This window comes from Streptomyces virginiae (assembly GCF_040638905.1).
Taxonomy (GTDB): Bacteria; Actinomycetota; Actinomycetes; order Streptomycetales; family Streptomycetaceae; genus Streptomyces; species Streptomyces virginiae_B.
Genome location: NZ_JBEZYV010000010.1, coordinates 1 through 112,613 on the forward strand (window position 1 = coordinate 1; position 112,613 = coordinate 112,613).

General features: G+C 71.6%; 103 protein-coding genes and 6 pseudogenes (1 of these 109 running past the window's edge). 49 read left to right on the forward strand and 60 right to left on the reverse strand.

What is annotated here, in order from left to right:
• Positions 1-122: 122 nt before the first annotated feature.
• From AB0F82_RS16105 to AB0F82_RS16120, 4 genes and pseudogenes are all read right to left on the reverse strand, one after another.
• Positions 123-587, reverse strand: a complete 465-nt coding sequence (locus tag AB0F82_RS16105) for an LIC_13387 family protein (protein ID WP_362627720.1) — start codon at positions 585-587, stop codon at positions 123-125.
• Positions 588-1,330: 743 nt separating this feature from the next.
• Positions 1,331-1,966, reverse strand: a complete 636-nt coding sequence (locus tag AB0F82_RS16110; protein WP_362627722.1) for a TetR family transcriptional regulator — start codon at positions 1,964-1,966, stop codon at positions 1,331-1,333.
• Positions 1,967-2,115: 149 nt separating this feature from the next.
• Entirely contained in the window at positions 2,116-3,732 is a 1,617-nt protein-coding gene (locus tag AB0F82_RS16115; protein ID WP_362627725.1) for a right-handed parallel beta-helix repeat-containing protein, read from the reverse strand.
• 992 nt (positions 3,733-4,724) lie between these two features.
• Positions 4,725-5,281: pseudogene (locus tag AB0F82_RS16120) on the reverse strand (SDR family oxidoreductase); the annotation flags it as partial.
• A 407-nt stretch (positions 5,282-5,688) separates the two neighbouring features.
• Between AB0F82_RS16120 and AB0F82_RS16125 the strand changes: the two are divergent.
• From AB0F82_RS16125 to AB0F82_RS16140, 4 genes are all read left to right on the forward strand, one after another.
• Positions 5,689-6,528, forward strand: coding sequence for a hypothetical protein (locus AB0F82_RS16125; RefSeq protein WP_362627727.1), 840 nt, complete (start codon positions 5,689-5,691; stop codon positions 6,526-6,528).
• Positions 6,529-7,406: 878 nt separating this feature from the next.
• Complete coding sequence (locus AB0F82_RS16130) at positions 7,407-8,333, forward strand: Imm49 family immunity protein (RefSeq protein ID WP_362627730.1); 927 nt, start codon at positions 7,407-7,409, stop codon at positions 8,331-8,333.
• 1,011 nt (positions 8,334-9,344) lie between these two features.
• Positions 9,345-9,809, forward strand: coding sequence for an FxLYD domain-containing protein (locus AB0F82_RS16135; RefSeq protein WP_362627733.1), 465 nt, complete (start codon positions 9,345-9,347; stop codon positions 9,807-9,809).
• Between the two features lie 547 nt (positions 9,810-10,356).
• A complete protein-coding gene (locus AB0F82_RS16140; RefSeq protein ID WP_362627736.1) occupies positions 10,357-10,761 on the forward strand; it encodes an STAS domain-containing protein in 405 nt (134 codons plus the stop codon).
• Positions 10,762-10,869: 108 nt separating this feature from the next.
• Here AB0F82_RS16140 and AB0F82_RS16145 read toward each other — a convergent pair whose 3' ends face one another.
• Together AB0F82_RS16145 and AB0F82_RS16150 are read right to left on the reverse strand one after the other, a co-directional pair.
• Positions 10,870-11,022, reverse strand: a complete 153-nt coding sequence (locus AB0F82_RS16145) for a hypothetical protein (RefSeq protein ID WP_362627739.1) — start codon at positions 11,020-11,022, stop codon at positions 10,870-10,872.
• A gap of 381 nt (positions 11,023-11,403) precedes the next feature.
• On the reverse strand, positions 11,404-12,549 hold the full coding sequence (locus AB0F82_RS16150; RefSeq protein ID WP_362627742.1) for an amidinotransferase: 1,146 nt from the start codon (positions 12,547-12,549) through the stop codon (positions 11,404-11,406).
• Positions 12,550-13,329: 780 nt separating this feature from the next.
• Here AB0F82_RS16150 and AB0F82_RS16155 point away from each other — a divergent pair.
• Positions 13,330-13,506 (forward strand): hypothetical protein, encoded by a 177-nt coding sequence (locus AB0F82_RS16155; protein WP_362627745.1) that lies wholly within the window; start codon positions 13,330-13,332, stop codon positions 13,504-13,506.
• Positions 13,507-13,558: 52 nt separating this feature from the next.
• On the opposite strand, the gene AB0F82_RS16160 is transcribed toward AB0F82_RS16155, so the two are convergent.
• Positions 13,559-13,972, reverse strand: coding sequence for a winged helix-turn-helix transcriptional regulator (locus AB0F82_RS16160; protein WP_362627748.1), 414 nt, complete (start codon positions 13,970-13,972; stop codon positions 13,559-13,561).
• Between the two features lie 85 nt (positions 13,973-14,057).
• Here AB0F82_RS16160 and AB0F82_RS16165 point away from each other — a divergent pair, with 85 nt between their 5' ends.
• From AB0F82_RS16165 to AB0F82_RS16180, 4 genes are all read left to right on the forward strand, one after another.
• Positions 14,058-14,867: an NAD(P)H-binding protein gene (locus tag AB0F82_RS16165; RefSeq protein ID WP_362627751.1), complete on the forward strand. Its 810-nt coding sequence runs from the start codon at positions 14,058-14,060 to the stop codon at positions 14,865-14,867.
• A gap of 697 nt (positions 14,868-15,564) precedes the next feature.
• Positions 15,565-16,779 (forward strand): PP2C family protein-serine/threonine phosphatase, encoded by a 1,215-nt coding sequence (locus AB0F82_RS16170; protein WP_362627754.1) that lies wholly within the window; start codon positions 15,565-15,567, stop codon positions 16,777-16,779.
• Between the two features lie 257 nt (positions 16,780-17,036).
• A complete protein-coding gene (locus AB0F82_RS16175; RefSeq protein WP_362627757.1) occupies positions 17,037-17,996 on the forward strand; it encodes a short-chain dehydrogenase/reductase in 960 nt (319 codons plus the stop codon).
• On the forward strand, positions 17,975-18,433 hold the full coding sequence (locus AB0F82_RS16180; protein ID WP_362627760.1) for an SRPBCC family protein: 459 nt from the start codon (positions 17,975-17,977) through the stop codon (positions 18,431-18,433). Before AB0F82_RS16175 ends, AB0F82_RS16180 begins: the two co-directional genes overlap by 22 nt.
• Before the next feature lie 194 nt (positions 18,434-18,627).
• Here the strand turns inward: AB0F82_RS16180 and AB0F82_RS16185 are convergent, their stop codons facing one another.
• Both AB0F82_RS16185 and AB0F82_RS16190 read right to left on the reverse strand, forming a co-directional pair.
• Positions 18,628-18,831: a hypothetical protein gene (locus AB0F82_RS16185; protein ID WP_362627763.1), complete on the reverse strand. Its 204-nt coding sequence runs from the start codon at positions 18,829-18,831 to the stop codon at positions 18,628-18,630.
• Positions 18,832-18,920: 89 nt separating this feature from the next.
• Positions 18,921-19,484 carry a hemerythrin domain-containing protein gene (locus AB0F82_RS16190; protein WP_362627766.1) on the reverse strand — a complete coding sequence of 188 codons (564 nt, stop codon included), beginning with the start codon at positions 19,482-19,484 and terminating at the stop codon, positions 18,921-18,923.
• An 889-nt stretch (positions 19,485-20,373) separates the two neighbouring features.
• On the opposite strand from AB0F82_RS16190, the gene AB0F82_RS16195 reads away from it, so the two are divergent.
• Entirely contained in the window at positions 20,374-21,543 is a 1,170-nt protein-coding gene (locus tag AB0F82_RS16195) for an NAD(P)/FAD-dependent oxidoreductase (protein ID WP_362627769.1), read from the forward strand.
• A 735-nt stretch (positions 21,544-22,278) separates the two neighbouring features.
• Here the strand turns inward: AB0F82_RS16195 and AB0F82_RS16200 are convergent.
• Positions 22,279-22,569, reverse strand: a complete 291-nt coding sequence (locus AB0F82_RS16200) for a hypothetical protein (protein WP_362627772.1) — start codon at positions 22,567-22,569, stop codon at positions 22,279-22,281.
• Positions 22,570-23,228: 659 nt separating this feature from the next.
• On the opposite strand from AB0F82_RS16200, the gene AB0F82_RS16205 reads away from it, so the two are divergent.
• Entirely contained in the window at positions 23,229-23,612 is a 384-nt protein-coding gene (locus tag AB0F82_RS16205) for a peptidoglycan-binding domain-containing protein (protein ID WP_362627775.1), read from the forward strand.
• A gap of 178 nt (positions 23,613-23,790) precedes the next feature.
• Here AB0F82_RS16205 and AB0F82_RS16210 read toward each other — a convergent pair whose 3' ends face one another.
• Positions 23,791-24,480: a response regulator transcription factor gene (locus AB0F82_RS16210; RefSeq protein ID WP_362627778.1), complete on the reverse strand. Its 690-nt coding sequence runs from the start codon at positions 24,478-24,480 to the stop codon at positions 23,791-23,793.
• Positions 24,481-24,895: 415 nt separating this feature from the next.
• On the opposite strand from AB0F82_RS16210, the gene AB0F82_RS16215 reads away from it, so the two are divergent.
• Positions 24,896-26,341, forward strand: coding sequence for a DUF7824 domain-containing protein (locus AB0F82_RS16215; RefSeq protein WP_362627781.1), 1,446 nt, complete (start codon positions 24,896-24,898; stop codon positions 26,339-26,341).
• A 49-nt stretch (positions 26,342-26,390) separates the two neighbouring features.
• Here AB0F82_RS16215 and AB0F82_RS16220 read toward each other — a convergent pair whose 3' ends face one another.
• Together AB0F82_RS16220 and AB0F82_RS16225 are read right to left on the reverse strand one after the other, a co-directional pair.
• A complete protein-coding gene (locus AB0F82_RS16220; protein WP_362627784.1) occupies positions 26,391-26,633 on the reverse strand; it encodes a DUF6332 family protein in 243 nt (80 codons plus the stop codon).
• A gap of 366 nt (positions 26,634-26,999) precedes the next feature.
• Positions 27,000-27,146 carry a hypothetical protein gene (locus AB0F82_RS16225; protein WP_185559423.1) on the reverse strand — a complete coding sequence of 49 codons (147 nt, stop codon included), beginning with the start codon at positions 27,144-27,146 and terminating at the stop codon, positions 27,000-27,002.
• 591 nt (positions 27,147-27,737) lie between these two features.
• Here AB0F82_RS16225 and AB0F82_RS16230 point away from each other — a divergent pair.
• Positions 27,738-28,022 (forward strand): hypothetical protein, encoded by a 285-nt coding sequence (locus AB0F82_RS16230; RefSeq protein ID WP_362627787.1) that lies wholly within the window; start codon positions 27,738-27,740, stop codon positions 28,020-28,022.
• 179 nt (positions 28,023-28,201) lie between these two features.
• On the opposite strand, the pseudogene AB0F82_RS16235 reads toward AB0F82_RS16230, so the two are convergent.
• A pseudogene (locus tag AB0F82_RS16235) lies at positions 28,202-28,414 on the reverse strand (hypothetical protein); the annotation flags it as partial.
• A gap of 248 nt (positions 28,415-28,662) precedes the next feature.
• Positions 28,663-29,172, reverse strand: a complete 510-nt coding sequence (locus tag AB0F82_RS16240; protein ID WP_362627790.1) for a MarR family winged helix-turn-helix transcriptional regulator — start codon at positions 29,170-29,172, stop codon at positions 28,663-28,665.
• A 164-nt stretch (positions 29,173-29,336) separates the two neighbouring features.
• Between AB0F82_RS16240 and AB0F82_RS16245 the strand changes: the two genes are divergently transcribed.
• The 3 genes from AB0F82_RS16245 to AB0F82_RS16255 all read left to right on the forward strand — a co-directional run bounded on the left by AB0F82_RS16245 (position 29,337) and on the right by AB0F82_RS16255 (position 32,219).
• Positions 29,337-30,299, forward strand: coding sequence for an NADP-dependent oxidoreductase (locus AB0F82_RS16245; protein ID WP_362627793.1), 963 nt, complete (start codon positions 29,337-29,339; stop codon positions 30,297-30,299).
• Between the two features lie 111 nt (positions 30,300-30,410).
• On the forward strand, positions 30,411-30,821 hold the full coding sequence (locus AB0F82_RS16250) for an ester cyclase (protein WP_362627795.1): 411 nt from the start codon (positions 30,411-30,413) through the stop codon (positions 30,819-30,821).
• A gap of 1,086 nt (positions 30,822-31,907) precedes the next feature.
• Positions 31,908-32,219, forward strand: a complete 312-nt coding sequence (locus AB0F82_RS16255) for a hypothetical protein (RefSeq protein WP_362627798.1) — start codon at positions 31,908-31,910, stop codon at positions 32,217-32,219.
• Between the two features lie 1,548 nt (positions 32,220-33,767).
• On the opposite strand, the gene AB0F82_RS16260 is transcribed toward AB0F82_RS16255, so the two are convergent.
• The 4 genes from AB0F82_RS16260 to AB0F82_RS16275 all read right to left on the reverse strand — a co-directional run bounded on the left by AB0F82_RS16260 (position 33,768) and on the right by AB0F82_RS16275 (position 36,656).
• A complete protein-coding gene (locus tag AB0F82_RS16260) occupies positions 33,768-33,923 on the reverse strand; it encodes a hypothetical protein (RefSeq protein ID WP_362627801.1) in 156 nt (51 codons plus the stop codon).
• A 251-nt stretch (positions 33,924-34,174) separates the two neighbouring features.
• Complete coding sequence (locus AB0F82_RS16265) at positions 34,175-34,918, reverse strand: hypothetical protein (RefSeq protein WP_362627804.1); 744 nt, start codon at positions 34,916-34,918, stop codon at positions 34,175-34,177.
• 482 nt (positions 34,919-35,400) lie between these two features.
• Entirely contained in the window at positions 35,401-35,778 is a 378-nt protein-coding gene (locus AB0F82_RS16270; RefSeq protein WP_362627807.1) for an aminotransferase class III-fold pyridoxal phosphate-dependent enzyme, read from the reverse strand.
• Between the two features lie 446 nt (positions 35,779-36,224).
• Entirely contained in the window at positions 36,225-36,656 is a 432-nt protein-coding gene (locus tag AB0F82_RS16275; protein WP_362627809.1) for a GNAT family N-acetyltransferase, read from the reverse strand.
• A 92-nt stretch (positions 36,657-36,748) separates the two neighbouring features.
• Between AB0F82_RS16275 and AB0F82_RS16280 the strand changes: the two genes are divergently transcribed.
• Complete coding sequence (locus AB0F82_RS16280) at positions 36,749-37,240, forward strand: hypothetical protein (RefSeq protein WP_362627811.1); 492 nt, start codon at positions 36,749-36,751, stop codon at positions 37,238-37,240.
• 24 nt (positions 37,241-37,264) lie between these two features.
• Here AB0F82_RS16280 and AB0F82_RS16285 read toward each other — a convergent pair whose 3' ends face one another.
• The 3 genes from AB0F82_RS16285 to AB0F82_RS16295 form a co-directional block, all read right to left on the reverse strand.
• Positions 37,265-37,909 carry a glyoxalase gene (locus tag AB0F82_RS16285; RefSeq protein ID WP_362627814.1) on the reverse strand — a complete coding sequence of 215 codons (645 nt, stop codon included), beginning with the start codon at positions 37,907-37,909 and terminating at the stop codon, positions 37,265-37,267.
• 97 nt (positions 37,910-38,006) lie between these two features.
• A complete protein-coding gene (locus AB0F82_RS16290; RefSeq protein ID WP_362627816.1) occupies positions 38,007-38,999 on the reverse strand; it encodes an alpha/beta hydrolase family protein in 993 nt (330 codons plus the stop codon).
• The gene (locus tag AB0F82_RS16295) at positions 38,996-39,916 is read right to left on the reverse strand and encodes a zinc-binding dehydrogenase (protein WP_362627818.1); all 921 of its coding nucleotides are present in this window, start codon (positions 39,914-39,916) and stop codon (positions 38,996-38,998) included. The genes AB0F82_RS16290 and AB0F82_RS16295 overlap by 4 nt, the downstream gene beginning before the upstream one ends.
• Before the next feature lie 88 nt (positions 39,917-40,004).
• Between AB0F82_RS16295 and AB0F82_RS16300 the strand changes: the two genes are divergently transcribed.
• From AB0F82_RS16300 to AB0F82_RS16310, 3 genes are all read left to right on the forward strand, one after another.
• Positions 40,005-40,946, forward strand: coding sequence for a LysR family transcriptional regulator (locus AB0F82_RS16300; RefSeq protein WP_362627821.1), 942 nt, complete (start codon positions 40,005-40,007; stop codon positions 40,944-40,946).
• Between the two features lie 158 nt (positions 40,947-41,104).
• The gene (locus tag AB0F82_RS16305; RefSeq protein ID WP_362627824.1) at positions 41,105-41,590 is read left to right on the forward strand and encodes a hypothetical protein; all 486 of its coding nucleotides are present in this window, start codon (positions 41,105-41,107) and stop codon (positions 41,588-41,590) included.
• Between the two features lie 137 nt (positions 41,591-41,727).
• On the forward strand, positions 41,728-42,135 hold the full coding sequence (locus AB0F82_RS16310; RefSeq protein WP_362627827.1) for a PPOX class F420-dependent oxidoreductase: 408 nt from the start codon (positions 41,728-41,730) through the stop codon (positions 42,133-42,135).
• Between the two features lie 69 nt (positions 42,136-42,204).
• On the opposite strand, the gene AB0F82_RS16315 is transcribed toward AB0F82_RS16310, so the two are convergent.
• From AB0F82_RS16315 to AB0F82_RS16330, 4 genes are all read right to left on the reverse strand, one after another.
• Complete coding sequence (locus AB0F82_RS16315) at positions 42,205-43,551, reverse strand: eCIS core domain-containing protein (RefSeq protein WP_362628326.1); 1,347 nt, start codon at positions 43,549-43,551, stop codon at positions 42,205-42,207.
• Positions 43,552-43,969: 418 nt separating this feature from the next.
• Complete coding sequence (locus tag AB0F82_RS16320) at positions 43,970-45,049, reverse strand: sensor histidine kinase (RefSeq protein ID WP_362627830.1); 1,080 nt, start codon at positions 45,047-45,049, stop codon at positions 43,970-43,972.
• Entirely contained in the window at positions 45,042-45,743 is a 702-nt protein-coding gene (locus tag AB0F82_RS16325) for a response regulator transcription factor (protein ID WP_362627833.1), read from the reverse strand. Before AB0F82_RS16325 ends, AB0F82_RS16320 begins: the two co-directional genes overlap by 8 nt.
• Positions 45,744-45,823: 80 nt before the next feature.
• On the reverse strand, positions 45,824-46,528 hold the full coding sequence (locus AB0F82_RS16330) for a VanZ family protein (RefSeq protein ID WP_362627835.1): 705 nt from the start codon (positions 46,526-46,528) through the stop codon (positions 45,824-45,826).
• Positions 46,529-46,661: 133 nt separating this feature from the next.
• Between AB0F82_RS16330 and AB0F82_RS16335 the strand changes: the two genes are divergently transcribed.
• The gene (locus AB0F82_RS16335; RefSeq protein WP_362627838.1) at positions 46,662-48,158 is read left to right on the forward strand and encodes a hypothetical protein; all 1,497 of its coding nucleotides are present in this window, start codon (positions 46,662-46,664) and stop codon (positions 48,156-48,158) included.
• Between the two features lie 54 nt (positions 48,159-48,212).
• Here the strand turns inward: AB0F82_RS16335 and AB0F82_RS16340 are convergent, their stop codons facing one another.
• Positions 48,213-48,668, reverse strand: a complete 456-nt coding sequence (locus tag AB0F82_RS16340; protein WP_362627841.1) for a hypothetical protein — start codon at positions 48,666-48,668, stop codon at positions 48,213-48,215.
• A gap of 99 nt (positions 48,669-48,767) precedes the next feature.
• On the opposite strand from AB0F82_RS16340, the gene AB0F82_RS16345 reads away from it, so the two are divergent.
• Positions 48,768-49,499 (forward strand): alpha/beta fold hydrolase, encoded by a 732-nt coding sequence (locus tag AB0F82_RS16345; RefSeq protein ID WP_362627844.1) that lies wholly within the window; start codon positions 48,768-48,770, stop codon positions 49,497-49,499.
• A gap of 21 nt (positions 49,500-49,520) precedes the next feature.
• Here the strand turns inward: AB0F82_RS16345 and AB0F82_RS16350 are convergent, their stop codons facing one another.
• The 5 genes and pseudogenes from AB0F82_RS16350 to AB0F82_RS16370 all read right to left on the reverse strand — a co-directional run bounded on the left by AB0F82_RS16350 (position 49,521) and on the right by AB0F82_RS16370 (position 54,922).
• Positions 49,521-50,711, reverse strand: coding sequence for a vWA domain-containing protein (locus tag AB0F82_RS16350; protein ID WP_362627847.1), 1,191 nt, complete (start codon positions 50,709-50,711; stop codon positions 49,521-49,523).
• Between the two features lie 16 nt (positions 50,712-50,727).
• Complete coding sequence (locus tag AB0F82_RS16355; protein ID WP_362627851.1) at positions 50,728-51,927, reverse strand: AAA family ATPase; 1,200 nt, start codon at positions 51,925-51,927, stop codon at positions 50,728-50,730.
• Positions 51,928-51,941: 14 nt separating this feature from the next.
• A complete protein-coding gene (locus AB0F82_RS16360) occupies positions 51,942-53,627 on the reverse strand; it encodes an ankyrin repeat domain-containing protein (RefSeq protein WP_362627853.1) in 1,686 nt (561 codons plus the stop codon).
• Positions 53,624-54,763: a gala protein gene (locus tag AB0F82_RS16365; RefSeq protein ID WP_362627855.1), complete on the reverse strand. Its 1,140-nt coding sequence runs from the start codon at positions 54,761-54,763 to the stop codon at positions 53,624-53,626. Before AB0F82_RS16365 ends, AB0F82_RS16360 begins: the two co-directional genes overlap by 4 nt.
• A gap of 86 nt (positions 54,764-54,849) precedes the next feature.
• Positions 54,850-54,922: pseudogene (locus tag AB0F82_RS16370) on the reverse strand.
• Between the two features lie 186 nt (positions 54,923-55,108).
• Between AB0F82_RS16370 and AB0F82_RS16375 the strand changes: the two are divergent.
• Positions 55,109-56,401, forward strand: a complete 1,293-nt coding sequence (locus tag AB0F82_RS16375) for a pyroglutamyl peptidase (protein ID WP_362627857.1) — start codon at positions 55,109-55,111, stop codon at positions 56,399-56,401.
• 211 nt (positions 56,402-56,612) lie between these two features.
• A complete protein-coding gene (locus AB0F82_RS16380) occupies positions 56,613-57,719 on the forward strand; it encodes a mechanosensitive ion channel family protein (RefSeq protein WP_362627859.1) in 1,107 nt (368 codons plus the stop codon).
• A 6-nt stretch (positions 57,720-57,725) separates the two neighbouring features.
• On the opposite strand, the gene AB0F82_RS16385 is transcribed toward AB0F82_RS16380, so the two are convergent.
• The 10 genes from AB0F82_RS16385 to AB0F82_RS16430 all read right to left on the reverse strand — a co-directional run bounded on the left by AB0F82_RS16385 (position 57,726) and on the right by AB0F82_RS16430 (position 67,543).
• Positions 57,726-58,586: an MBL fold metallo-hydrolase gene (locus AB0F82_RS16385; RefSeq protein ID WP_362627860.1), complete on the reverse strand. Its 861-nt coding sequence runs from the start codon at positions 58,584-58,586 to the stop codon at positions 57,726-57,728.
• Between the two features lie 417 nt (positions 58,587-59,003).
• A complete protein-coding gene (locus tag AB0F82_RS16390; protein WP_362627862.1) occupies positions 59,004-60,227 on the reverse strand; it encodes a phospholipase D-like domain-containing protein in 1,224 nt (407 codons plus the stop codon).
• On the reverse strand, positions 60,224-60,994 hold the full coding sequence (locus AB0F82_RS16395) for a restriction endonuclease (protein ID WP_362627864.1): 771 nt from the start codon (positions 60,992-60,994) through the stop codon (positions 60,224-60,226). Before AB0F82_RS16395 ends, AB0F82_RS16390 begins: the two co-directional genes overlap by 4 nt.
• 165 nt (positions 60,995-61,159) lie before the next feature.
• On the reverse strand, positions 61,160-61,627 hold the full coding sequence (locus AB0F82_RS16400) for an ATP-binding protein (protein ID WP_362627867.1): 468 nt from the start codon (positions 61,625-61,627) through the stop codon (positions 61,160-61,162).
• A 25-nt stretch (positions 61,628-61,652) separates the two neighbouring features.
• Positions 61,653-62,015 (reverse strand): STAS domain-containing protein, encoded by a 363-nt coding sequence (locus AB0F82_RS16405; RefSeq protein WP_362628328.1) that lies wholly within the window; start codon positions 62,013-62,015, stop codon positions 61,653-61,655.
• Positions 62,016-62,094: 79 nt separating this feature from the next.
• The gene (locus AB0F82_RS16410; RefSeq protein ID WP_362627870.1) at positions 62,095-62,553 is read right to left on the reverse strand and encodes a response regulator; all 459 of its coding nucleotides are present in this window, start codon (positions 62,551-62,553) and stop codon (positions 62,095-62,097) included.
• Entirely contained in the window at positions 62,550-64,142 is a 1,593-nt protein-coding gene (locus AB0F82_RS16415) for a sensor histidine kinase (protein ID WP_436842102.1), read from the reverse strand. Before AB0F82_RS16415 ends, AB0F82_RS16410 begins: the two co-directional genes overlap by 4 nt.
• 104 nt (positions 64,143-64,246) lie before the next feature.
• Complete coding sequence (locus AB0F82_RS16420; protein WP_362627876.1) at positions 64,247-65,539, reverse strand: PP2C family protein-serine/threonine phosphatase; 1,293 nt, start codon at positions 65,537-65,539, stop codon at positions 64,247-64,249.
• Positions 65,540-65,716: 177 nt separating this feature from the next.
• Positions 65,717-66,259: a MarR family winged helix-turn-helix transcriptional regulator gene (locus AB0F82_RS16425; RefSeq protein WP_362627878.1), complete on the reverse strand. Its 543-nt coding sequence runs from the start codon at positions 66,257-66,259 to the stop codon at positions 65,717-65,719.
• Between the two features lie 69 nt (positions 66,260-66,328).
• Positions 66,329-67,543, reverse strand: coding sequence for a PP2C family protein-serine/threonine phosphatase (locus AB0F82_RS16430; RefSeq protein WP_362627880.1), 1,215 nt, complete (start codon positions 67,541-67,543; stop codon positions 66,329-66,331).
• A gap of 101 nt (positions 67,544-67,644) precedes the next feature.
• On the opposite strand from AB0F82_RS16430, the gene AB0F82_RS16435 reads away from it, so the two are divergent.
• Positions 67,645-68,145: a MarR family winged helix-turn-helix transcriptional regulator gene (locus tag AB0F82_RS16435; RefSeq protein WP_362627883.1), complete on the forward strand. Its 501-nt coding sequence runs from the start codon at positions 67,645-67,647 to the stop codon at positions 68,143-68,145.
• Positions 68,146-68,354: 209 nt separating this feature from the next.
• On the opposite strand, the gene AB0F82_RS16440 is transcribed toward AB0F82_RS16435, so the two are convergent.
• From AB0F82_RS16440 to AB0F82_RS16460, 5 genes are all read right to left on the reverse strand, one after another.
• On the reverse strand, positions 68,355-69,185 hold the full coding sequence (locus tag AB0F82_RS16440) for a phosphatase PAP2 family protein (RefSeq protein ID WP_362627885.1): 831 nt from the start codon (positions 69,183-69,185) through the stop codon (positions 68,355-68,357).
• Between the two features lie 64 nt (positions 69,186-69,249).
• A complete protein-coding gene (locus tag AB0F82_RS16445; protein ID WP_362627888.1) occupies positions 69,250-70,203 on the reverse strand; it encodes a YihY/virulence factor BrkB family protein in 954 nt (317 codons plus the stop codon).
• 31 nt (positions 70,204-70,234) lie between these two features.
• On the reverse strand, positions 70,235-71,917 hold the full coding sequence (locus AB0F82_RS16450) for a diacylglycerol kinase family protein (RefSeq protein WP_362627891.1): 1,683 nt from the start codon (positions 71,915-71,917) through the stop codon (positions 70,235-70,237).
• Between the two features lie 284 nt (positions 71,918-72,201).
• Positions 72,202-72,633 (reverse strand): ATP-binding protein, encoded by a 432-nt coding sequence (locus AB0F82_RS16455; protein ID WP_362627893.1) that lies wholly within the window; start codon positions 72,631-72,633, stop codon positions 72,202-72,204.
• 67 nt (positions 72,634-72,700) lie between these two features.
• A complete protein-coding gene (locus AB0F82_RS16460) occupies positions 72,701-73,048 on the reverse strand; it encodes an STAS domain-containing protein (protein ID WP_362627896.1) in 348 nt (115 codons plus the stop codon).
• 310 nt (positions 73,049-73,358) lie between these two features.
• On the opposite strand from AB0F82_RS16460, the gene AB0F82_RS16465 reads away from it, so the two are divergent.
• The 3 genes from AB0F82_RS16465 to AB0F82_RS16475 are packed head-to-tail and all read left to right on the forward strand — an operon-like array spanning position 73,359 to position 76,542.
• Positions 73,359-74,945: a PP2C family protein-serine/threonine phosphatase gene (locus AB0F82_RS16465; protein ID WP_362628331.1), complete on the forward strand. Its 1,587-nt coding sequence runs from the start codon at positions 73,359-73,361 to the stop codon at positions 74,943-74,945.
• The gene (locus tag AB0F82_RS16470) at positions 74,942-76,072 is read left to right on the forward strand and encodes a cobalamin B12-binding domain-containing protein (protein ID WP_436842098.1); all 1,131 of its coding nucleotides are present in this window, start codon (positions 74,942-74,944) and stop codon (positions 76,070-76,072) included. Before AB0F82_RS16465 ends, AB0F82_RS16470 begins: the two co-directional genes overlap by 4 nt.
• The gene (locus AB0F82_RS16475) at positions 76,069-76,542 is read left to right on the forward strand and encodes an STAS domain-containing protein (RefSeq protein WP_362627899.1); all 474 of its coding nucleotides are present in this window, start codon (positions 76,069-76,071) and stop codon (positions 76,540-76,542) included. Before AB0F82_RS16470 ends, AB0F82_RS16475 begins: the two co-directional genes overlap by 4 nt.
• A gap of 203 nt (positions 76,543-76,745) precedes the next feature.
• Here the strand turns inward: AB0F82_RS16475 and AB0F82_RS16480 are convergent, their stop codons facing one another.
• Complete coding sequence (locus tag AB0F82_RS16480; RefSeq protein WP_362627902.1) at positions 76,746-78,317, reverse strand: S8 family peptidase; 1,572 nt, start codon at positions 78,315-78,317, stop codon at positions 76,746-76,748.
• Positions 78,318-79,076: 759 nt separating this feature from the next.
• Here AB0F82_RS16480 and AB0F82_RS16485 point away from each other — a divergent pair.
• Entirely contained in the window at positions 79,077-80,612 is a 1,536-nt protein-coding gene (locus AB0F82_RS16485; RefSeq protein WP_362627905.1) for a hypothetical protein, read from the forward strand.
• Between the two features lie 118 nt (positions 80,613-80,730).
• Here AB0F82_RS16485 and AB0F82_RS16490 read toward each other — a convergent pair.
• The 3 genes and pseudogenes from AB0F82_RS16490 to AB0F82_RS16500 form a co-directional block, all read right to left on the reverse strand.
• Positions 80,731-81,078, reverse strand: a pseudogene (locus AB0F82_RS16490) (nuclear transport factor 2 family protein); the annotation flags it as partial.
• A 161-nt stretch (positions 81,079-81,239) separates the two neighbouring features.
• On the reverse strand, positions 81,240-81,941 hold the full coding sequence (locus AB0F82_RS16495; protein WP_362627907.1) for a 4'-phosphopantetheinyl transferase family protein: 702 nt from the start codon (positions 81,939-81,941) through the stop codon (positions 81,240-81,242).
• 341 nt (positions 81,942-82,282) lie between these two features.
• On the reverse strand, positions 82,283-83,170 hold the full coding sequence (locus AB0F82_RS16500) for an AraC family transcriptional regulator (protein ID WP_362627910.1): 888 nt from the start codon (positions 83,168-83,170) through the stop codon (positions 82,283-82,285).
• Positions 83,171-83,295: 125 nt separating this feature from the next.
• Here AB0F82_RS16500 and AB0F82_RS16505 point away from each other — a divergent pair, with 125 nt between their 5' ends.
• Positions 83,296-84,411 (forward strand): serine hydrolase domain-containing protein, encoded by a 1,116-nt coding sequence (locus tag AB0F82_RS16505; RefSeq protein WP_362627912.1) that lies wholly within the window; start codon positions 83,296-83,298, stop codon positions 84,409-84,411.
• 12 nt (positions 84,412-84,423) lie between these two features.
• Here the strand turns inward: AB0F82_RS16505 and AB0F82_RS16510 are convergent, their stop codons facing one another.
• Complete coding sequence (locus AB0F82_RS16510; protein ID WP_362627915.1) at positions 84,424-84,693, reverse strand: WhiB family transcriptional regulator; 270 nt, start codon at positions 84,691-84,693, stop codon at positions 84,424-84,426.
• A 204-nt stretch (positions 84,694-84,897) separates the two neighbouring features.
• Between AB0F82_RS16510 and AB0F82_RS16515 the strand changes: the two genes are divergently transcribed.
• On the forward strand, positions 84,898-85,206 hold the full coding sequence (locus tag AB0F82_RS16515) for a hypothetical protein (protein WP_362627918.1): 309 nt from the start codon (positions 84,898-84,900) through the stop codon (positions 85,204-85,206).
• Positions 85,207-85,323: 117 nt separating this feature from the next.
• Entirely contained in the window at positions 85,324-85,782 is a 459-nt protein-coding gene (locus AB0F82_RS16520; RefSeq protein WP_362627921.1) for a DoxX family membrane protein, read from the forward strand.
• 244 nt (positions 85,783-86,026) lie between these two features.
• On the opposite strand, the gene AB0F82_RS16525 is transcribed toward AB0F82_RS16520, so the two are convergent.
• Positions 86,027-87,010, reverse strand: coding sequence for an oxidoreductase (locus AB0F82_RS16525; RefSeq protein WP_362627924.1), 984 nt, complete (start codon positions 87,008-87,010; stop codon positions 86,027-86,029).
• Between the two features lie 126 nt (positions 87,011-87,136).
• On the opposite strand from AB0F82_RS16525, the gene AB0F82_RS16530 reads away from it, so the two are divergent.
• Positions 87,137-87,751, forward strand: a complete 615-nt coding sequence (locus tag AB0F82_RS16530; protein ID WP_362627927.1) for a TetR/AcrR family transcriptional regulator — start codon at positions 87,137-87,139, stop codon at positions 87,749-87,751.
• Positions 87,752-87,815: 64 nt separating this feature from the next.
• On the opposite strand, the gene AB0F82_RS16535 is transcribed toward AB0F82_RS16530, so the two are convergent.
• A complete protein-coding gene (locus AB0F82_RS16535) occupies positions 87,816-89,864 on the reverse strand; it encodes a protein kinase domain-containing protein (protein ID WP_362627929.1) in 2,049 nt (682 codons plus the stop codon).
• A gap of 124 nt (positions 89,865-89,988) precedes the next feature.
• Positions 89,989-91,413 carry a YhgE/Pip domain-containing protein gene (locus tag AB0F82_RS16540; protein WP_362627932.1) on the reverse strand — a complete coding sequence of 475 codons (1,425 nt, stop codon included), beginning with the start codon at positions 91,411-91,413 and terminating at the stop codon, positions 89,989-89,991.
• Positions 91,414-91,546: 133 nt separating this feature from the next.
• Here AB0F82_RS16540 and AB0F82_RS16545 point away from each other — a divergent pair, with 133 nt between their 5' ends.
• The 4 genes from AB0F82_RS16545 to AB0F82_RS16560 all read left to right on the forward strand — a co-directional run bounded on the left by AB0F82_RS16545 (position 91,547) and on the right by AB0F82_RS16560 (position 94,356).
• Positions 91,547-92,200 (forward strand): MerR family transcriptional regulator, encoded by a 654-nt coding sequence (locus tag AB0F82_RS16545; protein WP_362627935.1) that lies wholly within the window; start codon positions 91,547-91,549, stop codon positions 92,198-92,200.
• 353 nt (positions 92,201-92,553) lie between these two features.
• Positions 92,554-93,012, forward strand: coding sequence for a hypothetical protein (locus tag AB0F82_RS16550; protein WP_362627938.1), 459 nt, complete (start codon positions 92,554-92,556; stop codon positions 93,010-93,012).
• Positions 93,013-93,647: 635 nt separating this feature from the next.
• A complete protein-coding gene (locus AB0F82_RS16555; RefSeq protein WP_362627941.1) occupies positions 93,648-93,854 on the forward strand; it encodes a hypothetical protein in 207 nt (68 codons plus the stop codon).
• 217 nt (positions 93,855-94,071) lie between these two features.
• Positions 94,072-94,356 (forward strand): hypothetical protein, encoded by a 285-nt coding sequence (locus tag AB0F82_RS16560; RefSeq protein WP_362627944.1) that lies wholly within the window; start codon positions 94,072-94,074, stop codon positions 94,354-94,356.
• A 303-nt stretch (positions 94,357-94,659) separates the two neighbouring features.
• Here the strand turns inward: AB0F82_RS16560 and AB0F82_RS16565 are convergent, their stop codons facing one another.
• Positions 94,660-95,925 carry a cation:proton antiporter gene (locus AB0F82_RS16565; protein WP_362627947.1) on the reverse strand — a complete coding sequence of 422 codons (1,266 nt, stop codon included), beginning with the start codon at positions 95,923-95,925 and terminating at the stop codon, positions 94,660-94,662.
• A gap of 866 nt (positions 95,926-96,791) precedes the next feature.
• Between AB0F82_RS16565 and AB0F82_RS16570 the strand changes: the two genes are divergently transcribed.
• The 3 genes from AB0F82_RS16570 (at position 96,792) to AB0F82_RS16580 (ending at position 100,284) form a co-directional block, all read left to right on the forward strand.
• On the forward strand, positions 96,792-98,399 hold the full coding sequence (locus tag AB0F82_RS16570) for a hypothetical protein (protein WP_362627950.1): 1,608 nt from the start codon (positions 96,792-96,794) through the stop codon (positions 98,397-98,399).
• Between the two features lie 211 nt (positions 98,400-98,610).
• Positions 98,611-99,198: a hypothetical protein gene (locus tag AB0F82_RS16575; protein ID WP_362627952.1), complete on the forward strand. Its 588-nt coding sequence runs from the start codon at positions 98,611-98,613 to the stop codon at positions 99,196-99,198.
• A 408-nt stretch (positions 99,199-99,606) separates the two neighbouring features.
• Positions 99,607-100,284, forward strand: a complete 678-nt coding sequence (locus tag AB0F82_RS16580; protein ID WP_362627955.1) for an esterase/lipase family protein — start codon at positions 99,607-99,609, stop codon at positions 100,282-100,284.
• Positions 100,285-100,305: 21 nt separating this feature from the next.
• Here AB0F82_RS16580 and AB0F82_RS16585 read toward each other — a convergent pair whose 3' ends face one another.
• Complete coding sequence (locus AB0F82_RS16585) at positions 100,306-100,899, reverse strand: MBL fold metallo-hydrolase (protein WP_362627958.1); 594 nt, start codon at positions 100,897-100,899, stop codon at positions 100,306-100,308.
• Positions 100,900-101,029: 130 nt separating this feature from the next.
• On the opposite strand from AB0F82_RS16585, the gene AB0F82_RS16590 reads away from it, so the two are divergent.
• Together AB0F82_RS16590 and AB0F82_RS16595 are read left to right on the forward strand one after the other, a co-directional pair.
• Complete coding sequence (locus AB0F82_RS16590) at positions 101,030-101,938, forward strand: GlxA family transcriptional regulator (protein WP_362628337.1); 909 nt, start codon at positions 101,030-101,032, stop codon at positions 101,936-101,938.
• A gap of 450 nt (positions 101,939-102,388) precedes the next feature.
• Positions 102,389-102,817 carry a DUF5640 domain-containing protein gene (locus AB0F82_RS16595; RefSeq protein ID WP_362627961.1) on the forward strand — a complete coding sequence of 143 codons (429 nt, stop codon included), beginning with the start codon at positions 102,389-102,391 and terminating at the stop codon, positions 102,815-102,817.
• A gap of 201 nt (positions 102,818-103,018) precedes the next feature.
• Here AB0F82_RS16595 and AB0F82_RS16600 read toward each other — a convergent pair whose 3' ends face one another.
• From AB0F82_RS16600 to AB0F82_RS16610, 3 genes are all read right to left on the reverse strand, one after another.
• Complete coding sequence (locus tag AB0F82_RS16600; protein ID WP_362627964.1) at positions 103,019-103,714, reverse strand: tetratricopeptide repeat protein; 696 nt, start codon at positions 103,712-103,714, stop codon at positions 103,019-103,021.
• The gene (locus tag AB0F82_RS16605) at positions 103,657-104,796 is read right to left on the reverse strand and encodes an AAA family ATPase (protein ID WP_362627967.1); all 1,140 of its coding nucleotides are present in this window, start codon (positions 104,794-104,796) and stop codon (positions 103,657-103,659) included. Before AB0F82_RS16605 ends, AB0F82_RS16600 begins: the two co-directional genes overlap by 58 nt.
• 569 nt (positions 104,797-105,365) lie before the next feature.
• The gene (locus tag AB0F82_RS16610) at positions 105,366-106,793 is read right to left on the reverse strand and encodes a lipase maturation factor family protein (protein ID WP_362627970.1); all 1,428 of its coding nucleotides are present in this window, start codon (positions 106,791-106,793) and stop codon (positions 105,366-105,368) included.
• A 313-nt stretch (positions 106,794-107,106) separates the two neighbouring features.
• Here AB0F82_RS16610 and AB0F82_RS16615 point away from each other — a divergent pair.
• From AB0F82_RS16615 to AB0F82_RS16645, 7 genes and pseudogenes are all read left to right on the forward strand, one after another.
• Positions 107,107-107,367, forward strand: a pseudogene (locus AB0F82_RS16615) (PAS domain-containing protein); the annotation flags it as partial.
• Between the two features lie 45 nt (positions 107,368-107,412).
• Positions 107,413-108,544, forward strand: a pseudogene (locus tag AB0F82_RS16620) (ATP-binding SpoIIE family protein phosphatase); the annotation flags it as partial.
• A 296-nt stretch (positions 108,545-108,840) separates the two neighbouring features.
• Positions 108,841-109,272: an Hsp20/alpha crystallin family protein gene (locus AB0F82_RS16625; protein ID WP_362627973.1), complete on the forward strand. Its 432-nt coding sequence runs from the start codon at positions 108,841-108,843 to the stop codon at positions 109,270-109,272.
• Between the two features lie 118 nt (positions 109,273-109,390).
• Positions 109,391-109,540: a hypothetical protein gene (locus AB0F82_RS16630; protein ID WP_362627976.1), complete on the forward strand. Its 150-nt coding sequence runs from the start codon at positions 109,391-109,393 to the stop codon at positions 109,538-109,540.
• A gap of 52 nt (positions 109,541-109,592) precedes the next feature.
• Positions 109,593-111,455, forward strand: a complete 1,863-nt coding sequence (gene dnaK, locus AB0F82_RS16635) for a molecular chaperone DnaK (protein ID WP_362627980.1) — start codon at positions 109,593-109,595, stop codon at positions 111,453-111,455.
• Entirely contained in the window at positions 111,452-112,105 is a 654-nt protein-coding gene (gene grpE / locus AB0F82_RS16640; protein ID WP_362627983.1) for a nucleotide exchange factor GrpE, read from the forward strand. The genes dnaK and grpE overlap by 4 nt, the downstream gene beginning before the upstream one ends.
• Positions 112,106-112,226: 121 nt before the next feature.
• Positions 112,227-112,613 carry the 5' portion of a J domain-containing protein gene (locus tag AB0F82_RS16645; RefSeq protein WP_362627985.1) on the forward strand. It continues 21 nt past the right edge of the window, so 387 of the gene's 408 nt are visible here — the first part of the coding sequence; the start codon lies at positions 112,227-112,229; its stop codon lies beyond the right edge, outside the window.

A 112,613-nucleotide genomic window follows, 5' to 3' on the forward strand; every position in this document is an offset into this window, starting at 1 on the left:
GACACCCGCGGTGTTTCCCCCCCCCCCCTCCGCCTTTTTGCCCCACGGGGGCCCCGGCGGGGGGGGGGGGGGTGCCGGCCCCCCCGGGGGGGGCGGGCGGCCCCCCCCCCGCCGCGACCGGATCAGGGCGTCGCCCGGCGCAAGGACAGAGCGAAGGCGCAGCTGGTGACGGCCAGGATGACGATCGGCGGCATGGGCAGGAGCAGGACGGATATCGCCAGGCCCACCAGTGAGGCGACCAGGGGGATCCATCCGAAGGCGGTGCGCCGTTCGACCAGTGCCGGGGCGTGCCGGACGGCGGTGAGGGCGAGGAGCCCGCACGCGATGACGAACAGGGCCATGACGAGGCTCATGCCCTGGACGATGTCGAGGGTGCTGCGTTCCAGACCGAGCAGGGTCATGCTCGACTCCCGCATGGCTGTCGAGGAAGCTTGCTGCTCGGGGGTGGGGTCGGCCAGCGCCGTCGCGGCCGCAAGGGCGAGGTGGCCCGTGCCCAGCAGGACGAAGCCGCCGGCCCCGACTCTGAAGGGTCGCAGCGGCTTGGGCTGGGGCTTGCGCTCGAGAACGGGTGTGACGGTCGCGCTCACCGTGGCTCCTTGAAGTCGAACGAGGCCGCCCTCTACATCGGTAGAGGACGTTGCCAGCACTCTACACATGTAGAGGGGCGTGGGTGGGGACGGTTGCAGAGCAAACCGGATGGGAACCGCGCACTGCTGATTCCGGCGGTCGGCCGCCTCGTCCGACCGAGGGAGCCCTGCTGATGGCGTCCGAATACCCCGTACGCCCGCGCCCGAGCCGTTCACCGAGGCGCTGTGGGAGGCGGCGCAGACCGCTGCGGTGGCCTACCGCCTGGTGATGACCCTCGGGGTGTTTCTGCCGCAGACTCTGTAAGCCACCTGCTGTCACCTAAGGATGACGCTCACGCCCCGTTCCTCGAAGATCTCCAGGAGCAGGTCGAACAGCACCACCTCGCGACCGCCGACGGGCACGCGCTCTACCAACCGCGCCCTGGGAGCCCCGACGAAGCCCTCGTACGCCGAGCAGCTCAGCGACGGCCTCGGCTACTTCGACCTCGCGAAGACGCACCTTGCGGGCCGTGCCCTCAAGGGCACGGCCGGCACACTCAACTACGCCCGCGGGGTCAAACCGCTCGACCTCTGCAACATCACGCACTCCGCCGAATTTCGGACCAACCTATGGCCAACGGCCCGTGGTCGCGGGCAATGGCGACCGGCCGTGCCCCGCTGCCGCCGACGGACATCACCCTGCCAGGTGCCCGGTGCCGAACTGCATTCGGGGCAACGCCCAGCTGTTCCCGGTGCAGGTCGACTTACTGCAGTAGTTTCAGGGCTGCAGTCGCCAGTCTTGGGGCGGTGCGGTGTTGTTCGTCGGCCGGCAGGATGAGGTGGCTGATGGTCATGCGGACGATGACGTCCGCGGCCATCTCCAGAGACTCTGTGGGCTGTTGGGGGTATCGCGTAGCCAGCCAGCCCTGGACGAGGGTTTGACCGGCATCGAAGATTGGGTCCGCTCGGGCGGTGAGGTAAGGCAGGAGGCTGTCGGATCCTTGTCGGGCGGCTGTGATGACAGCCCGTATGAGGGGCTGACTGTCGGCCTCCTGAAGCACGTGGAGGATGGCCGCCCGGAGGCAGTCATGGGAGTCGGGCACGCCGGGATAGAGAGCATCGGTCACACCCGCCAGAAACTGCTGGGTTTCAAGAACTACCAGCGCACGGCCCAGGCCGGCGCGGTTGCCGAACTCCTTGTACACCGAAGGGCGCGACACTTCGGCGCGGGCGGCGACGGCCGAGAGGCTGACCTGGTCCCAGCCGGCTTCGCATGTGAGGTCGCGAGCGGCCTCCAATACGCGCCGCCTCATCTCTTTGCGCCAGGCAATGCGCGGGGGGTCAGGTACCGGCCCACCTGTGAGTGTCGCCGCTTCGATCCGATGCCTTGCCGCCGTCATAACGGCCAGTCTGCCAGGGACCGAAGCCCGTTCGGCGAACCGGGCTCGTGCGTGCGGGTCCGGCGGGCGCCGGGCGCGCGGTGGTGCCGACCCTGGGAGAGGGGGCGGGGCCGGCACCACGTCTTCAGGCCCTCAGTGATCCGAAGGGATCAGGAGCGCTTGCGCCGCGCCGCGAAGAGGAGGCCGCCGCCGAGAGTGAGGACCGCCGCTGCAATGCCGAGCGGGAGCACCGGGCTGGAACCGCCTGTCTCTGCGAGCGGACCGCTTCCGCTGAGCGGCTTCAGCCCGGAGCCGCTGTCAGTGCCGTCGGTGGCTTGCGCGCCCGGTGAGCTGGTGGGATCACCTCCGGCGGACTGGCCGCTCCCGGCGGGGGCGTCACTTTGCCGGCCGGGGGAGGCGGTCTCGGAGGCACTTCCCGTGATGCCGCTGCTCTTGGCGCCGAAGGCGTAGGCGCCCCGGTCGGGCGCGCCGCCGGCCCGGCGGGCTCCGGTGAAGTCGGTGGTGACGGCGGCGAACGGCGTACCCGAGCCGGCGGCGGGGGAGTCCTTGGCCAGCCGGAAGTCCGCGTCCGCCCCGGTGCCCGTCTTGGCGAGCTTCGGATCGGCGATGACGTCGTTCGGGCCTTGGACCTCGGGCGCCTTTCCACCGAAGTAGATGTTGTAGTCGTAGGTGACGTCCACGTTGCGGGACTTGCTGTTCGTCGCTTGCCCCTGTCGGCCGTACGCGATGTTGTTCAGAAGCCGCACGTCGGTACTGTCATGCGCGAAGATGTTGGCGTAGCTCTCCATGCGGGTGCTGCGCCCGTTCGCGTAGGCCGTGTTGTGGACGATGTCGACGTGCTGGCTCTTGTAGGAGTGGATCCCGGAGCCGCCGTTGTCGTAGGAGAGGTTGTTGGCGACCAGTACGCGTCCGTTGTAGGCGGGGTGATCGGCGTCGCCCTTGAGGGTGTCGATGATGATGCCGTTGCCGTCGGAGTAGCAGCCGCACTTCTCCCATTTGATCTTGGTCTCGTTGTCGTGGACGCGATTGCCAGTGATGCGGATCTTGTACGTTCCGGCGTCGCCGCCACCCACGTCGCGGGGGGTGAGGACGGAGATGCCGCTGGTTGCGTACACCGTGTACCAGGAGGTCCCATGCACGTGGTTGCCGGAGATGGTCACGTGGTCGGAGTCGATGGCTGATATGCCGCCGCCGGCACAGCCGTGCACCTCGTTGCCCGTCACCTCGATGTGGTGCGACAGCGCGCCCGTGGACCGGTTCTGTTCCACGGCGATGCAGTTCGTGTTGTAGGTGGGGTCGCCCTTCTTCGATTCGCGCTCTGCTCCGGCCGGTGTGAGGGCTGCGTTGTTGCCCTTGACCTCGAGGTTTTTGATGGAGATGTAGGAGGCGCCGTGGACGCTGATGCCGTTCCACGCCTTCACCGGGTGGATCACCGGATGGTGGCCGGGATGAGCGGTGAAGGTGACGGGGGCTCCGGGGAGGCCGGAGCGCTTGATGGTCAGCACGTTCGACCCCTCCGAACGCTCGGAGTACGTGCCGTTCATGATCGAGACGGTGTCGCCCGGCTCGACGGTGTCCGCGGCCTTTTGGAGGGTCCGGAAGGGAGCTTGGACGGACGTGCCCGAGTTGCTGTCGTTGCCGCTGGGGCTGACGAAGTACGTGCGGGCCGCGGCGTGTGCCGTACCGGCTCCCATGGCGACGAGGCCGAGCGGGGCCGATGAAGCGAGCAGTGCTGCGGTCAGGGCGAGGGTGCTCGTGCGTTTCACTGTTGCCTGGTCTCCCAGTTTGTCCTGGCGAAGCGGCTGGTGCCCTCCGTGGGCCGTAGCCGCGAGCAGAGAGCACGCAAAGGAGGCACGTCGTCCGTCTCGCCGCGCCGGGGCAAGGCGCCGGGCAGCGAAGCCGGAAGTCGTTGCGCTCCGAAGTCCGCTGTGAGGGGGGTGAGTTACTCGAGTGACAGTCCCAGACTCGAAAAATGAACACAACCCCGGACTATGTGTAAACGTTCTGACGGTACGTCATGCCGGTGCTCTGTCTGGCAGACGCTGCGGAGCGCCGCAGGGAGTCCGGCCTGCCGAAGGGCTGTCCCGTAATCCCCGGCGGGCGCGCGGTGCCGGCTACGGCGCCTCGCCGCGTTGTCGGAAGCGCCCACATACGCCCAGTATGAGGACGCTCCTCCGCCTTGCGATGCACCGCATCCGACACCGCGCGCTGATCCGCCAGGGATTACGGGACAGCCCTTAGCGGGTCACAGCACGGAGGCCCGGAATCCGGGAGGGCTGGAACCCATCAAGTTCACCGCCAGGTCGGGCTGCGACCGCGCCGGCCCCGCCTTGGGTCGCCGCGAACTGGCGCACAGCGAGCATCGGTGGCGTCTCGGGAAGCGTATCCCTGCGGCGCAGGGGTGGTTGTGGCCCGACCCGGAGATGCCACCCCACCTGTGGTAGCCGCTACGGGGAGCGGCACCGACGCTGAGCTGCGTGAACCTCTTGCGGGACGCTCACGCCACGTGATCATCCGCAGAGCCCCTTTGCCAGGAGTGCCGGGCACGGCGTGTGGAGTCACAGCAGAAGTCGGCTCACCCCGGAGCCTGATTCGGCGGGCCCCTCTGGTCGTATCCACGCGCCCTGGATGTCTGGCCGGGGGAGGCTGTCGGGTGCCAGGCCCGGAGCGGCGGTAAGGAGCGCATTCCCGAGTGGTTCTCACGTTCCTTCGAGCCGATGCTCGCCCGGGCCGCCGCGCACGTCCCGGGTCCGGCGGTCAGTGCTGCCGCGATTGCTTCGACCTGCTGTCGGGCGGTCACCAACTGTGGACCGGTCAAGGCATACGTGCGTCCGCGGTGGCCGGGCTCGGTCAGTGCCACGCGTGCCACAGATGCGATGCCCGCAAGGTGGATGGTTGGCAGCGCGGTCTGGGCGTCCGGCGCGCGGACGGTCTCGTGGCCACGGATGGCATGGCCCACAGTAGGGCGTTCGGGCGAACTGCATCGGCCGCAGGATCGTCCAGGCCATGCCGCTTGCCTTGAGGAGTTGCTCCACCCCCAGGTTCTCGCCATGGGCCCGAGGTGCGGGTGGGTCTGGACCGTGATGGACGACACCAGCACGGCGTTGCTGCACGCCCGCCTGCCGGGCGGCTTCGAGAATGTCGGCGTCTGAGCCCGGGCGCGGGACGAGGGGAAGCAACCGCACTCCCTCCAGCGCGGGCTTCCACGACGCAAACTTCTTCGAAGTCGCCCTCCACAGCCTCGACCCCGTCGGGGAAGACGGCCCGTGCGGTACCACGGGTGAGGCCTCGTTCGGGCTCGTCGGAAATGCCCAGAGCGTAGGTTGCAGAGCCTTCTCTGCATAGGTTCCTTCGTAGAGAAGGCTCTGCCAATTGTCACCATGGTGCGCAGGCCTCGCCGCCGGCTCGGCGGGTCAATCGACTGCCATCGGCGGCGGCTTGACGCTGTGCCCCAAGCCCCATAGGCATCCGCCGACCCGGCCGGTGATCCTCCACCCCACCGCCCATGCAGCCCGGAGCCCGCTGAGGTGAAGATCCTCCCATTGGGGTCCCATCCGAGACCCGCGATCCGATCGCTTCAACATTTACATGAGTCGCATCGGCATCCTTCCTGACATAAGCTCAGAAGAGAAATGGATTAGGCCGTTGATGACTCAACGAGTTGCCCCTGAATTCTTGAACTCCGAAAGAAGTCGGAAGTGTGAGAAACGGGAGGAAACGCCATGCTCTTCTTCTACAGCCAGGACACGAGAGCCGCCGGATCGGGCAGGCTCGACGGCAGTGGCGACTTCGTCAACCTCGTGGACTTCCCCGCCGGTCAGTTCGGGAACTGGACGCACATCGTGCCCGGTGGCGGCCAGCTCTTCTTCTACAGCAAGGACACGCGGGCGGCGGGAACGGGAAAGCTCGACGCGGGCGGCGACTTCGTCAACCTGAAGGACTTCCCCGCCGGGCAGTTCGGGGACTGGACCCACATATCGCCCGACGGCGTCCAGGTCTTCTTCTACAGCAAGGGCACGCGGGCAGCCGGAACCGGTCGACTCGATGCCAGTGGTGAATTTTTCAACCTGGTGGACTTTCCCGCCGGACAGTTCGGGGACTGGACCCATGTCCTCTTCGCGGGCGGTGATCTTCTCGCCCGCTTCTTCTTCTACAGCAAGAGCACACGGGCGGCCGGAGCGGGTGAGCTCGACGACGGCGGCGATTTCATCAACCTGATGGACTTCCCGGCCGGGCAGTTCGGGGACTGGACCCACATCGTCTTCGACGGAGGCGCCTCGAAGCTCTTCTTCTACAGCCAGGGCACGGGGGCAGCCGGAACCGGCGGACTCGACGCGGCCGGCGACTTCGTCAACCTCAAGGACTTCCCCGCCGGACAGTTCGGAAAGTGGACCCACATCGTGCCCACCCACCGTCGGCTGTTCTTCTACAACCAGCAGACGCGGGCCGCCGCATCGGGTGAGCTCGACGACGGCGGCGATTTCATCAACCTGGTGGACTTCCCCGCTGGGCAGTTCGGGAACTGGACCCACATCGGTGCGACCCAGGACGGGCTGCCCTGAGGCACCCGCCCGGTTCCCGCGTTCAGAGCGTCAGGCGCAGGAGGGCGCCGCCGCCGGGGCGGGTCCCGCCGTCAGGTCGGCCGAGTGGGCCCGGGCGATCAGGCGTACCAAGCCCAGGTTCGGGCCCCAGCCCGGCAGGGTGCGGGCCGTGCCGGCGCGGTAGAAGCGGTCGAAGACGTGCGGGAGGTCCTGCGGTGAGATCCCGGGGCTGAGAACCAGGGGCTGAGCCGGGGCTGTGGTCGCGGACTGTCAGCTCCGGGCCCCGGCCCGGGGTGCCCACCGTCAGCTCGACCTCGAGCGGCAGACCGGCGGGGCTGAACTGGTCAGCGTTGTCGAGGAGGTTGCACAGCAGACGGCTGAGCCGCGCGGGGCCGGGCACTACGACGGGCTCGGCCGGCACCCGTACGCTGAAGGGCACGGCCGGCCGACGCCGACGAGCGTTCATGAGCCAGTGCCGTCCCAAGCCAGACGTACCTGCTGGCCGCCATCGGGGACGTGGTGGAGCCGGTCTCGGCGTTCTCGCCGAGAACAGGCGTGTTCGCGGCTGCCCTCGACGATCCGCTCCTGCGGGACGGATCTGTTGCGTTGGTGGCGGTTCCCGGATGCTTTTGGGGGTGGAGTGGCCGGGTGCCCGGGCGGAGGCCCGGGACTTCGGGCGGTGGATGGCGATCGCGCCGAAACCCGTGCAGGTGCACCGGCGTCGACAGACCGCGGACACCAAGGTGCGGTCGGTGGCCAGGGCGCCGGGGGGGGGTGCCGCATTCGGTGACGGGACGGGCGGGACCGGGGCTGATGTACGCGGCGACGACGCGGACGCACTGCGAGACCGCGCTGCGGTCGTTCTACGACGTGTCGGTGGCGGCTGACAGGATGCACGGATGGAGATCAAGCACGCGCAACGTCATCACGTGAACCAGCAGCGTCTGGACCAGGCCCTCGGTGACAAGGCGGACCGTGTGCAGGAGCGTTTCGAGGACGTCTACCAGCGGGGCTACCCGATGCGCGTGATGCTCGAGGAACTCGGCCACGAGCTGCTCGACCACGTCGCAGCGCGCACTACCCAGGATCCCGACCTCGACGACGAGCGCACCCGCCTCGCCCTGGTCACCGCTGCTGAATGCCGCCTGGGCGTGCTCGACCTGGGCTGCGCTCCCGGAGGCGACTGGGAGATCCCCTTGCCTCTGACCGGGACGCGTCTGACCAGTGAAGAGCTGGACTACGACGAGACGCACGACGCGACCGACACGGTCACCGCGCGCACCTGGATCGACGCCTTCGACATCTGCCTCGCCAGCGGTCTGGTGCAGGACTGGGAGCGGGCGATCGGTCTCGTCCTGCGAAGCGACTTCGCACCCGCACTCCACAACAACCTGCCCCACGCCGGCCGGGACTCCGTCTCCGAACCGGACGATCTCGCACACATGGACGCCCTGTGCGCCTACCTGACCCCGGCCCGCGGCCACCTGCCCCGAGATTGGCCACAGGTGACGCTGACCAAGCCATCGACGGATGAGCGGTTGGACGCTGCCCTCGCCCTGGATGCCGCCCACGCGGTGAGTCTCGACCAGCGCCTGCTGCGGGTCCTGCTCGCCGACGATCAGTGCGCCTTCGAGCGGGCCTTGGACGAACGGCTGGCGCAGCATCGTGCCGGTGTCGGGGAGAATCCCGCGCCCGGAACTCTGCTCCCCCTGGGCGCAATCGCCTTGGCCGCCCTCGCCGTGCAGGTTCATGGTTGGGACCTGCAGACCAGGTCCGCCTACCTTCCGACCTCTCTCCTGAAGCCGCCTACCCCTGTCGGCTCCTGACCCGGCCCGCCGATCAGAACGGTCGTTGCCAGGCCGCCGGGCTACAGCCGGTGGACGACCTTCATGTGCTCGGAATCCTCGGCCCCCATCTCAGAAGCGGAGCACGCACCTGCCCAGGGGGCAACCGGCGTCACCCCTCGCGCTGGCGACCTCCGGGTGGACGGCGCGGGCGGTGAGTGGTCCGTGCCGATCGCCGCCCTGCGGCGCCGACGGAAGGCGGAACGCGAAGCCGCGGCCATGAGGCGCGGCGGCCCGTGTACAGCCGCTGTGGCAGCAAGTTCACGGACGGCCGCTGGGAGGCGATCGGGCAGTCCTCGTGGCGCAGCGAGGAGGACGACCTGTGCGACCTGTGCTGGTCGTGCCTGCACGAGCACGACGCGCAGGGGGGGCGAAACGGACGCGCGGCGCCAGGCGGAGGAAAGTGCGGAGCGGGAAGCGGCCGCAGTGGAGAGGAGGAAGGGCCGGGGCCAATTCGGCCGCTACCGGTAGCCGCCCGACGCGCGCGACGGTGGCTACCACTTCCGTCCCACTCCACCCCGTCCATACAGGACCCTTCCATCCGGGCAACTACGAGCTGGGCGCGCCGCTGGAGTGAGGCAATTCAGAGTCCGGCCGGCACCTGCTGTGGTTTGTCTCCACCGCGACGAGAGCTGAAGACGGCCACGCGCTACCACATCATCGAAGACCAGGACCGAGGTGTGGGTGGTGCGGAAGCCCGTGTCGTGCCGGCCCGTGACCGCTGGAGGGCGCGCGCGTTGGAAGGGTATGGCCTCATGGCACGGCCCTATGGCATGGCCCCATGGGATGGCCTCATGGCAGGGCCGGCCTTTTCCCATACCGGTTCGGCTGCCGCCGCCCCCCGTGACCTGCCTGCCCGTGCCGTGACCGCATTCCTATTGCTTCCTGTGGGGGTTTCTCATGTCTCAGCAGTTTCCGCCGCCCGGTCAGCAGCCCCCGCCCGGGTACGGCTACCCGCCCCCGCCGCAGCCGAAGAAGTCGAGCGTCGGCAAGGTGCTCGGCTTCGGATGCCTTGGGATCGTAGGTCTGATCATCATCATTGGCATCGCCGGGGCGCTCGTAGGCGGCCGCGATGACACGGCCGGGAACGCATCTGAGCCCTCGCAGACGGCCGCCTCCCCGAAGGCGGCCGGGGCGGCCTCGGCGAAGCCCCCGGCGTCGAAGCCAGCCCCACCCGCGGGCGCCGAAGCGGACGTGGAGATCACGGACTGCGAGGTGGACTCCGCTACGAAGTGGGCGAAGGCAGACTTGACGATCACGAACAGGTCGTCGAAGAAGTCGAACTACATGATCAGCGTGGAATTCGTGAACAAGGCGGGAACCCGCGTGGGCGAGGCCATCGCTGCGACCAACAACCTTGCGCCCGGTCAGGCCGCAGAAGAGACGGCGCAAGGCCTGGACCAGATCACGGACAAGATCACATGCAAGGTCACGAAGGTTACCCGCTACGCGTCCTGATCGCTGCCCTGCCGCTGCCCGCCGTCCCCCTTCACGGTCGGCGAACTGGAGCGCGACCGCCTACCGGACATCGCGGCCGGCCGGCGGGCACGGACATGGAGTTCACCCCCGCACCGCAGGATTGAAGGGCTACCTGAGCTTCGTCCTCTACACGGAAGTCGCACCGCCCCGTCGGTTCCGATTCTCCTTTTGGCCCCCGCCGCAGGGGCGGACCCAGCAGCGGTACTCCCGGACGCGAGCATTCTGTCCGGGTGCGGCTGACATCCGCATCAGCGCGTCAACGGCAGGCCTTGCACCAGGAAGAAGGGTGCAATAGCAACGGTGGGGAGCAGCCTTCGCATGGGCTGCTCCCTCCCCGTGGGGACACCGAGACGTCACACCGGTTGTGACTTTCGCTTCTACTTGGCCGCTTTGGCGCCATGCAGTACACAGCCGTCGCTGTCCACGTTGGTGTGGGGCGTCAGCGAGCCTCGCGTCCGTCCGGGGGGAGTCGCGCCAGGATGGGGAGCCCCGAGGGCCCGGCGCCCCCGGGCGGAAGGAGAGCGCATTGATCACCACGAACATTCAGCGTCACGGCACGGTCCTGGTCAGCGTCACCGGGGCACTCGACGGAGACGCGGGCGCGGTGCTCCAGCGGGCGCTGGACGGCGTCACCACTGGTGAGCGGGACCTCATGGTCGACCTGCACGGCGCGATCTCCATGGACGCCGACGGACTGCTCCATCTCCTGGCCCTGCACCGGCGGGCGGACAGCCTGGGTTTGCGTGTCATGGTCGTCGGCTGGCAGCCCCAGCCCCAGCAGTTCATGGCTGATGTCGCCGGCATTCGCGGGCGGGGCTCGGCCACCGGCGAGCGGTACGCCGTGGCGGGTTTTCGCCGGCTGATCGAGGAGCGGGCGCAGCGCGCACGTGACCTGTCGGATTTCGGTGCCGGATGGCTGTCCGGCGTGTAGCGAGGCCCGCGCCTGTTCCTCACAGGGACGGTCGCACTCCTCGGCGCCCGCTCCTCGCCGCTCCACGACGTCGGGGTCGATGAGGTATACATCCTCGGCGTTCTCGAGTCAGGCCTCGGCGAGGAAGGCGCGGAGGGCGGACGGCCGGTGGGCGACCCCGAGGGCGTTGCCGTCGTAGCGGATCGGCGCCAGTCCTGAGCGTCCGGCGGGTAGGCCGGCCATGTCGGCGGCGGTGGCCCCGGGCGCCACCGCGGCGTCCACGCACACGGCATTCGTCGGCCCCCGTACGGGTGCCGTCTTCCGGAGGCCGGCGCGTGGGCGCCCCAGCCTGTCAGCTGGCCTCGCGGCGCCCGATCGCGGCTCGGACCGTGGGTGGAGGCGGAGGCGGAGGCGGTGTCGGCGCGGTCATCTCCGGGAGGCGCTGGAGCCGGCGCTGTCGCCTGCCCGGACGAGGCGGTTGACCTGCCAGGTGGCGCGTCCCGATTGCAGGTGATGCTGTCGGCGGAGCTCCAGAGGGTCTGTCCGTTGACCCTGGACGTAGACGTGGTCGTTGCCCGTGGCGGCGTTGTGCTCGTAGCAGGTGAGCGCGCAGGTGCGCGGTCCCGGTCATGCTGCTGGGCCGCCCGACGGGCGTGCGCCCCCTCACGGCAGGTAGGTCTCCAGCTCGCCGCGGCGCCGGACATCGAGCGTTGCGCAGTGGAAGGATCCACCGAACGGGGCGTAGTGCCGCAGGTCGCACGGGATGGGCTCGTAGCCCCACGCCTCGAGCGCCCGAAGCATGCCGGTCTGCTTGCGCTCCGCGATCACGCGTCCGTCGCCGATCGCCAGGACGTTCATGCTGAGCCACTTCCCGCACATCGACGTGATGCCCAGCAGCCGCTCGTCGACCGGCTCGGGCTCCGGCGCCACCAGAACCTCCCACGAGTCGAGAACCGCCGGTAGCCGTCCGATGTCGATGTACTCGGGATTGACCAGCACCCTGCCGGGCGACAGGGGCAGGAACGTCGTGTCGATGTGCATGGGGGTCGGACAGCGGCTCTCGATCTCGTGGATACGGTAACCCGGGCCCAGGTGCCGACGCAGCCATTCGATCCCCATGCGGTTGGTGACGTTGCTCCGGGTCACGAACAGGTCCCGACCCGCCCTCACGAAGTCGGCGGCATCGAACACGGGCTCGAACTCGGTGAGGATGTAGCGCCCGGGCGGCCCGGCCTTCGGAACGCGGTAGTCCGGCTCGTACAAGGCCTCGGTGAGCTGCGGTCGCGGTGCCGCGGTCCAGCGGGCACCGCGCCGGAAGTAGTCCTTGAGGAGGGTGCGGTAGGCGTGCGTCTCGAAGTAGCGGCACGGCCAGGCCATCGGAGTCTCGATGATCTCGTCCCCGACCACGAGCAAGCTGTCGCGCGGACAGCTGTTGCTGAAGCCGCGCGAGGCCCAGTCGGGAGTGGCGAACCGCCGGGTGTGGTCCACCGGGTCCGGTCGCGTCACGGTGATCCCCAGGGAGCGCAGGACGGCGATGAACCGGTCGAGTTCGTGCTGCGCCGACTCCACCAGAATCCGCGGGTACCGCCGGCCGGCCGCCAGCCCCTGCAGGTGCGCCGCCCAGGGCGGGACGTTGCAGGCCACGACCGGGTGCCGCGAGGGGAATGCGGCGCCGTCGAGCCGCCCTACGACGACCTCCTCCAGCGGGTCCCACTCGTTGTGCGAACTTACCGGCGGGTTGAGGGACGCTGCGGCCCGGTCGCAGGGTCCCTCACCGGGCGACCGGCCCGGTTCCACTGCTGCCGCCATCGTGACCGCCTTCGTTCCAGGGAGTCATCGACTCCCACTGCCCGGGACCCTCACGATGCCGCGCACATCTTGCCGCGCGACAGCCGGTGCGCCCGTTCGGGTGGCGCGCGCAACCGCCCTTCCTGACCGACGCACTGTGCAACCGACGAGTCGAGTGTGCGATCGCAGCCACAGAGGCCATTGCGCCCCGCGGACTGCTCGTCGGCCCCGCCCGGAGCCGGCTGGGCCGGCGGTCGGAAAGCCGCCGGGTATGACACGTACACCGACACGGAGCCCGGCGGCGCCGCCCAGCCGCGGCGGCGGGTCGTGTTGAGGGCGCGGGACCGGATGGGCGCGGGACCGGATGAGCGGGTAGGGGGCGGGCGCCGGACGAGTTCTCGCAGCCTGCAGAAGCTGTCGCCCGGCTTATGGAGGTCCAGGTCCGGTCCTCCAGGTCCACGTCCCGCGGCACCCCCGCGCGGCGGAGCCGCCTGCGCGGATCGCGTCGTGACCCGCGGCGCCCGCGGCCACGACGACTACGTCCACCGCGCGCAGGCCGCGTTCGTCCGGCGCCTGGACCACCACCCTGCGCGTGCTCATGGACCCAGGCTCACGGCCCCGCCGACCGCCCGCACCCGGGAGTACTCCACCCGCCGAACGCCTACGCCCCATACTCCCCGAGCTCTGCCAGAACGCCTCGCTTTCTCCGGAGGTCATAGAAGGCTGGGGCAAGCGTCGTCACCCCGGGGGGCGGGCTTCCCAGCGGAGGAGCCAAGATGGCCGCCGCCACGGGCCGAAAGCTTGCCGAACCACTGCCGCAGGGGCGGTACGTGGAGCTACAACCGGCAGCCACAGCCGCGCCGCCTCATGGACCTCGTCGACGGCCTCCATCCAGCCGCCGGCCGCAGCATGGACCGCGGCGCACCCACCCGGCTGCTGCGCCGCTCCTTGCAGAGCTCCGGCGCCTGCCGCCTGTGAGGCCGGAGCGGCACCGGCCCGCAGGAGCGGCAAGGTGCTGGAGCCCATTCGGTCAGCGGATGCCGGAGTCGGGATGCACGGCATCCCATTCCTGGCGTGCTCGCGCGATGGCATCGCGGTGGTCGGCCGACCAGTCCGCGAGGGCTTTCACCAAATGCGTGAGGCTGTGACCCATCGTCGTGAGCTCGTACTCAACCTGCGGAGGCACTGTCGGGTGCACCGTCCGGGTGATCACCCCGTCGCGTTCCAGCCGACGCACAGTGAGCGTCAGCATCCGCTGCGAGATCCCGGGTATGGCGCGTTGGAGCTGTCTGAAACGACGTACGCCCTGGGCCAGTTCGACCACGACCAGGACCGACCATTTGTCCCCGATCCGGTCGAGCACCTCACGGATCCCGCAGTCCTCGTGTTCGCCGCCGCATGTGACTACGGGTTCGGTGGTTACCCCTGTGTGCCCTACTGACATGGAAGTGCCTCCTTACGCTTCGTGACGCAAATCCGCAGGATGATCCCGGTTACCGAAGAGAACCTACCGGAATGGGAACACGCTGATGATCATGGTTACCGGAGCTGCCGGCGCCTTGGGCGCGCTGATTGCCGAGCGGCTGGCGGGCCGTGAGGACACGGTCCTTGGAACGCGCGATCCTCAGCAGTTCCCGGCTGTGCTTCCTGTCCGCCCCATCGACTTCGACGACCGCCAAACCCTCATCAGGGGCTTCGAGGGTGTGGATGTGCTGGTCCTGATTTCGGCGGGCCAGGGCGAGGACGACACCGTCATAGCCCGGCACGGCGCCGCCATCGACGCTGCCGAGAAGGCCGGTGTGGGGCATGTCGTCTATACGAGCCTGACCGCCGACGGTGATCACCTCCCTTACGCGCTGCCACACCGCTGGACTGAGAGGCGGCTCCGGGAGAGCACCATGGGATGGACGATCCTGCGCAACGGCCTCTACGCGGAGTTGCTGGCCGGGCTCGCGCCACTGGAGGACGGCCGGATCACTGCCCCGCTCGGCGAGGGCCGTCTGGCAGCCGTTGCGCGGGCGGATCTGGCCGACGCCGCGGTACGGGTAACGGTGGAGGCGCCCGCACACGCAGGACGCATCTATGAACTTGTCGGCGAGCAGGCGATCGGCGGCGCCGACCTGGCCCGCACACACGGACCGCACGTCACCTATGAGCCGGAGACACTCGCCCAGGCCCGCGCGCGCATCGCCGCCTCCGGCGCCGAACCGTTCCAGGTGCCGATGCTGGTGGGCACGTACTCCGCCATCGCCGCCGGATTCATGTCCCGAACCGGCGGTGACCTCCGTCAACTTCTGGGCCGCGCACCCCGACGCCCGCTCACAGCAACCCTCGTGTAGCACCGGGACGTCCCCTGTCACCTCCGAGCCTGCGGATGAAACCTCTACGCCCGCTCCGCCCCACGTACCGCGAGCGGTGCCGAGTTCCAGGCGCTCGCCCAGCGTGGCCGGCCGATGGTGGGGCAGTGCGCGGGCACGGTCCATGCGCAGGATGGCCCGCCTCATGAGATGTGCGGCAGACCTGCCAGCAGACGTCAGCGGTCCGTATGACGGCCGGCACCGTGCTCCGGTGGGCTTCCGGCTAATGATCCAAGAGTGGGCCGAAGATCAACGACAGGCGGCCGCCGCCCGGACCCGTGGACCAAGGAAGATCCTGCCCAAGGGGGCGGATCCCGCATTGTCGATCTGCAACCGGCGGTGCCCCTCGGGTCACGAGCGAAGTGCCGTTCGCGTGTGGCAGCCGGTCCGTAGGACAGCACCTGCGAGCCGACACTGTGATCTTCGGGCCGGCTCCGGAAGCAAGCCTTCGGCTGCGCTCACGGGTAACCTGCCACAGGCCACAAGGTCACGCTGCGTCGAAGCTAGCCCGATGCGGTGATCTCTCGATGGGGTCATGCAGCCACCCCCGTGATGCACGCTTTCCGAGGCATGCTGATGTCATCTGCTCGTACCCGCCGGCCGTGCGCGAACGGCCGGTGGATCGGGGAAGGCTCCGGCGACAGGTCCGGTCATGGCTTCCAGTCGTTCCACTGCTCAGATGCTCACGAATCTCCTTGCCGCCAGCCATCTTGCGACGTTGGAGCGACTGCCGTCCCTGGTTCGGCACCATGCCGCGCTCGCGGGGCTCAAACGGGCCCGCATCTACGTGGCCGATCTCCGTGAGGAGGCGCTGCGGGAGTTGACTGGCCAGGGCCTCGACGCCGCCCAGGGGGGCGACGAGCTCCAAATCGAGGGCACGGTGGCCGGGCGTGTCTTCCAAAGCTTGCAGATCCTCCCGGGCAGTGGGGGAGACGACGGCGGCAGGAAATACTGGCTCCCGCTCCTGGACGGCACCGAGCGACTCGGCGTCCTGTCCGTGTGCCTCACGGAGGAGCCGGACGACGAGAGCCGCACTGCGATGACCGCCGTGGCATCACTTGTAGGTCTGATGGTGGTTTCCAAGCGCACACACAGTGACTCCTACGCGCGCCTGACCCGTTTGCAGCCGATGTCCGTCTCGGCCGAGATGCAGTGGACGCTCATGCCCCCGCGGACCTTCGCCGGGCCCAGGGTGACCGTGGCCGCGGCCATGGAGCCTGCCTACTCCACCGCGGGGGACGCCTTCGACTACGCCCTTGCCGGCGACATCGTCCATCTTGCGGTCTTCGACGCTATGGGCCATGACACTGCAGCCGGTCTGACCGCCAACCTCGCGATGGCCACCTGCAGAAACCAGCGCCGTCAGGGAGCCAGCCTCACCGAGGCCCGGGACGCCATCGAATCGATGCTGCTCGAGCAATTCTCCCTCGACCGCTACGCAACGGCGGTCCTGGCCGACCTGGACCTTCGAAGCGGCCTTCTGTCCTGGATCAACTGCGGTCACCCTCCGCCTGTCCTGATCCGGGCCGGACGCTGGATCACCGCCCTGGACCGCCCACCGACCCATCCCCTGGGAACGGATCTCGGCCTGCCCGCAGAGATCCACCGCGAGCAGCTCGAACCCGGCGATCGGATCGTCCTCTACACCGACGGCATCATCGAAGCCCGCGACCGCTCAGGGCGAGAGTTCGGCCTCGACCGGTTCCTGCAGTTCGTCATCCGCCACCAGGCGGACGGTTTCCCGGTCCCCGAGACCTTGCGCCGTCTGGTTCGCGCAGTGCTGGACCATCACGACGGACAGCTCGGTGATGACGCCACCGTCCTGCTCTGCGAGTGGCACGGCCACGAACTGCCGCCCCTGGCGTATTTCCTTGGCCCCCTGACCCGCACATGATGGGCGGTCCGTGGCGGTAGCTCGCCGCCTGCAAGCTCACCTGCCGGCAGTGCGCGGCGCCTGGACGTGACCGTGGACGAAGTCTTCAGTGCTGGTCCGAGCGCGGCCACCGGCTGGAGGAGTTCTAGGGGAGGGGCGGCGGGCGGACAGGCAGTCCTCAGGCCGTTTGCCCTGGCCAGGACACGTGTCCGGCTACGGGGCCGCAACAGCCTTCCCGCTTCCCGTGTAGAGGAGAGCCGGTCGGGCAGGTGCCCGGCGTGAGGACAGGCTTTCGGCCATGCCGGACCGGCGCAGGCATTTTTGAGGGCCGCGTCGCGGTGGTCACCGGTGCCGCCCGGGGGCTCGGCGAAGGCGTGGCGTACGCCTTGGCGGAGCGAGGGGCCAGGGTGGCCCTGCTGGGGCTCGAGGGGGAACGGCTCGGCCGGCTGGCGGCGGAGCTGCCGGGACCGGCAACTCACTGGACGGTCGATGTGACCGATGCGGACGAGCTCGCGGCGGCCGCCGAAGCCGTGCGGTACACCCTGGGTGAGCCCTCCGTGGTCGTCGCCAACGCGGGTGTGGCCCTCGGCGGGCGGCTGGCGGAGTGCGATCCCGAAGTATGGCGGCGGGTGGTCGAAGTCAATCTCGTCGGCAGTGCCCTGACCGCGCGCTGCTTCCTTCCCGATCTGCTGCGCAGCCATGGCTACTACCTCCAGGTGGCCTCCCTGGCGGCCCTCGCGCCCGCGCCGCTGCTCACGGCGTACTGCGCCTCCAAATCCGGGGTCGAGGCCTTCGCACACGCACTGCGCGCCGAAGTCGCCCACCAGGGCGTCGGCGTGGGCATCGCCTACCTGAGCTGGGCCGACACCGAAATGATCCGTGCGGCCGACGAGACCGATGTCTTCCGGGTACTGCGGACGCACCTGCCCTGGCCCGCCTCCGTCACCCACGACACCGCCCCCTTCGTCCGTGCCATGGTCCGAGGGATCGAACGTAGATCAACCTACGTGTACGCCCCGCCGTGGCTACGCGGTGTCCTGGTGGCGCGGGCCTGCCTGCCCTCGGTCGTCACGCACCGTTCCCGGCGGGTCCTCGCGACCCGTGAAGGCGCGCCCCTGCCGCCCACCGGCCTCCTGGGACCCGGCGGCGCGGCCGCCGGAACCGCCGCATCTGGACCGTCGCACCGCGATCGATACCACCGTCTTGGGGAGGAATCATGGCCATACGACACCGCCTGATCCACGCCGCGCCGCACGAGGTGTGGGCCGTGCTCGCCGACGGCTCCCGCTACTCGGACTGGGTGGTGGGCACCAGCGATTCGCGTGTTGCCCATGGCCTGTGGCCAGAGCTTGGCGCGGCCCTGGAGTACACCGTAAGCCTCGGCCCGTGGACGGCTTCCGGTACCACCGTGGTGCGGCGGGTGAGCGCGCCCGACGAGCTGGAGCTGGAAGTCGACAGCGGCCCTGTCGGGACGGCCCGCGTGGCGATCGAGGTCCGCTCCTGGGGTAGCGAGTCCCTGGTCATCGTGGATGAGCACCCGCTGCGGGGCGTGGGCGGCGCGGTACACAACGCCGCGCTCGACGCCTTGATCCAGCTGCGCCACCGCAGCATGCTCAAGAGGCTCGCGAACGTGGTCCAGGAGTCCGCCCGGTCCGACAGCCAGGTACAGGCCTGACGGCGGGGCCAGCGCCCTGCCCCCCGACTGTGAGGCAGGGGACGGGAAAGCGACGCAAGCGCAGCTGATGAAGCGCGGATCGGCGCGATCGTCAGGCGTCGTCCGGGTCGTCCTTCGCCATGGCCATTCGGATCGCGTCGCGAGTCCGGTCCACGGGTGCGGCGCAGCTGCTACGCCGGTCAGGCAACCGGGCATCATGGTGCCCGGTTGCGCCTCAGCAGCATGCCGTGCTCGACGCCGCTGCGCAGGTGGTCCACCACCTCGGCGTTGACGACCTCTCCGGGGGCCACCACGGGCACGCCCGGCCGATGCGGGCTGATCATCTCTGCGGCGATCCGTCCGACAGCCTCCTGGGCCGGTACGTGCTCGGCCTCGGCGAAGAATGCTTCGCGGGGCAAGCGGTCGTCAGCCCGCCGCCGCCCGTGCGAGGCGGGCCTGGACTGCGTCTGCCCGGGTCACTGCCGCCGATCCGCTCGGCACTCGGCGATCAGCCCTTTTTGCCCCGGCCCGTGAACATGTCACGGACGCGGTCGACCATCCCGGTTCCCGGCGCCAGGAGCTTGTTGAGCGGCGGGGTGTCGGGGGCTGCCGGGTGCGGGCGCGTCGGGGCCGTCTCCTTGGCCCTGCGCACCTTTTCGCCGAGCTCGTTCAGTGCCTCGGCGGAGCACGCTTCGGCCAGCAGCGGAAACAGCCGGTCCTCCTCGTCTGCCACGTGAGCCATGACCGTTGACTTCAGCTGGGCGATCAGCCCGTCGAAACGCTCGTCGTCGGGCTGACAACCCTCCAGGTCCTTCAGGAGGCGCTCGACCTCGCTGTGGTCGGCGATCTCCTTGTCCGCGAGGTCGTCGCCATCGTCCACGAACCTGCGCACCGCCGGGTAGAGGTGCTGTTCCTCGGCGACCGCATGGCGTACGAGTTCCATCGTCAGCCGGTCCGCCAGCTCCCGGCGTTGGGGATCGGCTCCAGCAAGGTTGTCGATCTGCGCGAAGAGAGCCGCGACCTCCTGGTGGTCCGAGGTCAGTTCCTCGATGACGCTTCCTCCATGGCCCATGTCGGGCACTCCTTTCCCTGGCTGTGAACGTGGCCCTGAGAACGTCTCAGGGGTCCGGCGATTTCGGACTGCGACACGCCCATGCCCTGCTTGACGGAACCCGACAGCCGCAGGGCTGCCGGTCCAGGGCGGCCGGGGGCCCTATCCCCGGCCGCGGACAGCCAGACACCGGCGACCGGATCCGTAGTCGGCGGCGCAACGAAGGGATCGGAGACTGTGCCAGCTGGACAAATCGTCACGGGCGAACGGCGTCGAGTACGCCCTGGTCGAGCCCCCCGGACGACGTCGCGTGCCAATCCCCGCCAGTAGGGCCGCGGCCCCTACGTAAGTGCGCGCGTGGCGGCGGTTGTTCAGGGCCCGGGGCAGGGCCTGAACGGGGGCGGGCCGACGTCGGCACGCGGCGCTGAACACGTGGCGTGGCGGCCAGGCCGCCGGAGGCGATGTGCGGTGCAGGCATTAGGGATGCGTCAAGGTTTCACGGGTCGGGACCGTCGGAACGGCTGTGGCGTCCCTCGGGGCGTGGGCTCATCGGGGCGGTTGGGCAGGACCCGTGGCCTAGCTATGTCGGTATTGCGTAGATTGTTGCGGCCGGGGGGCCGGACACGAGCTCAGGGAGCCGTCTGTGAGTCGGCTTCTCTGGTGCGGTTCGGCGCCGGCGGCGGGCGTCATACTCGGTGATCGTCGCGAGGCGCAGTGGCGTCCCTGACAGAGATGATCTACCGCCCGTAGGCCGGCCGCGGAATGTGACCTGTGAGTTGCCGGAAGCCGGCATGAGATCCACTTCACACGACGGAGCGGCGGAACGTTGTCACGATCCGGGCCCGCTCTCCGGTCCTCGTACCGAAAGGGCACACACGGAGCCCCGCGAGAGTGGAACGGGAACATCGACATGGGACAGAAGCAGCACGTCGTGGTGGTGGGCGCCGGGTATGCCGGAGTGACCGCGGCCCTCCGCGTCAGCCGCCGCCACCAGGTGACTCTCGTCGACCCCAAGGAATGCTTCACCGAGCGCATCCGGCTGCACGAAATGGCCGCCGGCCGCGTCGGCACACCCCTCGTCCTGCGTGACCTTGTCGCCGGGAGGGAGATCAACACGGTCAAGGCCACGGCCACGTCGATCGATCCGGCCGCCCGTACGGTCCTTCTGGACAGCGCAACCACTCTGACCTGCGACCGGCTTGTCTACGCCCTCGGCAGCAGCACCGACACCACCCGCGTTCCCGGTATCCGCGAGCACGCCTACACACTGGAGCAGGCTCAGCAGCTCAGTGATCGACTGTCTCGTGGATCCGGGACCGTCACCGTCGTCGGCGGCGGAGCGACCGGCATCGAACTGGCCGCAGAGCTCGCCGAGTCGGCCGGCGCGTGGCAGGTACGTCTGGTCACCGGCAGCGAGCCCGGGAACGGGCTTTCAACAGCCGGCCGGACCCATGTGCGCAACTCCCTGGAACGTCTGGGCGTCGAACTGCACTCACACACCCGGGTCCAAGCCGTCCACCGCGGTGGACTGTCAACCGATCACGGTGGGCTGACCGGGGACGTGGTCGTCTGGGCTGCCGCGTTCACCGTTCCCTCGCTGGCCGCCGAAGCCGGGCTGCGCGTGGACGAGCGAGGCCGGGCTCTGGTGGACACAGCCATGCGCTCGCTCTCCCACCCCGACGTGTTCGTCGTGGGCGACGCGGCACGCGTCACCGTGCCCGGCACGGGGGAACTCCGCATGGCGTGCGCGACGGCGATGCCCACCGGAGCGCACGCTGCCGAGGCCATTGACGCACTCGCCCGTGGACGCGAGCCCAAGCCGCTCAGGTTCCGTTACCTGGCGCAGTCCATCAGCCTCGGTCGCCACGACGGCGTCATTCAGCCGGTACGCACCGATGACTCGGCGCACCGCCTGGTGATCACCGGTCGGCCTGCCGCCCGGATCAACGAGTGGATCAACCGATACACGCTCGCATCCCTGCGAGCGGAGCGCCGACGCCCCGGCACCTACCGGTGGGCGAAGCCGCTGCGCCCGGCCGAGAGGGCCCTGGTGCCTGCTTCCGCTGCCCAGGCTCAGTGATCCCCCGCGGTGGCGGTCCAAGCCCGAGGGCGTCGCCCGCTCCTCGGTACTTTCCGCGGCCCGCCGCCCAGAACGGCCCGGACGCCCGGTAGCCACACGGCCGGGCCCTGGTCTCCGTGTTGCTGACTTCGTCGCGGCCGGCCGTCCCGCCCTCTGGGTACCTTCCCGGGCCGCGGGGTGTCGACGTCGGACGAGGTCCGCTCGTACGCCGCGAGGGTCTCAGGGGCCCCGGGTCCCCGGGACTGACCACCCGTCCCCGGGCAGCAGCGTCGGCCCTGGCCGGGGGTGGCCGCATCAACGGGACGGGGGGATCGCGCTGCTGATGATCGGCAGGCAGCGCCGTACGGGCGCCGCCGTGCTGGCGGGGACGCCGCTCACCGTACGTGGCTGGTGGCCCCCCTGTCCGGGGACCGGGGCCGTCGGCCTGATCCTGCGTCTGCTGGCGGCGCCGGCGGTGCTGGCGGGTGGGTGGCGCGCGGGCGCGCTGCCACTCCCGCGGCCCGTTCCGTTGGCGCGGGACACCGTCCGGCGACGAGGGGCGCTCGGCGTGCCAGGACGTGGACCGGGGAGCCGTCGCCAACGCAGCCGGCTTGGCGGGGGAGTGGTCGGGGTTCGAGCGGGTCGTCCTTCACGGCGTCGCCGGACTTGCGGGCCGCCAGTACCCCCGGTGCTATCCGCGTTGGCCGGGTCGCACCGGCGTGGATGGCAGTCGTGCTGTCGGCGGCCGCTGTTGAATCAGCCGTTCAAAGCGTTGGACAACAGTCCTGCGACCACCAGGAAGATGACGAGCGCTGCGAGACCGACGCCTAGCATTCCTGCCACTTTGCCGGCAGTCGGCAGCTGTGTTTTGGCAATCTTCACGTTGGCGGCCATGGCCAGAGCGCCCAGCCCGCCGCCGATCGCACCGCCTATGAAGAGCAGTCCCATTGGGAGCAGGGAGAGAACCACCTGCCACGGGGCAAGTCCGTCGAAGAACTTCTTCTTGGTTGCGGGTGCAAGGGTGCCGATCTGCGGCGACTTTGACACGGCTGGTCCTTCCGATGCGCCATACGTGCGCAGTCGATTCAAGCTGGGCGGGCGTGAGATGGTGTGGCTCAGTAGAAGGTGCCGCAGGGCGTCTCTCACGGGTGTTCGTGACGTTATCCAGTCGATGCCCTGCGGGCAGCCTCGGGTTGGCCTCCGTTTGGGAACGATCTGGACTCTCCCGACGATGAGCACGCCTGCCGGTGGATCCATGCGGCATGCCCCCGACCTCATCCACATCCTGGCCACGTGATCGGGCACACGGGCGGGGAGGCCACCGCCCGCGGCAGCGCCGGGACCGCCGCGGACGGGGCGACAGCGCCGGCCGGGCAAAACCGGGTGACCGTGCTCCGGCCGGGGCATCCGCGAGGCGTGCCGGCTGGCCGGATTGCGCTGCAGCCGTGGTTGTACATGCCGCGGGCCCGATCTCATGCGGTGGTTGCACGGTCGGCGGGACTGGGCTGAGGGGTTGAGGCAGGGGATCAACCCGTCGGGCGACGAGTGGACACCGGCCGCCCGCATAGCGTTCCTGTCTGTCGCACCCGGCGCCGGGACGGGGCGACACCTATACGCAAGGGGATGACGCGTCCCTGCCCGCGCCCTCGAGGGCGCGCTCAGGCCGGCCGGTCCCGGCGACCTGTCATGTCATGAAGGGGAGAAACATGATCACCACCAAGAAGTCCGCCGTACTGCTGTCGGGCGGTGCTCTGGCCGCCGCCGTCCTGATGGGCACGGCCGGGGTCGCCTCGGCCGCCCCGGCGGGAGCGGGGGCAGCCGCCACGGCGGCCACGACGGCGGCCTCCGGCTGGTACTGCGGCTACGAGGACGGTACGCCGTACACCGACCGGGGCGACCGCGGCGACAAGGTGCGCGAGGTGCAGTGCCTCCTGCGGGACGTCTGGGGCTTCAACATCGGTAGGACCGGTGTCGACGGCGACTTCGGCAAGGCCACGGCAGACGCGGTGAAGGCCTTCCAGCGCAGCCGGGGCCTCGCGGCCGACGGCAAGGTGGGCCCCAACACCTGGCGCAAGCTGCGGGGCCAGTGACAGCGGCCGGAGGGGATCGGTGAGCGGAAGCGACCCCGGATCGCTGTGACGTGCCGGCCCGCCCCTGGCGGGCCGGCACCCCTCCAGCCGTGGCCAGGCCCCTGCCGGCCGGAGCCGCCACGCCCGACGTCATCCGACCGGAACATGAGCCGCACGGCGAACGACTCCGGTCACACCACTACAGGGCAGAGGGCCGCTGCGTGCCCGCCCGGCCGGGCGACAGCAGGCCGCTCTCGTAGGCGACGACCACGGCTTGCGCCCGGCTTTGCAGGCCGAGCTTGGACATGATGCGGTTCAGATGCGTCTTGACGGTGGCGATGCTCACCACCAGGCGCTGGGCGATCTGCTCATTCGCGAGGCCTTGCCCGACCAGGTGTAGGACGTCCGTCTCGCGTTCCGTCAGTTCAGCGAGACTGGCAGGCTGCGCACGCCGCGCCTCCGGCTGGTGGGCGAAGGTTTCGACGAGCCTTCGGGTGACCGTGGGAGCGAACAGCATCTCGCCTTCGGCAATCAGGGCTACAGCGGCCAGCAGTCGCTCGGGAGGGGTGTCCTTGAGCAGGAACCCGCTGGCGCCGGCCCGCAGGGCGGCGTACACGTACTCGTCCAGATCGAAGACCGTGAGCATGACGATCTTCGGCTTCGGCTGAGGCGCCCGGTCGAGGATGTGCTGGAGAGCGGCGATACCGCTCATCCCGGGCAGACGGATATCCATGAGGACAACGTCCGGCCGCAGCGCGGCTGCGAGTTCGACCGCCTCCTCGCCCGTTGCCGCCTGCCCCACGACCTCCAAGCCGGGTGCCGCCGCAGCCAGTGCTGCCAGCCCGGCCCGTATCAGGACCTGGTCGTCCACGATCAGCAGCCGTGTCATCGCTGCCGTCTCCCCCCGTGTGTGCGGGGGAGGTGTCACGCGCCCCCGGCTGCGTCGAGCGGGGCAAGCGGGATGGTGAAGACGACCTCGAACCCTCCCTCGGCTCTCGGCCCGGCCCGCAGTGACCCGCCGTAGAGTCTCACCCGTTCCCGCATGGTGAGCAAACCGAGCCCGCTCGACGGCAATTCGGCCACCGGCGCGGTACCGCCCTGGCCGGTCACCTCCATGACGTCGTCACCCACCGCCTGTCGGCGCTCGCGGTGCAGGCCGGGCGGGCCCTGTGGCTGGCGCTCGCGGGGCGTAGGGAGTGACGGGCCGTCAGAGTCTGGGTCGACAGCCCGTTCAAGGCCTCGGTCCCACGGTCGACCCAGGGGCCCGGCAGGGGTGTGTCAGTGGGCTCCTCTAGCGTTGCGGCATGATCTGGACCGCCTCTGAGGACACCCTCCCGCCCGTGCCTCCCGCGCAGCGGCTCGATCCCGCGCCCGAGGGGCTCGCCGAGACCGTCGAGCTCACGGCGGCACACCTCGACTCCCGTGCGCACACCGTGGCGGATTTCGAGCGCTCCCTCGACGGGCTGGTACGGCATGCCCACCGCGACCGCCACCCGCTCGCGCGGGCGCTCGCCGACGCGCTGGGGCACCGCTACACCGAGGAGATCGAGGCACAACGACTCGGCGGCCTGAACGTCGTGGTGGCCTCGTTGCTGTGGCAGGTGCCGGGATACAGCCTCAAGCCCGAGTCCGTACGCCGCGGCCGGGGGCACGAGGACTGTGCGCAGGGCGGTCTGGAGCTGGTGCTCACCGCCCGGCTGCGCGAGATCGCGCACAGGCTCATGTCCAAGGAGCCACTGCCGTTCCTGCTGTCCACGCCGACCTGGGACACGGGCGCGCTGGAGGCTGCCGAACTGGTGGAACGGCTCACCGCCTACCGCCGATGGGGCATACGGCCCGGTCCGGCCGACTTCGGGCAGGCGCTGCTGCGCGTACGGCGTGACGATGCTGCGGGCGGGGCGGCCGCCGAGGTGGCGTCCCGTCTCGGTACCGCCGAGGGTGCCCGGCTCGCCGCCTGGCTCGGCCGGGACGGCGAACCGGCCCCGGCGCTGCGCCGCGTCGTCGAACCGGATCCGCAGGCCCACAAGGCCTGGCAGCGGGCCGGAACCGCCAGTGCGCAGGTCGCCTTCCTCAGTGGGGAACGTGCCGCCCTGCAGCGGGAGTTCCCGGAGCCGTTCCACTGGCTGGGCCGTCCGCACGCGGGATTCACCCAGTGCTATCACTGGTACGACGGGCACCCCGTACGCGCGTCCGTGCTGCCCGAGGACCGCGAGACCCAGGCGGCGTGGCTGCTGCCGCAGGTGACGCTGGCGGCGACGGCCGGCGATCACGGCAGCTCCTGGATGCTGCCCCACCTCGCCCGGCTGGGCGGGCCCGCGGGCCCCGCTCTGCACGCCGCCGTGGCCGCAGGACTGGGCGGCCGGTACGCGGAGAGCCGCCGCCCGGCGGTGGAGGCGCTGCTCGTCCTGGCGGCCCGGGGCGATCTCGACGCCCCGCTGCTGGGCCGTGAGCTCGCCGCCATGACGGCCCTGGGCACGGTGAAGCCCAACCGACTCGCCGACGCGGCCCGTTGCGCCGCGGCAGCGGGCGCGCACGCGACCCTGTGGACCGTGCTCGCCGAGGTACTGCCGGTCCTCCTGCCCTCGGTACGGGGCGCGGGCGAGATCCTGGCCGTAGCCGCCTCCTGCGCCGAGCAGTGCGCAGCCACGGGCCCCGTCCCCGACGCGGTGGCGGCAGCCGCAGCCCGCCGCGGCTCCTCCGCCCTGACCACCGAAGCCCGCCGCCTGAGCGCCGCACTCACCGGCAGCTGAGCGCGGTTGGCGCGGCCCAGCTGCCGGTGAGTGCGGCGCCGGACACCTCCTAGCCGCGCTGTCCGTGTTGCCGGAGGACATGAACCACACGGACCACCGCGAGAAGTCCGGCAATCCAAAGCCCGGTGACCCGGAGGAATTCGTCCACCCCCGCCGGAAGGTCCCAGACGGCGGTCGGCCCCGCGATCGTCGCGAACACGAGGGCGCCAAGGAAACATGCGCTCAGCAGCGCATAACCGATCTCAACAGGGATCGCGTCCCGCTCGGCCTGGGTCCGTCGTCTCGTCTTCATGCCTGAAGAATCGCACCGGGGCGGCCGGTAGTCCACGAGGTAAGCCGGCCGTGCAGCGTGCTTCGCTTCGGGACCCCCGTGCTCGCGAGGCGGCCGAGACATCGTGATCGAGGCCGGCTTGGTCAGCGCACGCCTGCCGGTGCACTTGACCGCCGCCGACCTCGCGTACCTCACCGCCTTCCTCGCCGCTCGCGTCGCGCCGAGGAGGACGGTGCCGTCCCGGACGGCTCTGCCAGTGACGGGCCGGCGGCCGACCGCAAGGCCTACCTGCGCCTGCGCGCCGGCTCGCGACTCACCCACCTGCGTACCGCGCTCGCCGGCGGCCACTGAGACCACCGGGCGCGAGCCGATCGGGCCCGGGTGCCGTCAACGCTTCCCGCGAAGACGGCCGAGCAGTACGCGGACCTGCTCACGTTTGCGCGGATCGGAAGCCGCCCGACGCGCCGAAGCGATCGTCCGCTGCCCCTGCGGGCTGCGGCTGAACTGCTTGATCTTGCGGAGTAGCCCGGACATGAATCCTCCTGTGCGGTCGCTGGGTGACGCTACGGCGTGTGCCCGGACACGGCCTGCCGAAACTGCCGCCGTCGAAGGCCGGTTCGGCGGAGCGGGCCGAAATGCGCTCCGGGGCGCTGCCGGTCCTCATACTCTGTCATCGCACGGCTGCTGGCCCGCAGCGACGCCCGCGGCATCACGGCTGAGCTGCCACCGCGCGAACTGGACGGGCTGGGCCCATGGCCGAAGGCCGCTCGTGGCTGTGGTCGGGCGCCCTGTTCATAGCGAGAGAAGTGGTAACGCCCGCCCTGGACGCGTCACCTGCCCTACAGGACGCTGTGCAGGGCGTTCTCATTGAAGCCGTCGTCGGCCTCGCGGTAGCCGGGCATGCCCTTGGAGCCCTTGGCCCAGCCGCCCAGCCGCCCAGCCGCCCTGGCGCTCTATGGCGGCGTCGGGGTTGCTGGCGCGGGCGGACTCGCGACCAGCCCGCGGCAGGGGCTTGGCCGGTGGGGCGGATGTCGAGGTCGGCGCGGGCGCAGGTCCTGGACGGCGTCTTCGGCGCCGCCGACGGACGTCGCCGAGGAAGCCCTCGCCCTGCTCAAGGCCAAGACCATGGCCCTGGCCAAGACCAAGGAAACCCGCGGCCGCGGCCCGGCCCTGCTCGTCCGCCCCATGGATAGGACCGCCGCCGCCCTGCCCGCGAACCGGTTCGGCGTCGGCGACCTCTCCCTGATGGCCATGGCCTTTCGTGGTGGTGGCGGGAAGGCCGTAGAGGTGGAACCAGACGGCCCACGCCTTGGCTGCGGGCGGCTCGGTCTCCCAGTATCCGGTGACACGGGGGCCGCCGGGATGGAACTGGAGGGCGGTGACGAACGGCGGCACGGGACGGTCTCCTGATCAGCGCAGACGAGTGGCGGTGACGATCTGGCGGCGGCAGGGTTCGCCCCTCGCGGTCACCACCGATGCTCCGGAGCGCCTCGTGAAGCGGGCCTGTGCGAGCACTTCTGCGACATCGATCTGCATTCCATCAGCCACTGACATTGGTCGTGGCGCATGAGTCAGAACCCGGACTTCACAAGCTCCGGCAGGGTGGCCAGGGCATCGCGGACTTCGCACGCGCGGACGTGCGGGAACGCCTTCGCGACCCGGTCGATCACCTGCGGGGCGCTACCGAAGGAGAGGCCGGCATCGCGCAGGGCGTGCCGGGCCCGGTAGGTCTCCGGCATCCCCGTGACCGCCACCCGCTCGGTGCCGAAGCGTTGGATGTGTATTCGATCAGCCGTTGTGAGGCCAGGGTGAGCATGGCTTCTCGCACCTGCGCCGCGGGGACACTAGTCGCCCGGCGGTGCTCTCTTCGTCGATGAGGACGCCTGGCAGCAGGGTGCCGTCCACGATCTCGATCATGAGGGCCTCGTAGATGCGGCCACGCAGTGCGTGTGCCGCCAGTTCCCCGGCGTGCCGCCGGGGAACACCGGTGTGGTGGTGCAGCCCCGCAAGCGGCCGGAGGCCGGGCTGCCGTGCCCGGGGGCGGGCGGGTTCAGGGGGCGGCTTGTTGGCCGGGTTGGCCGGTGAGGGTGTGGAGGTTGGCCACCAGGCGGTCGAGCAGCCTGCCGAGTTGGGCGTGCTCTTCGGGGGTGAAGCCGGTGAGGGCTTCGGTGTCGATTCCGGCGCGCAGGGCCTGGATCTCGCTGCGGACGGCTTTGGCTTTCTCGGTGAGGTGGACGAGGGCCCGGCGGGCGTCGGTGGGGTCGGGGCGGCGGGTGATCAGGCCGTCGCGTTCCATCCGTTTGAGGTTGACGGCCATGGTGGGCTGCTCGACGCCGGTGTGTCGGGCGAGCTCGCTCTGGGTGAGCCCGTCCCGCTCGTAGAGGGCGAGGAGGGTGGGGAGCTGGCCCGGAGAGGCGCCCAGGGCTGCCAGGCGCGTGGTGATGGCTTGACCGAGGAGGCGCGCGGCGTAGTTCACGGTGTAGCAGACCATCGACTCCGCCTCCGAGCGGGCCGGTGGGCCGGGCGGGGGAGACGCCTGGTCCGGTGTGCGTGCCGCCATGGCCACCTCGTGTCCTCGCGTGATGATCGGATGTGCTTGACATAATTCCATAGACGCCTATCCTCATACCAGGAAGCATAGCCGTCTATGAATCTTGTGGGCTGCGTGTCCCAGGCCGTCGCCTGTCGTATCCGCAGCCGTCGTGAACGGCGGAAAGGATCACCATGTATGCCTTCGCGATCGACTCCTTCGGTCAGACCCCCGCCGTGCGGGACCTGCCGGTGCCCGAGCCGGGCGCGGGCGAGGTGCAGATCGAGGTCCGCGCCGCAGCGGTGAACCCGATCGACTGGAAGCTGGCGGGCGGCGCCTTCGCCCGCCCGGGCGCGGAGTTCCCCTTCCCGCTCACCCTCGGCTTCGATGTCGCCGGCCGTATCAGCGCCGTCGGGCAGGGGGCTGCGTTCGAGGTGGGGCAGGAAGTCTTCGGGATGCGCCGTCCCGGTACGGCGGCCGCGCACCCGCACGGCTCCTACGCCCAGTACATGACCGCATCCCCCGACATCGCCGCCCTGGCCCTGCGGCCCGAAGGGTTGGACCCGGTGGTGGCGGCGGCGCTGCCGATGACCGGCGGAACCGCCCTTGCCCTGACCCGCTGGCTTGACCTGCAGGACGGCGAGACACTCCTGCTCGTCGGCGCGACCGGCGGGGTCGGCTCCTACGTGACACAGCTGGCCGCAGCCCGCGGCGCCCGCGTCATCGCGGTCGCATCAGCGGAGGACCACGACTACGCCCGACAGCTCGGCGCGACCGAGTTCGTCGACTACCGCACCACTGACGTCGCGGACGCGGTCCGTGCCGCGCACCCTGAAGGCATCGACGCGGTTGTGGACCTGGTCGATGACCGCGAGGTGGTGGCCCAGAAGATCGCCCCGCTGCTGCGCAAGGGGGGCCGTCTGGCCAGCACCATCTTCGCCGCCGACCCCGACGCACTCGCCGAGGCCGGTGTCCGCGCCGTCAACTTCAACTACCGGGCCACCGACGACGACATGGCCGAACTGGGCCGACTCGTCTCCACCGGCGCACTACGCGTAGGAGAGACGACCACCTATCCGCTGACCGCCATGGACCAGGCCTACACAGCCTCCACCAGCGGCCACGTCCGCGGAAAACTCGTCATCACCACGGCCTGACCCGGCCCCCTCGCCGACACGCGACCCGCAGCCGACAGTGCCTGCCGGACAGCCCACGCCCCTCACAAGGCTACGCCCCGCACAAGACCACGCCCGCACAAGGAGCACGTTGTGACCCGCGCTGAAGAACTCGCCCGCCGTTTCTACGAGGCATTCGACACCGACAACCCCGACCTCCTCGACGAAACACTCGCCCCCGACTGGACTCCTCAGCCGCCCGTTCCTGGAAACCCGGGCGGCCCGGAAGGCCAGAAGCAGACTCTGCGCATGCTGCACAGTGTCTTCGAGGACCTCCGGTACACGGTCGAGGACGTGGTCGTCTCCGGCGACACCGCCGCCGTCCGCGCCCGACTCTCCGGCCGTCAGACCGGCGAATTCCTCGGTGTGCCCCCGACCGGCCGGCACATCGAGATGATGACCATGGAGATGCACCACATCGCCGCCGACCGCATCACAACCACCTGGCACGTCGAGGACTTCTTCGGCGCCCTCCAGCAGATGACAGGCCCGGCTGCAGCCTGACGCGGCGCCGGAGAAAGCTACGGGTGGATTCCAAGGGCGTCACAGCCTTACTGCCGGCCCGCCCCTCCTCTTGCAGAGCACTACCGCCGGGGCGGTGGTCCAAGCCCTGGAGAACCCGTGGGCGCCGGCGCAGAGCACCGTCGATGTTCCCCGCGGTTCGACGGCGACCACTCTCGGCTACACCTACACCCCCGCCGCGACGGGTGAGGACATCACCGTGGTCCAGGACGCGAACCTGACCACCTGCTCTCGACTCCCGGATCTGTGCCGGCGGAAGGGCCGCCTACAAAAACACGCAGGCCGAGACCTGGATCGAAGCGCAGCCGCAGATGCCGGACGGAGCCACCTGCGGGGGCGACGCCCGCCACCACCAGGCAGCCACCAACACCCTCAAGCTGACCAAGTCCCAGCTCGGCGGCTGCACCCAGATCCGCACCACCTCAAGGTCAAGAACCTCGACGGCAACCCCGTCAAAATCCACGCAGGCCACGGCAGCGGACAGATCGCAGCCACCCACGGGACTCGCCTACACCCCGTGAAATCCAACCCAGGCCCAAATACCTGCCCGGCCGGGCAGGGCCTGCGACGAATGGGTGCAGGCTGTCTACACCGCCTTCCAGCTGATCACCCAGAGCGGATCGCGGCCTGACCGACCGCGAGGACATCCCGCGGACCCGGGCGGGCCGCAAACGCGACGCCCGTGACGGCATCGCAGACCGCAGACGTACGGGTCATCAACGTGCACGCCACTCACCGCCCGGCTCGCACCGCCGCCGAGGATGACGCAGCAGCATCCTCCGGCCGGCGGGCCCCGTCCTACAGCCACCGCTGGCCGGTACGCCCACGCCGTCGGGACCACTGCATGAGCCCTCGCTCGCACGCGTCCGGGGACTGCACACACGAGGAGCGGATCACCCCGCCCACCCCCGCCCACATCAAAGGCCCGGCGGATGCGCCTCTGCGAGTCGCGAACACCGTCAAGGTGTGGGATCACCAGCTCGAACCCGACGCGGGCCACGTCCCCGGCCCCCGCAGCGACTCAGGCCTCGGGGATCAATGGAACCGTGGTTATCAGTGAGAACGATCATGGCTCCCCGTGGCCTACCGTCTCGGGTTGCCGGGACGGCCCGCCTGGCGGGCGCTTCGGCAATATGGGCGCGGGTACGCCCGGTCGTCGACATCGCCCTGGCCGCCGCCGAGACCATCGCCGTGGTGTACGTGATGCGCGGCGCGTTCGCGCGCCACCACCTCCTCGCCGAGGCCCGCCGCCACCTTTCCTACGTCCTGCGCGGCCGCCCCCACCAGACCGGCCTGGACGACCAGATCGTCCAGGCGGCCATCGACGGCTACACCCGCCCGGCCGGCCGAGGCCGGATGATGCCGACAGGACTGAGCTGAGGACGGGGTGGTGCTGAGCAACCCCGGTGCCCGTGCCGGTGTGCCGGCCTTCGCCTATGGCGTGCCCGTTCACGGCCGGCGGGCTCTACGGCGTCGTCCGTCCGTGCCCCGCCCTCGCGATCCTCTCGCCGCAGCTCGCCTTCCAACGCATCTTCGTCCGCAACGCCAATGAGGCTCACGAGCTGGTCAGCGGAGGGGTTCCCCCGTGGAGGATCAGGGGCCTGGAACTCCCCGAAGCCGGTAGCGGGGTCTGAGGTCGTGCTGGACCGTGGACGGACAAGACGACCGCCTTCTTGCTGATCTCACCGATTCGGTACGGCACGTGCGACCAACTGGCCACTCAGGCCGGAGCGGGGCCTTACGGTGAGTGCCCTCATCGGACCAGCGCCGCCAGCAGCGGAACCCGGGTGCGCTCCGTTTGGGCGCGGTGGGCTCGGCGGCGCGCGGCGTGCACACTGCGCCGAGCCAGGCAGAGCTCGCCTGCAGGAACGTGGCAGGTCGGACAGGCTTCAGCGAACGCACCGTGCCGGAACTGGCGGTGTGTCTCGTACGCGGCGTCGAAGGCCGCATCGACAACGGAAGCCGGTATCAGCGCTGGGGCGGTACTCACGTGGGGCATCTCCTCACACAGGGGGCGCGGCGGCCTCGGCCCTCACACTCCACACGTCGGACAAGCGGCTCCATGCGCATTCCCCCGTTAGCGCAGTTCAACAGGGTGGATGTCGCCCGAGTATCGTCCTCAGGCCACCCGCAGCGGCGGCCGGATCCGGGAGGTGCTTTCTCCAAGCCCCAGTCGCTCCGCGTAGATTGCGGCCTTGTCTCGTCCGCCCACTCGCAGGGTTCGACACCTTCCACCTCACTGTGGACCTCGTCATCGACGCCGACCTCAGGCGGCACCAGTGGACGGACGTAGAGTGGTTACGGTCGCGTCGTGGTGGACGCGGATGCGGCTGTCAGGGTGCCTGGCCTGGAGCCGCGAAGGAGGCTGGTACGGCGTCCGTGGGGGAAGGGCTGTGTCAGCGTCGGGCGTCAGTCCTGGCCCTGGTATCTCACGCGGGCTGTCGAATGCCGCGTTCTCGGTGTGGGGCGTCGCCCGCTGGCGGTTATGGGCGGGCGCAGTTCGTGCCGATCACGCGTGCACGGGCGAGGCCCAGTGACCAGAGCGCTCTGGCGGCACTACTACCGGGCCGCCCCGTCCTCCGCTGGCGGGACGTGGCTGTGTAGCGTGCGGCAGGAGTGCCCGGAGCTGCCACTGCGTGGGGTCGGCGGGGCCAGTGGGGGTCAGGTCAGGCGCAGGTCGACTCTGATGGTCTTGTCGTGGGGATGAGTGGTGATGTGAATGTGAGCTGGTTCGTACCGTCTTCGCCTGCCCGTGGCCGCACCGGGCATGCCGCCACAGCCGGGGGGCTTTCCGGGTGTCGAACAGGGTGGGCAGGAGGTCGCGGAATCCACGCAGCGCGTTCAGAACGAGCGGGCATGGCGCGCAGTGCGGCCACTTCGGACAGAGCGGGCCGCCCCGATCGCGGGGGGCAGCCATGTGGCCACAGCCTAGGACACGGCACCATCCATCGCACGGCTCGGTGACGCCGGGGCGGGCCATACCGACGGCTTGGCCGTGACCTCCAGGCGGCGGGCGAGGGCGGTCTCCAGGTAGGACCTCAGCGCGCGGCGCTGCGGCCCCACCTCGTACGGCTGCTGATCCACAACTCTCGGTTCCAGCGCCCTGTCCCGCCACACCACCCCGTCGGCCGGTGGTACTGGCGGGAGCGGCATGTGCGCCCGCCTGAACAGACCAACGGCACTCAGCGCGTGACGTCGTCCGCCCCGGGAGGGGGGAGTCGCAGTCAGGCCGACCGGTGGCCCACCGCCGGAATCCGAGGCGCGACGCCGCGCGTTAGGGCCAGCAACGCCTCGGTGCGGGACGGATGTCCAATCCGTCAGGCGCTTGCGGGCTTTCACCGGCCAGGGAAGCAGCCCATGGGCGTGGTTTCCGCCAGGATGCGTGTGGCTGACGGCAGCGAGTCGGCGCCGGTCTCCTCCGACGTCGGCAGCGGTGTCGTTCGTCGACGACCGAGCATGGCCTGGTCGTCATCGATGTGACGGCGATGCCGATCGGGGAGCGCATCACCCACTATCGGATCGACGAGGCGCGGGCCATGCTCCGCATGGGCCGCTCCGGCGAAGCCGTGGTGACCCTGCGGGCGGCGGCGCAGAGCGCACCGCGCTACGTGCACGCCGTCGTTGCGGTTCAGCAGCCGCTCCAGCTCGCTGACCGCGTCGGCGGCCGTCTGCCGTACGACGACGTCACCGGTCTGCGGGGCCTCCAGTGGGTAGGCGAACCAGCTGCCGTCCGGACGGGGGAATCCCTCCGGGTCGACGAAGAACACCTTCAGTCCGGCCGCGCGGGCGCGCTTTGCCACCCAGCGCCGGTCGGCGTGCAGCCCGATCACGACCAGGGCCTTCGCGTCGGGGTGGAAGGTGACCGGCGGGATCCGCTGGTCGTAGCGGCGCATGAACTGCTCCTCGAACCCGGCGCGCGCTCCCAGACCGTCGAAGTTGTTCGTGATAAACGGGCCGACCATGTGCCCGGCTTCCTCCCTACGCTTGAGCGCGTGCAGGGCCGGGGTGACCTCCGCGTTGCAGCACGCCCGGTACATCTCCGACAGCTCGCTGACCTTGTCCTCGGTGTCGAGGAACATCTCGGCGAGCAGCGGGTCCCGGCCGGGGCGAGGACGAAGGTGAAGCCCTTGCCGAGCAGCTCGCCCTCGATCTCGTTGACGTGGTACATCTCGTGGAGCCGGTGCAGCGGCGGGATCCCGGCTTCGTAGGAGACGCCGCAGCCGCTGTCGGCGTAGACCGGCTTTCCCGGGGTGTCCTTGACCCGGACACCGTGGGGCAGCACCTCCCACGGGCGGCGGCGGACCGTCCGCGGCAGGACCGCGGCGACGTTCTCCGCACCCCGGCTGTCGATCGCCCGCGCCACCTCGCCGGCGCACGAGGCATCACACCCGTGCCCTTCATGCGCGTGGCCGTGCGTCGGCGGGTAGGGCGCCGGGAATGCGGGGCCAAGACCGTAGCGGTCTTCCGGGCGGGGGTTGCAGAACTGGTTGCCCGCAACCCCGAGGGCGAACATGCTGTGGCCGGGGTACGACAGGCTGGCCGTCAGGATGTCCCCGCGCCGCTACCCGTCGCGGGCCCGCACGATGTTCCGCGCCAGACCCACCGCGACTTCCACGCCGAGGGTTCCGCACGTGATCAGCGCGACCGAGTCCTCCGGGCGGTCCACCGCTTGGCACAGGCGGTCCATCAGCTCCATCTGGATGTGGGGCTGCACGACGGCGGCACGACCGAACGAGGAGCGGGAGAACTGCCGCCCGATGCGGGAGAGAACCGCCGGACTGCCCTGCCCGACGTTCACACGGAGAAGGCCGCTCGATCCGTCGAGAATCCGGCGGCCATCGGCGCAGTGGCCAGGCCCGTTCGAACCCACGGCTTCGAAGTTCGGCAGGGGCCTGGACGACGTCAACAGACGTTCGCGTTGGCGCAAGTACCGATCCACGGAGAAGTCCCTTCTTCGGAGTGCTCACTGGGAGGGTGGAAGGTGCGCGGCGATGGTGGACCCCGGCAACTCCAAGACCACCGCACCAGAACGCGGTACACCAGTCCGTAGCCGCAGCGATGTAAGGAGTTTGCACCTCCTGCAAGAGGCCCCACCGGGCCCTCAGACGGCCTCGGCGACGGAGCCCACGAACCTCGGCATCCCGGTCCGGCTGCCCGACGGCCGGATGCTGTTCGTCTTCGGCGACACCTTCGAAGAGGCCCGGACGGGGGGCGGCTGGTGGCACTCCCCGGCCGGCCCGCACTCCACCGGTTACGGCCGCAACGGTCCGCTCCTCCTGCACCGGGTACGGGCCGGCTCTGGGCCCGAGTGGAGCGCGAGGCCGACGGCCTCCGCTCCACTCCGGCCTGTTCCGTCACCGACGGGCGGGGCCGGGGCCGGGTGGTTCACTGGCTGCCGAGTGTCATCCACCGCTCGGGCGCCTCCAGCGGGGCGAAGCCGATCTTGGCGTAGACCGCGTGCGCGTCCGCGGTGGCCAGCAGGACGCGCCGCAGGTCGTACGGGGCGAGGTGGTCGCGCACCGCGGTGACGAGCGCGGTGCCGATCCCCTTGCCGCGCACGTGCGGGGAGATGTACACGTCGCAGAGCCAGGCGAAGTCGGCGTGGTCGGTCACCACGCGGGCATAGCCGACCTGCGCACCGGAAGCCCGTTCGTAGACGCCGAAGTTGAGGGAGCCGGCGATGGCCCGGTCCTGCTTCTCCCGGGACCGGTCGCGGGCCCAGTACGCGTCCTGCGACAGCCACTGGTGGACCAGCGCGTTGTCGATCCGTGCGGAGTCGGCGGATATCTCGTATTCAGCGGGAAGGAGAGTGGTCATGGCTGCATCCAAGCAGTTCCGATCACTCCCCCACCGCTGGTTTTCGCCCACCGCATGATCATGGAACGGACGCGGCGTGCGAGGATCCACCCATGGATCACGCAGCCGTGTGGACGTGCGCAGCGGACGGGAAGCCGTCCGCCGGGCCCGAGGACCTCCTGCGCATGGTGCGCGGTGCTGCCCGTACGGCGCCGGGCGGACGCGTCGACGCGCGGATCGCCCGGTGCGTGATGTGCGACGCGGACGAGGACGGCTTCGAGGTCGCCAAGGGCGAGTGCTTCTGCGTGGGTTGCTGCATACCGCTCGGCGTCACGGACGGCGACGTGCACCCGGTCGCCCATCCGTGGCGGCTCGAGCCGTCCGAGGCGCCGCTGCCGCCGGCCTCGCCGGGCCCGGGCTTCGAGGCGTCGGACCTGCCCCGCTGCCCCGCCGGCCACGACGTGTTCCACGTCGCGGTCGCCCTGGCATTCGCGGCGGACGGGGCGGTGCGGGGTGTCACGGTCGGCCTGCGGTGCCCCGAGGACGGCGCGTTGTGCCTGTACGTCGACAACGCGCGCGTGGTGGCGGCCGGCGCGGCGGCCTGATCGGCGTTGCCGCGCGGTCGGGGGTCAGGACTGCACGGGGGCTTCCCAGGTGAACCCGTCGGGGTCGGTGAAGGCGTCGGGGGTGCCGCCGAGGACGATGCGGTGCGAGCCGGCGCCGTCGACGGGGACACCGAGGTCCTTGGCCAGGGCGCGGCGCTTGTACAGCGCCAGCTTGACGGGGCTGGACCCAGCGGCGGTGAACTCGGCGTACTTGCCGCCGAAGCTCTTGCCCACGGTCAGACCGCGGGCGACGTAGAACTGCTTGGTGGCTTTCACGTCCTCGACGCCGATCAGCAGGACGACCTCGTCGATCTCGCGGGTGGCGGGACCGGTGTCCTTCCTCGCCGAGGTCGCGATCTTCCAGATCGTCCCGTCGGGAGCCTGGACGATGCCGCCGTAGCCCCACAGCGACTTCGCGGCCGGCTTCAGCACGGTGGCGCCGGCGTCCACCGCGGCGGCGACGAAGCCGTCGACGGTTGCGGGCCCGGCCACGGTGAGGGCCAGGGTGAAGCCGCGGAATCCGGAGGAGTGCGACTCGGACGCCCGCAGGCGCACGTACCTGTCCACGCCGAAGGCGCTGTAGAAGCGGCGGGCGGCTTCGAGGTCGGTGACCTCGATGGTGACGGACGCGAGGGACGTGGGGGCCGGGGTGTGCGTGGTGGTTGCCATGTCCCTCACGCTAGGGGGTGGAGGGCTGCCGGGGCTTCTCCATTCCTGACCGGTCCGGGGCGGTCTCGCGCTCCCCAACCGGACGGGCGGCCGGGCGTTACGCCTCCACACCCCTCAGGTGGTGCGTGAAGTGGTCGGCGAGCGGGGCCAGCCAGTCGGGCCGTGCGTTGCCGAGGAGGTGATCGCCGTGCGGGACGGACAGGTAGGTGCCGTGCGGGGCCAGGCGGGCCAGCGGTTCGGCATTGGTGACGCCGGGGATCACGTCCTGGCCCCCGTCCACGACCAGGAGCGGGGCCGTGATGCGGGAGGCCAGGGCGGTGAGATCCACGTGGCGGGCGAAATCGCGGGCGGCGCGCGCGCCTCCGGCACGCTGGGCCATGATGTCCCGTACCGGCGGGGGAAGTTCTTCCCAGTCGAGGCGGAAGGGGCCGCTGACGGTGGCGACCGCGGCCACGCGCGGCTCCAGCGCGGCGCTCCGGGCCGCGAAATAGCCGCCCAGGCTGAGGCCGACGAGTCCGACCCGTGCGGCACCGAGCGCATCGACGACCCGGCTCACGATCTGCTCGTAGTCCGGCCTGAAGACGGTTGCGGCAGCGAGGACGCCCTGCCCGGGGCCGTCCATCGTGAACACCGCCAGTCCCCTGGCCGTCAGCGCGGACGCCAGGTCGAGGAATTCCTCCTTCGCCGAGTCCAGACCGGGCACGACGACCACGGTGCCGACGGCGTCGGCGGGGCCGCGCAGCCAGCCGGTGAATCCCTCGCCGCTCACCCGCCGCGCATGGGGTTCCAGCGCGGCGAGCGCCCGGCCCAGGGCGTGGTCCGCCTCGACGGCGGCGCGGTGTGCCTGCGCGTACGGCGCGAGCGTGGCGGCGTGGAACCAGCGGGCCGCCATCAGCAGGTACTCGCCCGCCGAGACCGGCGAGGCCGCCTGATCCGCCCGCCGGAGGTAGGCGTGCCCGGTGTCGAAGAAGGCCGGCCCCCAGGCGGAGAGGGTGGCGAGGCCGTCGGTGACGCGCCGGTACTCGTGCGGGTCGAGGCCCGCGCCGAGCGCGCGCGTGTACTGGGCGGCGGCGAAATCGGGGACGTTCACCGTGTTCCTCCCGTCAGCAGGACGGCCTTGCCGCGTATGCGGCGCTCTCGCAGATCGACCAGCGTGTCGGCGGTCGCGGCCCAGCCGGTGATCGAGCCGATCTCCGGATGCAGCCGACCCCGCTCCACGAGCCGCACCAGCGCCGCGAGATCGGATCCGTACGGGGCGCCGGCGTAGTGGAAGTGCCGGATCGTGACGCGCTCGGGTCCGCCGAGCAGTCGGAAGAAGTCCAGGGTGGCCGGCGTGCGGCTCGCCTGGCCGAACCACACGAGCGTTCCTCCCGGCCGGACCTTCGAGAGCGCGAGGGCCAGATCCGGCCCGCCCGTGGACTCCAGCACGACGTCGAACGGCCCTTCGGCCGCCGCGACCCCGTGCACCACGTGCGCGCCCCGCTCCACGAGCCGCTCACCACGCCCGGGCGTGGCCGTCACCGCGGTCAGCTCGGCCCCGGCCCCGACGGCCAGCTCCGTGACGTAGTGGCCGACCCCGCCCGAAGCACCCGTCAGCAGCACCCGCAGACCCGCCACGGGGCCGGCCGTCCGCAGCAGGCGCAGCGCGGTGATCCCGGCCAGCGGCAGGGCCGCCGCCCGTACGCTGTCGATGCCGTCCGGGAGCGCCGCGAGCGAGTGCGTGGGCACGGCGGCGTACTCGGCCCAGCCGCCCTGCGCCGGGTGTCCGACGACACGGGCGCCGATGCCGGGACCCGAGCCGTCCGCCGCGGCCTGCACGACGAGCCCCGCGACGTCCTTGCCGGGCAGCCACCCCGGCCGCGGGTCTTCGAGGAGGAACGTCTCGCCCCGGTTCGGCGCGAACGCCTCGACCTTGACCAGGACCTCATCGGGCTCCGGGACGGGCTGGGGGACCTCGGCGAAAGCGACCGGACGCTCCGCCTCCCCGGTGGGAATCAGTCTTCGCATGCCGACAATCCAACGCCCGCGGCATCCCGGGATCCAACAACGCACCAGCACGGCCGACAACCGTCGGTTGTGACCTATGGTGGGAGCCGTGGATCTCGACCTCGCACAGGTACGCGCCTTCGTGCACGCCGCAGAGGAACTGCACTTCGGCCGGGCGGCGGGGATGCTCGCCATCACCCAACAGGGACTGTCCAAACGGATCTCGCGACTTGAATCCCTGCTCGGAACCCGGCTGTTCCAGCGTGACGGCAACGGGGTGCGCCTCACCGAGGCCGGAGCGCGTTTCCTCCCACCCGCCCGGCAGACCGTGACCGCCGCCGACGCCGCGGTCGCCGCGGCGGTCGGGAAGGACCGTCCGCTGCACGTGGACGTCTGGGGGCACCTCTACGCACCGATGCGGACCTTGGCCCAGGTCGCGGGGCGAGCCGGCGAGCTGGTGCTGGGGCACGGACGCGATCTCCCGTCGGTGACGGACGCGCTGCTGCACGGCGACATCGACGCGGCCTTCGGCCGGGTCCACCCGCCCCTGCACACCGCACTGGTACACCGCCTCGTCCGCCTGGAACCGGTGGACGCCGTACTGAGCGCGGACCATCCGCTCGCGGCCGCGGGGGAGCTCCGGCCCGACCAGTTGCGCGGCAGCGTCCTGTGGGCACCCGGTGCGCTGCAGCGGCTCGACTTCCTCCACCAGTTCGCCGAGCGGTTCGGGATCCGGAACAGGGCCGCGAGCGTCAATCTGGGCCTCGCCCACTTCCTCGCCGAGGTGGCCGGCGATCCGCACCGCTTTTCGCTGCTGCCCGCGGACGTGCCCCTGCCGGAGGTCGCCGGGCTGCGCTCCGTACCCCTGGTGGACCCCACGCCGCTGTACGCCTGGTCGCTGCTGTGGCGCAGCGGCGACGGACACCCGGGCCTGAACAGCCTCACCGCGGCCTGCGCGGAAGAAGCGCGGCACAGGCGCTGGCTGGAGTACGACCCGACGCGCGACTGGCTGCCGGACCCGCCCGCGAACGCAACGGGGAAGACCGGCTGACGGCGTGCACGCGCAATCGGGGGCGGATCCCGGCACCGCACACGGAGGCCGACAGTCACAGCCCGCGAATGTTGTGGGTCTGCGCCTTCGCCATGAGGGGGAGATCATGATGGTGTGGTGCAGTGAGGTTCGGCTCGGGTGCGAAGGACAGGCAAGCTGTGCGGGAGGCGGAGTTCGTAACGGTCGCGGGGCTGGTCGCGGCGGTTGCACAGAGGGACAGCGGTGCGCTGTGGCGGCTGGAGGGCGCAGACCGGCAGCTGGACGCGAACCTGGTGCGCCACCTGCCCGGGACCGGCGGGGCGGCGTACACCGAGGCCGAGGTCGACGTCATGCTGGTCGTCGTCGCGGGCGGCGGGACCCTCACCCTGGACGGCACCAAGTCCCGGCTGGCCCCCGGATTCATCGGACTGCTGCCGCGCGGCACCTCCCGCGCACTACTGGCCGGCCCCGAGGGCCTGCTCGTGCTGACCGTGCACCACAGGCGCCGCGGAATGAGCATCGGACGGAGCACCCCTGCCGTCGCCCCCGAGCCCTGCGCGCTCCACCTGGTGTGCCCCCGGTGCCACCGCCACGCGATCGAGGCGGACGCCCGCTACTGCACCGGCTGCGGCACGGCCCTGAAGGACCGCCCCGAGCCCCCGTAGGGGCCCGGCGGCCGTCGGACGCCGTGAGCCGCGTTGTCACGTGGGGTGGCGGCGACGGGGGCTATGGTGACACAGAGTCAGAAGTGTCGGGTTCCGTGCCGTGGGTGCGGGACGTCCCTCCGGAAAGGCTTGCGCCCGTGTCTGCTGCACTCTCCGATGATCTGAAGCGCCTCATCGACGATTCCCCCGTGTTCGCGACGGTGGCGACCATCCAGCCCGACGGCAGCCCGCAACTGTCCGTGACATGGCTCAGGCGCGACGGCGACCAGCTGCTCATCTCCACGACGGTGGGCCGCAGGAAGGAACAGAACCTGCGCCGTGACCCCCGTATCACCGTGATGATCAACCCGCACGACGCGCCGTACACCTACGCCGAAGTGCGCGGCACGGCCGAGCTGAGCGAGGAGGGCGGCCAGGAGCTGATCAACGAACTCTCGCGCAAGTACACGGGCAAGGACTACCGCGACTTCAACCCCGCCTCCGTCGACGATGCCGCACGCGTAGTGGTACGGGTCGTTCCCCGCAAGGTCGTCGGCTCGATCTAGCGCGGCCGGCCCCGTGGAGGTCCCGGACCGGCCGAACCGGGCCGGGGCGTCCGCGGTGAGCTGCGGGTATCAGGCGGCCAGCTCCTGCTGGGGCGCGGCGGAGGGAAGTTCCTGCCCCGACCTGTTCTTCACGAGTTCGACGTTCTCGACGAACAACTGGAAGAGCAACTGGCTCGCACCGAGCTCCCGGCCGTTCTTGCCGTTGTTCCCCTGGGCGATGCCCAGGCTGTACGGTTCCTTGTCCTCGGCCTTGACGCCGATGTAGCCGCCCAGCGTGCCCTCGTTCGGGTTCGCGTTCTTGTAGTCCCCGCCGCGCTCGTTCGCCTTGCGGATGTAGTCGTTCTTGTAACCCGGCCCGAGGGCCATGTGGGCCTGGTCGAAGAGGAGTTCGTGGGCCCCGGGCTTCAGCGTGAACTTCAGCTGGACGGCGTAGGGGGCTCCCTGGGTCTCGTAGTACCCGTCGGCCTGGCCCTGGTCGCCGAGGTGGGCCCCGATGGTCATGCCGGTGTAGCCCTTCTCCCTGAACTCCTTCGCCGAGCCGGTGGCGGAGGCCACGTACGCCAGCATCTCCTCCCGTGCGGCTGTGTCGCCCCAGTAGGCGAGCGCGCTCTCGGCCTCCTCGAAACTCATGGACCTGTACAGCTCCATGCGCCCGGCGCCCTCGTCCTTGCGCCGCAGTTCCTCCAGCAGCGCGGGGCCGACGGTCTTGATGATCTCGTCGATCGTGCGCGCCGGCTTGCTGGCCTTGAACTTCTTCGCGGCCTTCTTGGAATCGGCCATGTGCGTGGCCCTGGCCTTGGCGTTGCTGCTGCTGGCACCGCCCAGCCCCGCCTTGTCCCGCCAGTACTCCTCCGTCAACCGGTCCTGCGGGTTCTCGACGCGCTGCACCGCGGCGCCGGAACCGGACGCGGTCGAGGGCGCCGAGGGCACCGCCGGGTGCTCCACGTCCGTGGCGGCGCGGTGGCCGGGCGCCATGACCCGGCCGGCGTTCGCCTCCGCCTCCCGCTCGAACCGGTCCGACGGGTCGGAGACCTTCAGCCCCGCACCGTTGTCGGTGCCCGCGACCGGTCCCTGGCGCTGCTGGATGACGTGGGTGAGTTCGTGGGCGAGGGTGTGCTTGTCGTTGCCGCCGGCGCCTATGACGACATGGCTTCCGGAGGTGTAGGCGCGGGCCCCGACTTCCGCGGCGGAGGCCTTGGCGGTGCTGTTGTCATGGATGCGGACGTCGGAAAAGTCCGCTCCGAGCCGGGCTTCCATGTCGGTGCGGGTGGCGGTGTCCAGGGGGCGCCCGGGGGCGCGCAGGACGTCGTGCACGGCGGAGCGCTGCACCGCGTGCTGTCCGGGCCGGTGGTGCCCGCATCCGTCGGTGTGCTGGTGCTGTTCCTGGTCCCCGAGCCGGCCGGACCGACGGAGCATCTGCACGACCGCGGCGTTGCCCGCACTGGACTGCAGCGCCAACAGCCCCACGGGAGGTGCGGCCGCCTGCTGCGGAGCCGCGGACTGGCGGGAGGACTGCAGCAACTGGTCGTCGGTCTTCCGCGTCGAGCGGGGGTGCCTGGGACTCACACGATCGCCTTTTCGGTACGTCGGGGAAGCCGCCTCGGGCGGCTGCCGGCCACATCCCCAGGGGCGGTCACACCCGTTGTGACCAGGGGGTCTGACGCATTATCGGCCAACTCGCCGAGGTGAAGGCAATGTTCGGCGCATGGCGTCGACACTCTGCCCGGACGCACACCGGAGCGTGCAACCGAGGTGCCCCTTGAGGCAGACCGTCAGGCCCCGACCGAGCGGGCGGCCTCTGTGGTGAGGCCGGGATACCCGGCCCGGGCGGCCCCTACGGCGCGGCCGGAAGGCGGACGGTGACGACGAGGCCGCCGGTGGGGCGGGGGGACAGGCCGAGCGTTCCGTCGTGGGCGCGGACGATGCTGTGCACGATGGCCAGACCGAGGCCGACGCCGGCGTGCTCGTCGGTGCGTACGCGTTCCGTTCCGCGCTGAAAGGGTTCGGTGAGGGTCGGTACCAGTTCCGGCGGGAGGGGGCGGCCCGTGTTCTCGACGCGCAGGACGCACGTGTCGCCGTACGCCTCGGTGTGGACGGTCACGGTGCCGTCGGCGGGGAGGTTGTGGACGATGGCGTTCTGGACGAGGTTCGTCACCATCCGCAGCAGGAGCTCCGCGGAGCCGCTGGTCAGGGCCGTGCCGCCGGTGACGTCGAGGGTGGTCCGGCGCTGTTCGGCGAGGGGAAGCAGCGTTTCGGCGGCTTCCTCGGCGAGGAGGGAGAGGTCGACGCTCTCGCGGGTGAAGCTGCCGCACTCGCCGCGGCCGAGCAGGAGGAGGGCCTCCGTGAGGTCGATCGCCCGCGTGTTCACCGTGTGCAGACGTTCGATGATCTCGGCCCGGTCCTGCGTGGGGTCCGTGCGGGCAACGTCGAGGAGCGCCCGCGAGATCGCCAACGGGGTGCGCAGTTCGTGCGAGGCGTTCGCCGCGAACCGCTGCTGCTCGGCGACGTGGGACTCGAGCTGTTCGAGCATCGAGTCGAACGCGTCCGACAGTTCGCGGAACTCGTCCTGACGGCCCTCCATGCGGATCCGGTGGGACAGCGACCCCTTCCCGGCCGTCCGGGCCGCTTCCGTGATCCGCGTGAGCGGCGCCAGCATGCGGCCGGCCAGGAGCCATCCCCCCACCAGGCCGAACACGAGCAGGAAGGCCATCGCCACGGCAGCGGCCGGCGCGAAGGTGTGCACGAGGAGGTAGCGGTTGGGCGAGATCCCGAGCAGGCCCTGGGAGTTGTCGGGCACGTACCGCAGCAGGAACCCCCACACCACCGCCAGCAGGAGAGCGCCGGCGACGAAGAGGAACCCGGTGTAGCTGAGGGCGAGTTTCATACGGGCGCTGAGCCCGGGGCGTCTACGCATCCGTGGCGCCGGGCGCGGGGGAGGCGGTCCCCGTGGGCGTGTCGATCCGGTAGCCGACGCCCGGCACCGTGGTGATGAGCCACGGTTCGCCGAGCCGTTTGCGCAGAGCGGAGACGGTGATGCGCACGGCGTTGGTGAGGGGGTCGACGTTCTCGTCCCAGGCGCGTTCCAGCAGCTCCTCCGCGCTCACGACGCCGCCCTCGGCGGCGACGAGGACCTCCAGCACGGCGAACTGCTTGCGGGTGAGCGCGACGTAGCGTCCGTCGCGGAACACCTCCCGGCGGAAGGGGTCGACCCGCAGGCCCGCGAGCTCGCGTACCGGGGGCCGGGCGTACGCGCGCCTGCGGTCGAGCGCCCTCAGCCGCAGAACCAGCTCGCGCAGCTCGAACGGTTTCGTGAGGTAGTCGTCGGCGCCCAGACCGAAGCCGGACGCCTTGTCGTCGATCCGGTCGGCGGCGGTCAGCATGAGGATCGGCATGCCGCTGCCGGAGGCGACGATGCGACGGGCGACCTCGTCGCCGGAGGGGCCGGGGATGTCGCGGTCGAGGACCGCGAGGTCGTAGGAGTTGACGCTGAGCAGTTCCAGGGCGGAGTCGCCGTCACCGGCGATGTCGGCGGCGATCGCCTCCAGCCTCAGACCGTCACGGACGGCCTCGGCCAGGTAGGGCTCGTCCTCCACGATCAATACGCGCATGTCAGAAGCCTAAGCGGCACACCGTATCGCCGATGTATGCGAAGACACCCGTGCACATCGGACATGGCGCCCCGCTCCCCTCAGGCCGCCGGTGCCAGTGCGGGGCGGGGGCGGTCCGACGGCGTGTCCGGCGCCGTGCGCCACCGGCGGCGCGATGCCAGCGCGGCCAGCGCGGCACCGGCGGCGTTGACCAGTACGTCGTCCACGGAGGACACCCGGTCCAGCTGCAGCACGTACTGCGCGGTCTCCACCAGGACCGAGCAGCCCGCCCCGAGCGCCAGGACCCGCGGCACGGACGCCAGCGCCGCGAACCGCATCGGGGCGAAGAACCCCAGCGACGCGAAGACCAGCAGGTTGCCGACGATCCCGAGCGGTCCCATCGTGATCAGGTCCCGCAGCGGTACGAGGCTCACCCGCCCGGGGACGAGGCCGGCCCCGGCGCCCGGCATCAGGATCATCCACACGAACGGCACCGTCCCGTGCACCATGCCCACCTCGGCCAGCGACAGCGGCCACGCCGACGACACGCCGGCGGCGCGCCGCCTGCGCGCCAGGAGCCACGCCGCCAGGACCGCCAACGGCAGCGTGACCAACGTCAGGAACACGACACCGTTGAACGTGTCGACGCAGCCGTGCCACCGCCCGGCCATGCACGTCGGAGCGGACATCATGAGCGGTCGACGCAGGACGAACAGGGCGCCCGCCGAGCCGAGGACCGCCAGGCCGAGGAACACGATCCCGCCCGTACGGCGGGGCGGCGCTGACAGGGGTACGTCGTGGTTCATGCCCCCATTCCACACGCAGGGCGGTTGCCGCGACGTATGCGATTTTCGATACACCCGCGACAAGGGCGGCCGAGGGCAGAGCACTCCCGGCGCCAAGGAACCGACTCGCGCAGGCAGCTGACATGATGCTCGGATGCCCATCTCGTCCTCTTCCCCCACCGACCTGTGGCTGCGCGGCGTCGCGGTCAACACCGCAGCCCCCGCCGAGGTGCTGTTGCGACTGCTCGACCCGGCCGCCGGAGAGGCCCGGCGGATCCTGTGCGAGGAGCGCCGCCTGCCCGACGAGGTCGTGGACGCGGTCGTCGCGCAGCCCGACGCCAAGGTACGCCGGGCACTGGCCGGCAACCCCCATGTCTCGCCGGCCCAGCGCGGCCGTCTGGTCGAGGACCCCCACGACCTGGTTCGTGCGACGGTCGCGGGGGGACCCCACCCGCGCCCGCGTCGGCCGCTGCCACTGCCCGACGACGTCATCGTCACCCTGCTGACCGCCGAGGAAGTCGGCGAACCCCAGAGGCTCACGGTCGACGAGATCGTGAGTGAGCTCCTGTCCTCCTGGCAGGTTTCCGCATCCTTCCGGTACAGGATGCGCGGGCACGAGCACCCCGCCGTGCGATCCCTCGCCGTCGATGTGTGGGCACTGCTCACCACCGAGGAGCAGCAGGCCCTGCTGACCGACCCCCATCCGGACGTCCGTCGTGCCGCCGAAAGCCACATCCGGGCGGCAGACCCGGCAGCCAGGGAGGCGGAGCTCCCGGACCCCGGCCGCTGGCGCTGGCAGATCCTCAACAACTACGCACTGCCGGATGCCCTGGTCGAAGCGGCGATGGCCGATCCGGACTCCCGGTGGTGCCTCGCCGGCAACCCGTACACACCTGCCGACGCCGTCGCCCGGCTCGCCCGCGACGCCGACCCCGCGGTGCGCATGCGCGTCGCCGCCCGCGTCGACCTCGCCCCGGCCGTGTGGGCCGAGCTCGTGGAGGATCCCCACGAGCAGGTGCGCACGCGCGCCCGGGTGCAGCCGCTGCCCCGCACTCCGGAGCAGTGCCTGGCCGTCGACCACGAGATGGACGAGGGAGCCCACGACTGCGTCTGCACGATCTTCGCGCCGTACACGGAGCCGGACCCGGACTGGTACCGGACCTGCGCCGAATCCGGGGAAGTGGTGCTGCGCCTGGCGGCCGCGACGTGCCCGACACTGCCCGCCGACCTGGTGGCCCGGCTGGCGCGGGACCCGCACGAGGAGGTGCGCCACCGGCTGGCCGTACGGCACCCCCTGGCTCCGCCCGCGACCGTCCTCGCGGCCTTCGTCGCCCGGCCCCGGCAACGCCCCTACCTGCTCACGCAGTCAAGGCTGCCGCGGACCGGACTGTCCCACCTGCTCGACCACGAGGACCCGGAGGTACGGGCGCTGGCCGCCGCCGATCCGACCCTCGGGCAGGCTCCCGTGGCCCTGCTCACGGACCCGGACGAGCGTGTCCGCCGCGCCGCCGCGGCCAACCCGCTCTTCGCCGGGGAGACGCTGGAGGCGCTGCTCCACGACCCGGCCACGGCCGAGGGCGCGGCGGCCAACCCGGGCCTGCCGGCCCCGCGGCTGCACGCCTTGCTGGACCGGGCGGACCTGCCCCGGTGACCTGCGGACCGGGCCCGGCCGAGTTACCGGTCCCGGCCTCGCCACCGGCCCGTGCTAGCGGACCCGTCCGGAGAGCCAGGGCGTGAGGGAGGCTCCCGGGACGTGCTCCTCGTAGGTCTCGTCGCCCGGAAGCGGGACGTGGAGCTTGTAGCCCGGCGGGAAGAAGCGCCCCTTCACGAAGGCCAGTCCGCTGTAGACGGACGTCAGGAACGGCGGTACGTGGTCGCGGGGGACGTCGTGGAACACCACCCCGTCCAGCGTGATCTCCGCATCGTCTTCGGGGAAGAGCCGCACGTTGATCGCCGGGCTGCCGCCCAGTTCCACGAACGCTTCGTGGGGCAGTGACCCGTCGGGATCGGTGACGGAGAACAGCGGCGCGGAGGTCCTCCGCGACGTCCGGTCGGCGCCGATGTCGTCGGTGACGGTCATGGACCGTCGGTACTCGGCCGCGATGACCCGTATCGCGGCCACGGCCGACTCCGTGGTCGGCAGGCAGGGGTGGGGCGTCATGATCCCGATGATGCCGTAAGCCACCCCGGCACGGCGCCTCGAACGACCGCGCGCGTAGTGTGGGTTCGCGCAGAGCACGGACGTGGATCAGGGGGACCCATGACGGCTGTGGATGCACCGCCCATCGTCTTCGTACACGGTACGAGATTCAGTGCGAGCCAATGGAGCCCGCAACTCGCCGCACTGCACACGGACTTCCGGGTGACAGCCGTCGATCTGCCGGGGCACGGTGCCCGCGCTGCCCAGCCCTGGAGTCTGAAGGCTGCGACGGAGATCATCGCCTCCGCGGTGGACTCGCTCGACCGCGGGCCCGCTCTCGTCGTCGGCCACTCGCTCGGCGGGTACGCGGCGCTGGAGTTCGCGCGGCTGCGGCCGGACCTGCTGCGCGGGCTGGTCCTCGCCGGGGCCAGTGCCTCGACGCGTGGTGCGTGGGCGGGCCCGTACCGGTGGATCGCCGGGCTCGTCCCGCGGATACCGGCCGACCGGCTGACCCGGTGGAACGACCGGCTGCTGCGCCGGCTCCATCCCCCCGAGGTGGTGGAGGCGACCGTCCGGGCCGGCTACGCCTTCCACACACTGCCGGCCGCCTGGGGCGAGGTGCTGGGACGCTTCGACGCGGGAGCGATGCGCCATGTGAAGGCCCCGGTGCTGATCCTGAACGGCGAGAAGGACACCGTCTTCCGCTCCGGCGAGCGGGAGTTCGCCCGAGCGCACCCGGACGCCCGCATCGAATTGATCCCACGGGCACGACATCTCGCGAACTTCGACGATCCCCGGGCGTTCACCGACGCCGTCCGCCGCTTCGCCCTGCACCTGCCCCCACGCGGCTGAGCGCGCGGAGCCCCCGGCGGCCTACACCGGGCCGAGGTCGCCGACCCGTACGGTCTCCACCCAGGACGGGGGAGCGGGCGGGTTCTCCCCGATCAGCGCGGCGATCAGGCGGCAGGACGGCGTCTCGTCCGGCCACGGCGTGTACCCGTCGGTCAGCACGACCACGATGTTCGGCCGGTCGGGCATCGCCAGCGCCGCGCTGATTCCGACCCGCATGTCCGTGCCTCCGCCGCCGGCCAGGGTCACCTCGCCCGCGCTGCGCACCCGGGTCACGGCGTGCACGTCGGCGTCACAGGCGAGGACCGCCACCCGGTTGCCGCCGACACCCACCTCCCGCAGGACGCCGGTGACTTCGGCGAGCGCCGCCGCGAGGTCGTCCGGGCCCATCGAACCCGAGGTGTCGACGACGAGGGCCACCCGCGGCAGCGGCCTGCGCAGGCTGGGCAGCACCACCCGGCCGCCGAGGGCCGGCGTGCGGCGCGAGGGGCGGCGGTACGTGTAGTCCACCGCGCCGGCCGCCCAGGCGGCGGCCTCGCGGACCGCACCCGCCAGGGCCCGGCGCCAGTCGACGCAAGGCTCCAGAAGCTCCTCGGCCCACCGGGCCCAGCCCGCGGGGACCCGGCCCCGCGTGCGCTGGTGGGCGCGTACGGCCTGCGCGGTCTGCCGGCGCAGCGCCTCCGCCTCCACCCGGCCGACCCGGGCCGGACCGCCGCCCTCGCCCAGCTCCCAGGGCGTGGGCGTGCCGTGCGCGCCGGAACCGCAGTCCGGGCCGTGGGGCGTCGGGGGAATCCCCGGCAGGTAGGTCTCGAACAGTCCGCCCGTGGGCAGACCGTAGAGCCGCGGCTCCATCCGGCCCTCGGGCAGCACCAGCCCGTCGGCGAGCAGGTCGTCGTTGATCTCGCAGTCCTGGGCGATGTTGACCCGGACGTGGTCGCGTTGGTCGGCGGCCGGCAGGCGCTCGGCCCTGCCGTGGTGGTCGCGCAGCAGGTGCGCCACCTCATGGATCCACACTCCGGCCAGCTCGACGACCGGGGTGGCTTCGACGAAAGCGGGGGAGACGTAGCAGCGCCAGTGCCGGTCGACGCCCATGGTGCGCACCCCTGCCGAGGGGACCACCGTCAGCGCGTACAGCGCGGAGGCCAGGTACGGACGGGCCTCGGCCGCCTTGTAGCGGGCTGCCAGCAGCTTCGCGCGGTCGAGGCTTCGGTCCACGTTCAAGCTCCGGGCCTCAGCCGCTGCCCGGTAGCGAGCCGGACAGCTGCAGCAGCTCCACGAAGGCGTCGATGCCCGCGGGTACCGGCCAGTCGAGGTCGCGCATCGCGGCGAGGTCTGCGGCGGCGCGGGCGGCGACGTCGGGCACGCCCGCCTCCACGGCCTTGGCGAGGACCGCCCAGCCCGCCTCCCACCGGGGACGGGTGAGCTCGCTCTGCACGGCCGCGACCACGGCGATGAGGAAGGCCAGCTGCCGGTCACCGCGCTCGGGCAGCGCGAAGGCGTCCGGGTCGGCCAGCACCCGGTCCGGGTCGGGCAGGTCGAGGTGTTCGAGGTAGGAGAGCAGCTCGATCCCGGCGGCCTCGCCGACGGCCCCGGTGAGCGCGGCGGCCAGGGCCTCCCGGCCCGTCGAGGCCGCGTACCCGGTGGCCAGCAGCCGCAGTGCCATCTCCCAGGTACGGGGTGAGGGCCAGCCGCGCCCGCGCCCGGCGGCTTCGGCGGGCATGTGGTGGACCAGTCCCGGCCGGGCGGTCAGGAAGCCGGAGACGGCGCCGCGGGCGCGGGCGACCGACCCGGAGGTCCTGGCGGGATCGACGGTGGGGATCGCCACCTCGGGCCAGGTTCCGGCCATGCCGCGGGCCACGGTGCGCGGGTCGTGCGTCCAGTCGAGGTGGACGAAGCGGTTGGCGAGCGGCGGGCTGAGGTGCCAGCCGTCCGCGGCGCTGGCGGGCGGATTGGCCGCGGCCACGATCCGTACCGCCGCCGGGAGTTCGAGGCTGCCGACCCGGCGCTCCAGGACCACGCGCAGCAGGGCCGCCTGGACGGCGGGCGGGGCGGAGGACAGCTCGTCGAAGAACAGCAGCCCGTGCCCGGTGCGGGCCAGGCGTACCGCCCAGTCCGGCGGGGCCATGGGGACACCGGTGGTGGCGGGGTCGTCGCCGACGATGGGCAGCCCGGCGAAGTCGGACGGCTCGTGAACGCTGGCGATGACGGTCTCCAGCGGGACGCCGAGCGCGGTGGCGAGCTGCTCCATGCCGGCGGACTTGCCGATGCCCGGCTCACCCCAGAGCAGCACGGGCTGATTGGCCGTCACGGCCAGTGCCAGCGCCTCCAGCTGGGGGTTGGTCGCGGGCTCGGTACGGGTGGCGCTCAGCCGGGCGCCCAGGGCGTCGGCGGCGGCCAGCGCCCGGGCGGGCTGCGGCGGGGTGGCAGTCATGCGTCGTCGTCCTCTTAGCCTTCGTCCTCGTCGTCTTCTTCCCCGTCTCCGTCCTCGTCCTCCCAGTACTCCATGTGCTCGTCGAACCAGTCGGCGCCGATCCCGGGGAACTCCGTATCGACGCGGTCCCGGAGGAAGGCGAGGTCGGTGCGCTTGTAGCGGCGGATCTCCTGGGAGACCGACAGGTCCATCTCGTCCAGGACGTCGATCCGGGCGCCGGCCGCCAGCAGGGCCCTGACCAGGGACACCGAACCACCCCAGTGCACCGCGGACAGGAGCGGGGTGCGGTACGCCTTGTCCCGCGCCTCCAGGTCGAGACCGGCCGCCAGCAGACGCGGCAGCAGCACCTCGTGGTCGAGCAGGTGGAGCGCGTGCAGCAGCCCGCGATGGCGGGCGTCCCGGATCCGGGGATCCACCCCCGCGTCCAGCAGCGCCACGACACCGGGGGTGTCGCCGTGCTGGACGCGCAGGAAGAACGCGTGCCGCTGCGCCTGCAGGCCGCGCGGCAGCCGCCCCTCGCCCGTGGTCCAGGACTGCTGCACGGCGAAGCACCCCGAGACCGCACCGCCGAACGCCCGCATCGCGCGCTCCCGCTGCTGCTCCTCGGGGGTGTGCGGCACGTCGAGCACGCCGCCTCGCGAACGCACCTCGTGCCACCCGCCGCGACAGCGCACCCGTACCGGCCCGCCGTCCGTGTCGGGGCCGGGCGGGCCCACCACCGGGCCGCCGCCGGGGAACAGCGCGTCGGCCACCAGCGGGTGCAGCTCGCGGGGAGAGATCCGGCCGGTCCGTACCAGCTCGAGATCGGGCAGCCGCTGCCATGCGTACCGGGGCAGGGCCGGGAGGGGGGTCGCCTCGGCCTGTGGGACGATGCGGGCCCGGAGCGTGCCGGGACCGGTGTGCTCCAGTACGAGTGAGTGGGGCCAGGCCGCCGGGAGGCGGTACCGGTCGCCCGATCCGGCCGCCACGAGCCGCGTCACCTCCGGCGCGATCCGCGTGAGGTCGGCGGGCAGCCGCGCGAGGAGGGCCTCCGGGTCCACCGGGCCCTGGTAGGGCCGGGCCGCAGGGACCGTCAGGTCACACGTGATGCCCGCAGCCGCGTACGCGCCGACCGTGTCCCCGGCGGCCCGCAGCTGTGCGATCCGCTCCCCGAGGCCCTCCGGGTCGGCGAAGCGCGCGCCGAGCTCGCAGGCGTGGCGGGCGTCCCAGAACGGCCGGACGGCGGCCCAGTGCTCCGGAACGAAGCCGCGTCCCGTGTACTTGTTCCGCTCGATGACGACCGGCGCGCAGTGCAGGCGCAGCCGCTGCGGGCCCTCGGTCATGACGGGCGTGGTGACGGACAGGGCCGGCCCTCCGGGGCCGCCGTAGGAGGCGAGCACGATCCGCAGGTCGGGGGCGATGGTGGTGCGGCCGCCCAGGAGTCGGGGCAGGTGCCAGCGCAGCAGGTCGGGGGCGAGGTGTCGCAGGTCCTCCGCCACGGCCTCGGCCACGCCGGCGCCGTACCGGGCTTCGAGCTCGGGCAGCTCGAAAACGACGTCCACCGCGGCGGCCGCGCAGGCCGCACGCCAGTCACCGGCCAGCCGGTGCGCGGTCGCCTGCTCGATCATCCAGCCGGGCACCGCGTAACGGCGGATCCGCTGCCATGCCGGGCCGTCCTCCTGCCGGAAACCGCCGGGCAGTTCGGCAATCGCCAGGCTCACCGGTACACGCTGCCGATGGCGCGCACGTCCGGGTGGGCCGCCCGGGCGGGGCGGAGCCGCTCGGCGAACAAGCGCTTCACCCGGCGGGGGAGTCCGGGGCCCAGGCCGACGTACTCCAGAGGCGTGTCGTGGGGCACCGCGGCCAGCAGCCCCTTCGCGCCGCGCCCGGTCAGGCCGGTGTGGCGCAGCTCCAGCCGGCGCAGGGGGCTGCCGGGGAGGGCGGCGGCCAGGGCGTACGCCCCTTCGTCGCCGGAGTGGTTGCCGGGCGCTCCGAGGCTGCGCTCGGACATGGTCCGGCCGAGGTCGAGGGCTTCGATGCCCGTGAGGGAGGCGGCCAGTGCCCGCGCTCCGGCAGAACCGATGCCGTTGCCGCCGAGCCCGAGGCGCACCGGATGGGCGCAGGCATCCGCGGCGCGGGCGAGGGCCGCGGCGCCTTCGTCGCCGAGGTGGTTGGCCGGGACATACAGCTCGCGTACCCCGGCCTCCCGGATCAGGGCGGCAAGCAGCGGGGCGGCGTCGGGGCCGAGGCCGTTGCCGCCGAGGAAGAGCCGTTCCAGGGGTTGCTCGCGCTTCAGGAGGGCGTCGAGCAGGAGGCGTACGCCGTCGGTGCCGATCCCGGTGTTGACCAGGTCGAGCGTGCGCAGGGCGGTGTTGCGGCGCAACAGCGCGGCGAGGGTGCGGGCGCCGTCCTCGAAGAGCGGGTTGCGCTTGAGCCAGAGGGCGCGGACGGTGGTGTCGTCGGCGAGCGCGCCGGCCAGGGAACCCACCCCGTCGGGGCCGATCCGGTTGCAGCCGAGGTAGAGGGTCTGCAGCCCGTGGCGGTCTGCGGTGAGGGCCTCGGCCAGGGTGGCGGCGCCCTTGTCGCCGATGGCGTTGGTGCCCAGGAGCAGGTGGGTGGCGTGCGCGGATGCGGCCGCGGCCGGCAGCAGCCGGGCGGCCCCGGCCGGGCCGAGCCCCTGCTTGCAGAGGTCGACGCGGCCGTCAGCGCGGAGGGTGCCGAGCGGGAAGACCTCGTCGGCCTCGACGGGGCGGTCCGCGGCGAGCCGGGCGAGCAGCGGCTCCAGACCGGCCGGGTCGGCCGGCGGCAGGTCGGGGTGCTCGATCGCGGGGCACCGCACGGGTGTCGGCTGTGTCATCACCACTCCACCGGTTTCCTTCGCCGGTGCCCGGCGTCCATCACGACTTGAAGAAGACGAGTACTGCAGAACTGCGGAAGTAGACGCAAGACCGGTCGGATTCGAACCGACGTCCTCCAGCTCGATGCGTGGGCGCGACGACCTCTGCGCTACGGCCTTGCTGTCGGCGATCATACCCACCGGGCGGCCGAAAATCGATCACCAGTTCTGGGGTGGTGCTGCCGGTGCCGCCGCAGGCGGGCGGAGCCCCGAACCGGACGCGCCAGCGGTGGAGTTGAGCCAGTCCTGACGGCCGCGGCCGGTGCGCCTGGTGGGGCTGACGGGTGCTATGTAATGTCACATCGCATGATGCTCTTACGTCGCGCGGCATCGGCCGCCGCCCTCCTCGTCACCGTCCTCCCCGTGACGATCGCCTCCCCGGCCCACGCCGCCGCCACCGCGACCGGCTGCCGCCCCCCGGTGCCGGCGCCGCTCGACGCCGAACAGTCCCGGCTCGCGGACGCCCGTACCACCGCCCTGGTCGAGCGCGGCGGCCTCGCCGACTTCGTACGGCGGTTCCCCGCCGCCCTGTGCACGACACGCAACCCCGCCGAAGCCGGACGGCTCCTGGACGCCTGGGGCGAGTCCCTCTGGCAGGCCTCCGTACGGCGCGCCCAGGGACAGCGCCCAGGCGGCGACCTCGCCACCGGGGACGACCGGCCGCTGTACTGGGCGCGGCTCGCCATGACCGCCGCACTCGCCCGCTGGCAGCCGGAGTTCCCCGTCGACCGGGCCGCGCTCCGCGCCCGCCTCGAGGATGCCTCCCGCGGCCTCACCGGCAACGCCTTCCGGACGGCCCCCGGCGTACGCAGGATCTTCATCAGCGGGTTCGACCCCTTCGGGCTCGACGCCGAGATACGCCGCGCCAACCCGTCCGGATCGGCCGCCCTCCAGCTCAACGGGCGGCGCGTGACCCTCGCCGACGGCAGCCCGGCCGAGATCCGCGCCGTCGTCCTGCCCGTCCGGTACGCCGACTTCGACGCCGGCATGGTCGAGCGGGCGTTCGCCCCGCACCTCACCGCGGGCCCCGCCGCGGCCGACATCATCACCACCGTCAGCCAGGGCTATCCCGGCATCTTCACCCTGGAGGACTGGGCCGGCCGGGCACGGTCCGCCGACCCCTACCCCGACAACGCGCGCGCCCTCTCCGGCGGCACCCGCGAGCACCCCGTAACGGCCCCCGGCCTCGGCCCGGGCCCGGAGTTCATCCGCACCACGCTGCCCGCCGACGCGGTGACCGCCGCCGTGCAGAGCCCCTACCCGGTCCTCCTCAACAGCGACGTCACCGAGATCCCGGCCGGCGGCACGGCTCCCGTCGACCGGACCGACGGCCCGACGCCGGGCTCGCGCGCCGTGGCGGGCGGCGGGGGCGGCTACCTGTCGAACGAGGTCGCCTACCGCTCCAACCGGCTGCGCGCCGAACTGGCCCCGCACCTGCCCGGCGGCCACCTCCACACTCCGGTGCTCACCGGCCTGCCGGCCGACCCCCAGTCGCTGACCGGCCCCGAGTTCGAGCGGAACGAAAGCGCGATCACCGTGGAGGTCCGCGCGGTCCTCCAACACGCCGCCGTACGACGCCAGGGGGTGTCCGGCGGATAGGGGCCGGACACGCCCCAGCCCCGCCCCGCCTGCGGTGCGTCACCCCGCCATGCGGCAGGATGGCAGCCCGTTCCGGATGCGTACACACGCCCGAACGCGGCTTACTGCACGACGAACTGACAGGTGACAAGGTGACGACACACCTCATACGACGGCCGGCGGCGCCCGCCGCCGCACCCACGGGCCGACGCCGCGCAGCCGAGGGGGTCCGTTGAACCGGGACCTCGTCCTGCACGACTGGCTCGTCGCGGGTATCGCCCTGGCGGCGGGCGCCGCGGCCGGACTGCTGCTGCGCACCCTCCTGCGGTGGCTGGGCCGGCACGCCGAACGGACCCGCTGGCGCGGCGACGACATCATCGTCGACGCGCTGCGCACCATCGCCCCCGGCGCCGCGCTGATCGCGGGCGCCGCGGTGGCGGCCACGACCCTGCCGCTCACCGCACGCGTCTCGGGCTTCGTGAACCAGTCCCTGACCGCGCTGCTCATCCTCATCGCCACGCTCAGTACGGCGCGGGTCGTCGCCGGCCTCGTCCAGTCGATGGCGGGCACGCGTACCGGGGTGGCCGCTTCGGCGTCCATCTTCGTCAACATCACGCGCATCGTGGTCCTCGTGATGGGCGTGCTCGTCGCCCTGGAGACCCTCGGCGTGTCCATCGCACCCCTGGTCACCGCCCTCGGCGTGGGTGGTCTGGCGGTGGCGCTGGCACTCCAGGACACCCTCGCCAACCTCTTCGCCGGCGTGCACATCCTCGCCTCGAAGACCGTGCAGCCCGGTGACTACATCCGGCTCACCAGCGGCGAGGAGGGCTACGTCGTCGACATCAACTGGCGCAACACCGTGGTGCGCAACCTGTCGAACAACCTGGTCATCATCCCCAACGCCCGTCTCGCACGCACCAACATGACCAACTACACCCAGCCGGAACAGCAGTTCTCGATCCTGGTCCAGGTGGGAGTGGGCTACGAGAGCGACCTGGAGCACGTCGAGCGGGTGACCCTCGAGGTCGTCGACGGCGTGATGGCCGACATCAACGGCGCGGTCCCCGACCACGAAGGGGCCGTCCGCTTCCACACGTTCGCGGACTCCCGCATCAACTTCACCGTGATCCTGGGCGTGGGCGAGTTCAGTGACCAGTACCGGATCAAGCACGAGTTCATCAAGCGCCTGCACCGGCGCTTCCGCGCCGAGGGCATCTCGATCCCGGTGCCGACGCACACGATCGCCCTCCAACGCGAGGACCTCCCGTCGCCGCCCTCGCCCGCCTCCGTCCCCCACCAGCGCGGATCGTCACCGTCGATCCTCACGGACAGCCCCTGACGCCGGTCAGTCCCGGTACACGAGGACGAAGTCCCCGTAGGGGTGCGAGCCGTGCCGGTCCGCCGTCTCGTCGAGGGCCCGGCGAAGGGCGCGCAGATGGTCTGACGTGAGCTGCAGCGGCGGTTCGTCCGGCTGGTGCGTGGTGCCGCGTGGGTAGTCCTCGCCCGCCCTGGTGGTCATCTCGATGTGGCAGCCGAGCACATGGCGGATCGGCCGGCCGGCGCAGAACTCCAGCAGCCGGTCGACCGTGGCCGAGTAGGCCGCCCGGTCCTCGACGTAGAGCCGGCCCGGATAGAGGGAGTCGCCGGTCAGCAGGATGCCCGTGTGGCGGTCGTGGAAGACCACCGCGGCTCGCTGGTGGCCGGGGCCCGGGATCAGGTCGAGGATCCGGCCGCCCAGGTCCAGCGCGCCGGTGCGGTGCGGCCAGTCGACGAGGCCGAAAGCGGCCGTGACGGCGTCCAGCCCGGGCCCCACGACCGTGGTGCGGGGCCGGTCCGTGAACTGCCGGTCCGCCGCGACATGGTCGCCGTGACCGTGCGTGTGGGCGACCAGCAGCGAGTACGCGGGCCTCGGATGGCGCTCCAGCCAGTCCGCGACGAGCCGGTCGACCGTTTCCCGCAGGGGGAAGTGGGTCGGGTCGGCGGACGCGCCCGTGTCGATGAGCAGGGCCCGGTCATTGCCGAAGAGGAGGAAGAGGAACGGGGCCTCGTAGTGCACGGATTTGTTCTGGCGCAGGATCACCGTGTGCTCGGAGTAGGCGTGGACCTGGATCTCGGGAGCAGGGTCGTGCTTCGGAGAGGGCCAGCCCGCGTGCCAGACGACATCAAGACTGCCTGCGACCGGGGCGCCCCGGAGAAAGTCGATCACCCGTCCAACCTACTCGCGTCGCCGCACGCCCGGGAACGGCCCGTCGCACAGGCCCGCCCACGTCCCCCGCCCGGGTCGCGCCCGCTCATCGAGGTCGCGCGCACCCTGCTCGACGAGCGCCCCGAGACCCTGGAGGAGGCCGCCGACCTCTGGACCGACCATCCCGGCCCGCAGAGAGCTCCTCGGCAGTGGCACCCCGCTGCTCCGGCTCACCCGAAGCCCCCGGGTCACCTCACGGGTCGTGAGCCCCCATATCGCCGGTCGCTCGGCCGGCGGAAAGTCCGTGGACCCCCCCGCGGAATCCGAGCGCTCTTTCGATGGCGAGCTGGGCCCCGCGCCATGGCCGCCGCGCATCAGATCGCCTACGGAGTGGACCCGCTCCGCCGTTCCCTCACGCTCCGGTCGCCGCTGCGCCGTTCACAGGAAGTGGCGCAGCGGCTGGATCGAGAGTTCCCGGGCGCGTTGCAGCACGGAGCGGCGGCGCCAGCGTCCCGGGGCGATGCGCGTGCTGGCCCGGAGGTCCTGGTCGTAGTGCTCGTCCAGGGTGCGGGTGACGGCCGGGTCCATGACGGCCAGCATGACCTCCTCGTCGTGGTCCAAGGAGCGGCGGTTGAAGTTCGAGGAGCCGATGAGGGAGACCACCCCGTCCATCGTCATGATCTTGGCGTGCATCATCGTCGGCTGGTACTGGTGGATACGCACCCCGGCGGCGGTGAGCGCCTCGTAGTGGTGCTGGCCCGCCAGTTGGCACACGCGCTTGTCGGTGTGCGGGCCGGGCAGCAGGATCTCGACGGTGACGCCGCGGCGTGCGGTGGCGGACAGCAGCTCGACGAAGTAGTCGTCGGGGGCGAAGTACGCGGTCGCCAGGCGCACGCGTTCCTCCGCCGATTCCAGGACGACGCGCATCAGCGTCTGCATGTCCTGCCACCCGAAGGCGGCCGAGCCGCGCACCACCTGGACGACGGCGGAGCCGGCCGGCTCGTGGCTCACGAAACGGTCGCGGGCGTCGAAGAGTTCGGGATGGCACTCCGCCCAGTTCTGGGCGAACGCCGCGGCGATCCCGTCGACGGCCGGCCCGCGGACCTCGGCGTGCGTGTCACGCCACTCGTGCGGGTTGCGGGCGTCGCCGCACCACTCCTCGGCTATGCCGACACCGCCCGTGAAGGCGGTCCGCTCGTCGACCACGAGAACCTTGCGGTGGCAGCGGTGGTTCTGCTTGAGGGGGGAGAGGAAGACGGGTCTGCGGAACCACGCGACGTCCACCCCGGCCGTGCTCATCCGGTCCAGCAGGTCCTGTTCGATCAGGCGGCTGCCGAAGCCGTCCAGCAGCAGCCGCACGCGCACGCCGTGGCGGGCCCGCTCGGCCAGCGCCTCGGCGAACCGGCGGGCGATGTCGCCCTTCCAGTAGACGAAGGTCATCATGTCGACGGTGTGCCGGGCGCAGGAGATGGCGTCGAGCATCGACGCGAAGATCTCGTCACCGTTGCGCAGCGGCCGTACGGAGTTCCCCTCGGTCGCCGCGATGCCGATGAGGCGTTCGAGGCGGCGCCGGATGCGGTGGATGCGCTCATCGGCCCGGTCGGTGGCGTCGGCCGGGTCGGTGGCGTCGACCGGGGTGGCTCCGGTGTCGGTGGTGGTCATGACGTGGCTCCTCGGGCGGGGGTGGACGGGGCAGGTGCGGGCGCGCCGGCGCCGGACTCCCAGGGGGGAGGCGCTTGCTGCTCGGTCCAGGCGGCCAGGGCCTCGCCGTCGACGCGGACTATCCCGCAGGTGTCGGCGTACTCGGCGGCGGGCGCGGTGAAGGAGCTGGTCGTCACGATGACCGCGACGTCGGCCTCGTGGACCACGAAGCAGGTACCGCCGAAGCGCTGGAGGTCCTGTGAGCCGACCCGGTTGTCCTCGGCGTAGTGCTTGCACTGGAGCACGACGCGTCGCCCGTCCGCCGTCGTCGCGAGGACGTCGGCGCCCAGGTCGCCCGCGCCGCCGACCACCTCCACCGAGGTGCAGCCGTCGCGTGCGCACAGGGCGGCCACCGCGTGCTCGAAGCCGTCGGCGTCGACCGCGGCGTGATCGAGGGCGTCAGCCCCGACGTCGGGGAGGTCCACGGGCGCCTCCGCGTACCCCATGGGCGGCGGGGCGGTGGACCGGCGCCGGACGGGCGCGAAGCTCCACTTCGCCAGGAGCCCGCCCAGCAGCAGTACGGCCAGGGCGGCGACCGGGGTCACCGGAAGACTGGTCCCGTCCGCCGGGGCGGCCTTCAGGAAGGCGGCCACGCCTGCGACGGCGGTGCCGAGCAGGCCGAGCGCGAGCACCGAGTCGCGACCCAGGCCGCGACGCCCCACACCGGGGCGCCCCGCGGATCCGACGCCGCGCACGTCCGCCGACGCGTCCTCCTCGGGTGTGGTCATACGAGTTCCCCCTCTCGCCCCGGCACACCGCGGTCCCCGCCCCGACCGGTGTCGGGGCGGGGACCGCGGCGGACGCCGAAGTCTGTTCGACGCCCGTATGGCCGAAATTCCAGGTCTCAAACCGGTAGGGCCCCGAACCCGGGCGGGCCTGGAACCGGGGGTACCTCAAACCGGTCGGGGATCCTCCTGAGGGCCGGCCGCGCCATCGACCGGGACGACGACCTCGATGCGTTTGCCGCCGTGCGCCGCAGGGGCGATCGTCACGCTCCGCGTCAGGCGGTGTATCAGCGGCCACCCGAAGCCGCCCCGGCCCCTCGCCGCCCCGGCGGGACGGGACGGCGGGGACGGGGGAGCGGTGCTGGTGGCATCGGTGACGGCGATCCTCAGGCCGGCACCGCCCGCGCACAGGGAGGCGTCGAAGCCGAGCAGCCCGCCACCGTGCCGGATGGCGTTGGTGACCAGCTCGGAGGTGACCAGCAGTGCGTCGGTGAGGACCGCCTCCCCGGCGGCGGTGCCCACCCTCACGGTTCCGGACGACTCCAGGAGGGTCCGTACGCGGTGGCGTGCCTGCATGGCTGTGCGCGGTCCGCCCGCGCCCGTCCTGGTGTCGCTCACGTCGGTGTGGTGCAGCACCGTTCACCTCCTCAGGGAACGCCGTTCAGCCCTCTCGGGGCGGGACGATCATGACCGTGCCCTCGGCCACGCTGGGCGCGGTGGCGAAGGCCAGTTCGGCACCGGTGAGCTCCAGCAGCCGGGCCAGGCGGCTCGGCACGGTCCCCGCCAGGACCACCGGCCGGTCCATCGCGGGCTGCAGCATGACGCTGAGCGCGGTCGAGTCGACGAAGGTCACCCCGGCCACGTCCAGGACGAACCGGGCCACACCGGGCGCTGCGGGATCCATTGCGGTCCGCAGATCGGCGACGTTGTCCATGTCGAATTCACCCGCCATCACCACGATGCGCACGTCCCCGTCGGAGCGGGTTTCGACGCGACTGCGTGCCTCGGCGTTGTGCGTGTCCATGCTGCTCACGTCCGTCTTCCCCACATTTCCGTTCGCATTCCCGAACCTTTCCGCCCCGTCACCGGCCCGGCCACCGGCCTCACCGTGTGCGGGGGAGCTTGACCACGGTGACGAAGAAGTCGTCGATCTGCTGGATCGCCCGGATGAACTGGTCGAGGTCCACCGGCTTCGTCACATAGGCGTTGGCGTGCAGCTTGTAGCTGCGCAGGATGTCCTCCTCGGCGGCCGAGGTGGTGAGCACGACCACGGGGATGTGGCTCAGCTCCGGATCCGTCTTGATCCGTTCGAGGACCTGCCGTCCGTCGTACTTGGGAAGGTTCAGGTCGAGCAGGATCAGATCGGGGCGCGGGGCGTCGGCGTGCTCGCCACGGCGGTACAGGAAGTCCAGGGCCTCCAGGCCGTCCCGCACGACGTGCAGCACGTTCCCGATCTTGTTGTCCTCGAAGGCCTCACGGGTCATCAGCTCGTCACCCGCGTCGTCCTCGACCAGCAGGACTTCGGCGGGGGCGGCCTGGGGCCGGTCTGCGGGAGTGCTCATCGGAGGGTTCCTTCGGTGGGTACGGGGGCGGGCGGCTCGGCGCCGGCACCGGCACCGGGCTCCGCGGTCGAGGCCGCGCCGGGGGCGGCGGGGCCGGGGTCGGTGTCGGTGGTGGCATCGGCGACCGGCAGGGTGAAGACGATCCGGGTGCCTTCTCGGTGGTCCGTGTCGATCCAGATGCGCCCGCCCGCATGCTCGACGATCTTCTTGCAGAGCGAGAGGCCGATGCCGGTGCCGCCGTAGGACTCCCGGCCGTGCAGCCGCTGGAAGATGACGAAGACCTTCTCCGCGAACTCGGCCGGCACACCGATGCCGTTGTCGGTGACGGTGAAGGTGTGGAAGCCCGGCTCGGCCTCCGGGTCGTCGGCCACGGCCACCTCGACGCGCGGAGCACGGTCGGGCGAGCGGAACTTGACGGCGTTGCCCACCAGGTTCTGCCACAGCATCGTCAGGAGCGTGGGGTCGCCCACCACGTCCGGGAGCTGCTCGGGCCGGGTGATCTCCGCGCCGCTCTCCTCCACGGCGGCGGCCAGGTTGCGCACCGCCCGGTCCAGGGGGCCGTCCATCGCGACCGTCTCGCGCGCGTCCTGGACCCGGCCCACCCGGGAGAAGGTCAGCAGGTCGTTGATGAGCACCTGCATCCGCTTGGCGCCGTCGACGGCGAAGCCGATGTACTGGGCGCCGCGCTCGTCGAGCTGGTCCCCGTACCGCTTCTCCAGCAGCTGGCAGAAGGAGGCGACCTTGCGCAGGGGCTCTTGGAGGTCGTGCGAGGCCACGTACGCGAACTGTTCCAGCTCGGCATTGGAACGGCGCAACTCCATGGCCTGCGCGTCGAGCTCGGCGGCCGTGCGGTCGAGCCGCTCGGCATTGCGCCGCGAAGCGTTCAGCTCGTCCACGGTCCGGTGCCGCATGGCCTCCACCGACCGGGCCAGGGCCCGCAGGTCGGAGGGGCCGCGCAGGGGGATCTCCTCCTCGAAGGCCCCGTCCGCGACGCGCTGGGAGGCGGTCCGCACCAGGGCGAGCGGCCGCAGCACGCCCACGTGGAGCAGCACGACAAGGGCGGACCCGGCGAGCAGGAAGGCCACGACGATCGCCAGCAGGATGCGGTCACGCTGCGTGCGTGCTTCGCCGAAGGTGGTGCGGGCGTCCGCCTGGATGCGGTCCAGATGCGCCTGCTGGGCGGCGATCCGTCGGCGGACCTCGTCGAAGCGGTCCTTGCCGTCCTGGAGGGACGGCGGGGCGGTGCCGTTCTCCACGGAGGCGATGGCGGGGGCCGCGAACTGCTCGCGCCAGGTCCGGGCGGCCTCCTGCACGGCCGCCAGGTCCTCACGCACGCCGTCGTCGTCGAGGACCGCCGCCAGGCGTCGGCCGGTCGCGGTCTCGTCGGCCAGCCCGCGTTCGTACGGCTCCAGCAGCGCCGGCTCGTCGGCCAGCAGGTAGCCACGGACCCCGGTCTCCTGGTCCAGCAGGGCCGTCTCCAGCCGCAGGGCGTCCCGCTGGGCGGGCAGGATCCCGTCGACGAGCCGGTTCCCGGCCGTGGTGGTGTGGGACAGGAGGGCGGCGCCGAGCGCGCCCGTGCCGACGACCATGAGGGCGAGGGCGGCCAGCACGGTGGTCAGCCAGACCCGCAGGCTCGGCCCGTTGCGGTCCTGGGCCCGTCCGCGGGGCTTTCGGGGAGGCTGTGCGGGGGAGATCACGTGGGGGAGTCCCATTCGAGGTGGAGGACGGCGACGTCGTCGGCCAGGCCGCCCCAGTCCGCGGCGAGGCCCTGCGCCGCCTGGATGAGGGTGTCGACGAACGGTTCCGCGGGCAGGTCGGCGTGCTTGCGGGCGATTTCCAGCAGGCCCGCTTCGTCGAGACGGTCGGAGCCGGGGCCGATGCGCCCCTCGATCAGGCCGTCCGTGAAGAGCATCACGGCGCCGCCCGCCTCCACGGCCACTTCGGTGACGGGCCAGCCGGCGCCCCAGCCGGGCAGGATGCCCAGCGCGGGCCCTCCCGGAACGGTGCGCAGCTCCACACCGGCCGCGGAACGGACCAGGAAACCGGGGTGGCCCGCGCGCTGTACGGAGACGGCGCGGGTGCCGGCGGGACGGGTGAGGGAGACGAGGGTGGCGAAGATCTCGGGTCCGGAGCGCTCCGCCAGCAGGATCTGCTCCAGGAGCCCGAGCAGTTCGGCGCCGCGGGCGCCGGCCATGACGAAGGACCGCCAGGCCACGCGCAGGCACACGCCGAGCGCCGCCTCGCTGGGGCCGTGGCCGGACACGTCGCCGACGACGGCGTGCGTGGCCCCGTCGGGGGTCTGGACGACGTCGTAGAAGTCCCCGCCGAGCAGCGTCTGGGCGCGCCCAGGGTGGTAGCGGGCGCATACGGTGACCGCGTGCGCGGCGTCGTCGAGCAGCAGCGGCGTGGGAAGCAGGCCGCGTTCGAGGCGCGCGTTCTCCTCGGCGCGCAGTTTGCCCGCCTGGAGGGCGACGGCCGCCAGCTCGGTGCGCTTGCGCTGGATCGCGTATCGGATGGCCCGCATGAAGACGTCGGCCTCGAGGCGCCCCTTGACCAGGTAGTCCTGGGCGCCGGCCGCGACGGCGGTCAGTCCCGCCTGCTCCTCCGACAGGCCCGTCAGGACGACGACGGCGGCCTCGGCGGACACGGCGAGGACCTTCTCCAGCCCGTCCAGGCCCTGGGCGTCGGGCAGGTGCAGGTCCAGCAGGACGCACTCGGGGGCCTCGGCCTCCAGCAGGTGCAGGGCGTCGGCGAGGGAGCGGGCCCGGCCGAGGCGGACCTCGATCCCGCTGTCCTCCACGAGCTCCTGTACGAGCACGGCGTCGCCCTCGTCGTCCTCGATGAGCAGGACGTACGGCGGTACGCCGTTCCACAGCACCAGCGAGTCGTCCGGCGTCTCAGAGGACGCCTGCCGGGGCCGGACCACCGGCGGCTGCGGCGTGCGGGCGGCCGGGCGTGGGGCCCCGACCCCGGGAATGCTCGCCATGGCGTCGCGTCTGTCCCTTCTCATCTCGGACGGCGGACGCCCGACGGACGCGTGGTTGCGTCGGACAAGCCTAGAGTGATCATTTGCCGGTAGGCAATATTTTACGAACTCAATGATTCTGTCATCCTGCGGACGGACCGGGAAACCGCCCCCCGGACCTGCGGCCGCGCCCGGCTGTCAGGCGCTGTCGGGGACAGGGGCCGGGGCCGGCGCGTCGGAGGGGCCGGCGTCCACGGGCGGGGGCGGTCGGTCGACCGGGCCGTCGGCCGGGTACGGGCCGGCGGAGGCCTCGCGGAACGCCTCCAGGCCCGCCACCAGCGCCTGCACCGCCTCGGGCGCCATCCGCCCGAGCACCGCCGAAATCTCGCGCACCCGGATCGCCCGCCGCTCGTCCAGCAGTGCCCGCCCCTGCGGCGTGAGCCGCACCTCCACCTCGCGGCGCCGGGACGGATGCGGCGAGCGGGTCAGCAGCCCCATGGCCTCCAGCCGGTCGCAGAGCCGGGTGACCGACGGCGGACGGGAGCCGAGCACGTCGCCCAGGGTGCGCAGGTTGCCGCCCTCGGCGCCCTCCACGGCGAGCAGCGCCCGCAGCTGCGACGGCGAGACGGCCGGTTCCACACCGTCCTGGCCCCTGGCGTGCAGTACCGCGAGGAGGTCCGCCGCGGCGGCGAGGGCCGCGGCCGGATCCTCGTACGCGCCGGAACGGCCGGGACGGGGCATGCCACCACTGTGCCACCGTCCGGGGCGATCGGCCCCGGCCGCCCCTGTCGCCCGGCCGCGCTGTCGCCCCTACCGCTCGTCGCCGCCGGGCTTCGTACCGGGCCGGCCGTGCCAGTCGAGGCAGACGACCATCGCGTCGTCGACGGCGTCCACGCCGCCCCGGTACCCCGGCAGCTCCTCCAGCAGCGCCCGCGGCACCTGCGAGGGCGGCAGCAGCCGCGTGTTCATGACGGCCCGGGTCAGGGCGTGCAGGCCGTACGGCTCGCCGGCGGGGGAGAGGACGTCGTAGACGCCGTCGCTCAGGAAGAACAGCCGGTCCCCGGGCAGCACCCGGAAGTGCTGGGAGGTGTAGACGGTGTCCTCGAACATGCCGAGCGGCAGCTGAGCCTCCAGCCCGACCCGCTCCACGGTGCTCCCGCGCAGCCGCCAGATCCGGGGCGACCCGGCATCGACGACCTCGACCCCGCCGGTCTCCAGGTCGAAGCGGAGCAGAAGCATCGCCAGGTGCAGCCGCCCCTGGTACTGCCCGTAGAGGGCCTGGTCCGCCAGGGCCGCCTGATCGGCGAGGTCGAGGCCGGCCCGCCGGGCGTTGCGCAGGGCACTGACGGCGAGGCTCGTCAGCAGCGCCGCGTCGATGCCCTCACCCATGCCGTTGTTGACCGTCAGCGTCAGGTGGTCGGCGGAGGCCGACCAGTCGAAGCTGTCGCCGAAGATGGCGTACGCGGGCTCCAGTTGTGCCCCGAGGTCGTACTCGGGCCGCGAGCACGAGCGCCCCGGCAGCAGCTGCCACTGCATCTCGGCGGCCAGGGTGAGCCTCTTGGCCCGGCGCGCCTGCAGGAAGTAATCGGTGTCGCGGTCGGCGACCAGGATCTCGTGGGCCAGTGCGTCGGCCACGTCCTGCAGCGGGCCGAGGAGCCCGCCGACCGCCGCGTCGGCCGGGTAGCGGACGCTCAGGACCCCGAGCCGGTCGCCGCGCACGGTCACCGGCAGGTGCACGGTGATCCCGTCCACCCCGGGGACCACGTGCGGTTCCTGGGCGCCGAACGCCCGGCCCTCGGCACTGTTGTACGCCGACACGGAATCGGCGGTGAACGGCTGCGCCGTGACGGGCCGGAGCCGGGCCGAGGCGTAGTCCGCCATCAGCAAGTCGGCGCCGGCCGCCCCGTGGTCGCTGGCCAGGATGCCCCGGACCTCCTCGAACAGCGCGTGCGGGGCGGCGCCGCGCAGCACGCGCTCGAGGCCTCCGCCGCTCCCGACACCCTCGCCGCTTACGCCTTCAGTCACCGGACCCGTACCTGTCTCTCTCGCTACTGCAAAGATGGGGGACGACGAAGCCGCCGGTCCGCCTTGGAAGGGCTGCGCGTACGTCCGGTAGGGAGTGTCACATGAGTCAGCGGACGATCGGCTCCCCGCAGACAGCCGTGTCGGCGGTGGCGGAGATGAGCGAGCTGATCGAGCTGCTGGAGGTGGTCTGGGAGCGGGGCCGGGACACGGCCGGCGCCGCGCCCGTCTCCTCCGCGCAGGCCCGGGTGCTGTTCCTCGTCGAGGCGAACGACCAGCTGAACCTGCGCGAGCTCGGCAGGCTGCTGGAGTCGGCCCCGCCGTCCGTCACCCGGCTGTGCGACCGCCTGCAGGCCGTGGGCTTCCTCGAACGGCATCCCGGGGCCGACGACCGCCGCGAGGTACTGCTCCGGCTGACGCCCACGGGGCGGGCGTACCTCGAACGGCTCCGCGCCCGCAGGCAGAAGGCGCTGGCCGAGGCGATGGCAGCGATGCCGGAAGCCTCCCGGGCCGCCCTGGCGACGGGGCTCGCCGACTTCTGCGCGGCGGTCGCGAAGCCGCTGCGGCTGCCGCCCCCGAACTCCCTCACCACCAGGACGGCCTGACGCGGGCGGGCGGCCTTGCGCAGGGTGGGCGGACCACGCCGCACTGCCCGTCGCCGTCCCGAGGAGGGAACGCCCTCGCGCGCAGGGTCTTCGCCGGCTGGATGATCGAGTGGCGTGGGCCCGCGCCGTTCTGTTTCGTCCCCGTGCCGGACGCGCAGTCCGCCGACGTGCAGCGGAGGGCGGCGATGGCCGCGTACGGCCGGGAGACGTCAACTTCCCTGTGTGACGGGCGGGGTCGTGGGGCGGGAGGGCGCTTCCGGGTCGGTGTCGGAGGTGATCTCCGGCTCCAGGCCCTCGGTCACCGTCGTCCGCGGGCGTCCGGTGTCGGCCCGCCAGGCCTCGAAGGCCAGTGCCGTCGCCGTGACCACGGCGATGCCGAGCAGCCAGCCCCCGACGACGTCACTCACCCAGTGCACGCCCAGCGCGACCCGGGTGTAGCCGACGCCCAGGACCGCCGTCGTCGCGAGCGCCCACGGCAACGGCCGCCAGGGGCGCGGCACCAGCGGGAGCAGGACCAGCAGGAGGACGGCGCAGGAGGTCATGGCCGTCATGGCATGGCCGGAGGGGAAGGAGAAGCCGGGCGCGTGGGCGACCGGTTCCGGCAGGTGCGGGCGGGCCCGCTCCACCGCGTTCTTGACCAGGAACCCGATCAGCGCCCCGGACGTCGCCGTGACACCGGCCCACGTCGCCAGCCGCCATGCCCGCCGGGTCAGGAGCCACACCACCAGGGCCGCCACCAGCAGCCGCATGGTCACCGGGTCCCACACCACACCGGTGAAGAAGTCCAGGACGCGCACCCAGGCGGGGTGTTCGAGGGCTGTACGGTGCAGCCGCTCCGCGGTGGTCCGGTCGAGCCGGTACAGCGGCGGCCACCGGGACTCTACGAGTACGAGGGCCAGGGCGAACGGCACCGCCACCGCGGCCGTGGCCGTCACCGCCAGCACCAGCCTGCGGCCGAACGCCGCGTCGGGCCCCGAGTGCCGGGCGATCAGCGCTCGGACGGTGGGGAGGCTTCGGGATCGGGCCGTGCGCTGTGCCATGACGGCGGAACCTGCCTTCGGGGAGGGTTCGTGAGGAGTGGGAGGGCGGACAGGGGGTGCGGTGTCAGACGCCCGGGTCCCGGGCCACCGGCTCCTTCGTCCCCGCGCGCACCGCTTCCAGCTGGGCTGCGAAGGACAGTCCGAGGAAGAGCGCCAGCGAGGTGAGGTAGGACCACAGCAGCAGCGACATGATCGCGCTGAGGGGGCCGTACACGCTGGTGAAGGAGCTGCTGGCGCCGACGTACAGGCTCAGCGCCCACGTCGCGCCGAGCCACAGCACCAGGTGGACGACGGCACCGAAGGCGAGCCACGTGTAGCCCGGTTGGGCACGGCGCGGCGAGAGGCGGAAGATCGCACTGGTGGCGAGCACGGCCAGCAGCACCCCGACCGGCCACCGCAGCACGTCCCAGGCCCGGATGGTGGCCGGACCGAGGTGGTACACCTCGGCGACCGCGCGGGCCAGGTCGGTGCCGAGCACCGTGAGGATGAAGCTGAGCCCCAGGGGAAGCCCCGCCAGTACCGCCATGACCAGGCCGCGCGAGTACTTGCGCAGGAAGGGCCGGTCGCGTTCGTTGCCGTAGATCCGGTTCGCGCCGCGCTCGACCTGGCACAGGCTCGTGGTGACGTTGACGAGGGAGAACAACAGGCCGAGCCACAGGGCCGCCTGGCCGCCGTCGCCGGCGTGCCGACGGCTCTCGCGCAGGGCCTCGTCGACCATTTCCTGACTGGGGCCGTTGGCCATCCGGCTGATCGTGAGCTCGGCCACGCGCCCGATGTCCTCGGTGTGCAGGACGCTGGAGAGGCCTATCGCGGCGATGGCCAGCGGCACGATCGACAGGACGGTCTGGAGGGCCAGGGCACGGGAGTGGCTGAAGCCGTCCGCGTAGCGGAAGCGCACGAAGGAGTCACGGGCCAGGCGCCAGCTGCCGTAACGGCGCAGAGCCGCCCATGCCTCGTCGCCGGACAGCTCCTCGCCGCGCACGTCGCGTCGCTGCGGTACCCGGGTGGCGGTTCCCATCGTTCGTCTCCCCTCCTTGGCGGTGTGCGGGTCAGAGCTGTGCGGTGGGCGTGGCAGGTGCGGTACGGGCGGTCCGCGAGGTGCCGTCGGTTACGCGCCAGGGGGCGGCGGCGGCGCCGGGCGCGCGCGGCAGCCGTATCCGCAGGGCCCCCGGTTCCGTGTCGACGGTCAGCCGGGAGCCGTCGTCCATGGTGTCGCCGTCGACCTCGCGGCCCTGGGTCCGCGCGAAGCGGACCTCGATCCGGGCGGCACTGAAGTACTCCAGCGATCCCGCGGCGACGGACACCGGCCCGCCGGGTGCCAGGGCCGCGGCCGGACGCCGTACGGTCCGGGCGGCCAGGTGCGCCGCCGCGGCGAGCCATCCGGCCGCCCCGCGCGGGTCGAAGAGCACCACCTCCATCCGGCCGCTGTCCGGCCGTGCCCGCGGCAGCAGTTGCAGTCCGGCCTGGAGTGCGCCGACGTTGCCGATGACCACCATCCGGGCCCGCCGCCGGATCCGGCGGCCCCCGTCGAGGCGGAGCGACAGCCGCATGCGGGGGTCGCGCAGGTGCCGGGCCGCCGAGAGGGCGTAGGCGGCCCACCCCAGGTGTGCCTTGAGGACCGGGGACGCGTCGCGGACCATGGCGGCGTCGAAGCCGGCACCTGCCATGACGGTGAACCGGGTCGGCGGGAGGCCGTCGCCCTCGACCCGGCCGACGTCGATTCCGAAGTCACCGCCGGCCAGGGCCTCGTCGAGGGCGGTCGCCGGATCGGACGGCAGGTCCAGATTGCGGGCGAGCAGGTTGCCGGTGCCGCAGGGGACGAGGGCCAGCGGGATTCCGGTGCCGGCGACGACATCGGCACAGACCCGTACGGTGCCGTCTCCGCCACACGCCACGACCAGCTCCACACCGCCTGCGGCGCACTCCTCGGCAAGTCTCCCGCTGGGCCGGTCCAGGGTGGTCGAGGTCCACCGCTGATCGGTGAAACCGTGCCGGTGGAGCCGGGCGCGCACCTCGGCGGCCAGCTCGTCCGGGCAGCCGTGGGGATGGCGTACGACGACGACGCGCCCGCCGCGACCCCGCCCGCCCGCGCGGTCGGACCGGCCGGGCTGTCCGGGCTGCCCGGGCACGGCGGCGGCGCCCCCCGAAACGCCGTGCGGCGCGGGGCCGTCGGCGCCGCCACGGCCGGACAGGAACACGGACCCCAGGACGAGCAGCGTCGCGGCGCCGTTGAGCAGGCCGCCCAGCACGTCGGAGGGATGGTGCATGCCCCGGTAGACCCGGGACAGCCCGACCGCGGGCGGTACGAGGAGCAGTACCCCGGCCGCGAGGTACCGCCAGGGGCCGCGGGCACGGTTCAGCACGAGGACCGCCAGCCCTCCGTACAGGGCGACGGACGCGCCGACGTGCCCCGAGGGGAAACTCGACGTGGGGGGCGCCCCGTCCAGTTGGGCGACGTCGGGGCGGGGCCGCTCCACGAAGAAGGTGACGACGAGGAAGACCGCGGACTGCACCGCGACCGACGCCCCGAGGAAAACGGCCTCCGCCCACCGCGGGGCAGGTGGCAGGGCCAGCAGCAAGGCCACGCAGAGCAGCGTCACCCCGATGATGCCCTCCGTACTGGCCATCAGCGAAAGCCCCGCGGTGACACCGTTCCCGACCGGGCTCCGATGCGCGACGAAGTCCTGGGGCAGCCGGTCCTCCAGGGTGAGCGGCCAATGGCCGACCGCCACACGGGTAATCCAGAGGCCCAGGAGCACCATCAAGGTGGTCTGGGCCGCCAAGAGCCACACCAACCGCGAGCGTCTCGCGGCCCCGCCGCTATCCGTCGTCATGGAGGCCCTTGTTGCCCGTCACGGCCCGATGATGCGCCCGCCGACCGGTGAACGCCCCGGCTGCGGCTGTGCCCGCGGCTGCCGTGGAGGGGAGCGCCGCACTGCGGACGTACCCGAGGGCCTTTGGGTCCGGGCTGCCGCCCCGCAGATGTCGTACGGCCGCGGCCTCCGCCCGGGACGGGTCAGCTCAGGCGGACCGCCGTCGTGATGGTCTTGCCGTCGGGCCGGGTACTGCAGTCGACCTGCTCCGCCAGGCGCTGGATGAGCGGCCAGCCGTAACCCCCGGGGTGGTCGACCGTGCCCGTACGGGCCGCGGGGAGGCGGGGGTTGGCATCGGCAACGGACAGCCGCAGGACGTCGTCCTTGATGTCCGCCTGGAAGGCGATGACGCCGTCACCGTGCCGGATCGCGTTGGTGACCAGCTCCGAGGTGACGAGCAGCGCGTCCGCGGCGGTCACGCTGTCGAGGCTGACACCGGCCAGGAGCAGCAGTTCGCGGACGCGCTCACGGGCCGCGGCCGCCGAGCCGGGCGGTGCGGCGTGCCGGTCGCCGACGGCGTCCTCGCGGTGCCGCTGCGGGCCCAGGGGAGCTTCGGACGGCGGGGGTGGGTTCATACTCATCGCCTGCCCATGGCCGCACGGGTCGCACCGTGACGACCCGTTCGGGGACGGGGGGTGGTGGTCAGCATGTCATCGCGGTCGCCAGGCTGTCCGCGATACGGAACGCCGCCGCGGCTCCGGTGACGTCGAACAGTCGTCGGACGGCGGTGTGCAGCGGGCCGGCGAGGACGAGCACCGAACCGGCGTCCGCGTGGGCCCGCTGCGCGTCGAGCAGCGCGTGCAGCACGGAGGAGTCCACGAAGGAAGTGCCCGAGAGGTCCACCACGGTGCGTGGCGGGCCGTCCGCCGCGGCCTGTGCGAGGGCGTTGGCCAGGAACGGTGCGTTGTCCTCGTCGACTTCGCCGCGCAGGCCGATGACGGTCGCGTCACGTGTTGTGGTCGTGGTGACGACCGCTTCCTCTCCGATCACCGGGACATCTTCCTACATCGCGTGCGGGCCCGACGACCGGGTACCCGTAATGGCAAGTGGTTCAGTACTTCGTCACCCTCAGGGATGGCCCTTCGACACCGCGTCCGCCTGTGGCGCGGTTGCGAGGTGCACGGCCCATGGAGGATGGTTGCCGGAGGACAACTGTTTGGTCCGAGGCTTTTCCGACGTGATGAACGCGATGAAGAGGTGAGGGGTTCGCACAGCGGGCCTTCAACGTTTGGTTCCTTCCACCGAGACGACCCCGAGCTCGCCCACCACGGGCCTGTCGTGGAGTCAGGCCCCCTACCCGGTGCTGGTGGCTGACGCCCGTGCGGTCGTGGTCCACGCCAACGAGGCGGCAGGCCTGGTGTTCCCGGACGCCCGCCCCGGCTCGGCGATGGCGGACGCGGTACCCGGATGGCTGGTGTCGGCGCACGCGCGCTACACCACCCCCGTGCCCGAGCAGCGCCCGCCCGCGGGGGCCGGCACCGTCCAGGGGCCCGTGGGCGACCGCTCGTACGAGGCGCATCCGACACCCCGCGACGACGGCACGGTCGTGTGGTGGCTCGTCGACGACACCGACCACCGGCTGGCCCGGGAAGCCCTGTGGACGGAACGCGAACGGACCGAGTTCCTGGTCCGCTCCTCCAACCTCCTGCTGTCGTCCCTGAACCTCGACCGGTGCATGGACGTCACGGCTCAGATGGCGGCCGATCACCTCGCCGACGCGGCCCTGGTGATCGGCCCCGCACACGGCCCCCAGCTCCCGATCGTGTCCTGCGTCCGCGGCGGCGGCCCGTCCGTCTCCCGCGCCGTCGTCGACCCCGAGGACGTGCCCGGCCTGGCCGAGGCGCTCCAGGGTTTCCCGCCCGTCCCCTCCCGGTGGCTCGACCCGTCCGCCGCACCGGCCTGGCTGGTGCCGGACGGCCTCGACACCCTGGGGTCGATCGTCATCACGCCCCTGCCCGGGCACGGGGTGCCCGCCGGCGCCCTGGTACTGCTGCGCACCGACGGCGCGAGCGCGTTCACGGAGGGCGAGGAGGTGTTCGCGCGCCTGTTCGCCGCCCGCGCCGGCGCCGCCATGTCGGCCGCCCGCCTCTACGCGGAGCAGGCGTCGATCACCGACACCCTGATGCGCGAACTCCTCCCTCCCCCGCTGCGCCAAGTCTCCGGGGTGGAGTACGCCGGCGGCTACCGGCCGTCGAAGGACCACGAGCGGGTCGGCGGCGACTTCTACGACCTGCACCCCGCCTCCGATGAGGGCGCGCCCTCCCTCGTCGTCCTCGGAGACGTCTGCGGCAAGGGCCTCCAGGCGGCGGTGATGACCGGCAAGATCCGCAACACGCTGCACGCCCTCCTGCCGATGGCCGACGACCACCACCGGATGCTCAGCCTGCTCAACACCTCCCTGCTGAACTCCGAGAACGCCCGCTTCGCCACCATGGTGCTGGCCTCCGCGGCCCGGGAGGGCAACGCGGTGCGGCTGCGCCTGACGAGCGCCGGACACCCCGCCCCGCTGATCCTGCGCTCCGACGGCCGGGTGGAGGAGGCCCGTACGAAGGGAACGCTGGTGGGCGCGCTGCCCGAGATCACCACGGAGACGGCCCGCGTGACGCTGGCACCCGGGGACACCTGCGTGCTGTACACCGACGGGATCAGCGAGGCACGGGGAGGCCCCATGGGCGGTGCGATGTTCGGGGAGGAGCGGCTGCGCCGCGCCCTGTCGGAATGCGCGGCGATGCCCGCCGAAGCGGTGGTGGAACACGTACAGATGCTCACCTCTCAGTGGGTGGGGGCGGGCCGCCACGACGACATGGCCGTCGTCGTGATCTCGGCCCCGCGCACCAACCACCTCAGCGCCGTGGACGGCCACACCCGCGGGCGGTTCACCGCATGAGCCCGTACGACACCCCATCACCGGCACAGGCACCGGCGCAGGCACCCGCCATCACCACGACGTGCGCTTCGGCGCCGCAGCAACTCCGCGCACGGGTGTGGGAGTCGGTGATGGCGTTCGACGAGGCCGCCACGGTCGGTACGGTGCTGCGCGCACTGGACGACGGCATGGCGGCGGAGGACCTCCTGCTCGACGTCATCGCCTCCGTACAGGGGCGGGTCGGCCAGGAGTGGGCGGCGAACCGCATCACCGTCGCCCAGGAGCACGCCGCGACCGCCATCAACGACCGGGCCGTCGCCGCCGTCGCCCTGCACCCCTCGGTCCAAACGGCACCGACACGCGGGCGGGTCACGGTGGCCTGCGTGGACGGCGAATGGCATGCCCTGCCCGCCCGGCTCCTGGCCGAGGTACTGCGGATCAGGGGCTGGCGCGTCGACTACCTCGGCGCGCAGGTGACCGCCCCGCACCTCGTCGCGCACCTGCACCGCACCGGCCCGGACGCCGTCGCCCTCTCCGGCTCCCTCGCGACCAGGCTGCCCGCCGCGCACGCGACCATCACCGCCTGCCAGGCCGTCGGCACCCCCGTGATCGTGGGCGGGGCCGCCTTCGGACCCGGGGGCCGCTACGCCGGCCTGCTCGGCGCGGACTCCTGGGCCCCCGACGCGCGGGCCGCCGCCGACGAGCTGGCCCGCGGCCCGTTGCCGCGGCCCCGGCCCGGCCACCAGGCCATCGACGACCTGCCCCACCTGAACGACCAGGAGTACACACTGGTCGCCCGCAGCCGCCCGCGGCTCGTCCGGGCCGTGGTCACGCAGCTGGAGAACGCGTATCCGGCGATGCGCACCTACACCGAAGTGCAGCGCGAGCGCACCGCCGAAGACCTCTCCCACATCGTCGAGTTCCTCGCCGCCGCCCTCTACACCGGTGACGAGGACCTCTTCTGCGGCTTCCTGCTGTGGACCGCCGGCGTCCTGGAGGCCCGCGGGGTTCCGGCCGCCTCGCTGCTCCCCGCCCTGGAGCTCCTGCGGCGGGAACTCCAGGACTTCCCCCGCGCCACCGCCACCCTGCGGGCCGGAGCCGACCGCCTGACCGTCACCCCCCTCACCGCTGCCGGGACCGCTGTATGACGAGCCTGCCCTCCACCCCGCTCGGCCTGACGTACTCCTCCTCGTACGAGGTCGCGCGCGTCGAGCTGAGCGGCGACCTCGACCACCGCCACGCCGACCTCCTCGTCGAGGCCGTGGACCAAGTGCTCGCCGCACACCCCGCACTGCGGGACCTGCGGTTGGACTGCGCCGGGCTGTCCGCGGTCGACTCCAGCGGCCTGTCGGCGCTGCTGATGGTCCGGCGGCGTACCGACAAGGCGGGCGCGGGGCTGCACCTCGACGGCCGGACCGTACAGCTCGACCGCCTCCTGGAGATCACCTGCACCCTGGAGTACCTCACGGCACCGAGTGCGGGCGCGAAGGCCCTGCGCCGCACCGGTGGCGGCGCCGCGTGCAGCGGTCAGACGGAGGAGAACCTGCCGGCCGCTCCCTCCGCCGGCCCGGACCCACGCGGCCGGCACGAGCGGCACGATCGGCGCGACACCCACTGAGGGTGTCCGCACCTGCCGACCCGCCCGGTCCCCACCGCCGGTGCGGACCCGTACGCCCAGCGGTTCCGCCCGTCGGCGGATCCTGTGCGTCCCGCCCGTCCTCGAACGCACCTCCTCGACCCGTACGTGCGGAGGGGGCGACCGCCTCGCGGTCGACCCCTCCTGTTCATCGCGGATCAGAAGTCATGCGCTGGCCCGTGCGCTCAGAACTGCAGCGCCCAGGAGTCGATCTTTCCGGTGTCGAGGTTCGCGTTGTCGTTCACCCGGAGCTTCCACACCCCGTTGGCTACCTCGGAGGAGGCGTTGACGGTGACGGTCTTGATGATGTTGTCCGCGCTGCCGCCCGAGCGGTTGTGCAGGTTGTACAGGGTGCCGTCGGGCGCGACCAGGTCCACCTTGAGGTCGCCGATGTAGGTGTGCTTGATGTCGACCGCGACGGTCAGCGCCGCCGGGGCGTTGCCGCTGATCCCGCTGACGGTGACGGGCGAGTCGACGGTCGCGTTGTCGCTGATCGCGTAGTCCGCGGTGTTCTCGAAGCGCTTGCCCGGCGGGACGGTGCCGCCCTCACCGACGTTGAGCAGCAGGTTCGGGGAGCCCGTACCGGGGCCGGTCACCACGTTCGCGGTGGCGGCCGCGACCAGGGCGTCACGGACCTGTGCCGGGGTGCTCGATGTGTTCTGCGACAGGTACAGCGCCGCCGCCCCGACCACGTGCGGAGTGGCCATCGAGGTGCCGGAGATGGTGTTGGTGGCGGTGTCGCCGGTGCCCCACGAGGAGGTGATGGAGGAGCCGGGGGCGAAGATGTCCAGGACGCTGCCGTAGTTGGAGTAGCTCGCCTTGGCGTCGGTGTTGGTGGTGGCGCCGACGGTGATGGCCTCGGCGACGCGCGCCGGGGACTTGGTGGAGGCGTTGGTCGACTCGTTGCCCGCCGCGACACCGTAGGTGATGCCGGAGGCTATGGAGTTGCGGACGGCCGTGTCGAGCGCGGAGTCGGCGCCTCCGCCGAGCGACATGTTGGCGACGGCCGGCTTGACGGCGTTGCGGGTCACCCAGTCGATGCCCGCGACGACCTGGGCGGTGGTGCCGGAGCCGTTGTTGTCCAGGACGCGGACGCCGACGACCTTGGCCTTCTTGGCCACGCCGTACGCGCCGCCCGCGACGGTGCCGGCGACGTGCGTGCCGTGGCCGTGGCCGTCCTGGGCGGTGTTGTCGTTGTCGATGGCGTCGTAGCCGTACGAGGCACGGCCGCCGAAGTCCTGGTGGCTGATGCGGACACCGGTGTCGATGATGTACGCGGTGACGCCCTCGCCGGCCTTGTCCGGGTAGGTGTAGCTCTGGTTCAGCGGGAGCGCCCGCTGGTCGATCCGGTCGAGGCCCCAGGACGGCGGGTTCGGCTGGGTCGCGTCCACGGTGAAGACGCGGTCCTGCACGACCGACTGGACGGCCGGGTCGGCGGCGAGCTTCTTGGCCTGCGCCTCGGAGACCTTGACGGAGTAGCCGTTGAGGGCCGCGGTGTAGGTCCGGTCGATCCTGGCGCCGTACCGCTTCGCCACGGCCTTGCCGCTGTCGGCGGTGGAGCGGGCCGCGGAGTCCTTCAGGGTCACGATGTAGCTGCCGGAGATGGTTCCGGCGGCCCCGGCGTTCTCGATGACGCCCTGCGCGCCGCTGTCGGCCGCCGAGGCGGGCAGTGCGGCTGCCGCGCCGAGCGCGAGGGCCGCGACCGCGGTAGCGCTGATGCCGGCGAACCTCCGGCGGGTGTGACGCATCACGGACATGTGGGGGGTCCTCCTCGTGGGTGGTGCACTGCGGGGATGAAGCGGGGAGACGACCGACGGGCACGACGCCATGTGCACACATCGCGTACATGACAACCCGTCAACTCGCCTCCGCCTTCGAAAGGTTGACCCACCCCCGGCCCGCCCACAAGGGGCCCACGAGCGCGTAACATCCTTGCCATGCTCCGGCCATGATTGAGCAAAGACGCGCCGCACATGACGGGGGCACGGGCGGTAGGGCCGGCCCGGGGCCCGCGACCGCGCCGAACGCCTGCCCGTACCGCTGGTGCCGCCGCCGGCCGCGGCCACCCGACGGGCTCGATTTCACGCCGGAGGCCGGTGCGGCGCCGGAGGGGGCCGACGCGCGCGCCCTCCCGTAGCGGGACGGCCCTTCGCCGCCGCTGCCTGGGGCGTTCCCGGAGTCCCTGGCGGAGTGGCGTGCTCCGCCGGTACCGCAGGCGGAACGGTTCACGCCACCGCGCGCTTCCCGGTGAGGGCCCCGGCCCTGCGGGATGCGGCGCTGGGCGACGCTCACCGAAGCTGCCCGACGGCCGACACCGGGGCCCGGTCCGGGGGCCGGGGAAGGGCCGCGTAGGCACCGGGGGGCCCTGCCGGCGTGCGGAGGAGCCGAGTTGTGAAATTTTCGTGAGCGGGCCCGCTTCGGCCTCGCGCGAGACCGCTGACACGCTCCGGCCGGGGGTGCAGAATCGAGCGAGCGGCACCGGGCGCGGGCCCGGACCGGGGGCGGGGGGAGCGCCGATGGCACGGGCATGGGGTTGGGGACTGACCGCACTGGCGACGGCATTCGTGCTGTGGTACGCCTCCTACTACACGACGATCATGGTCTGGGAACTGCGCAAGCTCTTCGCGTGGTTCTCGCTGCCCGTGTCGGCCGTGGCGTGCTGCGTCGCGGCCGGCCTGGCCGTGCGGTGGCTCCGGCGGCGCGCCGGCCGCCGTGCCGGGGGCGGGGGCGACGCGGCCGTCGTCCTGGGCTGGTTCGGCGGCGCCTTCGCCCTGGTGCTCGCCGTCGGCTGGCTGGTGTACGCGGCCTACCTGCAGGACCGCGCGTACATGGCCTCCGCGGAGATCGTGAGCGACCCGGTGCCCACGCTGTCCGCCCGTTCCCCGTACGTGGTCGGCAAGGCGCAGGCGGCCCCGCATCTGGGCGATGTCACCGGTGAGATATCCGACATCACCTACCTGCCCGATTCCGACCGCTTCGGCGCCCTGGTCGAACGGCGCGGCTGGCTCGCCGGGTACGAGGTGGGCCTCGTGCAGGAGGTCCCGCTGGGCGGCACCGGCCGCAGCCAGGAGCGCTGCCCGTTCGACGTGGAGAAGGCGGACGCCCGGATCAGCGGCTGGTTCACCCACAATCTCGGCCGGAAGATCTCGGCCGTGAAGCGCTGGGTTCGTTTCGAGGCCGACGACGCCTACGTGACCTGCTCGAACGGCACCCCGGTCGTCGTCGTCCCGCTCAAGCGACAGACCGGGCTCTTCGTCGTGACCGAACGCCCCGCCGGCGTGGCCCTCTACGACGGCAGGACCGGAAAGTTGACGCTCACCACCGACACGTCCGCCGTCCCCGGCCCCTCCTACCCCCTGAGTCTCGCCGCGCGCCAGCGGGAGGGCACGGCCGCGGTGGGCGGGTTCGGGGACTGGTGGTTCGAGCGCAGTGGCTGGGACGCCTCCGAGGACGGTGCCAACGAGGGCAACGAGGCCGAGTTCACCCTGCGCCACGGCGGCGCCGCGGCCGGTGGCAGTGCCTACGTCACCCCGCTCACCCCGCAGGGGGACGCCAGCTCGGTGGTGGCCGTCTCGACCGTGCCCACGCGCCACCAGGGCGGCTCTCTCGCGCCGATGACCGTGTACCGCCTCGATCCCGCCTGGTCCTCGCCGAAGGCACTCGCGGCGCTCATCAAGGCCGAGTACCGGGACGTCTGCTGCTACAACGACGACGAGGTGTTCGAGATCGTCCCCACCGGGGGCAGTACGTGGACGGCCACCATCGGCAGCGAACAGAACATCCGCTACCGCGTCGAGGGGAGGGGGCCGGTCGACGGCCGTGAAGCCACCTGCCTCAAGGCCGCCGACGGCGCCCTCATCCGGTGCGCGTACGCGGCGCCCGGCTCTCCCGAGGAGCAGGAGCTCACACGCCGGGAGCAGCAGAAGCAACAGGACGGCGCGGCGAAGGGCGGAGGCGTTCCGGGCGACCTCACAGGCCTGACCGACGAGCAACTCGCCGATCTCCAGCGCCGCTTGGGCGACGAGTTCGTCCGCCGCCTGAAGAGCGGCTGACGGCCCGCGGCGTCGCGCCCCTCGGCACGGGGGCGGTTGCCGAGCAGGGAGGCTTCGGGTCCCTAGGCGCGCACGGCTCATGCGTCGCACCCCGGGCTTCGTTCCGGCAGGGCATTCCTCAGGAGTGCCGGTGGTACGCCTTGTTGGCGATGCGCCAGCCGTCGCCGGCACGGACCAGCAGGAAGACGTCGGTGAAGGTGTCCGCGCCGTGCGACAGCGTCATGGTCGCCGTGGCGACGCTGCCGCGGACGTCGACCGCGTCGATGCGGCGGCTGCGGGACGGTTCGTCCGGGGCCGGCCGGCCCGGGAAGAGGCCGCAGTATGCGTCGAGGGGCCAGGAGACGAACTCCCCCTCGCGGATGCCCTCGATGTGCGCGGTGGGCAGGAACGCGTCGCGGAAGTGCACCGGGTCGCCGGTCGCGTGACCGCGCACGTAGGCACGGAGGGGTTCGAGGGCGGCCTCCTCCGCGGCGGAGAGGGAGCGTCCGGATCCCGGCAGGCCGATGGTGTGTGGTGAGGTCATGTCCGCCAGCGTGATGCACGGCAAGGCATGCGACAAGCGCAGGTTTCGCATGTCAACCCTGCCGAACTCGCATACGGGTGTACTGCGTGGGTGCCGTTGCCATGTCACCCGGTGAGGGTGGCGAGGGCGGCTTGGTAGTGGGCGGGGGCGGGGAGGTCGGTGAGGTGGTGGCCGGGAACCCTGGCCGGGTGGGGCCGGGTGCCGACGTAGGGGTCGACGAGGCCGTTGGCCAGCCCGGTACCGGCGGCTTTCAGACAGGCTTCCTTGCGGGCCCAGCAGCGCGCGAGCGCGGTGATGCGTTCGGCGGCGGGGAGCGCGGTCAGTTCCTCCGTTTCGGTGGGGTGGAGGAGGTGGAGGACGTCGGTGAGGGTCTGCGGGGTGGGGTGCTCTTCGATGTCGACGCCGACGGGGGTGGTGGCGAGGGCGATGTAGGCGTGGTCGCCGCTGTGGGAGAGGGAGAAGTGGAGCGGATTTCCCGGGATGTTGGGGCGGCCGTGGGGCGCGCCGCAGCACGGGCAGTCCTCGCGGGTGAGCCGGATGGTGCGGGGTGGCTGGTCGAGGTAGATGCCGAGGAGAGTGCGCAGGGCGAGGTGGGAGGTGACGTAGCGGTGGGCCAGACCGGGAGTGTGGAAGCGGGCGGCGCGTTCGCGTTCCTCCGCGTCGAGGATGGAGTCCGCGTCCGTGACCGGGTGGCCGCCGACGGCGGGGACGGTGGTGTTGAGGGCCCACACCACGGGGGTGGTGGAAGTGGGCGCGGGGCCGGGTACGGGCGGGTTGGGTCCGAGTTGGTTCACGTGCTCGATCACGTGTTTGAGGGTAGTCGAGGCCGGTGGGGTGCCGTCGCGGCGGCCCGAGGTGGTCTGCGGGCTGTTCTCTCCGGGGGCGTGCGGTGGGTGTGGGCATGCCCGACCGGGTGGCGGCGTGGACGGCCGGACGGCGTCCCCAGACGGCGGCGCCGAGCGGCCCGGACCGCCGGACGTCGCGCAGGTGCTCGATTCCGGGCTCTGCGGGCCTGCCGACCGGCCGGGTGTTTCGCGGACTTGGGCAGCGTATGACCGCGCCTGCCCCACCCCATGCCCCGGCGATGTCCCCGCGGTCGCGCCGAAGCAGCCCGTAACGGCGGCGGGCGACCGGTGTACGGGGTTGTTCACGGCCCAGTCCCAGTGGTCCCGCTGCTCCGCTCGACCGGGATCCACAGCTGCGAGTCGGTCTCCGCGCCGACCTCCACCGGCTGCGTCAGCAGGAGTTCCGGACCCGGCCGGCTCGCGTACGGGTTCGAGGGGAACCACTGCGTGAACACGTCCCGCCACAGCTCCTGAAGGGCGCTCGGATACGGCCCGCGGTTGTCGAAGACCGCCCAGGTCCCGGCCGGCACGTCCAGGGTGTCGAGCCCCTCGCCCGCCGCATCGGGGCGGGCAGCCACACCGACCCAGTAGTCCACCTCGGCACCCTGCTCCCGGCTGGCGGTCAGGTGCACCACCGCAGACAGGATCCCCTCCGGCTCCGGGCCGACCAGTGCCTTCATCCGTGCGACCGCCCGCTCGTCCAGACTCTCCACGTGCGCCGAGGCGGCCGCGTTGACCCCCTCGTGCACCAGCGGGACCGTGGCCTTCCTGCCGACGACCCGGAACGACTGCTTCTCCACGATCCGGTACCGCATGCTCGTACTTCCCTCGACGACGACCCGGAACGACATGCGGGGCTGCGCCGTGAGCACCGCTCCCGTACGCCGGGCCTCGCCCGGCCCGATGCCGTGCACCGACCGGAACGCTCGGGCGAACGCCTCGCCCGAGCCGTACGCGTACCGCACCGCGACATCGAGCAGCGTCAGCTCCCCGGCCAGCACCTCGGCCCCGGCGAGCGTCATCCGCCGGCGCCGCACGTAGACCGGGAGCGGCATCCCGGCCAGCGCGGAGAACAGCCGCCGGAAGTGGTACTCCGACACAGCGGCGATCCGGGCCACCTCGGCCATGTCGATCTCCCGGTCGAGGCAGGCCTCCAAGTGGTCCAGCGCCTGATTGAGCCGCTCCAGCACGCCTGTGCACCCTTCCTCGTGTCTCCACCACAAGAATGTGGAGAAGAGCCGACCGCGCCCGCCCGACAAAGCCGGTGCGGGAATTGTCGGGCAGGAAGCTCCCGCGTTGCATGAGGCTCACACCCATGACTGACATCGAGGGACTGTGCGAACCGCGGTTCGCCGCGGTGCGCGAGACACTGGCAGAGGTGCTCGGCACCTACGACGGCGGCGCCTCGGCGGCCGTCTATCTGGACGGCGAGCCGGTGGTCGACATCTGGGGCGGGTACGCCGACGGGGACCGCCGCGCCGGATGGGAACGCGACACCCTCACCTGCGTGAACTCGACGAGCAAGAACATGACAGCCCTGTGCGCTCTGATCCTGGCCGACCGGGGCGAGCTCGATCCGGCCGCGCCGGTCGCCGCCTACTGGCCCGAGTTCGCCGCGGCCGGCAAGGAGAACGTACTGGTACGCCACGTGCTCTCGCACACCGCCGGTCTACCGGACCTCTCCGGGCTGACGGCGGTCGAGCAGCTCTACGACTGGGAGAGCGTGACGGCGGGGCTGGCCGCGCAGGCCCCCGAATGGGAACCGGGAACCGCGGCCGGCTATCACGCGCTCACCTTCGGGTTCCTGGTCGGTGAGATCGTCCGCCGCATCACCGGCCGGAGCCTCGGCGAGTTCTTCGCCGAGGAAGTGGCCGAGCCGCTGGGCGCGGACTTCCACATCGGGCTGTCCGCCGAGCACGACCGCCGCGTCGCACCGCTCGTCCCGCCGCCGTCGCTGACCGACGAGTACACGGCCGGCGCACCGCTCGGGCCCGACGGCACCCGCCGGAAGTACACCGGTGCCGCGGTCCGGGTCAGGGACGTCAACTCCGTGGCCTGGCGCCGTGCGCAGATCCCGGCGGTGAACGGCTTCGGCAACGCCCGGTCGGTCGCCCTCGTCCAGTCGGTCCTCGCGAACCACGGATCGGCCGGCGGGGTGCGACTGCTGTCCTCCCGCGGTTGCGTGCCCGCGTGGCAGGAGGTGTTCAGCGGCGAAGACCGCGTCCTGCGGACGCCGATGTCGTGGACCGCCGGCTTCGGCAAGTTCGGCAACGCCTTCGGATGGGGCGGATGGGGCGGCTCGCTGGTCGCCAGCGACCCCGGCGCACGCATGACGGTGGCCTACGTCATGAACCGGATGCTCGACCGGGACCAGCAGGAGGACAACCGCGGCATGGAGATCGTCATGGCCGCCTACAGCGGACTGCGGTGATGGGCCGGCGCATCAGCCGGAGGGCCGGCGGGACCGGTCGGCCCGGGCCCGCGCCTTACGCCGCCTGGTGGCCCGGCGGCGTTCCTCCTCGCTCATGCCACCGCACACACCGAACTCCTGGCCTCCATCGAGGGCCCACTGAAGGCATGTCTCCCTGACCGGGCAACGGTGGCACACGGCTTTGGCTTCCTCGATCTGAAGGAGTGCCGGGCCGCTGGAGCCGACGGGGAAGAAGAGATCGGGGTCCTCCCACCGGCAGGCTGCCTTGTGGCGCCAGTTCATCGTCGTTCCTCCATCCGGTTCGTTTTCGTCTGAGTTCCTACCTGCTCTCCTGGCCGGTACCGATGGCTCTATGCAGTGCCGCGGCCACCGTTCGCGGCCGTCCCGCGCCGCATCCGGCAGGCTGACGCGGCGAGCCGCAGGGATTCGAAACCCGATACCGGGGCATTCACACAACTCAACCCGGCCGCCCGACAGGAGGCAGCAGTGACCACCTACGTCATCACCGTGCCCGGCACCTTCCTGAGCGACATCGACGACGCGACACGCTCCGAGCTGACGAAGAGGCTGGCTTCGCACCACACCGACCTGAGCGAGACGGAGGACGTGGAACTGCTCACGGTCCACGAGGGCGGCACCTTCTCCGTCCGGCTCGAAGTCGAGGCCCCGGACCGGGTGACGGCCGAGGGCGACGCCGTCCGCCTGCTGACCGCCACCCTCGAAGAACTGGGCTTCCCGGAGAAGGACGCCCCTCTGGGGCCGCCCGCGGTCACCGGAATCGACGGCGAGTCCTGACACCTCCTCGGCTCCCGGACGATGCCGGGAGATCACCGCCATCGACCCATCGACCCATCGACCCGTCAACCCATCAGTGCCCGGGATAGACATACGAGGTCCGGGCATCAGCGCGACATGGCTGTCCTACGAAACCTCGCCCGCCCCCTGCTCGCCGCTCCGTTCGTGACCGGCGGCCTACGCACCCTGCACCGCCCCGAGTCCGCCTTGACGGAAGCAGCACAGCCCGTCGTACGGGCGGTGGGGGACCGAATCCCGGCCCTCGCCGCGGATCCGCGGCAACTGGTGCGCGCCACCGGCGCGATCCGGGCCACGGCGGGCCTGATGTTCGCGACGGGGCGCGCCCCGCGCCTGGCCGCGCTCGCTCTCGCTGCCACGCTGGTGCCGGCCTCCCTCACCGCGCATGCCTTCTGGACGGAGGAGGACCCGGAGGAGCGCGCACGGCAGCGCGCTCACTTCCTGACGGACCTCTCCGCCCTGGGAGGGCTCCTGATCGCCGCCGCGGACACCCACGGCAAACCCTCGCTCGCCTACCGCTCCCGGCACGCGCTTCGCCGGCGCCCGCTGGGTGGGTGAAGCGAGGCTCCCGGTTGGGCGCAGTGGCGCCAGGGGTCGTGCCTGCCGTTCGGGGACGAGTTACGGGCCACGCTCCGCCGGATCGCCCGGGCGCTCTCGCAGACTGGGCAGCAGCCCTCGCTCGCGTGTGGCGCGTCGAGACTCAGGCGAACTGGAGGGCGGAGCGCGCATCTCAGTGGCGTGAGCGGCCTCAGCGCTGATGTGCGCCGACGCATGCTCGCTCGCCGGCCCGCGCTTCGGCTGGTCAGTCCCGAGACGGCACGTCGGCGGGCATGGGGTAGACCACGCCGGTGAACCGCTCCGAGAGGGCCCACAGCCGGTGGGCGGTGTCGGCGTCCCGGACGGCGCGTTCCCGGCTGCGGAGTACGGGTTCGCCGCGGAGCTGGAACGGGCCGTCGGGTACGACGTAGCTTCCTCCGGGCAGATCGGGAACGGTCGCGGCGTACAGGGAGGTCTTCGCGCCCTCCGGCGTCGGGCGGAAGGCGCTGCGCACGAGCAGGCGCATCAGCGCTCCGTACGCGCGGCCCCGGGCGCTGTTGGCTCCGCCGGTGAGCACGTTGGAGCGGGTGAGTCCGGGGGCGACGGCCATGCTGCGCAGGCTCACCCCGGCGGCGTCGGCCCTGCGCTGCAGTTCCGTGGCGAAGTACAGGTTGGCCCGCTTCGACTGGATGTAGGTGAACAGCGGCCGGTAGCCGCGCTCGGCGTCGAGGTTGCCCATGTCGAACCGGGCGAATCGCTGCCCCTCACTGCTGACCGTCACCACGCGAGGGTCCGGCGAGGCCAGCAGGTGCGGCATGAGGAGGCCGGTGAGTGCGAACGTCCCGAGGTGGTTGACGCCGAACTGGGACTCGAAGCCGTCGGCGGTTCGGGAGAACGGGACCATGGCGATGCCGGCGTTGTTGACCAGGAGGTCGAGCCGGCCGTGGCTCCAGCTGTCGGCGAACCGGCGGACGGACTTCAGATCGGCGAGGTCGAGCAGGCGGAGTTCGGCCCAGGCCCCTGGGACTTCGGCCCGCAGGCGCTCCAGGGCGTCCTGCCCGCGCTCCTGGCTGCGGCAGGCGAGGACGACGCGGGCGCCGCGGAGGGCGAGTTCGCGGGCGGTGACGTACCCGATGCCGCTGTTGGCGCCGGTGACCACCGCCAGACGGCCGGACTGGCCGGGGATGGAGTCGGGCGTCCAGCGGTCGCTCGGCGAAGTCTGGGCGTACGCCCGGGTGGCACGGGTCATGGGGACCTCGATCCATGGAGGAGTGGGGCATGAGGGCAGGGGTGCTCGGCCGCATCGCAACGTCGAGTTGCAATATGCTGCTGCACGATGCCGCATGTCCCGCCAGTAACGCAACTGGGAGTTGCAATGAAGCCTGTCGAGCCCACCTCACAGCGCGGCCCCACCGTCGGGCGCGGCAGCAAGATGCGCGCCGCCGTACTGGGGGCCACCATCACCGAGCTCACGGAAACCGGGTACGCCGCGCTGACCGTCGACGCCGTCGCCCAACGGGCCGGCGTACACAAGACGACGATCTACCGGAACTGGAAGACCTCCGACGGCCTCGTCGCGGACGCACTGGCCCACCACTTCGCCACCGACATCCCGATCCCCGACACCGGCGCGGTGAAGGACGACCTGCGCGCCCTGGCCCGCTCCCTAGTGGCGACCATGACCACGAGCGCGGGCCGAGCCCTCCTCACTACAGCCCTCTCGGACGCTGCGCGCACGACCCAGCTCGCCGAGATCAAACGCGCCCTCTTCGAGGACCGCTTCCGCCGCGCGGAACCCGTCGTCGGCCGAGCCGTCGAGCGCGGCGAACTGCCCACGGACACCGACCCCGGCGAACTCCTCAAAGCCCTTGTCGCGCCGATCTACTTCCGCCTGGTGTTCACCGGCGAACCGGTCGACGAGACCACCGCCGACCGCGCGGTGGACGTCGCCCTGGCCGCCGCCCACGCCCACGCACTGCCGACTCCATGACCCGAGACCCACCACGCGCGCCGAACCGAGTGCAGCCGCACCTGGCGCTCGGCCGACGCCGCGCTCAGCGCCAGGCGGGGTGCCCCTCGGAGGCGGCACCCGCGGTGAGTGCGCGCTCCCCGGTCTTGTCCTTGCGCACGGCCCAGACCACAGGCTGCTCGTAGGGGCCGCGGACGAACGCCACCCACCTGCCGTCGACGGACCAGGCGGGGTCCATCTCATGGGCGCCGGTGGCCACGAGTTCACGGTCGCCACTGCCGTCGGCGTTCACGAGGCGGATGTCGCCCTGAGTGCCCGTGCCGTAGGTGCCCGCCGTGTAGGCGAAAGTGGCGCCGTCGGGGGACCACACCGGGTCCAGTGCCGGGTGGGGCAGCCGGGTCACCTGCTGGGGGGCGCGGCCCGGAGCGGCGGGGTCGACCACGTGGATCTGCCAGTTCTCGGGCTCTGTCTGCAGGCACACCACGATGCTCTTGCCGTCCGGCGACCACGCGGGATCCTCGACCTGGCCCTTGCCCGAGGTGAGCTGGCGGGCGGAGCCGTCGGCGACGCCGACCACGAACAGCTGCTGCACGCCGTCCTTCATGCGGAGCACGGCGAGCCGGCTGCCGTCCGGCGACCAGGACACGCGGCCGCCGGCGATGGAGGTGATCCGGCGCGCGTTCGAGCCGTCGGCCTTGGCGGTCCAGACGGCCGTGCCCTCCGGTGTGCTGCGGGTGAACGCGAACGACTTGCGGTCCGGGGACCACTGGGGCAGGACGTCGCATGCGCCGCCCTCGCCTCCCGGGATGAGCTGCACGGGCTTCTCCGTCGCGGCGTCCCGCCGGGCGATGACGCCGTGGCACGTCCCCGGCCAGCCCGGGGCGGTGTCCTGCCGGACCAGCAGGGGTTCGGCGGGGAACGAGTCCGGGGCGGGAGAGGGGGCGGAGCCGGTGGGCGTGGCGGCGCCGCCCTTGGAATTGTCCTTGGCGGAGTCGTTCCAGGGCTGCCACACGAACAGGCCGGCGGCGACGAGGGACATCACGAGCACTGCCGCCCCGACGGCGCGGCGGCGCCGGGGCCCGTCCGCATCCGCCTGCGCCTCGTGCACGGCTACGGGCTGGGGCAGGGGGGAGAGCCGCGCTGCGGGTCCCGTCACCGTGCGCGGCTGTTCCGTACGGGGCTCCGCGACGCCGTGCGGGGCGCTGTTCGCTACGGGCGGGCCCTGCCGGGGTTCGGACGGGCTGTCCGGCGCGGTGGGGCTTGCCGCCGGCTCCGGGGGCGGGAGCAGCTGGGTTGCCGCATCGGGCAGCCAGGAGTCGCCGTCCGGGTGGCGGACGGTGAGGGTGGCGAGGAACGCAGCCGGTGTGGGCCTTGCCGCCGGGTCCTTGGAAAGACAGGCGCCGACGGCCTCGCGCAGTCCAGCGGGCACCGCGCTCAGGTCCGGCTCCTCGTACACCACCTTGTAGTGCCTGGCTGCGGACGGCCCGTCGCCGAAGGGGGCGCCGCCGGCAGCCTGGGTGAGCACCACCCCCAAAGCGAACATGTCGACCGCAGGGGTGACCACCCCACCGCCGGTGAGCTGTTCGGGTGCCAGGAACCCCGGCGTGCCGACCTGTATGCCGGTCTGTGTCAGGGACGTTCCGTCCAGGGCGCGCGCGATGCCGAAGTCGATGACGCGGGGCCCGTCCTCCGCGACGATGATGTTCGCGGGCTTCAGGTCGCGGTGGATGACCCCCGCCCGGTGGATCGCCTCCAAGGCCTCGGCCAGGCCGGCCGCCAGGACGGTGAGCGTGTCCGGAGGCAGCGATCCGACGCGCGCGAGTACTGCTTGCAGGGTGGGTCCGGGCACGAAGGCCGTCACCAGCCAGGCCGGCTCCCCGTCCGGGTCGGCGTCGACCACCGGCGCGGTGTGGAAGCCGCCGACCCGCCGCGCCGCCGCGACCTCGTCGGCGAACCTGCGCCTGAACCCGGGCTCGGTGCTCAGTTCAGGGCGTACGACCTTGACGGCGACCGCACGGCCGGACCGGGAGCGGCCCAGGTAGACCACCCCCATGCCACCTTGGCCGAGCCGTCCCACCAGCCGGTAGCGGCCGTCGCCGAGCGAAGTCGGATCGCCCGATTCGAGCGGCTTCATATGTCCCCCGTTTCACACCTTGCGCGATGAACAGCCTCTCCCTACCTGTCGCGCCGTCCACCAGTCAAGCCGGTCCCGCGCGGGGCCCGGCCGACGTGCCTTTCGACGGCCGGGCGAGGACGAATCAGGCCGTGGCCGGTGCGCCGGCCTCCGGGGACTCCGAGGCTTCGGCGGGGGCCGCCGACCCGGCCCCGGTCTCGGCCCCGGTCCCGGCCCCGGTCTCGGCCTTGCCCTCGGTCTGGGGGCGGGGGATGCGGTGCAGTCCCCGACGGTCGTAGAGGTGGGTGATGAGGAAGCCGAAGAGCAGCGCTGCGACAAGAGCGGCGCCCATGGACGCCCACGCCCGGGTGAGCCCCGCGTCGGCCTGGGCCCCGTAATAGAGCAGGGAGCGGAGCCCCTCGGTGATCTGGCGCAGCGGCTCGAACTCGGCGAGGGCGCGGAAGAACCCGGGCAGCGCCTGGACGGGCACGGTCGCGCCGGAGGAGGGGACGGCCATCGCGATGAAGACGATGGTGGCCAGCAGCATGCCCGGGGTTCCGAAAGCGGCGAACAGGGCCAGGCTGCCGATGCCGACGACCGCGATCGTGGCGACGGAGTAGAGCCACAGCAGGCCCAGGTGGGAGGCGTCCATGTCGAGGATGCCGACCGTGGCGACCTCCACCAGGGTGCCCATGACCAGTGACAGGCCGAGCATGAGAGCCATGCCGATGGCCAGGGTGCGGACGCGGCTGGTGTGCTGGACGGGTTCGCGCTTGCGGAAGGGACCGAAGTCGGTGTGCAGGTAGCCGAGCGCGGTATCGACCTGGGAGTTGACCACGTTGGCACCGAGCATGCCGCAGACGACCAGGACCAGCGCGTAGTAGAAGGCGCTCAGTCCCATGGCGCTGCGGGACCCGACGGGGTGGCCGTCGGCGACGGCCACGGTCACCGGGTCGGCCAGCTTGAGCTGGGCGGCAGTCGGGAGCGGGGTCTTCTGGGAGCCGGCCTGCTTGAGGAGCTCTTGGCCGAGTTGCGTGGAGGCGGCGTGGGCGGCCTTCTGCGCAGCCTGCGAGGCCATGGAGGAACCGATGCTGCCGGCGGCCTGGTTGGTCAGCACGGTCAGGGTCGGCGGGGCGGCCTTGCCCTGGGGCGCGGGCTGCTGGCCCGTGAGCCCGGTCACCGTGGTCGAGAAGTCGTCGGGGATGACGAGGGCGCCGAAGAGCTTGCCCTTGCCCAGCCGTGTGTCGGCCTCCTCGCGGCTCACGACCTGCCAGTCGATGCTCTTGTCGCCCTTGGCCGCCTTCTGGATCCCGGAGACGACCTGCTCGCCCAGGTTGACGTGGCGGCCGCCGGTGTCGGCCCCGCGGTCCGCGTTGACCAGGGCCACGGGCAGGTCGCGCAGATCGCCCCTGGGGTCGAGGTTGCCGCCGACGTAGAGCAGGGCGAACACCATCGAGACCACTGCGGCGATGAGTCCCGTTCCGATCCACAGCTGGGGTCGGCGGAGCACGGAGGGGGGCGGCGTGGGCTGAGGCATCGATTCTCCGGTGCGGCTGAGCTGCGTTTCCATACTGGATACTTTGACTATCCAGCTACTGGATAGTGGCAGTATCTTGTTGTGGTGTCCAATCGCCGGAGCTCGATGCCGGGCGCCGGGCGCCGGGTGCCGGGCGCCGGACCGCACGACCAGCAGGGAAGCCGCAATGAAGATCTCGGAGCTCAGCCGGCGGACGGGCGTACCGGTCGCCAGCATCAAGTACTTCCTGCGGCAGGGCCTGCTGCCCGCAGGGCGGGCGACGGCCGCGACCCTGGCCGAGTACGGGGAGGAGCACGCACAACGGCTACGGCTGATCAAGGCACTGACGACGCTCGGCGGCCTGTCGATCGCCGCCACCCGTGACGTGCTCGGGGCCGTCGACCAGGCTCAAGGCGTCGAGGGGGCCCTCGGGGCGGTCAGCTACGCACTGCCGGTGCCGGGAGCGGCCCGGCCCGCAGCGAACGCCGGGGAGTCGAGCGAGGGCGACACGACCGCCGGGGCCGAAGTGGCTGAGCTGCTCGCCGCCCTGGAGTGGCAGGTGCCTGGGACGTCCCCGCACGTGCAAGGGCTGACGGCGGCACTGAAGGAACTGCGGCGGCTGGACGCGCAGTACGCCCCGGGTGAGCTCGCCGCCTACGCACGGCTGGCGGAGTCTGTGGCCCGGCTGGACCTGGAGCGCGCGGTCGGCATCGAGGACCCCGTGTCGCTGGCGGAACGGGCGGTCGTCGTCCTGGCGGTCTGCGCCCCGGTGTTCGAACTGCTGCGACGCCTTGCCCAGGAAGACCAGGTCAGGCGCCGCGCCGCGGGTGCGCCTGGCTAGCGTCTCAATGAAGGGCGCCCGGGCACGACACCGCGACCTGCCCCCAGCAAGCCCCGGAGGAGCCGGCGGGGGCGGGTCCTCGGGCTGGGCGGGCCGAAGGAGGAGGCGCCGACGGGCGCCGGGCTGGAGCAGCCAGGGACCCTCGGCAAGTGGGAAGAACACCGCTACGCCCGGCCGGGCCGGCGCAGGCGGCGCCGCGGGTGGCGGCATCGGCTGCTGCTGTGGCGGTGCCGAGGCAGACGGACGTACCTGCTCGCGCTTGTCGTAGCGCGTGGCGAGGGGCGAGGGGCGACTGCCAGGGTCTGCTACCTCCACGGCCGACCACCACATGCGATCGGATAGCGTCCCGGCACATGACGGCCGGTGACAACGAAGAGCGAAGAGACCGCAAGGCGCACGGGGTTCCCGAGAAGGCTGCTGCCGGTGTACGGCTCGTGGACGATCTGGTTGCTCAGGTGCCCGGATTCGAAGACGCCTACGAGTGCCACGTGTGCAACGAGAACGGGGTGCTCGCGCACGTGTTCTTCTGGGACGTCGTGCAGGACACCGTGCGCTCGTATCTGGGGGAGGGTGACCCGGACGGTCCTGCCTGGCGCGGGGTCCTGGCGTTCCTGGAGGAGGAGACGCGGCGTCGCGTGCCGGGTGCGATCGAGGTCATCGTGACGTCGTTCCTCTACGACCTTCCGTACGAGGGGGAACCCGGGTTCGGGATCGAGAGGCATCTCGGGCCGGCCATGAAGGCGAAGTACCTCCAGCTCCGGCCCTGGTACGAGTCAGAGGACCCGGTCGCTGCGGCAAAGCCGGAGGCGTAACAGGATTCCTCATAGGAAGGGGCCGTGCTGGGGCGCCGGCCGTACCTGAATCCCGTGTTCCCGCCTGCACCACCGCCCACGACCAGGCGCCCGGACCCGCGCCCGCTGCCGGGGACGTCCCCCTGCCGCTCGGCCACGCGGAGGACGCGGAGGACCACGAGGTGTCCCACAGCGACCGCTCGGACGCCCACGCGCCCGCAAGGTCTCGGCGCGGGGGCGGCGGCCCGGCCGTCGTCCGCAGGGGGACCCCCCGCCACCAGCCGCTACGGCCGTCCCTGAACGGCAGAATGGCAGGAACGGCCGCAGCCGCTCCATCCGGCGGCATCTGTCAGGTCACCGGCCCCATGACCGCGTGGTCGGTGTCTGGTGTGACTACGGCGTCGGAGGCCTGAAGGAGCACGCATGCGAGCAAGGAAGCCGGCAAAGCGCGGCGCGGTGCGTCCCGGACGGGGCGAAGATGCGGCGGCGGCTGACCGCGCCCCCGCTCGGGGCTTGTCCCGTCCGCCTGTTGCGCTGAACCTCCACCCAGGCGGCCCGCCGAAGAATGAGGGAGGATGGGCGCGTTCGCCGGCCTGGCATGACCTGACCTGACCTGACCCGACCGCCCGGCCCCGTCCCGTGCCGAGGAGCAGCCCATGAACCACCCCGTCCCCACGACCGGTACCGACAGCGAAGCCCTGCGTACGGTCATCGAAGCCGCGATCGTGAACTACGTGGACGGCGCTGCGGAAGCGGTGCCGGACGCGGCCGACCTCGCCGCCCACGTAACTGCCGCCGTCGAACGACTGCTTGCCGCCGGACCGCCGGCCGAACCGGCCCCGCCGGAAGGCGACGAGATCTGAAGTCGCGCCGACCGCGGGGCCGCTACTCGGTGCTCGCCGCCAACGCCGCCAACGCCGCCAACGCCGGCGCGCGGAAGCCGGGCGCTCTGCGGCTGAGGTGCTCGGGTGCAGTCCTCGTGGGCGCCCCCGAGGGGCGCTGACAGGCCGGTGTTGCGGGGGCGGGTCCCCCGCTGGTCTCGGAAGACAACTGTCCTCGGAACGCTGTGTGTGGGGAGTCATGACCGTCACTTACTTGATGCTCGCGCGGCTACCGGAAGGAGGCATGGAGGCGTTCGACGCCTACGAGAGCGCCGTCTTACCGCTCCTTGCCGAGCACGGAGGGCACCTCCAGCGAAGACTGCGCACTCCGGACGACCGGGTTGAGGCCCACCTCGTGACCTTTCCTGCCCCCGAATACCTCGATGCGTACCGGGCTGACCCCCGGCGTGCCGCCGCCGCACCCCTGCTGGAATCTTCTGGGGCAGCGGTCGAACTGATCGCGGTCCGCGACGTGGAGTCGTGAGGGGCCGGCCTGGAAACCACCCCGGCGCGTGCCCGCGGCGCGCTCATTCTCGGCGGCTGCGTCAGCCGCTGCTCGGTCAATTGCACCGTCGACGTGCCGGCCGGTGTGCCGGTGTGCCGGTGACAGGCGAAGTGTCCAGTGGACGGACGCGCCTGACCAGGTGGCGGCCGTGAAGGTGGCCCCGTACTGGTCGGATCCGACATCGGGGCCGCAGTGAGCGGGTGGAGGGCAACCCTCGAAGCACCACGAAGGGGCGGTACCCCCCGGCCCGAGTGTTCCGTTACCGCCGAGATCACGCCCGGCTCACGGAGGCCCGGGGGAGACGTCACGGAGCCTGTCCAGGCGGTGGATGACGGGGGTGGCGGTGGCGCCGTGCAGGAGGACGGACAGCATGACGGTGAAAGTGACGACGGCCCAAAGCTGCCGTTCGTGAGAGCCGAAGTGGTCGCTCTGTCCGAGGGCGTGGGCGAGGTAGAACAGGGAGCCGATACCGCGGATACCGAACACGGCCGTGACGATGCGTTCACGACGGCCGGCCGCGCTGCCCAGCAGGCCCGCCCAGCCGGCGGCGGGCCGGACGATCAGGACGAGCACCAGTGCCACCACGGCTTCCCGCCAGGTGAGCGAGGGCAGAGCGTCCGCGACGAGGTAGCCGCCGAGGAGGAAGAGCAGAAAGGCGGTCAGCAGCCGTTCGATCTGCTCGGTGAACTCGTGCAGGACCTTGTGGTAGCCGTGGCTGCGTTCGGCTGCCCGGATCGTGCAGGCGGTGACGAAGACGGCCAGAAATCCGTAGCCCCGCAGCAGTTCGGTCGCTCCGTACGCCGTGAACGTGGCACCGAGGGCGACGAACCCCTCCATGTGCTCGGAGAGCCGCAAAGCCGAAGGGCGGGCCCGGAAGAACATCAGCCCCAGCAGCCATCCCGCCAGAAGGCCGACGGTCACCCCGATCGCGATCCGGGCCAGGACGTCGACGAGAACCCAGTTCGTGATCCAGGCGGTCGCGGACTGCCCGGCGGGGACCGCGGCGAGGGCGAGGGCGGCGAGCACGAACGGGAAGGCGAGTCCGTCGTTCAGGCCCGCTTCGGAGGTGAGGCAGAACCGGACCTCGTCCTCGTCGTCGTCCTCGTCGGTCGGCTCACCCACCCGCACCTCCGCCGCGAGCACCGGGTCCGTCGGCGACAACACTGCCCCCAGCAACAGCGCCGGCGCGAGCGGCCAGTCGAGCACGACGGCCGCGATCACAGCCATCCCGGCGATCGTCAGAGGCAGGCTGATGCCGAGCAGCCGCCACGTGCCCATCCAGCTGCGTCGGCCGACCGCCCGGTTGAGGGCCAGTCCGGCTCCCATCAGGGACACGATCACGCACACCTCGGTGGCGTGCTCCACCCACAGCCGCTGCCGCTGCGGATCAACCACCGGCACCGAGAACGGCAGCACCGCCACGAGGGCGCCGGCGGCGAGGAACACCATCGGCATGGACAGTGGCCGGCGAAAGACGAGCCGGGGCAGGACGGCCGCGCCGAGCGCACCGATCCCCAAGGCCAGGTACACCGCATCGGAGAGCGTCACCCCTCCCATACTGTCCCAACCGGACACCTTCACACGGCGGGCGGCGGAGGCGTGGCGGGGTCTCGTCCCCTCCCGCGGCTCTCGGGCGGCCGCCATGGTCACGATCCGCCCCGTCCGTCACCACAACGGAGGTCCCGCGCAGCTCCCCCAAGCGGGGGAGCGCGGTGGCCTGCCCCCAGGGCTGGGACGAGGCGCCGAGCATCAGGGTGGCCGTGCCGCCGGGGCACGTACCCGGTGAAGGAGCCTCTGGTCGAGGTCACAGATCATGGCCATGGGTCTTGCGAGGAGGTCGCGGCCGTCCGGCTGCAGCTCGGCGACGCCACCGTGGCGGCCTGGGGAGATGGCGCTCGGGCCGCCGGGTGACGACACGCTCCGGCCGGCGTTCACCGGAGAAGCCTTCGGCTTCGGCACGGACGGGGCAACGGGCGCTTTCGCCGACGCCGGGGTTTGGCAGGATCTGCGGGACCAGCTGGAGCCGGAGAACCGGCAGGTTCCCGAAGGCCGACAAGCTCGCGGATTGCGGAGCCGGCATGCACCTCGACGGCGGCAGCCCGGGCGCGGACCTGGCGGTCATGTGCACCCGCGGCGACGGCGTCCACCCGGTGTGGGTGGGCCGGTCTGCCCCTTGAGAGGCTGTCTGCGTCGACGTCCGGCTCGAAGGCGCTCGCTTCCCGTTGGCGTGCCCGCCAACGGCGCTGCCACTGCGCCGCCACCTCGCCCCGGTCGGGCCCGACTAACGCATCCACGAGATCCGCAGCCGCTGCGGACGGACCGGTTGAGCCGGGTGCCCGAGCCGACTGGCGAAGGGCCGACGCACGCGTCAGCGTGGCAGTGCTTCTGCCACCGCTCCTCGGGAGGTCCGGCCCATGGCCGCCCAACGTTCCGTCACGGCGCCCAGCCCACCGGATGGCCGCGGCGCCGAGCGCCTCCCACAAAGGCCGCGCCGAAAGGACTTTGCCGCGCTGGGCAGCGTCGCCGCCGCCTACGCGCTGGCCCAGATGGCGTTCATGGCGCCCGGCACGGGGCTCGGGTGGGACGAGACCGTCTACGTCAGCCAGGTCTCGCCGGACACCCCAGCCGCGTTTTTCAGCGCCCCGCGCGCCCGCGGGATCAGCTACCTCGTGGCCCCCCTCGTGGCGCTCACCCCCTCCGTGCCCGCCCTGCGGGTCTTCCTCGCCCTGCTCTCGGCAGCGGGCCTCCTGGCGGCACTGTGGGCCTGGCGCAGGCTGCTGCCCCTGCGCGCCCTCACTCTGGCCGGAGCGCTCTTCGCCGGCCTGTGGGTCAGCCTGTTCTACGGCCCGCAGGCCATGCCCAACCTCTGGGTGGCCATCGCCGCGCTGGCGGCCACGGGCTGTGCCCTGAGAGCCGCCCGCGATCCCGGCGACCGCCTCGCGCTCGCCGGGATCACCGTCGCAGTCGCCCTTGCCGCCCTCATGCGACCCTCGGACGCCGTGTGGCTCGTCCTCCCGACGGCCTGCGCGACAGCTCTGCTGCCCGGCCCGCACAAGCCCGCCCGCCTGGTGGCGCTCGCGGCGGGGGCCGCACTCGGCGCCGCGCCCTGGATCGTGGAGGCCCGGCTGCACTACGGCGGCCTCCTGGCCCGCCTCCACCGCGCCGGCGAGATCCAGGGCGGGTTGGGCTGGAGTCCCTCGTTCAGCGACCACCTGCGCGCCCTCGGCGGCCGCACACTCTGCCGCCCCTGCGACATCCCGTGGACCCAGCCGGTCACCTCCCTGTGGTGGCTGTCCCTGCCCCTGTTCGCCACGGCAGGCGTGGCCATCGCGTACCGGAGCGGCCGGACGCCCGGCCGCGCGACGGCCGTGGCCGCCGTGACCGGGCTGTCGATGGCGACCCCCTACCTGCTGTTCGTGGGGTACGCCGCCCCCCGCTTCCTGCTCCCCGCGTACGCGCTGCTCTCGCTCCCCGTGGCCGTGGCCCTCGCCCGCCTGTTCGCCACCGCCCGCTCCAAGCCCGTCCTCTTCGGCACCATCTGCCTCGCGCTGGCCGCGCACCTCACGCTCCAGCTGATGATCACCGCCAAGCTGGCCGCCCGCAGTCGTACGACCCATGCGGCCTTCGGCGCCGTGGCAGACGCGCTGCGCCGCCAGGGCATGCGTGCGCCGTGCGTGGTCAGCGGCGAGGAGGCCGTCCGGGTCGGTTTCCGTACAGGGTGCGCCTCCCGCCAGCTCTACGGCGGCCACGACGGCAGTATCAGCGCCGCCGCCCTGGCCGCCCTCGCCCGTACCCGGCCGACCGCTGTGCTGGTCACGGGCCGCGCGCCGGTACCCGCCTGGGCCCGCACCTGGCGCCCGTACGAGCTGCCGGAACTGCCGGGAATGAACGGCTACCGCGCCTATCTCGGTCCCGCCGCACGGCCCGGTTCCCCGGCGACCGACCCGAGGCCCGGCCCCGGACCCGGTGGCCGTTCGGGACGCGGGGCCGTGAAGCCCGAGGGCTCGGGGTCCCGGGGCTGACGGTCTCCACCAAGACGTGGGGGCCGCAGGTGGTCATGCCGGGCAGGCAGCGCTGTACCGGCGGCGGGGACGGCGCCGGCCGCATGCCGGCCGATGGCCGACCCGTGACGCTGAACGCGCCCTGTCCACCGCCTGATCCGGACCGGGCGCCGGACGCCCGAGGAGTATGTGTGAGACTCCCTCTGAATGATCACTCGGGGGGAGTTTCGCGTTGAACGCGCTGTTGAAGAGGGTGTGGATCGGGCTGGCCACGGCCTTGATCGTGAGCCTGGCCGCCGGGGTCCTGCCGGACCACATCCAGATGTACGACGACGGGCGCATCCACCTGGGCGCGCCCGCGCCGACCCCGTCCCCGTCCACGGCGGCGCCCACACCGGAGTCCACGTCACCGCCCCTCACACGGGACGCCGTGGACGAGGTGATCCGGACCGCGGTCAGCGCGGCTGGCCTCGACCCGTCGCAGGGCCGCCCGACCGTCGCGGCCGGCGCCAACTCGAACAGGACGGGCTGGGTGGCCGTCCGCGAGAACACCGCCGCGCAAGCGGAGATGAACGCGATCGGCGCCGACCTGGAACGCCAAGGCTGGACGCTGAACCCCAACCCGAACGGCGACCGCTCCGACGCCTCCCGCAGCTACAAGCGCGGGGGCTGGTACCTGCTGGTGAGCACGCGCGGGAAGACCCAGGCGCCGTCCACCACCTCCACCTTGACCGACTCGCAGACCTACCTGACCCTGACCGGGCTCCAGCTGAACCTTGCCGACATACCCCTCCCCGAGATCACCGTCCGCATCGGCTGACCCTCGCAGAGAAGCCCACCCTCCCCACCCTCCCCACCCTCCCGGCGCCTTGGCCCGGCCGAGTTGGCCGGCTCTGTGCGGGAGCGCTTGTCCCACCTGATTCCAGGTCCGGCGGTGTGGCGGTGGCCGGCCGCAGCTGAACAGAGCGGATGCGGCCCGGGCGCCCGGGGGAGCGGACGGGCTTGCAGGTGGGGGCGTGAGGGCCGGAAGCAGGGTGTGCTCCCGTGCCGGCCCCGCGGCTCCACCCCCCAGGTCGTCACCGGAGCAAGGGGAGGCAGCCGGGCCCAGCGGCGTGAAGTTGGCCGTCCTGCGCCGTCACGTTTCTGCGGTGAATTCCTGACTCCGGGCGAGTGAGTACGCGGGGAGCGCCCTTCAGGATCAGCCCGGCGGCACGCTACGCACCGGGGCGTGATCAAAGAACTGGTACGGAGCGCGCAGGTACTCCTCCTTGCCCTCATGCCGCTGCTTCCCACCGCCTCTCCCGCACCCGCGCATGGCATCCAGGCCAAGGCGCTCACCCCCGATCCGGTCGTGTTCGTGCACGGCTGGAACCCGGACTCTTCACCGTGGCAGTCCATGGCCGCCCGACTCCAGACCGACGGCTGGCCGCAGAGCCACCTGGACCAGTGGAGCTACAACTACACACAGTCCAATGCCACCACCGCCGAGGAGCTTGCCGAGGAGATCGACCGTGTCCTGAGTCGTACGGGCGCCACCAAGGTCGACATCGTCACCCACTCGATGGGCTCCCTGTCCTCCCGCCACTACCTCAAGCACCTGGGCGGCGCAGACAAGGTCGACGCGTGGGTTTCCCTGGCGGGCCCCAACCACGGCACCCACGCCGCCCGCCTGTGCGCCGGCGCTCCATGCGTCGAGATGCGACCGGACACGGTCGCCCAACCATTGGGCGACGGTGGCCTGCTCATTCTTGCCGAGATCCTGAGGCCTGCGCCTGGCCTGTCGCGCCATCGGGCAACGTCCCTGCCGTTCTTGCTGTCCCCTCATGCTCCGCTCGAAAGGAAACGGGCGACCAGATGTGCGGTCAGGTGCGCTTCACCGCATACGCGGCGCGGGGGCAGACTCTGAACGGAATCCCGACCCGGACGACTAGCGTGGCGTGGTGTCGTCCGCCCTGAACGGGCCGCCGTGGCCGGGCACGATCAGGTTTGCGGCCGCCAGCACCCGGAGACGGGAGGCGCGCAAGACGTCACGGTCGGGGGCTACCGGGTCGTCCGCCGGGCCGTTCGCGTGCCACCACAGGTCACCGGCGAAGGCGACCACGCCCGTGTCCGTGCCCGCCAGCAGGGTGATGTCCTCGGTGCTGTGGCCCGGAGTGCGGATCATCCGCAGCGACGGGGTCAGTTCGTAGCCCTCGGCATCCCGGTTTGTCCACTGATCGCCGAGGTATTCCACCTTGTGATCGTGCACCCGGGCCTGCCTGAACAGGCCCACGTTCATGGTGTTGTCCGGGTGGTGGTGGCTCAGCACCACATCGGTGATGTCGTCGGGCTCGAGCCCCAACCCGGCGAGCGGGGCGAGGATGAGGTCGGGGCTCGCCACCATGCCCGGGTCGAAGATCACATGTCGGCCGGCGTCGGATATGTAGGAAACCGTGGCGGCGACTCCAGGGCCGGTGGAGCCGACGTATCCGGTGGTCAGGATCGTGTACACGGCGCTGCGGCCGAGCGGTGCGTCTGTCATGTCCCCAATCCTTGTGGTCAGGCCGGTCGTTCACGAGTGGCGCAGCTGCCACTGATCGCAGGATTAGTGCCACACTGCACGCGTGCCTCCCTTCGTGTCCGTCGCCGCATACGCCCCGCCCGGAGTCGGCATGCTCGCGGTCGGCATCGTCACCGAGGTCTTCGGCCCGCACGGTGAGGAACTGCCCGGCTTCGACTTCACCTTGTGTACAGACCGGCCCGGGCCGGTCCCCACTGACCTGGGCGTGCCGCTCACCATCGCGCAAGGCCTGGACCGGCTCGCCTCAGCCGATCTTGTGATCGCCCTGCCGTGGGCCGGGTTCCGCACGCCACCCGCTCCCGCTGTGCTCGACGCGCTGTCGGCCTCACACGAGCGCGGCTCGCTGGTAGCGGCCCACTGCGTCGGCGTATTCGCGCTCGCTGCCGCCGGACTGCTCGACGGCCGCCGGGCCACCACCCACTGGCGGTTCGCCGAACTGCTCGCCCGCCACCACCCCGAAGTCTCCGTAGAACCCGATGCCCTCTACATCGACGAAGGACACATCCTCACGGGCGCCGGAGCCGCCGCGGGCTTCGACCTCTGCCTGCACCTGCTGCGGAGGGAGTACGGAGCCGCGGTGGCCAACGCGGTGGCCCGTGACGCGGTGCTGCCCTCCCACCGCGACGGCGGGCAGGCACAGTACCTGGCCGTCCCCGTCCCAGAAGACTGCGGCGACGAGCGACTCGCCGAGGTACTCGCGTGGGCCCGCGCGAACCTGCACGAGCCGCTTCCCGTCGCGGAACTGGCCCGGCGTGCCGTGATGAGCAAACGCTCCTTCGCCCGCCGCTTCACCGCCGCGACCGGCACCACCCCCCACGCCTGGCTGCGGAACCTGCGCCTGAGCAGCGCCGAGGAGCTACTGGAGACCACGGACCTGCCCGTCGAGGAGATCGCCCACCGCGTCGGGTACGGAAGTGCGGCCATCCTGCGGGAACAGTTCGTGCGCCGCCGAGGAGTGCCGCCCCGCTCCTACCGCCGCTCCTTTACCAACACGCCGTGAACGAACATGACGGGCCAGTCGGGCGGCGAGGGGCGAGTGGTCGGACGCCACGACGGTGATGCGGCAGCCGCGGACGAAGCCATGGAGGCCGGGGACGTCGCCCGCGTGCCGACAGCCGTTGGAGAGCAGCTCACGGCGGGCGCAGGCGCCCGACGCTGTTTGGGGAGTCGACTCCCCGGCACCATGCACTTCGGCGGTGGCACCGGATGTCAACACGCACTACAGCGGTCGCCCCCAGTGCACGGGCACACCACCTGAGCCGGAACCACGACTCGGGTTCTGGCTCTGCTTCCGCTTCGTTGGCTTGGCCGGTCAGCTTGCCTACGGTCCGGAGGCATGGCTCAGACGGTCACAACCGGTCGCTATGCGCTACTTTCTGTCGTCTCCTTGCGCTCGGACGCAGCTGGATCGACGGTGGGCTGAACGCTCACCGCAGCGCTTGGAGGTTCCATGAGCAAGGCCCGACGCTCGGCGGCAGTATCCGGCGCGCTGCTCTGCGCACTGCTCACCCTCGGCGCCTGCAACGGGAGTGGGGGCGGGGGCGGGGGTGGCACTGGTGGCACTGGTGGCTACGACGGTCCTGGTGTGTCGGGCGGCGGCGTCTCCGACGACCGGGGCGGGGGCACCGGCGTTCCGGCCGCGCTGATCGGAAGTTGGAGCGGAGGCAGCTCTGACGGCTTCAAGTCCTCGGTGTACAGCTTCTACCCGGACGGCTCGTGCAGGATGGACATCTGGGGCACGAGCACCGTCGGCCGCTTCACGGTCGAGGGAAACCAGCTCACCATCTCCACCGAGGGGGGATCGCAGAACTACCTGTGGGGGATCGGCCCCCAGGGGTACCTGTTCCTCAACGGAGAGAGCTACGTCCCGTTCGGCTGACCCGTCGATCGGCGTCTCTTTTTCCCCCGGGGCGGAGCCCCGCCTTCTGGCGGCGTCCGGGGGGCGTGTGCGTGGCATGGGAGCCGTGCAACCACCTGAAAAGAGCCACCAGGGCGTGTGACATCACGCAACGGAGCTTGATGGGTCGACGCCTCATCCAGACGGCCGTCTTCGGCCGTCTGGCCCCGGATCCAGGACTACTCATCCGTGCCCCTTCGGCTCCTGAAATCCCCCAACGCTGTCGACCGGTCCGCTCGGTTGGCGCCTGGGTTCCGAGCCGGGCGAGGTTGTCGCGACTGCGGCGGGGGCGGGGGGGTGGTCCGGCCCCAGCGTGCGCTCACGGTCGGCGAGGGTCTGCTGGTGGAGGTCCGCAGCGGCCTGGTACCGGCCGAGCTCGTGCAGGGCGTTGGCGAGGCTGTTGCGACACCTCAGAACGTCGGCGTGATCGTTCCCCTGTTCCGACTGGAGGAGTTCAAGGGCTCGTTCCCCCAAACAGACCGCTGGTTCAGGATGCCCGGCTCGGCGAATACTGACCGAAAGCCTGCCCAGGATGCGACCCATGGTCCGGGCATCTGTGGTGAGCCGTGTGACGGCAAGGGCATGGGGGGCAAGGAGTCTGCTGGTGTTCCAGCCGAACCTGCCGGCGTCTGCGGCGTCGTCCACGACCGCTGCCAAGCGCGTGGTCAGGGCGCGGCTCCAGCTGTCCAAGTCCAGGGTCTCAGCACGGAGGGCGAGAGCGGTGATCTCGCGGACGAGGGGATGGAGGATGACCTGCCCGAGGGCTGGCGTGCCGTTGACAGGGGCGGGGCGGTCGAGGAGGCCATAGGTGTGGAGTCCGTTCACGGCGGTCTCGACCGACACAGGCGTGGCCGGCAAGCCGCAGGCGGCGGTGACCATCTCCGGGCTGAGGACGGAGACCGGCACGGGGGCGGCCGCCAAAAGAGACAGCAGACGCAGCACCGGCGGGCGAGGCTGACCCCGTTCGTGTCGAGTTGGTCGAGGGGCAGTTCCCAGGTGTAGCGGACCAGCCGTCGTGCGGCCTCCGGATCCCCTCCGCCCGGGTCCTCGGCTCCGAGCAATGTGGCCAGGTGGCCGTCCAGGGCTTCCTCGTACGCGGTGAAGGAGCGGTAGCGGCTGCCGGGCGCGGGCGCGGCGAGATACCGGCCAGCGGCTTGCAGGGCGAGGGGAAGCCCGCCGAGCCGGATGGCCAGGCGCTCGGCCTCCAGCGCTGTGCCGGCCTGGGGGGCAGCGTCGACGAGTACCTGCCCGCCCGCCGCAGGGGCCAGCGGTTTCACCCGCAAGAGCTCGGCCCGGCCACCCCACACGGCGGTGTCGCCGTCCCGGCTGGTCACCAGCAGCAGACCACGGTTGCCGGGCCGCACCCATCCCCGGTAGCCCGCCACCGGCTCACCACCGGGCCCCACGGCACCCGGTTCGTCGAGGTTGTCCAGGACCACCAGCCGCCGGCCCGTCCGGTTCAGGTGCTCCCATACGACATCGGGCAGGCCCGCCCGCCCGGATCGTGCTTCCTCCAGCCGCTCCTCGGTAAGCCCGGGCTCCAGGGCGATGCGGGCCATCTGTTCGGCCGGTTCGGCCTGCCCGCGCCAGCGCACCCAGAAGACGCGCACGCCTTCGGCGCGAGCGATGTCGGCCAAGGCGGCTGCGATCGTCGTCTTGCCCACGCCACCCACCCCGCACAGCACCGCCAGCCGTTCCTCGGGTCGCCTCAGCATGCGACGCAGTGCCGCGAGCTCGTCCGTGCGCCCGCGGACAGGGCCGTCCCCGCTGGGGACCGACAGGGATTCCATCCGACCGGCCAGGACCCGTTCGAGCGACACCAGCCGTCCGTGTCCCGTCCCGCCGCTGTTGTCGAGCCGGCGACCCGCAACGGCCAGCGTGGCGGCGACGGCAACCGAGACGACGAAGACCGGCCACACCACCCACGGGTCCTGGGCCCATTCGGGCAGGACGTCCGTCACGTAATCGTGACCACGGCCGACGCGGCGGCGGCCACTGCTGCGGCGGCCGCAACCACCGAACCTGCCCATGCACCCCTTGCGCGCACGCTGCCCCCCGGGCCTCACCGAACTCATAGGGCGAGCGTAGAAGAGGATCTGAGGCGGCATCGGCCGAAGCAGCAGACCGGCAGACGCTGTTCCGGCCGACGAATGGAGACGAAGGCGGCCGATGCCTTCACGAACGCCATCGCGGACGGACTCAAGGCCGACACCAGTTCGCCCGTGGCCGCCTCCAGCCCCGACGCCCCAGCCCGAAGTCCGCTGTCCTGACCGTGATGAGGACGCACGCCGCGCCGGCTTGGCCGGCGCACGCAGAAACCCCCGACCTGACCGGGTGATCCGGTGGTTGTGGAGGACTCCTTCCCGCCCTTCCACTTTCAGCTACCCGTGAAAACTTTTCGTCAGGGCCCGCGCTGACGGGGTGGCGTCCTGGAGTTCCACCCCGTCAGTACGCTGCGGATGGGTGGCAACCAAGCCGCGCTCGGACCTTGCCGCGAATGTCCGGCAGCCAGGGGCGGGACGGGAGGGCTTCATCCTGCCTTGGTGACGGCGGGGACGTATTCCCCCACCAAGGTGCGGTGCCACCAGGCGCGGGTTTCTCGCAACTCGTGGCGGTCGGTGAAGCGGTAGCGGTAGAGGCGGGCGCGCAGGAACGTGGGCGGGGACGACGGGAAGGGGTTGTGACGCAGCAGCTTGAGGACGACCGGGTCGTTGTCGAGCAGTTTGACGAGGAAGGCCGTGAACCAGGGCCTTGCGTATGCGGGTGAGATTGCCGCGAACCACATCATCCAGTCGAGCCGCAGGTGGTAGGGGGCCACCTGCCGGGGCATGCGGCGCACGTCACCGGGCTTGCCCTTGAATTCGTACTCCTGCCACACCGTGGCGTCGGTGATCTCCGGTTCGTCGGTGCCTTCGAGCACCACCTCGTAGCGCGTGCGCTCGATGCTGCCGAAGGCTCCGTAGGTGTTCATCAGGTGGAAGGGGTTGAAGGAGTAGTTCATGACCTGGTGGCGGGAGAGCAGGTTGCGTACCGGCCAGTAGCTGAGCAGCGCCATGAGGCCGGTGACGACGAGCACCGTGCTCTCGTACCAGCTCGGCGGGGCGGCAAAGGCTGGGGGATCGGACAGGCCCAGCGCGTCTGCGGCTCGCGCGCCGTCGATCGCGGTGACCGCGAGGAGGATGGTCAGCCAGTTGAGCCATGCGAAGTTTCCCGACGCCACGAGCCAGAGCTGCGTGACGACGATGAACCCGGCGGTCACGCTCGCGATCGGCTGTGGCGCGAACAGCATGACCGGAGCGACGAGCTGCGCGACGTGGCTGGCCGCGACCTCGACCCGGTGCAGCGGCCGGGGCAAGCGGTGGAAAAGCCAGGTCAGGGGGCCTGGCATCGGCTGGGTCTCGTGGTGGTAGTGCAAGCAGGTCAGGTCGCGCCAGCACGGATCGTGACGCAGCTTGATCAGTCCGGCGCCGAACTCCAACCGGAACAGCAGCCAGCGCAGCAGGAACAGCACCAGCACCGGAGGCGCCACGTCCTCGTTCCCGAGGAAGATCGCCAAGAAGCCCGCTTCGAGCAGCAGCGACTCCCACATGAAGCCGAACCACGTCTGACCGACGTTGACGACGGAGAGGTAGAGGACCCACAGCACCGCCCACATCAGCATCGACGCCCACAGCGGTACCCGGTCGGCCGCGCCCACGGCGAGCGCCACGGAAAGCACGGTGCCCGTCCAGGCGGTGATCGCGAAGAAGCGGTCGGAGTAATGGAGCTGGAAGATGCTGGGCGATCTCCGGAAGGGAACGGCCGCGACGAAACGCGGAACCGGCAGCAGGCCGCGCTCACCGATGAGCGCCCGGAACTGATTGACGGTGCTCAGGAAGGCGATGGCATAGAGCACGGCCAGACCTCGCTGGAACACGAGTCGGCTCAGCCAGTAATCACCGTCCGTGAACCACTCCACGACTCCTCCTGGCGTGGCGTCCTGCGTCCCACTTCCATCCCGGCCGAATGCCGGGATATCCGCTTCGCCTTCCCCACCTCCACCTTCCCTCCGGCGGGCGGCCAGTGCAGAGGCCGCGCCGGAGGGTGCCCCACCCCGTTCGAAATGCCTCTTGAAACTTCAAACACTTTGGCTTATGTAGAAATGGAATGACAGGTCCTGTGCAGGACAAGGGGCGTGGGGACATGCGCCGAGTCGGTGCTACACGAAAATGAGCAGCGGGCCTGGTGCCCTGCTGGATCGCAGTGGCAATGGTTTCGTCCCGGCGACGGAGATGGCTGCGGCGGCTGTCGATGCACGGGGAAGGGTCTCGGCTTGGAGTGCGGGTGCGCAGCTGCTGCTCGGCTACGCGGCGCAGGACGTGGTGCGGCGCGCCGCGTCCGATCTTTTGGCCGACGGCCTCCCTGACTCCGCCCGGCGGCACCTGGTCCAGCAGCAGGCATGGATCGGGCGAGCCGTGCTGCAGGACGAGTCCGGCCGCCGTGTCGAGGTGGATCTGCACGCCTGTCCACTGCTCGACGGTCAGGGGCAGATCCAATGGTTCGTGCAGGCCGCCGTGCCCCAGGAGAGTGGCGGAGCCGCACTGGCCCTTCAGAGGAGCCTGCTGCGCCAGCGGCCCCCGATCCAGCAAGCCGTGGAAACAGCCGTCCGCTACCTGCCCGCGGATCCGAAGGCAGGTGTCGGCGGCGACTGGTTCGACGTCATCGCCTTGTCCGGCGCCCGTGTAGCGCTGGTCGTCGGAGACGTCGTCGGCCACGGAATCTATGCGTCCGCCGCGATGGGATGCCTGCGCACCGCGGTCCGCACCCTCGCCGACATCGACCTTCCCCCGGACGAACTCCTGACCGACCTCGACGATCTGACTGGAAGAGGCACGGCAGAACGCGGAGGCCGGCGGAGAGGTCGGAGCGACGTGCCTCTACCTGGTGTACGACCCGGTCTCGCGCCACTGCTCGCTCGCCAGCGCCGGCCACCCGCCGCCGGTGATCGTGTCGCGGGACGGCACCGCCGACTTCGTTGCTGTAGACACCGGCCCGCCGCTGGGCGTGGGAGGCGTGGCCTTCGAGGCCGCCGCCTTCCCCGTACCCCCGGGCAGTCTGCTGGTCCTCTACACCGACGGCCTGATCGAGGCCCGAGGCCGTGACATCGGCGTCGGACTCCACCGGCTACGGACGGCGCTCACCCACCCCCCGACATCCCTGGACGACGTGTGCGACACGGTCGTCGAGACGCTACTGCCCGACACGCCCGGCGACGACGTGGCACTCCTGGTGGCCCGGACCCGTGCGCTCGCGGCCTCCCATGTGGCGTCCTGGACGGTGCCCGGCGAGCCGTCCGCCGTACCCCGGGCGCGCAGCCGCGCCACGGCCCAATTGCTGAGATGGGGGCTGCCCGAGGCCGTTCCCACCACCGAGGTGATCGTCAGCGAACTGGTCCCCAACGCCATCCGCCACGCTGACGCCCCCATCGAGCTGCGCCTGATCCACGACGGCAGCCTCATATGCGAGGTTTCGGACGGCAGCAGCACCTCCCCTCACCCCCGCCGGGCACACGACCTGGACGAAGGCGGCCGAGGCCTGTTTCTGGTCGGTCGGCTCTCCAAGCGCTGGGGCACCCGGCACAACTCGACCGGCAAGACCATATGGGCCGAGCAGTCCTGGCGCGACGAACCGCGCAGATCCGCTGACCCCGGTTTCCCTGCGGCGACGTAAGACCGTCGAGTCGCCGACGCGTGACCTCCGGCCCGTAGCGTTCGCAATCGACTCCACGGCCACGCCCGGCCACGCCGCAGGACCCTGGCGCGCGCTCGTCAACGAACAAGGGTGGAGCTACCGACTCGGGCTTGGGCCCGGTCTGACGCGGGGGCCCGACCAGAGGTGGGGCCGCTGTGCCTTCGATGTGATCGCCTCCCAGCACTGCTTGAGTCGACTCTTGTCAACTTTCTTAGTGCGCGCTATATAGGTGGTGTTGCCATGTGCATCTGTGACGAGCGGGAAAGGAGTGAGCGATGATGCTCATGCGGACCGATCCTTTCCGGGAACTGGACCGGCTCACTCAGCAGCTTCTGAGTACTGGGGCCCGGCCGGAAGCCATGTCCATGGACGCCTTCCGTGAGGGGGAGGCCTTCGTCGTCGAGCTGGACCTGCCCGGGGTCGACCCCGAGTCCATCGACCTGGACGTCGAACGGAACGTCCTCAGCATCAGGGCGGAGCGGCGAACCACCGCCTCCTCACAGAGCAGTGACGTGCTGATCGCGGAGCGCGCCTCCGGGACCTTCAGCCGCCGGCTGTTCCTCGGCGAGACGCTGGACACCGACCGCATCGAGGCGTCCTACGAAGCCGGGGTACTGAGGCTGAGCATCCCCGTGGCCGACGAGGCGCCGCCTCGGAAGATCGAAATCAGGGCCGCAGAGGGCTCCCGCAAGGCGATCAACGCCTGACGGACGCCCCGCAGGAACACGGAGGGCGCGGGAGGGTGCGCCGGCCGCCTTTCGGGGCGCTCTCCGGCCTCCCTCCGTAGCTGCCGAGCCGGCCAGGAACGAGGGCGAGGTGGCGGCCATGTCCGAAACACCGCCTCCCGCCGCCGTGATCAGAGCGCGCGCCGACGGACACCTCTGCGACTGCTACGGCCTCGACGTCCTGCGGCCCTGCTCGGCCCGGCCCGAGGATGTGAACACGAGGACCGAGGATGTGAACACGAGGAAGTGAACAGCCGAGAGGCTCATCGATTTTGAGTTCGTTGACTTGAGAGGAGCGGATGATGGCACGCGCAGTCGGGATCGACCTGGGCACGACCAACTCCGTCGTCGCGGTCCTGGAGGGCGGCGAGCCCACGGTCATCACCAACACCGAAGGAAACAGGACCACCCCTTCCGTGGTGGCCTTCGGCAAGGGCGGAGATGTCCTGGTCGGAGAGATCGCCAAGCGGCAGGCGGTGACGAACGTCGACCGCACCGCGCGGTCGGTCAAGCGCCACATCGGCGACACGGGCTGGCGCTTCCCCGTCAGCGGCGACATCGACGGCAAGCGGTACACGGCGCAGGAGATCTCTGCGCGGGTGCTGCAGAAGCTGAAGCGTGACGCGGAGGCGTACCTCGGCGAGGACGTCACGGACGCCGTGATCACGGTGCCGGCCTACTTCAACGACTCCCAGCGCACCGCGACGAAGGAAGCCGGCGAGATCGCGGGTCTGAAGGTGCTGCGGATCATCAACGAGCCCACCTCCGCCGCGCTGGCGTACGGCCTGGACAAGGAGAACGACCAGACGATCCTCGTCTTCGACCTGGGCGGCGGCACCTTCGACGTGTCGCTGCTGGAGATCGGCGAGGGACTGGTGGAGGTCAAGTCCACCAACGGCGACACCCACCTCGGCGGAGACGACTGGGACCAGAAGATCGTCGATCACCTGGTGAAGCAGTTCCAGAACGGCTACGGCATCGACCTGTCCAAGGACAGGATGGCGCTCCAGCGTCTGCGCGAGGCCGCCGAGAAGGCGAAGATCGAACTGTCCGCCGCGACGGAGACGACGATCAACCTGCCCTACATCTCGGCCTCCGCCCAGGGCCCGCTGCACCTGGACGAGAAGCTCACGCGCTCGCAGTTCGAGCAGCTGACCGCCGACCTCCTGGAGCGCTGCAAGGCGCCTTTCCACAACGCGGTCAAGGACGCGAAGATCAAGGTCGCGGACATCGACCACGTCATCCTGGTCGGCGGCTCCACCCGCATGCCGGCCGTGACGGAGTTGGTGAAGGAGCTGACGGGCAAGGATCCCCACAAGGGCGTCAATCCGGACGAGGTCGTCGCCATGGGCGCCACTCTCCAGGCCGGTGTCCTGAAGGGTGAAGTGAAGGACGTTCTGCTCCTCGACGTGACCCCGCTGTCCCTCGGCATCGAGACCAAGGGCGGCATCATGACCAAGCTCATCGAGCGCAACACCACGATCCCGACCAAGCGGTCCGAGATCTTCACGACGGCCGAGGACAACCAGCCGTCCGTGCAGATCCAGGTCTACCAGGGCGAGCGCGAGATCGCGGCGTACAACAAGAAGCTCGGCATGTTCGAGCTGACCGGCCTGCCCCCGGCCCCGCGTGGCGTCCCGCAGATCGAGGTGTCCTTCGACATCGACGCGAACGGCATCATGCACGTCACGGCCAAGGACCTCGGCACGGGCAAGGAGCAGAAGATGACCGTCACCGGCGGCTCCTCCCTGCCCCGCCAGGACATCGACCGCATGGTTCGCGAGGCCGAGCAGCACGCCGAGGAGGACCGCCGCCGCAAGGAGGAGGCAGAGACCCGCAACAGCGCCGAACAGCTCGTCTACCAGACCGAGAAGCTGCTGCGCGAGAACGAGGGCAAGATCCCGGCCGACCTCAGGACCGAGGTCGAGTCCGCCGTCGCCGAGCTGAAGGAAGCGCTCAAGGGCGAGGACGCCACGGCCATCCGCAACGCGACACAGCGCGCCAGCGCGGCCGCCCAGAAGATCGGCACCGCTCTCTACGCCGACAGTCAGGGCGCCGCCGGCGGCGGCGCAGCGGGATCCGGCGGCGAGCCGTCAGGAGAGGACGAGGAAGTCGTCGACGCGGAGATCGTCGACGAGGAGAAGGCGAGAGGAGACACGGGATGAGCCGGCCGAAGTCCTTCGACGAGCCGCGCAGGCAGCCGCCCGTCGTCATCCGCGACAAGCGACGCATCGACCCCGTCACCCTCCAGCTGAGGGCCCCCGACAGCGCTCCCGCGCAACAGGAGGCGCAGCCACGCGCCGGAGGGCCGGGTACTCCCGGCCCTCCGGCCACGGGCAGCCCGCCCGACGCCTGGGAGACGCAGCTCGCGGAGCGCACCGCCGACCTGCAGCGTCTGAAGGCCGAGTACGACAACTACCGCAAGCGGGTGCAGCGCGACCGCCTCGCGATACGGGAAATCGCGGTCGCCAACGTCCTGGGAGGGCTGCTTCCCGTCCTGGACGCGATTGACCAGGCACGCGAGCACGGTGAACTCGACCCGGGCTTCCGGGCGGTCGCCGACACACTGGAAACCCAGCTCGCCACCCTCGGCCTGCAGGAAGTCGGTACCCCGGGCGAAGTCTTCGACCCCACCCGGCACGAGGCGATCTCCTATCAGCGCTCCGACGAGGTCGACCAGCCGACCTGCACAACGGTGCTGCGGCCCGGCTACCGCGTCGGACAACACCTCTTGCGCCCGGCCCAGGTCACGGTGGGCGAACCACCGGACCAAGCCCGGCCAGGACACGGCAGCGCCAAGCCGCCATCCGCCTGACACAGCACCGTCGGGTGTGGGGGAGGTGGGGAGGCCGAGAAAACCGACCTCCCTTGACAGCATCCCCCGAACGTTTTAAGACGGTGAAAGGGCAGCTCCGGACACTTCGGAGGTGAGAGAAATGAGCGGCTCGCGCCCGGCGCGCGACCATTACGCCGTCCTCGGCCTCCGGGCGGAGGCGTCGCCGGAGCAGATCACCAGCGCCTATCGCATGCTGATCCGTGCCCTGCACCCTGACGCCCGCCCCGGCGTGGCCTCGGCCGATGCAGAACTCGCCGCAGTCATCGACGCTTACCAAACCCTGCACGACCCACTGAGGCGTTCCGCCTATGACACCGAACGCGGCCAAGAGCGGCAGGCCGCGAGTCGTCCGGTACGGATACCTGTACGAGTCAGGTCCGCAACGGACGCTGGCGCCCGACCACACGGCCCACACCTGCACTCCGCGGAGTACCCTCGCACGCTTGTTTCACTGCCGCACGTAGACCCATTCGACCGACTCGTGGCC

Excerpts from the sequence above, each read along its gene's own strand:
- AB0F82_RS16110 (WP_362627722.1), bottom strand. The coding sequence starts at position 1,966 with ATGACGGCGGCAAGGCATCGGATCGAAGCGGCGACACTCACAGGTGGG.
- AB0F82_RS16125 (WP_362627727.1), top strand. The coding sequence starts at position 5,689 with ATGCTCTTCTTCTACAGCCAGGACACGAGAGCCGCCGGATCGGGCAGG.
- AB0F82_RS16130 (WP_362627730.1), top strand. The coding sequence starts at position 7,407 with ATGGAGATCAAGCACGCGCAACGTCATCACGTGAACCAGCAGCGTCTG.
- AB0F82_RS16150 (WP_362627742.1), bottom strand. The coding sequence starts at position 12,549 with ATGGCGGCAGCAGTGGAACCGGGCCGGTCGCCCGGTGAGGGACCCTGC.
- AB0F82_RS16160 (WP_362627748.1), bottom strand. The coding sequence starts at position 13,972 with ATGTCAGTAGGGCACACAGGGGTAACCACCGAACCCGTAGTCACATGC.
- AB0F82_RS16165 (WP_362627751.1), top strand. The coding sequence starts at position 14,058 with ATGATCATGGTTACCGGAGCTGCCGGCGCCTTGGGCGCGCTGATTGCC.
- AB0F82_RS16170 (WP_362627754.1), top strand. The coding sequence starts at position 15,565 with ATGCTCACGAATCTCCTTGCCGCCAGCCATCTTGCGACGTTGGAGCGA.
- AB0F82_RS16180 (WP_362627760.1), top strand. The coding sequence starts at position 17,975 with ATGGCCATACGACACCGCCTGATCCACGCCGCGCCGCACGAGGTGTGG.
- AB0F82_RS16190 (WP_362627766.1), bottom strand. The coding sequence starts at position 19,484 with ATGGGCCATGGAGGAAGCGTCATCGAGGAACTGACCTCGGACCACCAG.
- AB0F82_RS16195 (WP_362627769.1), top strand. The coding sequence starts at position 20,374 with ATGGGACAGAAGCAGCACGTCGTGGTGGTGGGCGCCGGGTATGCCGGA.
- AB0F82_RS16205 (WP_362627775.1), top strand. The coding sequence starts at position 23,229 with ATGATCACCACCAAGAAGTCCGCCGTACTGCTGTCGGGCGGTGCTCTG.
- AB0F82_RS16210 (WP_362627778.1), bottom strand. The coding sequence starts at position 24,480 with ATGACACGGCTGCTGATCGTGGACGACCAGGTCCTGATACGGGCCGGG.
- AB0F82_RS16215 (WP_362627781.1), top strand. The coding sequence starts at position 24,896 with ATGATCTGGACCGCCTCTGAGGACACCCTCCCGCCCGTGCCTCCCGCG.
- AB0F82_RS16220 (WP_362627784.1), bottom strand. The coding sequence starts at position 26,633 with ATGAAGACGAGACGACGGACCCAGGCCGAGCGGGACGCGATCCCTGTT.
- AB0F82_RS16225 (WP_185559423.1), bottom strand. The coding sequence starts at position 27,146 with ATGTCCGGGCTACTCCGCAAGATCAAGCAGTTCAGCCGCAGCCCGCAG.
- AB0F82_RS16230 (WP_362627787.1), top strand. The coding sequence starts at position 27,738 with ATGGCCCTGGCCAAGACCAAGGAAACCCGCGGCCGCGGCCCGGCCCTG.
- AB0F82_RS16240 (WP_362627790.1), bottom strand. The coding sequence starts at position 29,172 with ATGGCGGCACGCACACCGGACCAGGCGTCTCCCCCGCCCGGCCCACCG.
- AB0F82_RS16245 (WP_362627793.1), top strand. The coding sequence starts at position 29,337 with ATGTATGCCTTCGCGATCGACTCCTTCGGTCAGACCCCCGCCGTGCGG.
- AB0F82_RS16255 (WP_362627798.1), top strand. The coding sequence starts at position 31,908 with ATGGCTCCCCGTGGCCTACCGTCTCGGGTTGCCGGGACGGCCCGCCTG.
- AB0F82_RS16265 (WP_362627804.1), bottom strand. The coding sequence starts at position 34,918 with ATGTTCCTCGACACCGAGGACAAGGTCAGCGAGCTGTCGGAGATGTAC.
- AB0F82_RS16275 (WP_362627809.1), bottom strand. The coding sequence starts at position 36,656 with ATGACCACTCTCCTTCCCGCTGAATACGAGATATCCGCCGACTCCGCA.
- AB0F82_RS16280 (WP_362627811.1), top strand. The coding sequence starts at position 36,749 with ATGGATCACGCAGCCGTGTGGACGTGCGCAGCGGACGGGAAGCCGTCC.
- AB0F82_RS16285 (WP_362627814.1), bottom strand. The coding sequence starts at position 37,909 with ATGGCAACCACCACGCACACCCCGGCCCCCACGTCCCTCGCGTCCGTC.
- AB0F82_RS16295 (WP_362627818.1), bottom strand. The coding sequence starts at position 39,916 with ATGCGAAGACTGATTCCCACCGGGGAGGCGGAGCGTCCGGTCGCTTTC.
- AB0F82_RS16315 (WP_362628326.1), bottom strand. The coding sequence starts at position 43,551 with ATGCTCCGTCGGTCCGGCCGGCTCGGGGACCAGGAACAGCACCAGCAC.
- AB0F82_RS16320 (WP_362627830.1), bottom strand. The coding sequence starts at position 45,049 with ATGCGTAGACGCCCCGGGCTCAGCGCCCGTATGAAACTCGCCCTCAGC.
- AB0F82_RS16325 (WP_362627833.1), bottom strand. The coding sequence starts at position 45,743 with ATGCGCGTATTGATCGTGGAGGACGAGCCCTACCTGGCCGAGGCCGTC.
- AB0F82_RS16330 (WP_362627835.1), bottom strand. The coding sequence starts at position 46,528 with ATGAACCACGACGTACCCCTGTCAGCGCCGCCCCGCCGTACGGGCGGG.
- AB0F82_RS16335 (WP_362627838.1), top strand. The coding sequence starts at position 46,662 with ATGCCCATCTCGTCCTCTTCCCCCACCGACCTGTGGCTGCGCGGCGTC.
- AB0F82_RS16340 (WP_362627841.1), bottom strand. The coding sequence starts at position 48,668 with ATGACGCCCCACCCCTGCCTGCCGACCACGGAGTCGGCCGTGGCCGCG.
- AB0F82_RS16345 (WP_362627844.1), top strand. The coding sequence starts at position 48,768 with ATGACGGCTGTGGATGCACCGCCCATCGTCTTCGTACACGGTACGAGA.
- AB0F82_RS16355 (WP_362627851.1), bottom strand. The coding sequence starts at position 51,927 with ATGACTGCCACCCCGCCGCAGCCCGCCCGGGCGCTGGCCGCCGCCGAC.
- AB0F82_RS16365 (WP_362627855.1), bottom strand. The coding sequence starts at position 54,763 with ATGACACAGCCGACACCCGTGCGGTGCCCCGCGATCGAGCACCCCGAC.
- AB0F82_RS16375 (WP_362627857.1), top strand. The coding sequence starts at position 55,109 with ATGATGCTCTTACGTCGCGCGGCATCGGCCGCCGCCCTCCTCGTCACC.
- AB0F82_RS16390 (WP_362627862.1), bottom strand. The coding sequence starts at position 60,227 with ATGACCACCACCGACACCGGAGCCACCCCGGTCGACGCCACCGACCCG.
- AB0F82_RS16395 (WP_362627864.1), bottom strand. The coding sequence starts at position 60,994 with ATGACCACACCCGAGGAGGACGCGTCGGCGGACGTGCGCGGCGTCGGA.
- AB0F82_RS16405 (WP_362628328.1), bottom strand. The coding sequence starts at position 62,015 with ATGGACACGCACAACGCCGAGGCACGCAGTCGCGTCGAAACCCGCTCC.
- AB0F82_RS16410 (WP_362627870.1), bottom strand. The coding sequence starts at position 62,553 with ATGAGCACTCCCGCAGACCGGCCCCAGGCCGCCCCCGCCGAAGTCCTG.
- AB0F82_RS16415 (WP_436842102.1), bottom strand. The coding sequence starts at position 64,142 with ATGGTCGTCGGCACGGGCGCGCTCGGCGCCGCCCTCCTGTCCCACACC.
- AB0F82_RS16420 (WP_362627876.1), bottom strand. The coding sequence starts at position 65,539 with ATGGCGAGCATTCCCGGGGTCGGGGCCCCACGCCCGGCCGCCCGCACG.
- AB0F82_RS16425 (WP_362627878.1), bottom strand. The coding sequence starts at position 66,259 with ATGCCCCGTCCCGGCCGTTCCGGCGCGTACGAGGATCCGGCCGCGGCC.
- AB0F82_RS16435 (WP_362627883.1), top strand. The coding sequence starts at position 67,645 with ATGAGTCAGCGGACGATCGGCTCCCCGCAGACAGCCGTGTCGGCGGTG.
- AB0F82_RS16440 (WP_362627885.1), bottom strand. The coding sequence starts at position 69,185 with ATGGCACAGCGCACGGCCCGATCCCGAAGCCTCCCCACCGTCCGAGCG.
- AB0F82_RS16445 (WP_362627888.1), bottom strand. The coding sequence starts at position 70,203 with ATGGGAACCGCCACCCGGGTACCGCAGCGACGCGACGTGCGCGGCGAG.
- AB0F82_RS16455 (WP_362627893.1), bottom strand. The coding sequence starts at position 72,633 with ATGAACCCACCCCCGCCGTCCGAAGCTCCCCTGGGCCCGCAGCGGCAC.
- AB0F82_RS16470 (WP_436842098.1), top strand. The coding sequence starts at position 74,942 with ATGAGCCCGTACGACACCCCATCACCGGCACAGGCACCGGCGCAGGCA.
- AB0F82_RS16475 (WP_362627899.1), top strand. The coding sequence starts at position 76,069 with ATGACGAGCCTGCCCTCCACCCCGCTCGGCCTGACGTACTCCTCCTCG.
- AB0F82_RS16480 (WP_362627902.1), bottom strand. The coding sequence starts at position 78,317 with ATGTCCGTGATGCGTCACACCCGCCGGAGGTTCGCCGGCATCAGCGCT.
- AB0F82_RS16485 (WP_362627905.1), top strand. The coding sequence starts at position 79,077 with ATGGCACGGGCATGGGGTTGGGGACTGACCGCACTGGCGACGGCATTC.
- AB0F82_RS16505 (WP_362627912.1), top strand. The coding sequence starts at position 83,296 with ATGACTGACATCGAGGGACTGTGCGAACCGCGGTTCGCCGCGGTGCGC.
- AB0F82_RS16510 (WP_362627915.1), bottom strand. The coding sequence starts at position 84,693 with ATGAACTGGCGCCACAAGGCAGCCTGCCGGTGGGAGGACCCCGATCTC.
- AB0F82_RS16520 (WP_362627921.1), top strand. The coding sequence starts at position 85,324 with ATGGCTGTCCTACGAAACCTCGCCCGCCCCCTGCTCGCCGCTCCGTTC.
- AB0F82_RS16525 (WP_362627924.1), bottom strand. The coding sequence starts at position 87,010 with ATGACCCGTGCCACCCGGGCGTACGCCCAGACTTCGCCGAGCGACCGC.
- AB0F82_RS16530 (WP_362627927.1), top strand. The coding sequence starts at position 87,137 with ATGAAGCCTGTCGAGCCCACCTCACAGCGCGGCCCCACCGTCGGGCGC.
- AB0F82_RS16535 (WP_362627929.1), bottom strand. The coding sequence starts at position 89,864 with ATGAAGCCGCTCGAATCGGGCGATCCGACTTCGCTCGGCGACGGCCGC.
- AB0F82_RS16540 (WP_362627932.1), bottom strand. The coding sequence starts at position 91,413 with ATGGAAACGCAGCTCAGCCGCACCGGAGAATCGATGCCTCAGCCCACG.
- AB0F82_RS16545 (WP_362627935.1), top strand. The coding sequence starts at position 91,547 with ATGAAGATCTCGGAGCTCAGCCGGCGGACGGGCGTACCGGTCGCCAGC.
- AB0F82_RS16550 (WP_362627938.1), top strand. The coding sequence starts at position 92,554 with ATGACGGCCGGTGACAACGAAGAGCGAAGAGACCGCAAGGCGCACGGG.
- AB0F82_RS16555 (WP_362627941.1), top strand. The coding sequence starts at position 93,648 with ATGAACCACCCCGTCCCCACGACCGGTACCGACAGCGAAGCCCTGCGT.
- AB0F82_RS16560 (WP_362627944.1), top strand. The coding sequence starts at position 94,072 with ATGACCGTCACTTACTTGATGCTCGCGCGGCTACCGGAAGGAGGCATG.
- AB0F82_RS16570 (WP_362627950.1), top strand. The coding sequence starts at position 96,792 with ATGGCCGCCCAACGTTCCGTCACGGCGCCCAGCCCACCGGATGGCCGC.
- AB0F82_RS16585 (WP_362627958.1), bottom strand. The coding sequence starts at position 100,899 with ATGACAGACGCACCGCTCGGCCGCAGCGCCGTGTACACGATCCTGACC.
- AB0F82_RS16590 (WP_362628337.1), top strand. The coding sequence starts at position 101,030 with ATGCTCGCGGTCGGCATCGTCACCGAGGTCTTCGGCCCGCACGGTGAG.
- AB0F82_RS16595 (WP_362627961.1), top strand. The coding sequence starts at position 102,389 with ATGAGCAAGGCCCGACGCTCGGCGGCAGTATCCGGCGCGCTGCTCTGC.
- AB0F82_RS16600 (WP_362627964.1), bottom strand. The coding sequence starts at position 103,714 with ATGGTCACCGCCGCCTGCGGCTTGCCGGCCACGCCTGTGTCGGTCGAG.
- AB0F82_RS16625 (WP_362627973.1), top strand. The coding sequence starts at position 108,841 with ATGATGCTCATGCGGACCGATCCTTTCCGGGAACTGGACCGGCTCACT.
- AB0F82_RS16630 (WP_362627976.1), top strand. The coding sequence starts at position 109,391 with ATGTCCGAAACACCGCCTCCCGCCGCCGTGATCAGAGCGCGCGCCGAC.
- dnaK (WP_362627980.1), top strand. The coding sequence starts at position 109,593 with ATGGCACGCGCAGTCGGGATCGACCTGGGCACGACCAACTCCGTCGTC.
- grpE (WP_362627983.1), top strand. The coding sequence starts at position 111,452 with ATGAGCCGGCCGAAGTCCTTCGACGAGCCGCGCAGGCAGCCGCCCGTC.